Annotated in this window: 104 protein-coding genes, 1 tRNA gene and 2 pseudogenes; 20 read left to right on the top strand and 87 right to left on the bottom strand. The window is 42.4% G+C overall.

The window, feature by feature from the left end; translation table 11 throughout:
* Positions 1–252 precede the first annotated feature (252 nt).
* Both pssA and JMV76_RS12935 read right to left on the bottom strand, forming a co-directional pair.
* Positions 253–1155 (bottom strand): CDP-diacylglycerol--serine O-phosphatidyltransferase, encoded by a 903-nt coding sequence (pssA, locus tag JMV76_RS12930; protein WP_227690400.1) that lies wholly within the window; start codon positions 1153–1155, stop codon positions 253–255.
* A gap of 42 nt (positions 1156–1197) precedes the next feature.
* Positions 1198–2073, bottom strand: a complete 876-nt coding sequence (locus tag JMV76_RS12935; protein WP_045446718.1) for a 23S rRNA (adenine(2030)-N(6))-methyltransferase RlmJ — start codon at positions 2071–2073, stop codon at positions 1198–1200.
* A gap of 129 nt (positions 2074–2202) precedes the next feature.
* Here JMV76_RS12935 and JMV76_RS12940 point away from each other — a divergent pair, with 129 nt between their 5' ends.
* The 3 genes from JMV76_RS12940 (at position 2203) to JMV76_RS12950 (ending at position 5039) form a co-directional block, all read left to right on the top strand.
* Positions 2203–2958: a 2OG-Fe(II) oxygenase gene (locus JMV76_RS12940; RefSeq protein ID WP_201502985.1), complete on the top strand. Its 756-nt coding sequence runs from the start codon at positions 2203–2205 to the stop codon at positions 2956–2958.
* A gap of 98 nt (positions 2959–3056) precedes the next feature.
* Entirely contained in the window at positions 3057–4271 is a 1215-nt protein-coding gene (dapE, locus tag JMV76_RS12945) for a succinyl-diaminopimelate desuccinylase (RefSeq protein WP_201502986.1), read from the top strand.
* Between the two features lie 33 nt (positions 4272–4304).
* Positions 4305–5039: a hypothetical protein gene (locus JMV76_RS12950; RefSeq protein ID WP_201502987.1), complete on the top strand. Its 735-nt coding sequence runs from the start codon at positions 4305–4307 to the stop codon at positions 5037–5039.
* Between the two features lie 91 nt (positions 5040–5130).
* Here the strand turns inward: JMV76_RS12950 and JMV76_RS12955 are convergent, their stop codons facing one another.
* The 6 genes from JMV76_RS12955 to JMV76_RS12980 all read right to left on the bottom strand — a co-directional run bounded on the left by JMV76_RS12955 (position 5131) and on the right by JMV76_RS12980 (position 9823).
* Positions 5131–5631 (bottom strand): GyrI-like domain-containing protein, encoded by a 501-nt coding sequence (locus JMV76_RS12955; RefSeq protein WP_045446712.1) that lies wholly within the window; start codon positions 5629–5631, stop codon positions 5131–5133.
* A 74-nt stretch (positions 5632–5705) separates the two neighbouring features.
* Positions 5706–5915, bottom strand: a complete 210-nt coding sequence (gene iscX, locus JMV76_RS12960) for a Fe-S cluster assembly protein IscX (RefSeq protein WP_021812734.1) — start codon at positions 5913–5915, stop codon at positions 5706–5708.
* A 130-nt stretch (positions 5916–6045) separates the two neighbouring features.
* Positions 6046–6609, bottom strand: a complete 564-nt coding sequence (locus tag JMV76_RS12965) for an acyl-CoA thioesterase (protein ID WP_201502988.1) — start codon at positions 6607–6609, stop codon at positions 6046–6048.
* 193 nt (positions 6610–6802) lie between these two features.
* A complete protein-coding gene (locus JMV76_RS12970; protein WP_374190063.1) occupies positions 6803–8203 on the bottom strand; it encodes an NAD(P)(+) transhydrogenase (Re/Si-specific) subunit beta in 1401 nt (466 codons plus the stop codon).
* Positions 8200–8547, bottom strand: a complete 348-nt coding sequence (locus JMV76_RS12975; protein WP_201503029.1) for a proton-translocating transhydrogenase family protein — start codon at positions 8545–8547, stop codon at positions 8200–8202. The genes JMV76_RS12970 and JMV76_RS12975 overlap by 4 nt, the downstream gene beginning before the upstream one ends.
* A gap of 109 nt (positions 8548–8656) precedes the next feature.
* Complete coding sequence (locus tag JMV76_RS12980; RefSeq protein WP_201502989.1) at positions 8657–9823, bottom strand: Re/Si-specific NAD(P)(+) transhydrogenase subunit alpha; 1167 nt, start codon at positions 9821–9823, stop codon at positions 8657–8659.
* Positions 9824–10306: 483 nt separating this feature from the next.
* Between JMV76_RS12980 and yaaA the strand changes: the two genes are divergently transcribed.
* Positions 10307–11107, top strand: a complete 801-nt coding sequence (gene yaaA / locus JMV76_RS12985) for a peroxide stress protein YaaA (RefSeq protein WP_201502990.1) — start codon at positions 10307–10309, stop codon at positions 11105–11107.
* A 60-nt stretch (positions 11108–11167) separates the two neighbouring features.
* On the opposite strand, the gene JMV76_RS12990 is transcribed toward yaaA, so the two are convergent.
* The 8 genes from JMV76_RS12990 to JMV76_RS13025 form a co-directional block, all read right to left on the bottom strand.
* Positions 11168–11557 carry a hypothetical protein gene (locus tag JMV76_RS12990; RefSeq protein ID WP_201502991.1) on the bottom strand — a complete coding sequence of 130 codons (390 nt, stop codon included), beginning with the start codon at positions 11555–11557 and terminating at the stop codon, positions 11168–11170.
* 272 nt (positions 11558–11829) lie between these two features.
* Positions 11830–12519 carry a glucosamine inositolphosphorylceramide transferase family protein gene (locus JMV76_RS12995; protein ID WP_445260952.1) on the bottom strand — a complete coding sequence of 230 codons (690 nt, stop codon included), beginning with the start codon at positions 12517–12519 and terminating at the stop codon, positions 11830–11832.
* Positions 12520–12525: 6 nt separating this feature from the next.
* Complete coding sequence (locus tag JMV76_RS13000) at positions 12526–12840, bottom strand: transposase (protein ID WP_201502072.1); 315 nt, start codon at positions 12838–12840, stop codon at positions 12526–12528.
* Positions 12765–12998 (bottom strand): hypothetical protein, encoded by a 234-nt coding sequence (locus JMV76_RS13005; RefSeq protein ID WP_201501812.1) that lies wholly within the window; start codon positions 12996–12998, stop codon positions 12765–12767. Before JMV76_RS13005 ends, JMV76_RS13000 begins: the two co-directional genes overlap by 76 nt.
* A gap of 59 nt (positions 12999–13057) precedes the next feature.
* Positions 13058–13360 carry an IS630 transposase-related protein gene (locus JMV76_RS13010; protein ID WP_201501811.1) on the bottom strand — a complete coding sequence of 101 codons (303 nt, stop codon included), beginning with the start codon at positions 13358–13360 and terminating at the stop codon, positions 13058–13060.
* Between the two features lie 54 nt (positions 13361–13414).
* The gene (locus JMV76_RS13015; RefSeq protein WP_201502993.1) at positions 13415–14302 is read right to left on the bottom strand and encodes a hypothetical protein; all 888 of its coding nucleotides are present in this window, start codon (positions 14300–14302) and stop codon (positions 13415–13417) included.
* Between the two features lie 635 nt (positions 14303–14937).
* Positions 14938–16587 carry a chaperonin GroEL gene (groL, locus tag JMV76_RS13020; RefSeq protein ID WP_109591437.1) on the bottom strand — a complete coding sequence of 550 codons (1650 nt, stop codon included), beginning with the start codon at positions 16585–16587 and terminating at the stop codon, positions 14938–14940.
* Between the two features lie 105 nt (positions 16588–16692).
* On the bottom strand, positions 16693–16986 hold the full coding sequence (locus tag JMV76_RS13025) for a co-chaperone GroES (RefSeq protein ID WP_041757514.1): 294 nt from the start codon (positions 16984–16986) through the stop codon (positions 16693–16695).
* A gap of 538 nt (positions 16987–17524) precedes the next feature.
* Here JMV76_RS13025 and JMV76_RS13030 point away from each other — a divergent pair.
* Positions 17525–18295, top strand: a complete 771-nt coding sequence (locus JMV76_RS13030) for a DUF3108 domain-containing protein (protein ID WP_201502994.1) — start codon at positions 17525–17527, stop codon at positions 18293–18295.
* Positions 18296–18384: 89 nt separating this feature from the next.
* Here the strand turns inward: JMV76_RS13030 and JMV76_RS13035 are convergent, their stop codons facing one another.
* Entirely contained in the window at positions 18385–18861 is a 477-nt protein-coding gene (locus tag JMV76_RS13035) for a hypothetical protein (protein WP_198330452.1), read from the bottom strand.
* Positions 18862–18923: 62 nt separating this feature from the next.
* Positions 18924–19541 (bottom strand): NAD(P)H:quinone oxidoreductase, encoded by a 618-nt coding sequence (gene wrbA, locus JMV76_RS13040; RefSeq protein WP_201502995.1) that lies wholly within the window; start codon positions 19539–19541, stop codon positions 18924–18926.
* Between the two features lie 418 nt (positions 19542–19959).
* Between wrbA and JMV76_RS13045 the strand changes: the two are divergent.
* Positions 19960–21501: pseudogene (locus JMV76_RS13045) on the top strand (YihY/virulence factor BrkB family protein).
* A 165-nt stretch (positions 21502–21666) separates the two neighbouring features.
* Positions 21667–24609 (top strand): M66 family metalloprotease, encoded by a 2943-nt coding sequence (locus tag JMV76_RS13050; RefSeq protein ID WP_374190064.1) that lies wholly within the window; start codon positions 21667–21669, stop codon positions 24607–24609.
* Positions 24610–24629: 20 nt separating this feature from the next.
* Here JMV76_RS13050 and JMV76_RS14920 read toward each other — a convergent pair whose 3' ends face one another.
* Genes JMV76_RS14920 through JMV76_RS15135 form a run of 3 tightly spaced genes read right to left on the bottom strand, consistent with a single transcriptional unit; the run spans position 24630 to position 25469 of the window.
* Positions 24630–25040, bottom strand: a complete 411-nt coding sequence (locus tag JMV76_RS14920) for a transposase (protein WP_227690402.1) — start codon at positions 25038–25040, stop codon at positions 24630–24632.
* Entirely contained in the window at positions 24955–25395 is a 441-nt protein-coding gene (locus tag JMV76_RS14925) for an IS630 transposase-related protein (RefSeq protein ID WP_227690407.1), read from the bottom strand. Before JMV76_RS14925 ends, JMV76_RS14920 begins: the two co-directional genes overlap by 86 nt.
* Positions 25344–25469, bottom strand: coding sequence for a hypothetical protein (locus JMV76_RS15135; RefSeq protein WP_265090311.1), 126 nt, complete (start codon positions 25467–25469; stop codon positions 25344–25346). The genes JMV76_RS14925 and JMV76_RS15135 overlap by 52 nt, the downstream gene beginning before the upstream one ends.
* A 382-nt stretch (positions 25470–25851) precedes the next feature.
* Between JMV76_RS15135 and JMV76_RS13060 the strand changes: the two genes are divergently transcribed.
* On the top strand, positions 25852–27465 hold the full coding sequence (locus JMV76_RS13060) for a DUF2254 domain-containing protein (protein WP_201502996.1): 1614 nt from the start codon (positions 25852–25854) through the stop codon (positions 27463–27465).
* A 92-nt stretch (positions 27466–27557) separates the two neighbouring features.
* Positions 27558–28832, top strand: coding sequence for a cation:proton antiporter (locus tag JMV76_RS13065; RefSeq protein WP_201502997.1), 1275 nt, complete (start codon positions 27558–27560; stop codon positions 28830–28832).
* A 118-nt stretch (positions 28833–28950) separates the two neighbouring features.
* Here the strand turns inward: JMV76_RS13065 and JMV76_RS13070 are convergent, their stop codons facing one another.
* Genes JMV76_RS13070 through JMV76_RS13080 form a run of 3 tightly spaced genes read right to left on the bottom strand, consistent with a single transcriptional unit; the run spans position 28951 to position 31837 of the window.
* Positions 28951–29499: a DUF2127 domain-containing protein gene (locus JMV76_RS13070; protein WP_227690404.1), complete on the bottom strand. Its 549-nt coding sequence runs from the start codon at positions 29497–29499 to the stop codon at positions 28951–28953.
* The gene (locus tag JMV76_RS13075; RefSeq protein WP_201502999.1) at positions 29492–30703 is read right to left on the bottom strand and encodes a dihydroorotase; all 1212 of its coding nucleotides are present in this window, start codon (positions 30701–30703) and stop codon (positions 29492–29494) included. Before JMV76_RS13075 ends, JMV76_RS13070 begins: the two co-directional genes overlap by 8 nt.
* Before the next feature lie 60 nt (positions 30704–30763).
* Complete coding sequence (locus JMV76_RS13080; protein WP_045454424.1) at positions 30764–31837, bottom strand: aspartate carbamoyltransferase catalytic subunit; 1074 nt, start codon at positions 31835–31837, stop codon at positions 30764–30766.
* A 416-nt stretch (positions 31838–32253) separates the two neighbouring features.
* Between JMV76_RS13080 and JMV76_RS13085 the strand changes: the two genes are divergently transcribed.
* Together JMV76_RS13085 and JMV76_RS13090 are read left to right on the top strand one after the other, a co-directional pair.
* Positions 32254–33237 (top strand): class 1 fructose-bisphosphatase, encoded by a 984-nt coding sequence (locus JMV76_RS13085; RefSeq protein WP_201503000.1) that lies wholly within the window; start codon positions 32254–32256, stop codon positions 33235–33237.
* A gap of 103 nt (positions 33238–33340) precedes the next feature.
* Complete coding sequence (locus JMV76_RS13090; RefSeq protein ID WP_201503001.1) at positions 33341–34135, top strand: TrmH family RNA methyltransferase; 795 nt, start codon at positions 33341–33343, stop codon at positions 34133–34135.
* A 104-nt stretch (positions 34136–34239) separates the two neighbouring features.
* Here JMV76_RS13090 and JMV76_RS13095 read toward each other — a convergent pair whose 3' ends face one another.
* The 12 genes from JMV76_RS13095 to JMV76_RS14930 all read right to left on the bottom strand — a co-directional run bounded on the left by JMV76_RS13095 (position 34240) and on the right by JMV76_RS14930 (position 45456).
* Positions 34240–34917, bottom strand: coding sequence for a cupin-like domain-containing protein (locus JMV76_RS13095; RefSeq protein ID WP_201503031.1), 678 nt, complete (start codon positions 34915–34917; stop codon positions 34240–34242).
* Positions 34896–35447, bottom strand: a complete 552-nt coding sequence (locus JMV76_RS13100; RefSeq protein WP_201503002.1) for a hypothetical protein — start codon at positions 35445–35447, stop codon at positions 34896–34898. Before JMV76_RS13100 ends, JMV76_RS13095 begins: the two co-directional genes overlap by 22 nt.
* Before the next feature lie 343 nt (positions 35448–35790).
* Positions 35791–36723: an electron transfer flavoprotein subunit alpha/FixB family protein gene (locus tag JMV76_RS13105; protein WP_201503003.1), complete on the bottom strand. Its 933-nt coding sequence runs from the start codon at positions 36721–36723 to the stop codon at positions 35791–35793.
* Positions 36724–36874: 151 nt separating this feature from the next.
* Positions 36875–37624: an electron transfer flavoprotein subunit beta/FixA family protein gene (locus JMV76_RS13110; RefSeq protein ID WP_045446670.1), complete on the bottom strand. Its 750-nt coding sequence runs from the start codon at positions 37622–37624 to the stop codon at positions 36875–36877.
* Positions 37625–38090: 466 nt separating this feature from the next.
* Positions 38091–38654, bottom strand: a complete 564-nt coding sequence (locus JMV76_RS13115) for a DUF421 domain-containing protein (RefSeq protein WP_045446667.1) — start codon at positions 38652–38654, stop codon at positions 38091–38093.
* 253 nt (positions 38655–38907) lie between these two features.
* Positions 38908–39120 carry a cold-shock protein gene (locus JMV76_RS13120; RefSeq protein WP_010196799.1) on the bottom strand — a complete coding sequence of 71 codons (213 nt, stop codon included), beginning with the start codon at positions 39118–39120 and terminating at the stop codon, positions 38908–38910.
* A 380-nt stretch (positions 39121–39500) separates the two neighbouring features.
* Entirely contained in the window at positions 39501–39926 is a 426-nt protein-coding gene (locus JMV76_RS13125; RefSeq protein WP_045454429.1) for a hypothetical protein, read from the bottom strand.
* 270 nt (positions 39927–40196) lie between these two features.
* Positions 40197–41213 (bottom strand): ketol-acid reductoisomerase, encoded by a 1017-nt coding sequence (gene ilvC / locus JMV76_RS13130; protein WP_045446660.1) that lies wholly within the window; start codon positions 41211–41213, stop codon positions 40197–40199.
* A gap of 147 nt (positions 41214–41360) precedes the next feature.
* Entirely contained in the window at positions 41361–41858 is a 498-nt protein-coding gene (ilvN, locus tag JMV76_RS13135) for an acetolactate synthase small subunit (RefSeq protein WP_045454430.1), read from the bottom strand.
* On the bottom strand, positions 41858–43570 hold the full coding sequence (locus JMV76_RS13140; RefSeq protein ID WP_201503032.1) for an acetolactate synthase 3 large subunit: 1713 nt from the start codon (positions 43568–43570) through the stop codon (positions 41858–41860). Before JMV76_RS13140 ends, ilvN begins: the two co-directional genes overlap by 1 nt.
* A 1048-nt stretch (positions 43571–44618) precedes the next feature.
* On the bottom strand, positions 44619–45179 hold the full coding sequence (locus JMV76_RS13145; protein ID WP_227690107.1) for an IS630 family transposase: 561 nt from the start codon (positions 45177–45179) through the stop codon (positions 44619–44621).
* Entirely contained in the window at positions 45106–45456 is a 351-nt protein-coding gene (locus JMV76_RS14930; protein WP_201502539.1) for an IS630 transposase-related protein, read from the bottom strand. Before JMV76_RS14930 ends, JMV76_RS13145 begins: the two co-directional genes overlap by 74 nt.
* 63 nt (positions 45457–45519) lie before the next feature.
* Between JMV76_RS14930 and JMV76_RS13150 the strand changes: the two genes are divergently transcribed.
* Complete coding sequence (locus JMV76_RS13150) at positions 45520–45954, top strand: DUF4124 domain-containing protein (RefSeq protein ID WP_201503004.1); 435 nt, start codon at positions 45520–45522, stop codon at positions 45952–45954.
* Between the two features lie 8 nt (positions 45955–45962).
* Here the strand turns inward: JMV76_RS13150 and JMV76_RS13155 are convergent, their stop codons facing one another.
* The gene (locus JMV76_RS13155) at positions 45963–47702 is read right to left on the bottom strand and encodes an NAD(P)H-hydrate dehydratase (protein ID WP_201503005.1); all 1740 of its coding nucleotides are present in this window, start codon (positions 47700–47702) and stop codon (positions 45963–45965) included.
* 192 nt (positions 47703–47894) lie between these two features.
* Here JMV76_RS13155 and queG point away from each other — a divergent pair, with 192 nt between their 5' ends.
* Complete coding sequence (gene queG, locus JMV76_RS13160; protein ID WP_201503006.1) at positions 47895–49127, top strand: tRNA epoxyqueuosine(34) reductase QueG; 1233 nt, start codon at positions 47895–47897, stop codon at positions 49125–49127.
* A gap of 105 nt (positions 49128–49232) precedes the next feature.
* Here queG and lysM read toward each other — a convergent pair whose 3' ends face one another.
* The 6 genes from lysM to JMV76_RS13190 all read right to left on the bottom strand — a co-directional run bounded on the left by lysM (position 49233) and on the right by JMV76_RS13190 (position 53808).
* Positions 49233–49742, bottom strand: a complete 510-nt coding sequence (gene lysM / locus JMV76_RS13165) for a peptidoglycan-binding protein LysM (protein ID WP_055125278.1) — start codon at positions 49740–49742, stop codon at positions 49233–49235.
* Positions 49743–50044: 302 nt separating this feature from the next.
* Complete coding sequence (gene acpP / locus JMV76_RS13170) at positions 50045–50281, bottom strand: acyl carrier protein (RefSeq protein WP_025652201.1); 237 nt, start codon at positions 50279–50281, stop codon at positions 50045–50047.
* Positions 50282–50563: 282 nt separating this feature from the next.
* Positions 50564–51292, bottom strand: coding sequence for a 3-oxoacyl-ACP reductase FabG (gene fabG / locus JMV76_RS13175; protein ID WP_045454442.1), 729 nt, complete (start codon positions 51290–51292; stop codon positions 50564–50566).
* Complete coding sequence (fabD, locus tag JMV76_RS13180) at positions 51289–52257, bottom strand: ACP S-malonyltransferase (RefSeq protein ID WP_201503007.1); 969 nt, start codon at positions 52255–52257, stop codon at positions 51289–51291. Before fabD ends, fabG begins: the two co-directional genes overlap by 4 nt.
* Before the next feature lie 437 nt (positions 52258–52694).
* Positions 52695–52877, bottom strand: coding sequence for a 50S ribosomal protein L32 (gene rpmF, locus JMV76_RS13185; protein ID WP_011512869.1), 183 nt, complete (start codon positions 52875–52877; stop codon positions 52695–52697).
* Positions 52878–53214: 337 nt separating this feature from the next.
* Positions 53215–53808 carry a YceD family protein gene (locus JMV76_RS13190; RefSeq protein WP_201503008.1) on the bottom strand — a complete coding sequence of 198 codons (594 nt, stop codon included), beginning with the start codon at positions 53806–53808 and terminating at the stop codon, positions 53215–53217.
* A gap of 185 nt (positions 53809–53993) precedes the next feature.
* On the opposite strand from JMV76_RS13190, the gene JMV76_RS13195 reads away from it, so the two are divergent.
* The gene (locus JMV76_RS13195; RefSeq protein ID WP_201503009.1) at positions 53994–54743 is read left to right on the top strand and encodes an elongation factor P hydroxylase; all 750 of its coding nucleotides are present in this window, start codon (positions 53994–53996) and stop codon (positions 54741–54743) included.
* Between the two features lie 218 nt (positions 54744–54961).
* Positions 54962–55582 (top strand): L-threonylcarbamoyladenylate synthase, encoded by a 621-nt coding sequence (locus JMV76_RS13200; RefSeq protein ID WP_201503010.1) that lies wholly within the window; start codon positions 54962–54964, stop codon positions 55580–55582.
* A 78-nt stretch (positions 55583–55660) separates the two neighbouring features.
* On the opposite strand, the gene rplQ is transcribed toward JMV76_RS13200, so the two are convergent.
* The 33 genes from rplQ to JMV76_RS13365 all read right to left on the bottom strand — a co-directional run bounded on the left by rplQ (position 55661) and on the right by JMV76_RS13365 (position 75559).
* A complete protein-coding gene (gene rplQ, locus JMV76_RS13205; RefSeq protein ID WP_021813387.1) occupies positions 55661–56020 on the bottom strand; it encodes a 50S ribosomal protein L17 in 360 nt (119 codons plus the stop codon).
* A 19-nt stretch (positions 56021–56039) separates the two neighbouring features.
* On the bottom strand, positions 56040–57047 hold the full coding sequence (locus JMV76_RS13210) for a DNA-directed RNA polymerase subunit alpha (protein ID WP_045446643.1): 1008 nt from the start codon (positions 57045–57047) through the stop codon (positions 56040–56042).
* An 80-nt stretch (positions 57048–57127) separates the two neighbouring features.
* On the bottom strand, positions 57128–57769 hold the full coding sequence (gene rpsD / locus JMV76_RS13215; RefSeq protein WP_010196731.1) for a 30S ribosomal protein S4: 642 nt from the start codon (positions 57767–57769) through the stop codon (positions 57128–57130).
* Positions 57770–57817: 48 nt separating this feature from the next.
* Entirely contained in the window at positions 57818–58207 is a 390-nt protein-coding gene (gene rpsK / locus JMV76_RS13220; RefSeq protein WP_045454458.1) for a 30S ribosomal protein S11, read from the bottom strand.
* Between the two features lie 20 nt (positions 58208–58227).
* Entirely contained in the window at positions 58228–58584 is a 357-nt protein-coding gene (gene rpsM, locus JMV76_RS13225; protein ID WP_021813384.1) for a 30S ribosomal protein S13, read from the bottom strand.
* 263 nt (positions 58585–58847) lie between these two features.
* Complete coding sequence (gene rpmJ / locus JMV76_RS13230; RefSeq protein WP_010196721.1) at positions 58848–58964, bottom strand: 50S ribosomal protein L36; 117 nt, start codon at positions 58962–58964, stop codon at positions 58848–58850.
* 32 nt (positions 58965–58996) lie between these two features.
* Positions 58997–60328 (bottom strand): preprotein translocase subunit SecY, encoded by a 1332-nt coding sequence (secY, locus tag JMV76_RS13235; protein ID WP_201503033.1) that lies wholly within the window; start codon positions 60326–60328, stop codon positions 58997–58999.
* 19 nt (positions 60329–60347) lie between these two features.
* A complete protein-coding gene (gene rplO / locus JMV76_RS13240; RefSeq protein WP_045446637.1) occupies positions 60348–60788 on the bottom strand; it encodes a 50S ribosomal protein L15 in 441 nt (146 codons plus the stop codon).
* On the bottom strand, positions 60788–60967 hold the full coding sequence (gene rpmD / locus JMV76_RS13245) for a 50S ribosomal protein L30 (RefSeq protein WP_010196714.1): 180 nt from the start codon (positions 60965–60967) through the stop codon (positions 60788–60790). The genes rplO and rpmD overlap by 1 nt, the downstream gene beginning before the upstream one ends.
* A gap of 20 nt (positions 60968–60987) precedes the next feature.
* Positions 60988–61503, bottom strand: a complete 516-nt coding sequence (gene rpsE / locus JMV76_RS13250) for a 30S ribosomal protein S5 (protein ID WP_010196711.1) — start codon at positions 61501–61503, stop codon at positions 60988–60990.
* Between the two features lie 2 nt (positions 61504–61505).
* Positions 61506–61856 (bottom strand): 50S ribosomal protein L18, encoded by a 351-nt coding sequence (gene rplR, locus JMV76_RS13255; RefSeq protein WP_021813381.1) that lies wholly within the window; start codon positions 61854–61856, stop codon positions 61506–61508.
* A gap of 11 nt (positions 61857–61867) precedes the next feature.
* The gene (gene rplF, locus JMV76_RS13260; protein ID WP_201503011.1) at positions 61868–62401 is read right to left on the bottom strand and encodes a 50S ribosomal protein L6; all 534 of its coding nucleotides are present in this window, start codon (positions 62399–62401) and stop codon (positions 61868–61870) included.
* Positions 62402–62576: 175 nt separating this feature from the next.
* Entirely contained in the window at positions 62577–62975 is a 399-nt protein-coding gene (gene rpsH, locus JMV76_RS13265; RefSeq protein ID WP_045446631.1) for a 30S ribosomal protein S8, read from the bottom strand.
* Positions 62976–62986: 11 nt separating this feature from the next.
* Positions 62987–63292, bottom strand: a complete 306-nt coding sequence (rpsN, locus tag JMV76_RS13270; RefSeq protein WP_021813378.1) for a 30S ribosomal protein S14 — start codon at positions 63290–63292, stop codon at positions 62987–62989.
* 12 nt (positions 63293–63304) lie between these two features.
* Entirely contained in the window at positions 63305–63841 is a 537-nt protein-coding gene (gene rplE / locus JMV76_RS13275; protein ID WP_011512858.1) for a 50S ribosomal protein L5, read from the bottom strand.
* Between the two features lie 21 nt (positions 63842–63862).
* A complete protein-coding gene (rplX, locus tag JMV76_RS13280) occupies positions 63863–64180 on the bottom strand; it encodes a 50S ribosomal protein L24 (protein ID WP_201503012.1) in 318 nt (105 codons plus the stop codon).
* 8 nt (positions 64181–64188) lie between these two features.
* Positions 64189–64557: a 50S ribosomal protein L14 gene (gene rplN / locus JMV76_RS13285; RefSeq protein ID WP_010196702.1), complete on the bottom strand. Its 369-nt coding sequence runs from the start codon at positions 64555–64557 to the stop codon at positions 64189–64191.
* A gap of 181 nt (positions 64558–64738) precedes the next feature.
* On the bottom strand, positions 64739–65011 hold the full coding sequence (rpsQ, locus tag JMV76_RS13290; protein WP_045446623.1) for a 30S ribosomal protein S17: 273 nt from the start codon (positions 65009–65011) through the stop codon (positions 64739–64741).
* Positions 65008–65205: a 50S ribosomal protein L29 gene (gene rpmC, locus JMV76_RS13295; RefSeq protein WP_011279794.1), complete on the bottom strand. Its 198-nt coding sequence runs from the start codon at positions 65203–65205 to the stop codon at positions 65008–65010. Before rpmC ends, rpsQ begins: the two co-directional genes overlap by 4 nt.
* Positions 65205–65618, bottom strand: a complete 414-nt coding sequence (gene rplP / locus JMV76_RS13300) for a 50S ribosomal protein L16 (protein WP_055125273.1) — start codon at positions 65616–65618, stop codon at positions 65205–65207. Before rplP ends, rpmC begins: the two co-directional genes overlap by 1 nt.
* Positions 65619–65621: 3 nt before the next feature.
* Positions 65622–66350 carry a 30S ribosomal protein S3 gene (gene rpsC, locus JMV76_RS13305; protein WP_201503013.1) on the bottom strand — a complete coding sequence of 243 codons (729 nt, stop codon included), beginning with the start codon at positions 66348–66350 and terminating at the stop codon, positions 65622–65624.
* Positions 66351–66353: 3 nt separating this feature from the next.
* Entirely contained in the window at positions 66354–66683 is a 330-nt protein-coding gene (rplV, locus tag JMV76_RS13310) for a 50S ribosomal protein L22 (protein ID WP_045446615.1), read from the bottom strand.
* Between the two features lie 10 nt (positions 66684–66693).
* Positions 66694–66969, bottom strand: a complete 276-nt coding sequence (gene rpsS, locus JMV76_RS13315; RefSeq protein WP_010196682.1) for a 30S ribosomal protein S19 — start codon at positions 66967–66969, stop codon at positions 66694–66696.
* Between the two features lie 12 nt (positions 66970–66981).
* Positions 66982–67809 (bottom strand): 50S ribosomal protein L2, encoded by an 828-nt coding sequence (rplB, locus tag JMV76_RS13320; protein WP_055125272.1) that lies wholly within the window; start codon positions 67807–67809, stop codon positions 66982–66984.
* 11 nt (positions 67810–67820) lie between these two features.
* Positions 67821–68171, bottom strand: coding sequence for a 50S ribosomal protein L23 (rplW, locus tag JMV76_RS13325; protein WP_010196677.1), 351 nt, complete (start codon positions 68169–68171; stop codon positions 67821–67823).
* Positions 68168–68770 (bottom strand): 50S ribosomal protein L4, encoded by a 603-nt coding sequence (gene rplD / locus JMV76_RS13330; RefSeq protein WP_045446611.1) that lies wholly within the window; start codon positions 68768–68770, stop codon positions 68168–68170. Before rplD ends, rplW begins: the two co-directional genes overlap by 4 nt.
* Positions 68771–68784: 14 nt before the next feature.
* Positions 68785–69423, bottom strand: a complete 639-nt coding sequence (rplC, locus tag JMV76_RS13335; RefSeq protein WP_055125271.1) for a 50S ribosomal protein L3 — start codon at positions 69421–69423, stop codon at positions 68785–68787.
* 48 nt (positions 69424–69471) lie between these two features.
* Positions 69472–69783 (bottom strand): 30S ribosomal protein S10, encoded by a 312-nt coding sequence (gene rpsJ, locus JMV76_RS13340; RefSeq protein WP_010196670.1) that lies wholly within the window; start codon positions 69781–69783, stop codon positions 69472–69474.
* Positions 69784–70238: 455 nt separating this feature from the next.
* The gene (locus tag JMV76_RS13345) at positions 70239–71849 is read right to left on the bottom strand and encodes an Rne/Rng family ribonuclease (protein WP_201503014.1); all 1611 of its coding nucleotides are present in this window, start codon (positions 71847–71849) and stop codon (positions 70239–70241) included.
* Positions 71850–72027: 178 nt separating this feature from the next.
* Positions 72028–72693, bottom strand: coding sequence for a Maf family protein (locus JMV76_RS13350; RefSeq protein ID WP_201503015.1), 666 nt, complete (start codon positions 72691–72693; stop codon positions 72028–72030).
* 131 nt (positions 72694–72824) lie between these two features.
* Positions 72825–73310, bottom strand: a complete 486-nt coding sequence (gene mreD, locus JMV76_RS13355; RefSeq protein ID WP_201503016.1) for a rod shape-determining protein MreD — start codon at positions 73308–73310, stop codon at positions 72825–72827.
* A gap of 161 nt (positions 73311–73471) precedes the next feature.
* Positions 73472–74332, bottom strand: a complete 861-nt coding sequence (gene mreC / locus JMV76_RS13360) for a rod shape-determining protein MreC (RefSeq protein WP_060490528.1) — start codon at positions 74330–74332, stop codon at positions 73472–73474.
* A 189-nt stretch (positions 74333–74521) separates the two neighbouring features.
* Positions 74522–75559: a rod shape-determining protein gene (locus JMV76_RS13365; RefSeq protein ID WP_201503017.1), complete on the bottom strand. Its 1038-nt coding sequence runs from the start codon at positions 75557–75559 to the stop codon at positions 74522–74524.
* A 633-nt stretch (positions 75560–76192) separates the two neighbouring features.
* On the opposite strand from JMV76_RS13365, the gene gatC reads away from it, so the two are divergent.
* The 4 genes from gatC (at position 76193) to JMV76_RS13385 (ending at position 79783) form a co-directional block, all read left to right on the top strand.
* The gene (gatC, locus tag JMV76_RS13370; protein ID WP_045446594.1) at positions 76193–76507 is read left to right on the top strand and encodes an Asp-tRNA(Asn)/Glu-tRNA(Gln) amidotransferase subunit GatC; all 315 of its coding nucleotides are present in this window, start codon (positions 76193–76195) and stop codon (positions 76505–76507) included.
* Positions 76508–76575: 68 nt separating this feature from the next.
* Entirely contained in the window at positions 76576–78072 is a 1497-nt protein-coding gene (gene gatA / locus JMV76_RS13375; protein WP_201503018.1) for an Asp-tRNA(Asn)/Glu-tRNA(Gln) amidotransferase subunit GatA, read from the top strand.
* Complete coding sequence (gene gatB, locus JMV76_RS13380; protein WP_201503019.1) at positions 78072–79598, top strand: Asp-tRNA(Asn)/Glu-tRNA(Gln) amidotransferase subunit GatB; 1527 nt, start codon at positions 78072–78074, stop codon at positions 79596–79598. Before gatA ends, gatB begins: the two co-directional genes overlap by 1 nt.
* A 108-nt stretch (positions 79599–79706) precedes the next feature.
* Positions 79707–79783 (top strand) — tRNA-Pro (locus JMV76_RS13385).
* Between the two features lie 351 nt (positions 79784–80134).
* Here JMV76_RS13385 and JMV76_RS13390 read toward each other — a convergent pair.
* Complete coding sequence (locus JMV76_RS13390) at positions 80135–80575, bottom strand: hypothetical protein (protein ID WP_045454482.1); 441 nt, start codon at positions 80573–80575, stop codon at positions 80135–80137.
* 493 nt (positions 80576–81068) lie between these two features.
* Between JMV76_RS13390 and JMV76_RS13395 the strand changes: the two genes are divergently transcribed.
* Positions 81069–82031, top strand: coding sequence for a DUF1853 family protein (locus JMV76_RS13395; RefSeq protein WP_201503020.1), 963 nt, complete (start codon positions 81069–81071; stop codon positions 82029–82031).
* A gap of 67 nt (positions 82032–82098) precedes the next feature.
* Here the strand turns inward: JMV76_RS13395 and JMV76_RS13400 are convergent, their stop codons facing one another.
* The 10 genes and pseudogenes from JMV76_RS13400 to JMV76_RS13440 form a co-directional block, all read right to left on the bottom strand.
* The gene (locus JMV76_RS13400; protein WP_201503021.1) at positions 82099–83361 is read right to left on the bottom strand and encodes a DUF5723 family protein; all 1263 of its coding nucleotides are present in this window, start codon (positions 83359–83361) and stop codon (positions 82099–82101) included.
* 118 nt (positions 83362–83479) lie between these two features.
* The gene (locus JMV76_RS13405; protein ID WP_201503022.1) at positions 83480–84937 is read right to left on the bottom strand and encodes a hypothetical protein; all 1458 of its coding nucleotides are present in this window, start codon (positions 84935–84937) and stop codon (positions 83480–83482) included.
* Positions 84938–85182: 245 nt separating this feature from the next.
* Positions 85183–85713, bottom strand: coding sequence for a DUF2726 domain-containing protein (locus JMV76_RS13410; RefSeq protein WP_087814679.1), 531 nt, complete (start codon positions 85711–85713; stop codon positions 85183–85185).
* A gap of 298 nt (positions 85714–86011) precedes the next feature.
* Positions 86012–87202, bottom strand: coding sequence for an SPOR and LysM peptidoglycan-binding domain-containing protein (locus JMV76_RS13415; RefSeq protein ID WP_201503023.1), 1191 nt, complete (start codon positions 87200–87202; stop codon positions 86012–86014).
* Positions 87203–87278: 76 nt separating this feature from the next.
* Positions 87279–87404 (bottom strand): hypothetical protein, encoded by a 126-nt coding sequence (locus tag JMV76_RS15140; protein ID WP_265090312.1) that lies wholly within the window; start codon positions 87402–87404, stop codon positions 87279–87281.
* Positions 87405–87460: 56 nt separating this feature from the next.
* Positions 87461–88864 (bottom strand): bifunctional tetrahydrofolate synthase/dihydrofolate synthase, encoded by a 1404-nt coding sequence (gene folC / locus JMV76_RS13420; RefSeq protein WP_201503024.1) that lies wholly within the window; start codon positions 88862–88864, stop codon positions 87461–87463.
* A gap of 234 nt (positions 88865–89098) precedes the next feature.
* A complete protein-coding gene (gene accD, locus JMV76_RS13425; RefSeq protein ID WP_201503034.1) occupies positions 89099–90061 on the bottom strand; it encodes an acetyl-CoA carboxylase, carboxyltransferase subunit beta in 963 nt (320 codons plus the stop codon).
* Between the two features lie 270 nt (positions 90062–90331).
* Positions 90332–91174: a tryptophan synthase subunit alpha gene (trpA, locus tag JMV76_RS13430; RefSeq protein ID WP_201503025.1), complete on the bottom strand. Its 843-nt coding sequence runs from the start codon at positions 91172–91174 to the stop codon at positions 90332–90334.
* 61 nt (positions 91175–91235) lie between these two features.
* Complete coding sequence (locus tag JMV76_RS13435) at positions 91236–92189, bottom strand: hypothetical protein (protein WP_201503026.1); 954 nt, start codon at positions 92187–92189, stop codon at positions 91236–91238.
* A gap of 13 nt (positions 92190–92202) precedes the next feature.
* A pseudogene (locus JMV76_RS13440) lies at positions 92203–92548 on the bottom strand (tryptophan synthase subunit beta); the annotation flags it as partial.

Here is a 92548-nt window from a genome sequence, read left to right on the forward strand (position 1 = left end):
AATTGGCAGAATGGCAGTGTATGTTTATTTGCGCTGGGCTGAGGTAAGCTCGTAAATAAGAGTACTTATTTCATCTCAATTACAGTAGGTTTCTTTAATGAGTCGTTATCACTGATCATTAGCTAAAAAATGAGTTGGTCCTTCTTTATCTTATCGTGATGAATACACTGATAACCAGCTTGATATCTAAAGCGCATAAAAAAAGGAACTTACCCTACGGTAAATTCCTTAATATGACACGAACAATCAATTCTAAAAATTTGCTTTTGCTTTAATCGTCGTAACAATACCCGACAATGCATAGATAATACCAATGGCTAAAATACCGACAGGTATGTCATAGAGCACAATACTCATGACCAACACACCGATTATTAGAACCACAAAAGGTACTTTCTTTTTATCAAACTCTTTAAAGCTATAGTATTTGACGTTACTAACCATCAGTAAACCACAAATCACCACCCAAGCAGCAAATAAGAACATGACTGCCGTATCGTACTGCCCAACCCATTCATTATGGTCGACAGCGACCATAACCGCTGCCGTTACTAATATAGCAGCTAGTGGACTCGCCAAACCGACAAAGTATTTTTTATCAACAATACCGACCTGAACGTTAAAACGTGCCAGACGGAAGGCAGCACAGGCGGTAAAGACAAACGCACACCCCAAGCCAATGCGACCTAACGGCTGCAGCGCAAAACTATAAACTAAGATCGCTGGTGCAACACCAAAAGCCAGCATATCGGCAAGCGAATCATATTGCTCGCCAAACGGGCTTTGCGCATTAAGCATACGCGCCACTCGCCCATCAGCACCGTCGAGAATAGCGGACAAAAAGATGGCTAAAGAAGCTTTGTAGAACTCGCCTTGCGTACTGGCCAAAATCGAGTAAAAGCCAGATAGCAGTGACAAGGTTGTAATTAGGTTTGGTGCTAGATAGACACCGCGACTGACCACTCGCTGCCCTTCAGCAACTTCTGCTTCAATCACTTCAAAGGTCAAGCCATCATAACTCTCATTATCCGCTAAGCGAATATTGAAATCATGCTCATCGACAAAGGGCGGCTGGGCGGCTGCGCTGTCTTGTAACAATCCATCACTTAGAGGCGGATGATTTGATTCGTCTTTAGGTGATTGCACGTTAGTCATCTCAATATCCTTATTTGCCGGCATAGTTATTCACTAACATGGTTATTCGCCGACTAGCCAGCGTACATTGGTTGCGCTATCAGGCGTTAAGTCTGGAGCATCAGCCACTTTTAATGCAGGCTGTAAGAAGCGTAATATCTCACGTGCATGATTATCAAACTGCCAAGGTGGATTGATCACCAGTAAACCTGTACCGTTAAGACCAACCGCCACATCATTTGGATAAATATTCAGCTCACAAACCAACTGGCGGCGCATTTCAGTACGCTTCAGTTTTTTATAGAACAATTCAACGGCTTCAACGTTCTTAATAGGGAACCAAAGCGCGTAAGTGCCTTGTGGCCATTTATTATAAGCAGCAACGAGTAAATTTATAAGGCGTGTAAAATCTTTGTGCTCTTGCTCATAAGGCGGATCAAGAAAAATCAGACCGCGCTTTTCTTTTGGTGGAATAACGGCGGTAATACCTTCAAAGGCATCACGATGCTGTATACCAATGGGTAACTTGTGCAACTGATAGTTTAGCGCATCATATTCGCTAGCTTTGGCTTCAAAAGCTTCACCGCGCACGCCCGCATCTGGATTTTTCTCGATATGATGGGCAACCCACCAAGGAGAACCAGGGTAGACTTTATTGTCATAAGTGAAACGGGCTTGCTTAATGCCTTCCATATAATCTTTGACGGCAGCGGGTGCCTTGTCAGTATTGGCATTTAGTAACGCTTGGATACCACCTTTGGCCTCACCTGTCTTGCGCGCTTCTTCACTGCTCAGTGAATACAGTCCGCGACCACCATAAGCATCAAGCACATAAAAAGGTTTGTTTTTTTGCCCCAATTGATTAAGGAGTTGTACCAATAAAATGTGTTTAACCACATCAGCAAAGTTACCAGCGTGGTAGGCGTGTTTATAGTTCATAATCTCAAAAGTTTAAATAAGAAAAATTACATCTATGGTAGCATAGGCAGAGTAAAAGATAACGATGGTTTTGGTAAAAAGGCATTGATTGGCTATGTATTGCCAGCTAACTGACCATAGTGAGACGAAATGACAGAGATTATTAGCAATCTTGATGTGACAAAGTTGGTGATTGATCATCCGATAGGAGAAGATAATCCACCATTATTATTTCCTCATAGCGACGACCCAAGCCAAAAACCACTGACTCAGCGCGTATTACAACAGTCTGATTTCGATATCAGTTGGCAAGATAAGCTGACTGATACACAACTGGATACATTCGTTGATGATGGTTGGATCATTATTGATGAGACCTTTGAAACGAAAGCGCTGTTAGCCTTGCAAGCAGAGAGTGGTTTTATTGACTATCGTGATGCAGAACTGACGGCTGGGATTCGTGTCAGTGATATTCGCGGTGATCGCATCCGCTGGATTACGGAAAACTTCTTTGCTGGGTTTTATTATTTGCAAAGTATCAATGCGCTTGCTAGCTTATTTAATCGCAGTTTATTTGCCGGTATTCGCCACAGTGAAGCGCATTATGCTTGCTATCCGGTGGGGTTTGGCTATCAATGGCATAGTGACAATCCAGCTGGGCGTGATGAACGCGTTATCTCTGCGGTGTTTTATCTCAATGATGAATGGGAACCAACTGACGGCGGCGCACTAGAAATCATTGATAAACATGGCGTCCATCATAACGTCATGCCTGTCGCCAATAGATTGGTGATATTTGACAGTGACCTACAACATCAAGTACAAATTGCCCATCGGCAGCGTTATTCTATCGCTACGTGGATGCGCCGTGATGGTTTGGTGCCTTTTGTTGAAGACAATATTTAAAACGCATTAGCAAATAACGAGCAACGACTGATTGTATTGTATCGTGGCTGCCAATCTTAAAAATTTATCATTTTAATTTATAATAAAAAGGTTTATTCATGTCGGGCTTTAATAAACAAACCATCCATCAACAACAAAACCATCAGCAGCAAACGCTAGATTTAAGTATTGCGCTAATTGAACGCCCTTCAGTGACACCAGATGATGATGGCTGTCAAGATATCTTGTCAGAACGATTATCACAAGCTGGGTTTGACTGCGAATTTATGTATTTTGGCGATAGAGATCAAAGCGGCGAACACGCTGAAGTCAAAAACTTATGGGCTCGCCGCGGTACCACTGATCCAGTTATTTGTTTTGCTGGTCATACCGACGTCGTGCCAACAGGCGATAAAAACAACTGGACTTATCCGCCATTTACGCCAACCATCGCTGATGGTTACCTATGGGCTCGCGGTGCAGCTGACATGAAAACGGGGATTGCGGCTTTTACCGTCGCTGCCGAGCGTTTCGTCGCGAATTATCCTGAACACAAGGGTTCGATTGCTTTTTTAATCACCTCAGATGAAGAAGGTCCTTCCATCAATGGTACGGTCAAAGTCATTGAGACCTTAGAAGCCCGCAATGAAAAAATCACCTATTGCTTGGTTGGTGAACCATCGAGCACAGATACGCTCGGCGATATCATTAAAAACGGTCGCCGCGGCTCATTGGGTGCGGAACTTACGGTCACTGGCAAGCAAGGTCATGTTGCTTACCCGCATTTAGCTTGCAACCCTATTCATGCAACGATGGCAGCTTTGGCGGAACTGACTGCCGCTACTTGGGATAGTGGCAATGACTACTTCCCTGCGACTTCACTGCAAATATCAAATATCAATAGTGGCACAGGCGCAACCAACGTCATTCCTGAAACACTAGAAGCTGTGTTTAACTTTCGCTTTTCTACGGAAACGACCGAAGATGAGCTAAAAGCAAAAACTCACGCTATCTTTGACAAGTATTTTACTGATAGCAAAGCAAATTATAATATCCATTGGAAATTGTCTGGTCAGCCATTTTTGACCCCTGAAGGTAAGTTGGTTTCTGCCTGTCAAAAAGCCATAAAAAAGGTAACTGATACTGACACGACACTATCTACATCAGGTGGTACTTCTGATGGACGCTTTATTGCACCAACGGGTGCACAAGTCGTTGAACTTGGTGTAAGAAATGCGACGATTCACCAAGTTGACGAAAAGGTAGAAGTCGATGACTTAGGCAAGCTTGCGCAGATTTATGAAGGGATTTTGGAAAATTTGTTGTTGGATTGAAAGTTTTTATCAAATATTTGAGGATATGCTGCAATGATTCAATTTAACCCTATGACGCTCGCCTTTACTGTTGTCCTGATTGCGCTATTAAATGGCTGTAACGCCACATCATACGAACCAGTAAAATCTGAACCTACAGGTACGGTAGTTGGGCAAAAAAAAATTCATATTGACTGGACAGAAATTGATACTAAATCTGATGTTTCTACCGACAATACACCACGAGATGTTGACTACCCAGACCATATTGTTAGTTTAGCAAATGCCGTTAATAGACCTGTCGCCGATATTTATCGTCATGAAATGGTATATGGTTCAGTAGAGGTGCAACAGTTCGTGGATCAAGTAAAAGCACAACTTGGTGATAGCTATGTTGACATTTATGGTAATGCGGATGGTGTGCCGAAATATTTTATCGTCACGCAACCGAATGTAGTCGCTGACAGTTACGAATATGTCATTAAGAAAGGCGAGCTACGCGGCTTTAGCATAGCTATTGAAATATTACCAATAGCGGATAGAAGTCGCGCTCAGATGCTAGATGTTTATAATAGCCAAGAAGATATGGAAAAAATTGATAAAATCATCAAAAAGTACGGCGGCGAGATGCAAGGGATAGGCTTTACGCCTATGGGGTTTAAAATTGTTATCGATACTTATTTTCAAAAATCTTTAACGCATATACGCCATAAACAAGTAGAAAATGAGCTAAAACAGTTAACAGGTGTGAATGTAGAAGTTAGGCAAACGAGCAGGTTGATGTTCTAAATTTATTTTTAAAATTATCAGATTGGTGGGTTACGCTTGAGCGAACCCACCCTACAACACCTTCAAATATCATAGCTATATTCTAAAACTTTTACTCAATACCAATATAGAGATCTACTTGCCCATACTCTAGATTACCACCGATATAATGCTCAAAATCGACATCAAAAGTTCGGGTATGCTCACAGCTGCGATCATTAAAATAGGTCCAAGCCTTTTCCCAAGCATTCATCACCGTGTATGGCATTCTACCCTGCTCAGAGAATACCAAATACTTTCCTGCAGGAATATCTACTGTTACTAAGTTTGCAGCCTTAGACATATTTTCACTGTCTGATGGCTCTTGCTCACTGGCTACTTTCCAACTGGCAACCACGTCAAAAGCGCCGACCAAATCATCGCTCTCATAGTTATGATAGACACCATAAATGTCTTCGCCTTTAGGCAGATCACTGGCATGGTTTTGGTAAAACTTTTGCCATAAACGACCCAGTTTCGCCGTGTCTTCGCTAATCTCAGCGTTATTGGTCGTACGAACGCTAATACCTTTACAAGTTATTGCTTCAGGTAGCTCTTTAATTTGTGACGTCATGATCTGTAAGTCCTATATATTTATTCAGTTTTCTATTTGAGATGGTATTAAAAATAGCGCTTCAGGGTATAAATCTAATCTGCTTCATCAATCCAATTCATTTGAATCGCTTCCAAGATGCCTTCGTTTGATTTTTGTGGATCATCATCAAAACCTTCAAGCTCAGTCACCCAGCGATGTAAATCAGTAAAACGGATATACTGCGGATCGGTCTCTGGAAACTTCTCATACAGCTCAATAGCGATATCTAAGCTGTCTGTCCATTTTAATTTTTGCGGGGTCATGATGGCTCCTTAATTTTTAATCATTTTTAGACACGTCATCAAATCAGTGGTCAATTTGAATGGTAATTTGATTGGCAACTTAATAACCGCTATCCTACCAAAATTCGCCTGCTGATTATAGACAAGTTCGTTATGCAGCATTTGTTGTTTTACTTGTTTCAGCAGATTTGGCAGATTTAATCGCCACTTGATGCTGATTCCAAGAATCAATGACCTCGTTCAACCGCTCGCCTATCATATCCAATATCTCTGGCGCACATTTGCCTTTTTTATTGTTCAATACAAACTTAGTCATACCAACGCCCATCAGCTGGTTTTTTACAAAAAAGCGCGTTTCAAAATAAACGTATTTTTTATCCCAGCCAACAAGCGTGCTACTTACTGTCATTTTATCTAAAAATTTAATTTCTTTCAGATAAACCATTTCTTGCATGGCGATAACCCAATTCAAGGGCTTGATACCTTTTTGATGACAGCATGCCATCAGCCAGCGAGTAATGTTTAGCTCAATAAAAGACAAATAACGATAATTAGGCAGATGGTTCCGAAAGCCCATATCATGCGGCAACACTCGATAATGACGAACCGTCGGTGCAATCAAGAGCTCAGTACTAAGGCGCTCGCTTATTGATTGCTGCTTAAGTTGTTGTTTTAGCAAACTGACCATAATAAAAAAACGTACCAACATATTCATAAATAACTCTCTTAACGCTTATTTTGTGTAAACTTATTGGGTATAAATTAGTGTATATAATATATAAACAGTGACGGGCTATAAATGCAGCGTACCTTAACGCAAAAAAGCCACCTAAGTGACTTTTTTATTTAAAAGCGGATATTTAAAAGCTTATATTTAGAAACTTATATTTAAAAACTAACTTTAAAGATTAATGACCTGCACCATTGATACTACGTACCATCTCTTCCACCATTTTCTTAGCATCGCCAAAGATCATCATCGTCTTATCCATATAGAACAGACTGTTATCAAGCCCTGCATAACCCGTGTTCATCGAGCGCTTGATGACCATAACGGTTTGAGCTTTAGTGACTTCTAGAATCGGCATACCAAAGATTGGTGAGGTTGGATCATCTTTCGCAGAAGGGTTGACCACATCATTTGCACCGATAACCAAAACAACATCTGTACTCGCGAAGTCTGAGTTGATTTCATCCATCTCTAAAATATCATCATAAGGTACGTCCGCTTCAGCCAATAGCACGTTCATGTGACCTGGCATACGACCAGCGACTGGATGAATGGCAAAACGCACGTTCACGCCTTCTTCTTTTAGCAGCTCATATAGCTCTTTTACCGCGTTCTGTGCACGACCTTGCGCCATGCCGTAACCCGGAACAATAACCACACTACTGGCATTGGCCATCAAGAAGCCAGCATCTTCTGCTGATCCTGCCTTATAGTTCTTCGGTGCGCCATCATCAGCGCCTGCTGCCACGGCTCCTGTACCCATACCGCCAAATAAGACGTTAAGTAATGAGCGGTTCATGGCTTTACACATGATATAAGATAAAATCGCGCCTGATGAACCGACGAGCGAACCCGCGATAATCAACATCGAATTGCCGAGGGTGAAACCAATTCCTGCCGCCGCCCAACCTGAGAACGAGTTCAATAGTGAGACAACCACTGGCATATCACCGCCACCGATTGGCGCAATCCACATCCAACCAAATATCACGGCAATCACTGCCATCGCATAAAATGCTGGTAATGAGTCAGTGACGAAATACACGCCACCGAAAGCAATCATCGCAATGAATAATAATGCTTGGACGGGTTTTACCCAACCCCCAACCAATGTTTTCGCCCAGCTTTTCGCTGCCAATTTACCAAAGGCAAAGACCGAAGCTGAGAAAGTAATCGCACCGATGAAGCAACCGATAAATAGTTCGACACGAGCGACGGCACCATGTTGCTGTTCAGTATGCAATACGGTTGCCAGTGCAATAGCGACCGCTGCCAAACCGACGAACGAGTGCATCAAGACAACGGTTTCGGGCATTTGGGTCATCGCGACTGTTTTTGCTTTCCACATGCCGACGAGAGCACCCAAAATCATCGCGCCGATAATTAACCAAAGTACTGGACCTTCTGCTAAGAAAAATGTCGTGACGACGGCAATCGCCATCGCTACCATACCAAAGCGGTTACCACGAATAGCCGTCTTAGGGCTAGACGAACCACGCAAGGTCAATACAAAGAGGATAGCGCCTACTAAATAAAACCAATCAGCATTTGCCGCAATCATTGTTGAGAAATCATTCATGCGTCGCCTCCAGTTTCAGTCGTCCCAGTTTCAAGAGCGGGTGCTTTTTTCACTTTCGGTTTAAACATCGCAAGCATACGCTCAGTCACGGCAAAACCACCAAAGATATTGATACTGGCTAAAAATACGGCAAAAGCACCAAGGATACTGGTCGGTGTAAACACAGAGCCGTCAATGGTGACGGTCTGTAGCATCGCACCAACGATGACAATACTCGATAGTGCATTGGTGACAGCCATTAATGGTGTGTGCAATGCAGGCGTGACGCCCCAAACGACGTAATATCCGACAAAAATAGCGAGTACAAATACGGTAAAAATCGCTACAAATGGTGTGCTACTCATGGCCGCACCAGCTGGCGCTAAAATAGTGGCAATCATCTAATCCTCCTAAAAATTTATTCGTTACTGGCAAATATTTAGTGACAAAGCATATGGTGATAGACCGTTAAAACTAGCGTTTGGCTAGTCGTACCTGACTGTCATGTGTCACTGCCAGTGCGCCTTGAATCTCGTCTTCCATGTCTAATTTAAGTGCCAAATTAGCTGATGCGTCACTTGCTGAAGCGTCATCGCTAGCAGGCGCAATTAAGGTCGTGATAAAGTTAACCAAATTGTTGGCATACAAATCTGAAGACTGCGCGGCGAGCATCGATGGGATATTGGCAGCACCAACGATACGTACGCCGTTGTCTGTAGTAATGGTTTCGTTAGGCACACTGCCTTCGACGTTACCACCCGTTCCAGCAGCCATATCGATCAGTACTGAGCCTGCTTTCATTTTGGCAAGCGTTGCTTGATGCACCAAGCGCGGTGCGTTACGACCCGGAATCTGTGCAGTAGTAATGACGATGTCCGCATTGCTCAAGGCTTTGTCTACGACAGCGGCTTGATCTTTGACATATTGCTCTGATGGCGTCCACGCATAGCCACCTGTAGACTTAGCTGTCTCAGCCTCCTCTGCACTCATTGGTACATCCAGCCACTTACCACCCAATGACTCTACTTGCTCACGAGCAGTTGGACGTAAATCACTCGCTTCTACCACTGCACCCAAACGCTTGGCTGTCGCAATCGCTTGCAAGCCAGCAACCCCAACGCCTAAGATGACCACTTTAGCAGGCTTAACTGTACCGGCTGAGGTCATAAACATCGGGAAAGGACGTGAGTATTCATTTGCCGCGAGCAATACTGCTTTGTAACCAGCAAGGTTGGCCTGCGATGACAGTACATCCATATTCTGTGCGCGTGACAATGTGCGAGGTAAAAGTTCCATCGCAAAGGCAGTGACACCTTTGGTCGCATAAGTGTCGAGCTGAGTATTACGATATGGGTCGAGCATGCCAATGACAATCTGACCTGACGTCAAGCCTTCAATAGCTGCAGCAGGTAAGTCATTGACGGTGGTAATGATTTGAGATTGGGCGATGACGTCACTGCTACTGTTGGCAATGTCAGCTCCAGCCGCTTGATATAGCTCATCGGCGTAATAGGCTGCTTGACCTGCACCTGACTGGACAACCACCTCAAACCCAAGTTTGCGCAGTTTTTTTACCGCGTCTGGGGTTAGCGCTACCCGACTTTCATTTGCGCTATCTGCACTAATAACACCGATTTTCATACCGTCTCCTTACTTACGTCTAATGACTATACTTACGTCTCACGACTACCTTTAACACCCTCAACGCACATTTAAAAAGCACAGGGGACAAAAAAACCTTTGGTCATGGTTGGTTCAACATCCTGACCAAAGATTATCAATTTAATAAATGATAGCGACTTTGCCATCATGTCTTTTTATTATAGAGACATCATCTGCCAACTTTCATTGCCTAATGATGACCCACAAGTAAAATAAAAAGTTAGGCATTTACACCATCTGCATAACTTTTATTGTTATATTAAAAATTTTTCCTTTTCAATTAAACGCTAGACTTGACAAGCTATCGGCTTATATCACTCAAATATCTGTCCTTTTTAAGGGTAACGTTAAAAAACACGAAATAACGACGGGTAGGTCAAGATACAATGCTGCATATCGTATAATAAGAAAACTTGATACATAAATAGAATACCCATTGACTCACTATAATAAGGAATGACGATGTATTTTTTACTTTCCCCTGCCAAATCTTTAAATGAGAAAGACGCGGTGCCAGTGAACTTAGACAAATATTATAGTCAGCCAGAGCTCATCGAACATGCGCAAGCATTGATGAAAAACTTAAAATCAAAAGAACCGATTGATTTACAAGAACTGATGGGCATCTCTGATGATTTGGCACAGCTCAATGCCAAGCGCAATCAAGAGTGGCGTTGGAGCAACGATAAGCCCTTTACTTTAGACAATGCCAAACCTGCAGGTTATTTATTCGATGGCGATGTTTATACTGGACTTGATATGTATCATATGGATAAAGACAGCGCCATTTACGTCAATAAGCATCTGGGTATCTTGTCTGGATTATATGGCGTATTGAAACCGCTCGATTTAATCCAACCCTATCGTTTAGAGATGGGTACCAAACTGAAAAATGAACGTGGCGATAACCTTTATGAGTTTTGGGGCGAGAAGGTAACTGCCATTATTAATGCACGTATGGCAGATAGTGATGATAAGATTTTGATTAATCTGGCATCAAATGAATATTTCAAAGTAGTCAAGAAGAAAGCGCTGAATGCGGAAGTTATCACGCCACGATTTGAAGATGAAAAGAATGGTCAATACAAAGTGATTAGCTTCTATGCCAAAAAAGCACGCGGACTGATGGTGAAGTATGCTGCTGATAATAAGCTGAGCAACGCTGAGCAGCTAAAGCAGTTTGATTTGGCGGGATATTATTACTGTGAAGAGGCTTCTGATGATAAAACGTGGACGTTTAGACGGGATGCAGCCAGTCAGTAATTTTAAAAAAATCTAATTTGTATAAATAAACCCCGATATGCTGAGCCTATCGGGGTTTATTTATATTTTAGAGGTCTCTGTATTCATATCAGGACATCCTTTGCGATTATACTGTTTTGAAGCTGCTTCATACTTACCTTTTAAAAGAGCATAGTCAGATTGAAGTGCGCCATCACCTCCCTCTAAAAAGAAAAGTACTGGCCAGAATAGTACTAAGCCAACACCCATTTGCCATGCGTCAGCTGATGCCTTTTTATCTACTTGACCAGTAATTGTAGCTACTCTTTGTGATATGTCTCTCATTTCATTTTCCAAAGTAGAACAGCTAAGACTTGCATATTCATTTGGAGATACATAAGTCATGGGGATATTAGTAGACTTACTAGCACAGCCACTCAACATAGAAACAGTAGTTAGAGCTAAAAACACAATAGATAGTTTTTCTTTCAATGAGTGTTCCTTTTAGTCACTTATATATTTCATCATTAACAAAGAAAGAAAATAATAATATAGTTTCTAAATTATTACAATATGTAAAAAATACAATAATTATTGTTACATACAGATACTAAATCAAAAAAATGCTTCATCTATATCTCTAAACCCTATATGAGTAATACGGAAATCCATTAAATTATTGATAAGAAAAACCAAGATAAGCTAAGCCTACCAGGGTTTTTCGAAAAAATATTATCACCAGTTGCCGTAAAACCTCTCAATGATTATACGGTAAAGCGCAATTTATCTCTTGAGACATCAAGTACGACAGTTTGATCATATACGTTATAGGTATGAAGACGATCGATCTCGTTTTCCCAATTGGGTTCGATATAACGCACAAAGGTTTCTTTGTAAGATGTCGGTGTCAACTCTTCTACCAGATACAAAGCCACTCTACGCCCATACCTAATAGTGCCATCTTGAGCCGTACGGAACAGCTGACCATCTCTCTTAAATAATGCACCTGCTAATCGTGACCCACGCACGTCAATTTTTAAAGGCGCAGAGGGATGAATGGTCCAGTTATCTGACTCCAACTTATCAGACGTATAAATATGCAATTCTAAATCCATCGTAAGAACTGAAATTGAACCATGCGTGGTAAAAAGATACCATAAGCCATTGTGCTCAATAACGGCACTATCTGCTGCCTGAACCCCAGACACCAACTCATGAACTTTTTCCCACTTCTGCGGAAAATCCGTCGCTTTTAATAGGTTAATACAATTGGTCTTGGCGGCTTCTGGAATCATATATACAGCGTTTTCATGCTCGAATACATTAGGAAAGCTTAAATGAGAGCTAATACCTAAATCGACTGGTCCAGAATTGATAATTTGATGGTGCTCATCCAGTTCCACCCACTCTATGCGGCCGATACCTTCTTTGTAGTTTAAGCTCTCAAAAAATATATATAGTCAATCCACAATAAAACTGGAACAACCCATATCATAAAATAGTTTAGGTAGATTATTCTCCATCCAACCTTGGCGTAGAAACTTTGCTTGCGCCCATTTCTTTTCGATAGGATTTAGATCAGGACTGTAGGGTGGTAAGAATAGAAGCCTGTGACCGTACCTATTCAGCAGTCTTTGAACTCGTTTGTGAAAGCTGGCGTTATCCATAACAATTACACATTTGGTTCTAAGACTTGGGATTAGGGTGTATTTACACCAGTCGTAGAATATATCGCCATTAATATTTTTATCAAAGTAATCAAGCGCAAACAGCATCTTTTCATATAAAGCACCGATGACGTTGGTACGCTTTTTGCTTGCCAGTTGTAGCGATCAATGCAAGGTTTTCCTATTGGTGTATAGCCGTAAGGGCGAATAGTTTCAGCTTCAAAGCCGCTTTCATCCATATAAATAATGGGATAGCCTTGCTTCATAAAATGATCAAGCTTACTTTGATACGCCGCTCTTTTGATCGGACATGCTTTTGGATGTTCTAAGGTCTTTTTTGACTGATGCCAAGACGCTTTAAGGCCGACTCAATGCCTGACTTACTGCAACCTAAACGCTGTGCTCGCTCGTACATATAATCGTCTGGATACTGCTTAACATCTTTCAGTAATGCTTCATTTGATATTTTAGTCGGTGCTTTATTTCTAGTCGTTTTAGGAACTAAGCTCTGCTGCCAGCTGTGAATAGAGCTTGTGCTAAGCTCGTAAAAAGCAGCAGCTTCTCGAATGGTCATGCCGTCTTTAATGCTACGCAGTACTTGTTTGCGAAAGTCGATTGAATAGGTCATCGTTTATTTCACTAAATGAATTGATTATAAACATTGTATCGGTTTTATCTAAGATTAACTATAACGCCTTGAATTTCGCTCAATATAAAAAGGGTCAGCCCAAAAACATCCTTTTTCAGGCAATAGCTCAGTGTATGTTTGCATCGACTGATCAATAGAACCAATCAAAATACTCCAGTTATTGTGATAAAGACTCTTATAAAAAGTCTTTATCGTATAGTTTTTAAAAAAACCCATCAAATGCCGTATGGCAGTCAGTTGCTGGGGTTCTTCATAAATTGCATCGTCAAGCATTGAATTCGTCGAATTTCCACTTTTGACGCCAATTTTATTTTTATGGAAATACCAATACAGTATCGATGCTGAGACACCATTTAATTTATGCTCGGTTAAATTATAGTCCCAGTAAAATAAAGAGCCATACCCTCTCCCAACGACTTTATCACCATTAAGACGCTCATTTAACAGATGTAGCGTGACTACGCTATTCTCCCATTGTTCGGCAAACTGCCAATACAATGCTGATCCGCGTCTTTGTTTGGTTTCATCGCCGTAACGAAATAAGAGAATACCTTTTTTTGAAACACTCAGAATTCTCCCTGCTAAGGTGCGAAAACCAAATTTGACCAGATAATCTAGATTGGCGGCTTCAAGTTTCTCAATCACTGAATCCTCAATCTCATCATAAATTTTATCCTGATTTACTACTGATATTACGATGGGCATCGTACCATTAGCCACCAAGTCATGAATAGAATAACGCTTGGTATTACTCTTATTTCGAGAAAGAAAAGAAAATAACGTTTGATTAATGGAAGGAATAACTTTGGATAGACGAGACATGTGAGACGCTTGTTTTTTATCCCGTTGGACAGCAATACAAACCTCAACCTTGCCTTCATCGACGAGAGATTTTAATGGTTTGAACTTATACCATGCCATGTTTCCTCTTCGATGAGAATCCCAAGCCTAATTTTTTTCATCATCATCACCTTGAATTGCACAAGAGTTTGTGGCTGGGCAGCTTTAACACGTGCGCAATTGTCCTTTGATAAAGTATCAGTCCATTGATTATATTTATTAATTACATTTAAATAATAACATATATAAAAACTTTATATATTCAATACTTTTGATAATGTCAGATCGATTTTGTTGATCTAATGGGTATTTTACTTGTTGAAGTTTTTAGAAATACATCAAAGATCATGAGTAAATAATAGATAGAGTGTCACCACTAAGTCTGGGAAATAGCAACGCTCTCGCTATGTCTGTCAATTGGCAACCTTCCCAAGCATAAAACACTTATCCAGCACTATCGAATGAATGTATATAAAACCGTGATTACCTCATATACCAATGAGTAGCGCTTTAAAAATTAGGCAAAAAAAAGCCCTGCTATCTTCCGATAACAGAGCTTCTAATGATCAAATAAACGTTATGACAAAATCATACTTCTAGCGAAAAGCGCTTTATGGATTGACTAAAGCAGTACGACTAGGCGACCAAGTGAAGATTGTACTAATAGTACATCGAGCGAGGTTAACAACGTCGTACAAATTTAGTCGAGGCATAAATTACATCATACCGCCCATTCCACCCATACCGCCCATTCCACCAGCACCGCCCATGCCAGCCATACCGTCATCACCTTGTGGCAAATCAGTAATCATGACTTCGGTCGTTAGCATTAAGCCAGCTACAGATGCTGCATTTTCTAGCGCTGAACGAGCTACTTTAGCTGGATCAAGAATACCCATCTCTAGCATATCGCCGTATTCGCTAGAAGCTGCGTTGTAACCGTAGTTACCGCTGCCACTCTTCACTTCGTTGACTACCACTGATGCTTCTTCGCCAGCGTTGGTAACGATTTGACGTAATGGTGCTTCCATTGCGCGACGTAAGATATTGATACCCGCGTTTTGGTCATCGTTATCGCCACGTAGCTCAGACAATGCATTCATTGCACGAACTAAGGCAACACCGCCGCCAGGGACAACGCCTTCTTCAACCGCTGCACGAGTCGCATGTAGCGCATCGTCAACACGATCTTTCTTCTCTTTCATTTCAGTTTCAGTCGCAGCGCCAACTTTGATAACGGCAACGCCGCCTGCCAGTTTAGCCATACGTTCTTGAAGCTTTTCTTTATCATAGTCAGACGTTGATTCTTCAACTTGACGTTTGATAGATTCAACGCGATTTTCGATGTCAGCAGAGTTACCAGCGCCATCAACAATCACAGTGTTTTCTTTACCGACAGTGACTTTCTTAGCTGTACCAAGTTGCTCAAGAGTAGCAGTCTCTAAACTTAGACCAATCTCTTCAGAAATCACAGTACCGCCCGTTAGCGTTGCGATATCTTCAAGCATGGCTTTACGACGATCGCCGAAACCTGGTGCTTTAACGGCACAAGTTTTCAAGCCGCCACGCATGTTGTTGACAACCAATGTCGCCAATGCTTCGTTTTCTACGTCTTCAGCGATGATTAGCAATGGCTTGCTCTGCTGCATCACTTGCTCAAGTAATGGCACGATTTCACGGATATTGCTGATTTTTTTATCAACCAACAAGATATATGGGTTTTCAAATTCAGCAGTTAAGCTGTCTTGCTTGTTAGCAAAGTACGGGCTGATATAACCACGGTCAAACTGCATACCTTCGACAACTTCTAAGGTATCTTCGAAGCTTGAACCTTCTTCAACGGTGATCACGCCTTGCTTACCGACTTTTTCCATCGCTTGAGCAATTAGCTCACCGATTTTGGTATCTGAGTTGGCAGAGATAGAGCCCACTTGAGCAATCGCTTTTGAATCGTCAGCTGGTGTAGCCAGCAAATGAATTTGCTCAACAGCAGCGCGCACCGCTTTATCGATACCGCGTTTTAGATCCATTGGGTTCATGCCAGCAGCAACTGACTTCATGCCTTCTTGCAAGATAGATTGCGCCAATACAGTCGCAGTCGTCGTACCATCACCAGCGACATCATTTGTGCGGCTAGCCACTTCACGGACCAATTGAGCGCCCATGTTTTCAAATTTGTTTTCAAGCTCGATTTCTTTGGCAACCGAAACACCATCTTTAGTGATGGTAGGCGCGCCAAATGATTTATCGATAACCACGTTACGCCCTTTAGGACCTAGGGTTACGCGTACTGCATTTGCTAGGATGTTTACGCCATCCATCATTTGTTTACGGGCATCAATGCCGAATTTTACGTCTTTTGCCATGTTAAATTACTCCACTATTATAAGTATGAGAATGCAATTAAATGTTTCAATGATTTTTCAATAATGTTGTCAAAATGCGCTGAGTATAAAAATACTCAAAAAGGACTAGCCTTCTAACACACCCAATACATCAGATTCTTTCATAATCAATAGTTCTTCGCCGTCAACTTTCACGGTTTGACCAGCATATTGACCGAACAAGACTTTGTCGCCAGTTTTTACATCTAACGCGCGAGTTTCGCCGTTGTCACGAATCTGACCATTACCAGTGGCGAGCACTTCACCTTGTGAAGGTTTTTCTTGAGCAGAACCAGGAAGCAAGATACCACCAGCCGTTTTTGTTTCTTCTTCTATGCGGCGGACAACGATGCGATCATGTAAAGGACGAATATTCATCAATATGTCTCCAATAATTTGGTTATTTGCAGTAAGGGTTTATTTGAATTAATGGTCTCAATACCAATATCTATAGGCGTTACTGCTTAAAACAGCATTCTAAAGATAAGCTTTGAGCTTGTATCAAAAAGTGGGGGCAAAGTGAGTTAGCTTCAAGTGTAAAGCCCAAAAATTTACAAGAATTTTGCATATCGTGGATTATTTAGTTGGTAATGACGTTTATGAACAGTCATTTGATTGGATTGCACCGTATTAAAGGCCTTAGCACGATGTTAAAAGCAGCCATATGAGTGCTAAATTTCAACACCGATAAGTTACCGCATATCATTTACAACTGACCGATCACCTTACTCCTGCTTACTCAAGTTACAGCAAGTGACGCCTGATGATATCGCGCTCGATGTCAGCAACCTTGACTACAATAGCAACACCACAGGGACAGCTGGCACTCTTGAAAAGATAGCAGAACATGACCATTATAGTCCTTGAGAAAATAACAATAGTTATAAGCAATGCCATAAATAGCGATTAAGGAATGTCCATGAGTTTTTTATCAAACGATCAAAAGTCATTAACAACCGATACTAATAATACTAAACGTAGCAAGTCTAAGTTTTTAACCGCCCTAACCACTGGGGCCAGTATTGCTACGATTGGAGTGATAAGTATGACTGCACCAACCCTTGCCAGCGCAAAGAATATCGAACCTTCAAGCGCCAACTATAGCTTCACCGTTGAGGACAAATATAAAGGTACGGCTACTCGCACGCTTAACAAATCTGGCAATACTTGGAAATATAATGTCAATGCTCGGGTGGCAGGTGTCGCAAGCGCTTCGCAAAACAGCACTTTCACCATCAACGGTAATAATGTCATTCCGACTCAAGCCAGCACCACTTATAAGCTATTAGGCGTTGGTCGTACGCATAAATTAGACTTTAATCCAAGCAGTAAAAAGGTGGTGAGTAACTATAAAGGCAAATCGACGACCATGAACATGGCACAACAAGCTTTTGATGATTTAAGTTTGGAAGTGCAAATTCGCCAAGATTTATTGAACGGTAAATTCTCTGGCAACTATTACATGGCGAAAAAAGACAAAATAGAGAAAACCCCTTTCAAAAAATCTGGTAACACCAAGATTACCGTTCCAGCTGGCACATTTGATACCGTACGTGTCGACCGTATCCACGATGACAATAGTCGTTCTACCAGTTTTTGGCTCGCACCAAGCTTAGATTACCTACCAGTAAAAGTTAGCCAAATTAATGATGGCAAAAAGATGGATTTAGAATTAACCAAAGTAAATTAAGCTTTTTATTAAATAAGCAGAAATAGCATAAAAAAAGCGGCACTCTATTTAGAGTGCCGCTTTTTTTGTCTGAAACTTCGCTAAATCAACTAACGTGGCTGCTTAACGACGTTGTTCATTGAAGGAAGACGCTTTAGTAGAATAAATAACCAAATATTGATTGCCAGTAATAAGACAAAATCAAGCAGATAAACCACTATCTCTGCCCAACTGCTGCCGTAAACGCGGGTAAACAGCACCACACCACTCGCCCCCAAATAAACCAAGGTAAGCATACTGCCTATCAATAGCACATATGGCGAACGACCACGTAGTATCGCGGGCGTCAAAATAAATGCTGGCACTAGCCATAATGCTTGCCAGGCGATACCGCCAATGATATCAGGACTACTGGGATTAAAAACATTGATAAAAATAGGTAGCCCAAGCAGTCTATAAACCAACCAAATCAGCCAAGTCACCATCAAGCGCTGACGAATGGGCGTAATTGGCTTTTTAAGCTTAGCAGCTTTGGCAGATTTTTTGGCTGGTGCGCTTATCTCACTATCGGAGCGGTTAGTGACCATTAGATATATTTACTTCCTAATTAATAGCGTTATATAAGACGTTGCATGCTATAAAAATCCGCTTAGCGAGTCCAGTTAGCTTGCGCCAATGCAGTAGCACTAATAGCCAAGCGCCGACCTTGGGCGATAGCCAACTCGCGCTCATCTGCTGAGACAGGTTGATCATGCAACGCCCCACTCACGTGGCTGGCACCATAAGGCGAGCCACCACGATGAGTACGATTAAGCGCAGGCTCAGCATAAGGCACACCAACAAGGATCATGCCGTGATGCATCAACGGCAACATCATGGTCAGCAATGTCGTCTCTTGACCGCCATGCATCGAGCCGGTCGCAGTAAATACAGCAGCAGGTTTGTTCTGTAAATTACCTGCCAGCCAAATAGTGACCGTATTGTCCCAAAAATATTTCATGGGAGCAGCCATATTACCGAAGTGCGTCGGGCTACCAAGCGCCAAACCCATACAGTCTTTTAGATCGTCCATAGTGCAATATAAGTCACCTTCATCAGGTATCGCAGGCTTGCTCGATGTGGTCTCGGGTGCAACCGTTGGTACAGTACGGATACGGGCTGTCATACCAGCATCCTCAATACCCTGACCGATAGCATAAGCCAATGTCTTAGTCGTACCGTAATTTGAATAATAGAGTACCAAAACATAAGGGGCGGTCTGACTCATTAGCAATACTTCCTCATAAAACCATTAATGTTATTGTTGATTCTCATCACCTACAACAGCTTCTATGCAGTCTATTTCTTTAGCATAAAACCTTACTTATTATGTAGCTATAGTCGATTCAATTTAAAAATAGTACAAGGCAACCGAGTGTAGATGTATATTAAATACTTCAAGCGAGGTTAACGCTGGAATAATTTAATAGTGGAATGACTATATACATAATATGTGACAGATACCGCAATATAGACATATATTATGCCCCAGTCATTCACCGACATGCAAACAGCCTTGGTACACATTGTCGCTAATAACCTGCTAGAGAGGTTGCTGCTGTGCATTTTGACACAATTAAACCGCAGATGATAACAGCATATCTTTGTTACACTACTGTCACTCAAACACCTGCTAAATGGTCGATATGGAAAATTTATCAAAAAAAATCCCGTTTTTACATCAACGCTGGTTTCAATTCTTACGATTCTTGACTCGGCACTTTTTTGAAGACAATTGCCAGCAAAAAGCGGCATCACTGACCTACACGACTATGTTGTCAATTGTACCCGTCCTAACCGTCCTATTGATGATCCTATCTTCTGTACCCGCACTTGCGTCCGTTAGAGCACAGATATATGAAGTGATTTATAGTAACTTGCTACCACAATCCAGCATGCAGGTCAGTGAGTATATCAATAGCTTCGCTGAAAAATCCTCAAATCTAACCATCATTGGGGCAATGGTGTTATTTTTTACGACCATTATGACGTTAACAACCATCGAGCGCGCATTTAACCAAATCTGGCGGGTAGAAAATCGCTCTGGCGGTATGAAAAGTATGCTGCGCTATTGGACCATCGTCACGTTAGGACCGTTAGTACTGGGTACGGCATTTCTTGCTTCAAGCGCGGTACAAATTTTGAGTTTTTTAAATCAACAAATCGCTGGTTAGGGCATTGACTGGTCTTTTTGGGTACAAGCCGTATCCATTGGGATCACTGTCGCAGGCTTTATTGGTATGTACTGGTTCATCCCAAAAGCACGCGTACCCGCGAAAAATGCAGCCATTGCTGGTCTCTTCGTCGCTATCGTATTTGAGCTGATGAAGCACCTGTTTGGTACAGTAATGGCAAACTTCACCAGTTATGAAGCGATTTACGGGGCTTTTGCGGCACTGCCCATCTTCTTATTATGGATATATTTGTCTTGGAATTTAATTCTGTTGGGTGTTGAGATTAGCTATACCTTGACGATTTTTGAGACTGAAGAGGTTTACCCACGCCATCCGCTCCTAAGTTTGCTCGATATGCTAAACCTCGTTTATACCCATCACTTAAAAGGCGAAGCGGTAAGCGAACAAGCGTTACGTAATGTATTAGGACGCAAAGAGCTACCAAAATGGTATACCTATATTAATTATCTGCAAGACAGCAATTTAATCACCATGACTGAAGATAATGATTATGTGCTTAAGAGAGATTTGAGCAAAATGACATTATGGGATTTTTATCGCACCCTACCTTACCCCTTGCCTATCAAAGATGAGCTAGATGAGATGGGGCCAGAGGATCAAAAACCTTGGCTTAGCTTGCTAGTCAATCGTTTTGAAAATACGGAAGCTTATGCCAAGCAACAGTTAGATCTACCGTTAAATGCTATTTTTGCCAATAGTGAGCCACGTAAAAAAGCTGATTCTAATGGAAAAGGCATCAAAGGCGGTCAATCAAATTTATTTAGAAAAACTTCGGCGACCACTGCAGCATTAGACAAGAATGAGCCGATCAAAGACACCCCACACTTTGACCCAATAGCTTATGATAAAGACAGTGATATTGAATGCGATGAGCGGGACAATGAGATTCTTATTCCTAAAGATTTGAATGACTCTCAAATTAAAACCAATGGTAATCTCTTTAATTATAAAGACGATATCATTACTGAATCAGATAACCCAAAGACGAATTAAGAAAAGCGTTAGTAACGAATGAGGCATATTGAATAATAAAAATTAGTTTTCACTAGAGGTTTTAATATAACTTATTATTATACACCGAACAAAAGTCGTACGAGATGCTAACACAGCTGTTATATTGCCTTAAACTATTATTAGGGCAATAAATTGAAAAACACAATAGCATTTCCAGTAAAAGCGCTAAGCATTTGTGTCGTATCCATTATGCTTTCTGCTTGTGGTGAAGGTGATGGCAGCACATCATCACTTGTACCACCAACCGTTAATCTACCAGTAGAAACGCCGCCTGTTAAACCACCCGTCACTACGCCTGTTAAGCCGCCCGTAACGAGTATTCCTGCAACACCGCTTGAGCCTAGCACGCCTGTTAAGCCACCGGTAACTACGCCTATTAAACCACCAGTAACGAGTATTCCTGCAACGCCACTTGTGCCAGCTACGCCTATTAAGCCACCAGCAACGAGTATTCCTGCTACGCCAATTGGGCCAAGCACGCCTATTAAGCCGCCAGTAACGAGTATTCCTGCTACGCCACTCGAACCAAGTACGCCTATTAAATATCCAGAACCAAAAAAAGATATTGCTGATTTTTATTTATTAGGGTTTTTTGATCACGATGGTAGAGCGGGAGAAATTCGTACTATTCGTCCAGACTTGGTTGGCGATTTTCAAGCGATGATACAGTTTGGGCAGAATCATACCGTTGATCCACAGGGTAACGAAGCAAAAAACATGCCGCGCCTGACGGCAGAAAAAGAGGCGCTGTTATTGGTGACGCCTACGCTTGAAATGGGTGATATTAATAAATTAGCGGCTGAAATTTACAAAGACTGGGTTTTATTACGAACTGTCAATTTAGCCGATCCGACTCAAATCCCAGACACGGATCAGACTAACACTGATCAGCGCGCACGCGTTGCTTACAGTAAGCGCGCATGGTCAACCAAACTCAACTGGGATGAGGTACAAGGTGGTCTCAAAATTCGCATTGTGGATGACCAAAATCGTAGCGGTGAATTGTCAGAAGATAACATAGATTTTGCCGCCCCTGGTGAGTTGGTATTGACCAATATCCGTCTGGGCATGTTAACGGATGCACCTCAATCTTGGGGTCATTATATGCTACGCGATCCAGAAAGAGCGGGTTCAGACTACTTCCAAACCATTCCAGCAGCACAAATGACCGTTGCTAGCTATGATGACATGAAGCTCGAACAAGTAATGGTCGCCAATGGCACTATTTATGATTCAGTCAGTGACTCAAATGATGCTGGCGTTTATGCTGGTGATATGCGCGAAAACACCGCGAAATCAACCTTTGGTGTTGGCATTAATTTAGCCAATTGGGGCGTCACCAGTGCTTCAATGCAAAGTCAAGAGCAACCGCAATTGACCCAGAACGTCAATGCGCATCACGCTCGCGGTAAATATAAGAATGGTGAATATAACCACGGCTTAAGCGGCGGTAATGGTATGTTGACCCTAATCGACTCTCAAGGTAATGAATTCAGCCACGAAATCGGTCATCATTATGGCTTGGGTCATTATCCTGGTGAACAGAACGGCGATTTCTTTTGGGCCGAGCATCATGCCAATAGTGGCTGGGGCTATAATGGCGTCAGAAACAAAATGCGCAGCAACTTAGACTGGCCACGACAGGTCGAGGGTGATGGTCTCACTGGTAAACCTCTTTTCTTAGCCACCTATGGCTATGGTCGCGATGCGATGTCTGGTGGATCACAGAGTGGCGCTTATTCAAACTATACTCACTATACGGGTTATAGTACAAAAATTAAGATACAGCCAGCATTTGATAAAGCAGTATTCGACGCTGACTCACCTACTGGCTATAAGAAATGGAATGCTGAGCTTAGAAAGATGGAAGTCATCCAGCCTAAAGTGTGGAAAGAATCCAAAAACGTTTGGTACAACAGTGCCAATGGTAATTACTTAAAACCACGCTTACAAGGCGTGCCAGTATTTACCATTTTAGGCGGTTATGACCCTGTCGCGCAAAAAGGCATCATTTATCCTGAGGCACGTGGTAACTGGGGCAACGTCTTTGAGTTACCGACACCGAATAACTCACTTGAATCAGCAAGCTGCTGGTTAAGCGTTACTTATAGTAATAACACGATTAATGATATTGCGTTGGCTCCTAATCGGATGACCAGTAACGCCAATAAGTTCCATGTTAATTTAGCGATTGCAGACAACCCGAAAAAAGTAGATTTATACTGTAAAAAAGCCAATGAAGCACAAGTACAGCTCTCAACCATTGATATTCGTCAATATAGTGATGCGATTAAACCCGCGGTTACCTTTGGTAAAGAACAGGGCTATACGGCACTAAGAAAGATAGAATTGCCAATCTTAGAGCAGAAACTTCTTGCTCAAGCAGAACATTCGACTATTAGTTTAGACGCCAATGGTCAGTTATTATATGACTCTTACAAAGAGTATCGTGATGAGCTTAGCCCTTTAGCACTCCAAACATTAGAGCGTTATGAGAAGCAGCAAGAAACTCTAAATCGTCTAAACCGCTGGGTCAATGTCTATCGTACGGATTTAATCAAAAAAGAGCCTGAAGCACTTACCGAATTTCAAAAGTTTGTTATAGATTTAGAGCTACAAGATGATAAACCTTTAGATAATGTGACTACTATCCGTAATGGCAACAACTGCCTTAAAGTTGAAACTCTAGAAGGTGGTAAGTTAAATAGCTTTATTAGTGGCCCAAGTGGCTGTACTGGTGACGACTCTGAACAGTGGATTTACGATCTTAAAGGTAAAATTCACAGCAAAATGGCATTAGATCAGTGTTTAACGGAACAAGGTTCTTGGGTCGTTTTAGGTGCTTGTAGCTTGGACTCGCCAGCGCAAGTTTGGGAGATGAACGGTACTGACCAAATCAAACAAGGTGGCAAATGCTTTGATTTGCGTACTGGTAATTTAGTAGATAATCGCGGAAGCTTAATTACTTACAATTGTAGTGGTGGCTGGAATCAGAAGTGGACAACGTTAACCAAAAACCCAAGCTTTATCTTAGCAACCACTGGTAATAATCTACCGTTAATCGTAGATATAGTTAAGTCGTTATAAAATCGATACAGCCTATATAGTTAAGTCGTTATAAAATCGATACAACCTATATCATGAAATAGTTTAGGCAGATTATTCTCCATCCAACCTTGGCGTAAAAACTTGGCTTGTGCCCACTTCTTTTCAATGGGGTTGAGATCAGGACTGTAGGGTGGCAGCCATAGAATGCGATGGCCATGCCTGTTCAGTAATCTCTGAATACGCTTATTTTTATGAAACCGAGCATTATCCATGACAATCACGCATTTAGTCTTGAGACTTGGAATAAGCGTGAACTTGCACCAGTCATAAAATATATGGCTGTTGATATTCTGTTCAAAGTAATCAAGCGCAAACAGTACTTTCTCATAGAGAGCACCGATGACGTTGGTACGTTTTTGCTTGCCAGTTGTAGCTATCAATACAAGGGGTTCCAATCGGTGCATAGCCATAAGGTCTGATAGTTTCAGCCTCAAAGCCACTTTCATCCATATATACTATGGGATAACCTTGCTGCATAAAGCTACTAAGCCTACTCTGATACTGAGCTCTCTTTATCAGACATGCTTTTGGATGCTCCAGTGTCTTTTTTTGACTGATGCCAAGACGCTTTAGAGCATTGAAGATGCCCGTTTTACTACAATTTAATCGACGAGCTCTTTCGTAGTTATAATCATCAGGGAATCTTCTTACGTCTTCAATCAATGCGTCATCAGGTATTTTAGTCGGTGCTTTATTTCTGGTTGTTTTAGGGGCTAAATTCTGCTGCCAGCTGTGAATGGTGCTGGTGCTAAGTCCATAAAACAGGAAGCTTCACGTATGGTCATACCATTAGCGATGCTAGAAAGTACCTGCTTGCGATAGTCTATTGAATAAGTCATCGTTTATTTCATTAAATGCAATTGTTAATAGGATTGTATCGGTTTTATTTGGATTAGACTATAGTCTGCAAAAACAGCTAGTATCGACGGATGATATGCAAACGCGTTCATTAAGTATGGACAGTAAAGAAGAGCCATCAGTGCTAGCAAAAGTAAGCACTGCGATAAGCACTTGGGTTAACAACTTGGTCAGTTAACAAAAGAATTCATTATGTTAAAAATAAGCTCCTATGATAGGGGCTTATTTTTTTACTAAATTTTTAATCTTTGTGGCTTATATGGTAAGGTAATTTACTCTTAAGAGGTTTTATTAGCCAAACAAAATCGTAGCTTAGTAATAAAAAATGGGTCACTTTTTAGGTCACTTGTGGAGCATATAATATTGAATAAACACCCTGAAAGTGGCGGGTTTAACTCTGCATTGCTGACAATAACGCACAGACTAAAGCAGTTTGCCCAGTTATGGTCACTACAGACACTGACCGATTTGCCTGATCGACTAAGAAACCTATGGCAGCAGCTTATTAGCTCTTATTGGTTTATCCCAACGGCGTGCGTCATTGTAGGTATATTGCTTGCGCCTTTATTGGTCACTATCGACCAACACTTTGACCGCGAAACTGTCAGAGAGATTACCTTTGCTTTTACCGGTGACGACGATGCGGCGCGCGCTATCATGACAGCGATTGCAGGTGCAGTATTAGGCGTAGCAGGCACGACCTTTTCCATTACAATCGCCGTGCTGTCGATGGCCTCTTCGCAATTTGGCCCACGGCTGTTGCGCAATTTTTTAACTGATACACCTAACCAGTTTGTGTTGGGAGCGTTTATTGGCACGTTTAGCTATAGTTTATTGGTGTTAAAATCCATCCATAAATATGACGTGGCTTTTGGTGTACCACAGCTCGCCGTGACTTTTGCGATTATCATGGCAATTATATGTGCGCTGTTGCTGGTGTACTTTGTACAGCATATGGTACATGCCATTCAGGCCTCACATGTGATTCAAAACGCCAGCAATGATGCGATTAATAATATTCACTATTGGTATCGTGATCATTGCGATATCCAGCATCAACGCGATATAGAACATCATGACATTGAACAGTTTCATCACTGGTCAGCGATGCCCATCTATCCACCAAGCTCAGGTTATGTTCAACAATTTTACCTTGAGTCACTGATTACACTGACACAAGACTATGGCGGCGTGGTGCAAATGCGTATTAATCTTGGTGATTATGTCACTGACAAAAACGTCATCGGCTATTTTTACCAGCGTCCAGCAGGTCATCCAAACAATCGACAAAAAACAGCGACGCCATCTTTAGCTGTTGTGCCGCGTGCCCCTGACGGGCTTTTTTGGCAACGTTTTGCCGGCTGTATACGTATCGAACAACGACTGACTCATTCTAACGATATTGCTTATAGCTTGGGACAAATGACTGAAATCGCCGTCCGCGCCTTATCGCCTGGTATCAATGATCCAAAAACAGCGGTCAACTGCGTACAATCACTGACCAGTTGCTTAAGTATTATGATGCGTCGTCAGCCGCCCAGTCCCTATCATTTTTATACACCGGCACAAAACGATGATTCATCGAAAGCCGAAGTTAAACAGCGACGCTTGGCTATATTAGCCATAGTTACTCATACTCCCAAAATATCTGATTTTATCAATACCTCGCTTGGCGAGATACGTCGGTATGCAGCAGCTGATTTGATGGTCTTAAAAGCACTATGTCAGGCGATGGTCAATCTAAGTTATGCTCGCGTAAATAACGCACAGCAGCAAACCCTATTGCATGAGATAAAACTGATTGAGCGCGCGGGAGAAGAAAACCTAAGCTATCAAGAGCTGATAGATGACTTGAGCGCGATGTGCCAACAAGCCCAACAATTCATACTTAGCAACGATGCTCATCATCAGTATTTTGACTATGTTAGCGCGTTTGACGCCCATATTCGTCAAGCATTACAAACGCAATCAAAATAAAAAGACAAACGATAACTAAACTAAAATCAAACCTATTTAGTGTTTGTAAGCACTAAGCTTAAGACCATTCATCATTACTTGAGAATTTTTTCATGGCCCCTACCAGTAGCCTAACCATACTTGAAATCAGCGCGATATTCTTATCAATCACAGCCCTATTAACTTACGTTAACCATCGTTTTATTGGTCTACCGACCACAATTGGCGTGATGGTTATCTCCATTTTATTATCTATTGGCGCCATATTTTTAGGATTTTTGGGATTTGATCAGCTGATTGATTATGAAGTAAGCTTATTAGAGCAGCTTGATTTTACCGAAGTCTTATTAGATGGCATGCTCTCTATGCTGTTATTTGCAGGGGCGCTGCACGTCAATATCAGCGATTTAAAACGTTATAAACTGCCTATTGGCATCCTTGCTTGCGTCGGTACCATCGTCTCTGCGATGCTTATCGCCACGGCGCTTTATTTTATGCTGCCGCTGCTTGGTTTCGGTTTGCCGTTTCTTTGGTGTTTGCTATTCGGTGCTCTAATATCACCGACCGACCCCATTGCCGTAATGGGTATTTTGGCATCGGCTGGCGCGCCAAAAAGTATAGAAACGGTCATCGCGGGTGAATCATTATTTAACGATGGTATCGGCGTCGTCATCTTTGTATTGCTGCTAGGGATTTTATCCAGTGGTGATATACCGACGGTCAATTATGTGGCGCATACTCTAGCGGTTGAAGCTGGTGGCGGCATTATTTTTGGCTTAGTACTTGGGGCGATTCTGTATTATATGCTGAAAAGTATCGATAGCTATCAAGAAGAAGTGTTGTTAACGCTTGCTGGTGTGATAGGTGGTTATGCACTCGCCAGCCATTGGCATTTATCAGGACCACTCGCCATGGTGATGATGGGACTGATGGTCGGTAATCGCGGACGAGCATTGGCGATGAGCGATAAAACGCGGCATTATATTGATTTATTTTGGGAATTAATCGATGAAATTCTCAATGCTATTTTATTCGTACTCATCGGTTTAGAAGTAGTGATGATTGCTTATTCGGGTAATTTATTTATCGCCGCTGGCTTGACGATTGTCATTGCCCTAGTTGCGCGTTTTATCGTTGTAGGTATGACGACCAAAACCTTTCATCGTCAGCTCGATTTACCGACTGGTGCATGGAAAGTGCTGACATGGGGCGGATTACGTGGTGGTATTTCGGTTGCTTTAGTATTGCAGCTGCCGCTGGGAACCGAACGCGATATCTTATTGGCGCTCACTTATGCAGTGGTGATATTCTCTATCTTGGTGCAAGGTTTGAGTATTGGCAAAGTCGCCAAAAGCATTCGCACTGATAAAAGTACAGCAAAGCCATAATTTATAACCAGTTTTAAGCCAATCGTTTTAGCAAAAGAAGGCCAGCATAAGAGAGTATCTTACGCTGGCTTTTTCATACACATTCAGTTTTTTTTGATAGCCGCTATATACGCCTTTTTTATATCAATCCTTTACGCTTCATATTACGATAGACCACGACCACAATAAGAAGGTTCGAGACTAATATTCCAAGCTTAAACCAATCAAATGGGCTAACGATTAGATAGTAAAGCTCAATAGGAATAAACACCCCATAACCCAGCACACCAAACCAATACGCCCATGTTTTATCTTGCCATAAGCCATAAGCCTCAAGAAAACGTAGGCTAGCGTAAGCAAAGATTAATAACAAAAATAATGACCAGTTTTTACTTGCCTGCTGGGCAATCCGTACTGCACTGTCAACTTGCGGTGCCAGTAGCTGTCCAAAAGTCTGTTGCCAAGAATCTGTCGCCGTCGTCAGCCAATGCTCAAGGTCAGTATGCCATGACCATAAAGCCCCCGCCCCTAATAACGCACCGACGCCTTTGACCACCTCATAGATTGCTACCGCTTTGATAGATTCACTGGCAGTACCGTGCGACTTTATGGTTTGGTTGTGCAAGTGATGATTGTTATCCTTCGAGGATGGTTGCAGACTATCATCCTGCCTAGGCAAATTAGCCAAAGAAAGTCTCCACAACGCGGCCTTGCAACTGCTGATTAAAGAATGGCGTGTTTTTACCATTAGACAGCATGGATTGGGCGGTCACTTGCCACTCCAAATTAGGATTCACCAGTACTGCGCCGCCGATTTTTTCATATTGCTCACTAATACCAGCGATTTTCGCCGGATTGAGACAGATTTTATCGACAAGTTGCTCTAAGGTTAACACCTCATCATTGACTAGCTGACAAGCCAGCGCCATAAAGGTATCAAAATTTGAGATGCCTGGTGTGCTCTCAGCAAATGGGGCTTTTTTAGCGGTACTGTTCAAGGGTTCATGATGGCTACATATCGCATCAATGGTGCCATCTTTTAGACCACGGCGGATGGCTTGCTGATCGGTATTACTACGCAGGGGTGGTAATACATAGGCTTGAGCATTAAAACCCTCTAAATTATCATCGGTCAAATATAACTGATGCATCGCCACATCACAAGTCACGGGCAGACCTTTATCTTTTGCCCAGCGCATCAATTCGATTGAAGATTTACAGGATAATTGACTAAAGTGAGCAGCAATGCCCGTTTCTTCAACCATTAGCAACTGCGTTGACAAGGCAACCGTTTCAGCGATCCAAGGAATCCCTTGCAAGCCATGATATGACGCGATATAACCTTCATGCGCCACGCCATCACCAGATAGACTTGGTTCATCAGGATAAAAGAATACTTTCATATTAAAAGTCGCGGCGTATTCCAGTGTACGCAGTAATACTAAATCATTGCGAAAAGGGCGGCGCGCATTAGAAACGGCTATACAACCGCCTTTTTTAAGCCCAGCGATATTTGATGGGCGCTCACCTTCTAAACCAGCAGTCAACGCACCCAAAATATGCAAATATATGCCGCCATCACCAAGCGCGCGCTCACGTAAGCCTTTTAATAATGAACCGTTCTCTAAGATAGGATTGGTATCAGGAGGAATGACCACATGCAAAAAACCATTGGCGCGAGCAGCGCGTCCTTCTGATTCCAAAGTGCCATGTTGTTGTTGACCTGGTTCACGTAGGCGGGCGCACAAATCAACCAAAGGCGGCAGTAGCCACATTTCACGACCAGCTTCGAGTGACGCCAACTTATCTGTCGCAGCACTTGATAGTGAGTCTTTAAATGATTGAGGAAGATGGTTAAGTATCGGTGCATCCGTATTTAACATAGTTGTCATGAGCGTTATTACCGTATCAATAAAATGGGATAAATAAATATAAAACAGCGAGGCAGAGGATTATTTACTCGCAGCTTGGTGAGCGCGCTGACCTTCCATAGCTAGCGACAGTACTGCCATACGAATAGCGATGCCGTTATTCACCTGTTTTAAAATCACTGACTGGTCGCCATCAGCAACGCTTGATGCAATCTCAACACCGCGATTCATCGGCCCTGGATGCATGACCAACGCATCGGGCTTAGCCAACGCCATGCGCTCTGGTGTAATACCATAGTGTTTATAATATTCACTCGATGATGCCAGCAGCGGCGAGCCGATACGTTCGTTTTGAATTCTTAATCCCATAATGACATCACAGTCCGTGACACATTCATTCATATCTTCATAGACTTGTACCCCAAAACGCTCAATACCTTTCGGTAATAAGGTACGCGGCGCACAGACGCGAATGTCTTTGACACCTAAGGTCTGTAGTGCACTGATATCTGAGCGCGCCACTCGCGAATGCTTGATATCGCCAACGATAGCCACTGACAGCTCCTCAAATGGGCGCGGCGCTTCACGGTGAATGGTCAGCATATCTAGCATCCCTTGGGTTGGATGCGCATGCCAGCCATCGCCGCCATTAATAATAGCAATATCGGGTGTCACCTCTGTTGCCATAAAATGGGCAGCACCTGATGCTGAATGCCGTACCACAAAGATATCTGCCGTCATGGCTTGTAGGTTCCACAGCGTATCGCGCAAGCTTTCACCTTTTTTGGTACTAGAGCGCTCGATATCGATATTGAGCACATTGGCACCGAGACGCTTTTCGGCTACTTCAAAGGTCGTACGGGTACGCGTTGACGGTTCAAAAAACAAATTCATTACCGTATAGCCTTCGAGCTCAGGACGGTTAATGAGCTGTCCGTTATCATCAAAAAACGTCTCTGCTTTGGCAATAATAGCCTGCAACTGCGCCTTATTAAGACCTTCTACCCCCAAAAAATGACGAATACTGCCATCGCTATTAAGCTGCGGACGACTTAACGACGCATCAAGTTTCTCATGAATGGTATCAGGGTCGAATTTGGCATAATCCGTTGGCGAGACGGTCTGAGTTGAGCGGCTATCGATAGAATTTGGCATAATGGCAGGTCTTTATTGTTGGTTTATATGATTTAATAATCATTATTTATGCGTTTTTTGGCGATTTATAGTCGACGATAAGCACAGAGACAAGGACATTTTGGCACTTATTTGCTACAATTTACCCCAGTGGCAGTGAGAGACATAGCGCCGTAAAAAACAGCCATTGTTATCCTCTTGGGCAGTAGCCATAGACCTGTCAAAACCATCATCAAAAATCCGCTTAGCCAAACGATAAATAAATAATAATAGTGATAGTGTAGCTGATTTTGTGGTCAGGACAAAGATGCCGTGCGAGGTATTTAAAAATTTACCAGATTTAGGTCTGTAACGTGCGACCCAACCGATTTTCCAACCCCTTATTTAATCCTTAGTTTCAGTAGCCTTTATTTTAACAGCATTTATTAGGAAGCCTTATGACAACCCTTACAGACTATCTCAATGATTATTCGCCCAATCCTGCACTGAGTGACGTTATTACGACTGTCACTGACGTGGGTAAAACCATCTCACAATTATTGAGAAAAGGAGCGCTAGCAGACATTCTAGGCGAAGCTGGCAACCAAAACGTCCAAGGTGAAGAGCAAAAGAAACTAGACGTACTGGCCAATGACTTATTATTAGATGCTTTGGCGAAAAATACCCATTGTGCAGGTGTTGCCTCAGAAGAGCTTGACGATGCTACCCCTGCTAATGCAGATGGCAGTTTGTTGGTATTGTTCGATCCACTTGATGGTTCATCAAACATCGATATTAATATGGCCGTTGGCACTATCTTTTCTATTTTACCGTACCAGCGCCAAGGTCAAGTCAGTGAGAATAGCGACTTCTTGCAAGCGGGTAATCAACAGTTAGCCGCCGGTTATTTGTTATATGGTACCTCTACCGTACTAGCGCTAACTATCGCCGATCATGTCGTGATGTTTAGCCTAGATCCTGACACTAACGATTATGTATTGATACAAGAAAACGTGCACATCAATGCCGATACCAGCGAATACGCCATCAATGCTTCAAACTACCGCTACTGGCGCGCACCCATGCAGCAGTATATCGATGAGTTAATTGCCGGCGAAACGGGTGTTCGTGGTCGCGATTTTAATACGCGCTGGGTGGCTGCCATGGTCGGTGATGTGCATCGTATTTTATGTCGCGGTGGTCTCTTCACTTATCCGTTCGATACCAAATATGCCAATAAAGCGGGCAAATTACGCTTGATGTATGAAGCCAATCCAATGAGCTTATTGATTGAGCGTGCGGGTGGCGCTGCTACTGATGCAGTCAATCGCATTTTAGACATAGAGCCAACCGATATTCACCAACGCGTCCCAGTGGTACTAGGCAGCAAAAATGAAGTCGATTATGTTAAAAGTCTGCATGTAAATTACGCTGATAAATAAACTCTTTGCCTTTACTTTGATAACAGTCAGTATAAAGCCAGAGCATTTATAAGCTTTATACTGATCGTTTAATTTTTTTATATTTTTTTCTAAGCGATCCACTATGGTAGCAAATCCCACCGAGCTTATTACCTCAGATAAGAATACGACCGTTAAACTTGTCAAATCCTTGTTAACGCAAGCGCGGCAGCGGAAGAAGCAAGGGCAAACGGTGATTGAGGGCGTCCATCTCATCGATGCGGCGCTGCGTAGCGACTACCCGTTTGTCCAAATCCTACTCGCAGAGTCTGCGCACAACCATCCTGAGGTTCAGCAAATTTTGACGCGCTTGCCTACTTATACGCCTATTTTAACGTTATCAAATTCGCTGTATGAGAGCATTCGTAGCTTAGGTACTGGTATCGATATCATGGCAATCATTAAAGTACCAACACCTCGTTTATCGATGATTGATAATGACTGCTTGATTTTAAATGATGTGCAAGACAGTGGCAATGTGGGCACCCTATTACGCACCGCAGCAGCGGTTGGCATCAAGAACATACTCTGTACCAGTGCGACAGCACAAGCGTGGTCCCCTAAGACATTACGAGCAGGCATGGGCGCTCAGTTTGCTCTGACTATTTATGAAGGTCTAAGTGTGCAAGATGTTTTGAAACATGTACAAACACCGCTATTTGCCACCAGCTCCCATACTGATACAGTCATTTATCAACATGACTTAAAGCAACCTATTGCTTGGATTATGGGTCATGAAGGTCAAGGCGTTTGTGATGAGCTGATGCAGTGCGCCACCCCTATCGCTCTACCACAGCCTAATGGTCAAGAAAGTCTGAATGTCGCCATTGCAGGCTCATTATGCTTATATGAAACGCTACGTCAAAGAAACTATGCCTAAAATATTCTGTCATGTATGTAGCACATGTAAAGCATTGACTGAATACATATAGTGATTCAGTCAATGCTTTAGGTAGAATTTATTTTCTCAACTACATATAGAAACTAACCTTGTGCTTCCATAAAGCTTGCAGAATAGTTGTTTGGTGCATTAAAGTTAGTAAAACTAATGCTAATGGATTTCTCCAGTCCATTCACACAATGCCACCACCCTATAGGAATAAATAGCGCCTCGCCAGCTTTAATAGTGACTTCAACTGGGGTCACATGCTGCATTAATGGATGTTCCTTTAAATCAAAATCAGGAAAATTTACTTCACTATAAACGTGCAAATCATTATAGAGCCAAGGTACTTGCCACGCTGGAATCAACGTAACTTTCTTAGTGCCATACACTTGAACCAACATGTTGTTAGTTAAGTCATGATGCAATGGCGTAAAGGTGCCTTTGGGTCCCATCCAGAAATAGGTACTAAAAGCTGCATCATTATCTAGAAGATGGCGATATCCTTCACCAAAATCACCGATGTCATTCAATACTGGTCTAATGGCTTCAACGTTTTGTTGTGTGTTATTAGCAGTCATATAGTAGTTATTACTTTCACCATCATTTTCTATCATATTGACAAATTCAGACATCAGCATTGATTTACGATACTTATCGGAATGACGTTCAAAAAGAACATCAGTCTCGCGATTAAACTGCACCTGAATTTCCGCATCGCCTAGCGTATCTGCGAAATAATGCGGACTCCATTTCTTCAGTGCTGGCCAATGATCGATACCTTTTTAAGCACCACAGGCTTATGCTTACTATAATAATCCTTGATAAATACCTCAAACGGCGGCGTATCAATCACCTCAATTTGTTTGTTGTATCCGGGATCTAACTTGGCTAAGTCGTCACAGGTATTAAGAAGCCATTCTCGTTTTTTTAGTAGCTTAGCGGCTTTAATGCCTGCTTGTAGGTAAGGGCTTTTAGAGGCCGTCTCTATTTCTAGCAATATCTCTGCGTGACTAAAGCCTTGCTTAGCCAATACTTTCGCAATACTGTTTTTACTCGTGCCTTCAAGCAAATTGGTAGCGACCCATCCTTTCCAATTATTTGGCAGTCTACGAATTGATTGTTTACTGTTGTTTGCCGCCACCTTGGTGTGATCACTCAGAGCGGCTTTGATTTGAGCGTCTGAAAAGTGATTATCCTTTAGCGTTTGAACAATTGTCTCTGGTTGGACACCACGAATTATATTAGTCGCTACCCAGTCATTCCATTCCTGAGGTAAGCGTTCTGACGTGTTTAATTCTGCCTTCATTAGCATCTCCTAATCCCTTAATGTACTAATTAATTGGTCTATCATGTAATCATCTATTATTGAGTATAGTCAGTTAATTATCACTATAATCTTGCTCTACAAATTAAACTATAACATTAATATAATAGCTTACATTCATATAGTAGCGGACATTTATCCATTTGACTAGAGCATGTCCGCAGTTCAAAAATGCAGATAAAACAAGATGAACTGTAGCTATACAAGAAACAGCGAAATCATGTCAGCATTGACAATACTCCACAAAAAAGCCTTCGATTCATTGAACCGAAGGCTTTATGACTTATGATATATTAAGCGACATTAAACGCTTAACTGTTCAAACTTAAACTTTGCTAGTAAGCTCAGGCAATGCTGTAAATAAATCCGCTTCTAAGAAGTAATCAGCAACGCTAGCGATAGGTGCTTCTGGGTCATTGTTGATAGCAACAATAACTTTAGAATCTTTCATACCCGCTAAATGCTGAATCGCGCCTGAAATGCCCGCTGCGATATATAAGTCTGGTGCAACGATTTTACCCGTTTGACCGACCTGCATATCGTTTGGTACATACCCTGCATCAACAGCGGCACGTGATGCACCAACGGCAGCGCCAAGTTTATCAGCCAATGGTTCGATATATTTGGTGAAGTTTTCACCATTTGCTAAGGCACGACCACCAGAAACTACAATGCCTGCTGAAGTCAATTCAGGACGGTCAGATTTCGCCATCTCTTCATTAACGAAGCTTGCTTTGCCAGTTTCTTGCACGTTGTCGATTGTCTCAACAGTAGCTGATCCACCTTCGCTTGCTACTGGGTCAAAAGCTGTGGTACGTACTGTCATGACAACTTTATCTTCTGTGGTCTTAACAGTTGCTGTGGCGTTACCAGCATAGATAGGACGCTCAAACGTTTGCGCATCTATGACGGCAGATATTTCTGATAGCATGCTTACGTCAAGTAAAGCAGCAACGCGTGGCATAAAGTTTTTACCAGTGGTGGTAGCAGGTGCAAGGATATGGCTGTAATCACCAGCGATATCAGCAACCAATAGCGCGACGTTACCCGCCAATTGATGCTCATAAGCAGCGTTGTCTGCTAATAATACTTTAGTCACGCCTTCTGCTTTAGCTGCTTGGTCAGCGACAGCTTGAGCACCACTACCTGCAACCAACACATGGATATCATCACCCATTTGCTTAGCAGCAGCGATGGTATTCAAAGTTGCCTTTTTTAGACTGGCATTGTCATGTTCTGCATATACCAAAATTGCCATGGTTTTAATCCTTTTTTGTTCGTATCATCTATTCATGCGGTTGTTTTTGTACAAAGCTGTTTGAGCAACTATTATTTTATATAAAATAAATCAGTTAAATCTATAGCCTTGTACAGGATATGCCGTAGCGAAGTATCCAATCATTGAAACATTAAATGACTTTTGCTTCGTTTCTTAGCTTATCGACCAACTCATCCACTGAACCTACTTTGATGCCAGCTTTACGTTCAGCAGGTGGCACAACTTTAATGATCTCTTGCTTAGAGGCCATATCAACACCAAAATCAGCAGGCGTTTTTTCGTCAAGTGGCTTTTTCTTCGCTTTCATGATGTTAGGCAATTTAGCATAACGAGGCTCATTCAAACGTAAATCAGTGGTAATAACCGCTGGTAGCTCAAGTGCTAGCGTCTGTAAACCACCGTCGATTTCACGAGTCACGTTTACTTTATCGCCTTCAACCTTCACTTCTGATGCAAACGTACCCTGACCGATACCCATCAATGCCGCTAGCATCTGACCAGTCTGGTTGTTATCATCATCAATGGCTTGCTTACCCAATAAGATAATATCAGTGCCTTCACTCTCGGCGATATTTTTGAGGATCTTAGCAATTTGTAATGGATACGGCTTGTCATCAGTCAACACTAAAACACCACGATCAGCGCCCAATGCTAACGCTGCACGAATTTGCTCTTGTGATTCTTTTGGACCGATTGAAGCAACAATGATTTCATCAATCACACCCGCTTCTTTTAGACGAACCGCTTCTTCTACTGCAATCTCATCAAAAGGGTTGATTGACATCTTAGTGTTTGATAAATCAACGCCAGAGTTGTCAGCTTTTACACGAACTTTTACGTTGTAATCAATGACACGCTTGACCGCTACTAATGCTTTCATACGTTCCTCGTTTATTAATGTTATGAATTAAAAATTGTCAGTTAAGAACCAAAGGTTCATTTTTTTAAACTGTCGTTCAAAATACTACTTAGGGTTATTACTGCGTCAACAGATAGTAGTTAATTAAGCGAGAAGAAACAATACCGAAAATGGTATTAGTATCACACTACTCATTGATAAAATCTGCTAAAGCTAAGCCAACCGTTATTATCAGACCCCTGTATCTTGCGTGACCACAGGCATAAGGTCAAGACAACGCCGTGAATAATGCGTCATAAATTTGTCACCATTTTATAATAAATAGTTTATAAGTGCACAATTTTACAGTCTTCTTTAACCTACATTCTCAATATTTCACCTGTTTTCAGCACTGTCAACACGATAGTTACTTAATGGATTGTTGTGATCTATCTCGTTGGCATCAATCGAGAACATCAATCGACAACATCAATCAAAAACTCAAAATCTACGATTTGCTGTTTTTACTGGAACCAATCAGCAACTCACTGTCGCGTATATCATCGAATAATGACCAGTCAGGCGTAACCGCATTATTTTTGATGACACTCATATCCCCTGTGGTTTCCATAATGACAGCAAATACTTCCGTTTTAGACTTGATCCCATTCTTGCGCAAAACCTGTTGAACATCACTGGTACTGAGATTGGCCTCTTTTAAATTTCCACTAAAATACTCGCCATGCGCCATTAATATAATGGCTCGATTGTCTATCAGAGATTTTAAGGGTTTGAATTTACGCCTAATAAATGAGATAACCCCTTGAATCACAAACAATACTGCGACAGCAAACAGCCCTTGCATTAATGACGGTGTGTCTGATAGCACCGTTGAAGCGAGTATACTGCCAATACCGACAGTCATCGCAAAATCATGGCTTGAGAGCTTGGAGAAACTTCGCAACCCCATCAATCTTGTAAACAACATTAACCCTAAATAAAAACCGATTGCAGATAGAGAAATACCCAGCACTTGCTGCCAATCGATTGAAAACCATGCCTCCCACTTCATAAAACAACCTTATTTTGTTATATCTTTTTTGTGTCAGTGCTGATGACTGACAGCTAGTACCAGTATGCTTTTGATGATTTTACGTTTATAGCGAGAAAAATGGCATAAAAAAAGCAACCTGATAAGAGGTTGCTTTTTTTTAGAGTTGAAACAGTATTTTTATTGTTTTAACAAACAAAGGCATCAATGCATATTGATAATCTTACTGTCATCAAGCTTACTGACTAATCAGCTTACCAGATGTCAAATGAGATTAGATAGCTTCGATTTGCTCGGCTTGTGGGCCTTTTTTGCCATCACCTAAGATGAAAGACACTTTTTGGCCTTCGGCTAGAGTTTTGAAACCACCACCTTGGATAGCGCTGTAGTGAGCGAATACGTCTTGTCCGCCATTGTCTTGAGCGATAAAACCAAAACCTTTAGCTTCATTAAACCACTTTACAGTGCCTTCAACTTTATCTGACATAAATTTTCCTAACTCTTTAACTGTTGGCGAGACGTGTGTCATCACCGATTAATTGATATATACCCAAACTATTTTCTGCTAAATGCAACAGTCAATATGATCAAAATATCGTTAGATAACTTGAAATTACGACCTAAAATCTTTTGAGTACAGGCTGATTATAGCAGCTTTTTATAATCGCAACAGGTTAAATTGATGATTTTTGTAAATAACGATAATCCGTTTTGAAAAGTCACGAAAGCCAATTAAATACTATCTAATACATTGATAAGAAAGATATTTTATATCATTTACTATCTATCATTCTAACGTAAAGATGTCATTTAAGTTGGTGACAGCATTATCTCAAATAATAAATAGGTGATAAGTCAGCATATGCTTCATTGAGATATCGGTAGCCACGGTGAACTTAATACTAACAAACAAAGCGCAAAAAATATCAGCGAAAATGACTGACTATAGGCGATGTATTTAGCAGGTATCACCAAGTCTTTAGGAGAATCAGGAATACCTTTACGTTTTAGTAAACGCGTCCCGTATATCCATCCAAAGGTAGTATAGATGCCATAAGCAGCAGGTACTGTAATGGCTAGTGGCGTCAAATCAATCACATATAATATGACAACGGAAATAAAGAACCACAAAGTATCCAAGAGTGAGCTGATTTGAAAAAACTTAGACTTAGGCAATTTGCCATCGGTTTTTTTGAGCATCTCCCCTTCTATCCATATTAAAACAGCTACCACAGCGCTAAGAGTAATATATACGAATTGCGGCGTTAGCCAGTCTGGATAAGATATTTGCACAACACACAACCTATAATCTATAAAAAATAAGAACGCGCAACTCAATCGTCTTGATAATTAACCAGCAATTGGTTGCACTAAGAATATTCAAAAAAATCAATGAAGGCTAAATATATGAGGCATCGATTGGTGGTTTTCAACCAACACCAAAGCGATTGTGGTTAAAATTTCACTAAAGTAGTTCAAACTAAAAAAGCCCACACTATTAAGTAATAGCATGGGCTCTTAGGTCTATATCAGCGATTAATCTATTAATAACTTAATACTGAATTAGTTTTTTTCTTTATCGATGATTTTATTACCACCGATCCAAGGCATCATGCCACGTAGCTTAGCGCCAGTGATTTCGATTTGATGCTCTGCATTGTTACGACGACGAGCCGTCATTGATGGATAGTTGGTTGCGCCTTCAGAGATAAACATCTTCGCGTACTCACCAGACTGAATGCGTTTTAGGGCATTACGCATAGCTTCACGTGATTGCTCATTGATGACTTCAGGACCAGTTACGTATTCGCCATATTCAGCGTTGTTACTGATTGAATAGTTCATGTCAGCGATACCGCCTTCATACATGAGGTCTACAATAAGCTTTAACTCATGTAAGCACTCAAAGTAAGCCATTTCTGGGGCATAGCCAGCTTCAGTTAGGGTTTCAAAGCCCATTTTAACCAGCTCTACTGCACCGCCGCAAAGTACCGCTTGCTCACCAAATAGATCAGTCTCAGTTTCATCTTTAAAGGTTGTTTCGATAATACCTGAACGACCACCACCAACGCCAGCAGCATATGACAATGCCAATTGTTTGGCTTGACCTGAGGCATCTTGGTAGATAGCGATAAGATCAGGGATACCGCCGCCTTTTGCAAACTCTGAACGTACCGTATGACCTGGTGCTTTTGGTGCAACCATAATGACATCAAGATCACCACGTGGTACGACTTGGTTATAATGAATCGCAAAACCATGAGCAAACGCTAGGGTTGCACCTTCTTTGATGTTTGGTTCGATTACATCATTATATAGCTCTTTTTGAAACTCATCAGGCGTCAAAATCATGATGACATCAGCGGCTTTTACCGCTTCTTCTACTTCAGCTACTTTTAGACCTGCGTTTTCTGCTTTTTTCCATGAGCCAGAGTTAGCACGTAGACCAACGGTCACATCAACATCTGAATCTTGTAGGTTAAGCGCGTGTGCATGGCCTTGTGAACCATAACCAATGATGGCAACTTTTTTGCCTTGGATGATTGATAGATCACAATCTTTATCATAATAAACGTTCATAAACAGAGTCCTTTTCCTAAATCATGGCTTGCCATGGATAAATAAACACTTAAATTATAATCACCTTATCGAAGTGATGGGTGAGATAAGCGCGATGTTAATGTTTGAATAAATAATTTGACCTACAATAGGTACAGTAAGCACCCATTATAAACTGAGCGTTTTTTCGCCGCGTGCAATACCAATCACACCCGAACGCACCACTTCCATAATACGTTCACGACCAATCACATCAATAAAGCCGTCAAGTTTGGCTTTGTCACCGACGATTTGAATGGTATATAGATTAGCGTTCACATCAACGATTTGTGCGCGGAAAATATCGGCACTGCGTTTAATCTCTTCACGTACGCCGCCCGTTGCCCGTACTTTTATGAGCATCAACTCACGTTCGACGTGTACGGTATCTGATAGATTAAGCACTTTAACCACTTCAATCAATTTATGCAATTGCTTGGTGATTTGTTCTATTTTTTCAGGTGACGTAATAGTGGTCAATGTTAAGCGAGAAATACTCGAATCGTCTGTTGGCGCAACGTTCAAAGTTTCAATGTTGTAGCCACGTTGAGAGAACAAACCGACCACTCGCGACAACGAACCCGCTTCGTTTTCCATCAATACCGAAATCAGATGTTGTTGTTGCATTAGGTACGCTCCCCTTTTGTTAACCACATATCACGCATTGCTTGCCCAGCGATTTGCATCGGATATACATGCTCGTTACGATCGACATAAACGTCAATAAATACCAATCTATCTGTTATTGCCATGGCTTCCGCCAACTGTGCTTCCATGGTCGCAGGATCAGTAATCTTGATACCGACGTGACCATAGCTTTCAGCGAGTTTGACAAAGTCTGGTAGTGAATTCATATAAGAATGGGCATGACGACCTTCATACAGCATATCTTGCCACTGCTTCACCATGCCTAATTGGGCGTTATTTAGATTTAAGATTTTAACTGGCAAATTATATTGTAAGCAGGTTGAGAGCTCTTGAATATTCATCTGAATAGAGCCTTCACCCGTGATACAAACCACATCACGCTCAGGGTTAGCAAGTTTGGCTGCCATCGCATACGGCAAGCCAACACCCATCGTCCCTAAACCACCTGAGTTTAGCCATTGGCGCGGCTCATTATAGGTATAATAAAGCGCTGCAAACATCTGATGCTGACCGACGTCACTGGTGATAATAGCGTTACTATTCGTCACTTTATCTAAAGCTTGAACGACCGCTTGGGGCTTAATGCCGTTATCGGTGCTGGTGTCATAACGCAGGCCATGACGCTTACGCCACTCATTAATCTGTGACCACCAATCCAACAATGCTGGTTGATCTAACTCTTTATCTTCACCGATAATCTCTAGTATATCGGTCAGGACAGATTTGACATCACCCACGATCGGAATATGCGCATTAATCGTTTTTGAAATAGAGGTAGGATCAATATCAATATGAATAATCGTCGCATTCGGACAGAATTTTTTGACATTATTAGTGACACGGTCATCAAAACGTGCGCCAACTGCCAAGATGACGTCGGCATGATGCATGGTCATATTGGCTTCATAAGTGCCATGCATACCGAGCATACCCAAGAACTGACTATCAGAACCAGGGAACGCACCCAAGCCCATTAAGGTATTGGTTACTGGTAAATTTAAACGATGCGCAAGATTAGTAAGCTCTTTATGCGCATTGCCTAAAACAACACCGCCACCAGAGTAAATAATCGGACGCTTTGCAGCAAGCAGTGTTTCAACCGCTTTTTTAATCTGACCACTATGGCCTTTTAATGACGGCTGATACGAACGTATAAACACTTCTTCTGGATAAGCATAAGCAAACTTTTCACTTGGCGCGGTCATATCTTTTGGTACATCAATCACTACAGGACCTGGGCGTCCAGACTGGGCAATATAAAAGGCTTTTTTGACAATCATTGGGATTTCGCTAGCGTGGCGCACTTGAAAGCTATGCTTCACGATAGGACGTGATACACCGACCATATCTGTTTCTTGGAAGGCATCTTCCCCAATTAGGCTGCTAGGTACCTGACCTGCGATAACCACCATCGGCACAGAATCCATAAACGCTGTTGCGATAGCCGTTACGGTATTAGTAGCACCTGGACCTGACGTCGCTAAGACCACCCCTGTCTGCCCTGTGACTCGCGAATAAGCATCTGCCATGTGACCGGCTGCTTGCTCATGACGTACTAAAATATGCTCGATATTTTCTTGTTGAAACAAAGCATCATAGATATGAAGAACCGCACCACCTGGATAGCCAAAAATATATTTGACGCCCTCATCAGTCAGTGATTGCACCAACATCTCAGCACCAGATAGCATTATAGGTTGATCACTACCCTCAGCGAGGCGTTGTTGCTTTTCTTCAAAATTTTTGGCGGCATTCCCCGTTTGGGTATGTCCCGTCATATTCGGACTTTGCGTGGTTTGCGTCACTGTCATCACCTTTTTTTTGTCAAGAATTGGCGTTCATTTATAAGAGAGAACCACGCTATTTACACAAGATGGTTCATCTTATAGAAATGGCTGCAAATCCTTATCCATATCAAGAATGTGTGCCCACTATCTCTAAGTAACGCTGTTTTATAAGACAGCAGGCTACTCAAACACAGCAATATATGTAGGGTCAGTTTTATGGCAGGAGTCTATCGATGTACAGTGACAAGATGCGCGTGCATCTATAAAAGAAGCTTATTATTGATAAATAGCAGATAGCATTTACAACAGATTGATTTATACAGAGGCATTGATATTCACAATTTAAATCACTCTCACAGCCAATACTAATTTGTAAAATGGTTAGACTTTACGACAGGCTTATTAAAAAGATTGAATTGCTGAATATTTTTCCATGTTTAATACAACCGCTAGAGTCACGCTTAGCGCATTTCAAATAATAAGTTTATCTTAGTCATTGTAGACAGATAAGTCCGGAGACAATACATAAAGTCATCGATAACAATCGTTATGATTACTATCTTTGCAATATCATTGTCACAAAGAAACGAAAACTGCGTAAGCCACTGATAAGTAACCTATCGTCCTCATTTTCAAGTGCCACGGCAATATCATAAAAGCCGCTCACTGACCAATCAACTGCTATTATATTCGATGGTTTGTGAGCTATTGTCAAGAAAAACTTCTAAAGCCCATCCCTAACTATTAGTTATTAAATAATATACATTCATAAGGATTATTTGTTAGAATCGAAAGCTGGTACATTTTTAGTACCATTCCAACACTTAAATGTTATATTGACACATATATACACATCTGTTTTTTACCCCTTGAGAGGATTGCTACTATGGCATATGCGTCTAAAATAAATACTGCTACCAAACTGCTTATGAGTACTGCGTATGTGCTATAGTCAATCCACAATAAAACTGGAACAACCCATATCATAAAATAGTTTAGGTAGATTATTCTCCATCCAACCTTGGCGTAGAAACTTTGCTTGCGCCCATTTCTTTTCGATAGGATTTAGATCAGGACTGTAGGGTGGTAAGAATAGAAGCCTGTGACCGTACCTATTCAGCAGTCTTTGAACTCGTTTGTGAAAGCTGGCGTTATCCATAACAATTACACATTTGGTTCTAAGACTTGGGATTAGGGTGTATTTACACCAGTCGTAGAATATATCGCCATTAATATTTTTATCAAAGTAATCAAGCGCAAACAGCATCTTTTCATATAAAGCACCGATGACGTTGGTACGCTTTTTTGCTTGCCAGTTGTAGCGATCAATGCAAGGTTTTCCTATTGGTGTATAGCCGTAAGGGCGAATAGTTTCAGCTTCAAAGCCGCTTTCATCCATATAAATAATGGGATAGCCTTGCTTCATAAAATGATCAAGCTTACTTTGATACGCCGCTCTTTTGATCGGACATGCTTTTGGATGTTCTAAGGTCTTTTTTTTGACTGATGCCAAGACGCTTTAAGGCCGACTCAATGCCTGACTTACTGCAACCTAAACGCTGTGCTCGCTCGTACATATAATCGTCTGGATACTGCTTAACATCTTTCAGTAATGCTTCATTTGATATTTTAGTCGGTGCTTTATTTCTAGTCGTTTTAGGAACTAAGCTCTGCTGCCAGCTGTGAATAGAGCTTGTGCTAAGCTCGTAAAAAGCAGCAGCTTCTCGAATGGTCATGCCGTCTTTAATGCTACGCAGTACTTGTTTGCGAAAGTCGATTGAATAGGTCATCGTTTATTTCACTAAATGAATTGATTATAAACATTGTATCGGTTTTATCTAAGATTAACTATAATGCTGTCGATGAATGCCAGTCATGCTATTCAAGTTTATAAATCTGTCGGTGCACATGGTGAAGTCAAATACAGCCAACATGCGCCGCAAAATGGTAAAAATATTGAGCTGATTGAATTTCGTAGTGACGGCAGACAAAGCAATGCAGGACAATTGGCTGGCAAAACAGATGCCAATCAAAGTACTAATACTCAAAGCGTAGAAGAGCAAAGAGTTGCAGCGCTTGAAGCACGGATTAAAGAACAAGAAGCACAAGCCAATGCACAGCGTTGCCAGTCACTCCGCAATAATTTGACCAACTTGAATGTCGGCGGACGTATTTATGAGATGGATGCAAATGGCAAGCGTCAATATTTAGACGGTCGTGAAATTGAGCTCAAACGTGAACGCGTACAGCAGGCAATTGATCAGTATTGTGGCAACTCAACTACCTAGGCTTAATGCTAATTATAGACGTTAATCAATAGCTGCATCACATGACGAATGGCTGCTGGCATATCCTGAGCTTGTAGTCCTCGTTGTCCAACCAACAACGTATTATTACTTTGATTGACCAGCGTATTCCCTGCTAATCCATGTATAACAACCGCTTGATGCAAGCTTTGCATTCCTGACGATAAATCTTGTTGTGCTAGCAGACCAGCAATGACACCGGATAACACATCACCCATGCCGGCCGTCGCCATACCCGCATTACCGGCAGCACAAACATAAACGTGGTGCTCGTCTAAGCCCTGCTCTAATATCAAAGAACCTGCGCCTTTTAGCACCCATTCACCACCATAAGTTGTAGCGCACTGTTTTATCGCTTGCAGTCTATTGCTTTCCACTTCACTGATTCTCTTATTCAGTAATCTAGCAGTTTCGCCACTGTGCGGGGTCAAACAAACTTGATAATTAACACTATATTCTCGCAGCTGGCTGACCAATTCATGATGCTCTAATTGCAATGATGCTAAATGATAAAGTCCATCAGCATCAATCACTATTGCCTTTTTAGCTGTCATCGCAGTTTGTAGATACTTTATAAATAACACTTTTGCTTTTTCATCACGACCAAGCCCCATACCAATCGCAATCACAGTGGCTGACTTGATTAACTCCTGCACTCCGTCCATATCATGCAAATTAATCGTCATTGCATCTGGTAGCGAAGTTAATAGGGCGCTATGAAAAGCCTCATGGCAAGCAACTGTAATTTTACCCGCTCCTGCCGCCATCGAGCTCGAAGCAGACAATATCGCAGCGCCGCCCATACCTTGTGAGCCATCGATACGATTACCGCCAATAATCAGTACATGACCATAGCTACCTTTGTAGCTATTTTGACGGCGAGGACTTAGACCATATGCAGTAGTAATCAGTGTTGCTACTGGCATGAAACTTTTGTCATTTATTGGATAAGGTATCAGCGGTATATCAATTACCTTGCCGCTATGATCCATACCATCTTTGGTATGCAAACCGAATTTCCGTGCAATTAAACATAGCGTTATATCAGCCTGTATAGCCACATGCTCAAACACCTCGCCAGTCGAAGCCACCAAACCACTTGGAATATCAACCGCAATGGCCAAGGTATTATTTTGTTCAGATAACTTATTAAAGGTGCTAATGGCTGTTTTGTAAATACCTGTAGGCGCACGATCCAGTCCAACACCAAACAGCGCATCAATATAAACATCGGCTTGCAGATTACCATCTATTCCTTCTTCTAGATCACAAGCACTATTTTCAAAGCGTCGATAAGGGCAATTGGCCAATAGCGCCTCTTTTAGAGCTTTTTTTGCGTCGGAAAATGCTGTTGTGTCATTGGTATCAAAATCATCACTCTCAAAACCAACTGTTACCACTTGTACCTGCCAACCCATTCCCTGTAAATAATGAGCAATGAGCCAACCGTCGCCACCATTATTACCCTTTCCAACCCAAATGCTCACTCGATGCTGACACATATGATGACAAGGCACATAAGTAGTGGCTGATAGATATATGTTTAATTGCTTTTGTTCATATAATTGTTCTATGTGTTGCGCCATTTGCCAGGCTGCTTGTTTCATCAACCCAAAACTATCATGCCCCTCTACAAACCATGCTTGCTCCATCGCATAGAGTTGTTCACTGCTATATAACGGGATAGGTTTTGTACTTTTTATAGGTGATAAATTGATCTGATTTTTCATAACTAATCCTTGAGTATTTTTTGCTGATTTTTTATTTTATTGGCATATTATTACTATCATTTAGCATCAGCTTAGCAAACGCTTACATCAACGTATGTATCAATATGAATGTGAAATTATTTGCTTTTATACTTGCGCTCTTAGCTCACTGGCTTATTATATCGGTATTCACTCTATCGCCTACTGTCACACATGAATAATCTTCCTAAAGTAAACTTGCCTATCTCTTCAACCCAGCAGAAATCAGCTAAGCAAATCTCTGCTGAACCTAAGCCTGCGTCCGAAAAAAAGATTAAGGTAAATAATAGCCCAACATTTACCACCACAGCAGATGTCAAACAATGGATTAAAGACCAAGCACAGGCTTTAGGGTTTGCCGACTGCGGTTTTTTATCGGTGCATCATCCTTTATTTGCTAAGCAGATTGTACAATTGCAACAATGGCTCGAAAAAGGTTATGAGGGGCAACTGCAGTTTATGCATAACAACCATGAACTGCGGGCAAATCCTGACCAACTGGTAGAAGGGGCAAAAACCATCATCAGTGTCCGTATGGATTACCTGACTCAAGCACCAACCCCACGTACGATTACTGACAATGACTACCCCAATCAAGGTATCATTGCTCGTTATGCCAGAGGACGCGACTATCATAAAACGATGCGCAGTCGTTTGAAGCAATTGGCACTAAAGATAGAAGCCCTGCTTCCTGAGTGGCAACACCTCAATATAGGTTCAGAGCAAGATTTTATTTTTAGGCCTTTTAGCGACTCTGCTCCTATTTTCGAGCGACCCATTGCCGATGCTGCTGGTCTTGGCTGGACAGGAAAGCATACCTTATTAATCAACAAGCAAGCGGGTTCATTTTTTGTATTGGGTGAGCTATTTATTAGCCTAGAGTTACCTGATGACAAACCCGTCAAAGAGCATTGCGGCAGTTGTAGCGCTTGTATCGACATCTGTCCCACTCAAGCGATTGTCGCGCCCTATGAGCTCAATGCTGCAGCTTGTATCTCCTACCTCACTATCGAGCACGACGGTATTATTGATATAAAATACCGCCGCGCGATTGGTAATCGCATCTTTGGCTGTGACGATTGTCAACTTATCTGTCCTTGGAATCGCTACGCCAATCTTACACCTGTAGAGGACTTCGCACCACGGCATAACCTTGATAGCAGCAGTCTGCTGGAGCTGTGGCAATGGCAAGAAGCTGAATTTATGAAAAAAACTGAAGGCAGCCCGCTTAGACGAACAGGCTATGTGAACTTTTTGCGTAATATCGCGATTGGTCTTGGAAATGCTAATGGTAATGAAGAGACCATTACTCAGTTACAATCAAAGTTGGGCGTACATAACGAAATGCTTGATGTACATATCAATTGGGCCATAGCTGAACAGTACGAGAAGTTAAAAAACCTTTAAATCTTAAGTTTAAATTTCTATACGCCAAAAAAATGCCTCTTATTTATTATAGTAAGAGGCATTCTTTATTTTATTCACACATATCGCTGACAGTTCAAAAGCATATTATGGCTTAGGAATGCGTAGTACTTGACCAGGATAAATCTTATCAGGACTAGATAGCATCGGCTTATTGGCTTCAAAGATTTTCATATAATCATCTGCTGAACCATAAACCTCTTTTGCGATCTTAGACAAGCTATCACCAGATTTCACTGTATACATCGTTGACTCAGGCGCATCTTCTTCAATATCAATATTATCGATTACCTTGGCCACGTTTTGTACATTACCAATGGCGATAATTGCTTTTTCACGGTCTGCTTGTGTTTTAGCTTTACCGCTGATTTCTGCAGTATCTGTTGAGCCGTTATACTTGATTTTCAAATCGCTAATATTAAGATTCTGCTGTTGAATACGACGAAGTAAAATATTGGCAACTGATTGCGCAGAAGGTTCGCTACTCTGTACTGGCGTATTAGCGTCTGCTTTTGTTTCTGACTTGGCATCGTGTTTGGCGTCATCACGATTGAAAATTTTATCACCGATATCTTTTGCAAAACTGAACATACCCATTTACATACTCCTTTAAATATTGTTATTTATTATTCATCATTATTCTTTTAATGGCATATACTTTCATATATAACCACACTTTATATATAACTACACTTTGTTACTACTTGCCATTATGAGTATAGACAAAGATAGGTGATGTAGATAGTAATAGTATGTTGAGTAATGTTGATTTGGCGTAGCTTATGTTAACGTATTGATTAGTCACATAACTACCTGTTGCCATGGCAAATTAAGAACATAAAAAAACCGCCTATCTCTACAGATAGGCGGCTAAAATAACTCGCTAAGCCACTAGCTAATTATAGCTGCGCTTGTACATAATCAATCGCTTTTTGAACAGTCGTTAATTCTGCTGAATCTTCATCAGGAATGGTAATGCCAAAGTCACTTTCAAATGACATAACCAATTCGACTAGGTCTAACGAATCTGCACCTAAGTCTTCCATAAATGATGCATCATTGTTGATATCTTCAACATTCATACCCAATTGCTCAGCTACTGCAGCTTTAACTCTTAGCTCGGTATCATTACTCATGTAGATTTCTCCTTTTTGATCTATTATTTTGGCAAGTCACCATAGGCCTATCATTAGGCTCTACAGCATTGTATATAAAATCATATCTTCAGATTAGCACAGCTATCTGAGTACTTTGTAACTTGTTTTATAGCTGGTTATACGTTTTGACAGATGTCTAGTAAAGCCCTGCTATAATACAGGGCTTTGACATAAAAGTATCCGTCATTATAACACCCTTTATTATAGTTTACACTCGTGCACAGAGTTTTTTATTATAACTGTGTAACACTTATTTATCACCTACATATACATACCACCATTGACAGGAATAACAGCGCCTGTGATATAACTGGCCTCATCACTGGCTAAGAAATGTACGGCGGCTGCAATGTCTTCTGGCTGTCCAAGGCGGCTGATAGGTACAGCGTCTAGCATAGAGTTCAATAGGCGCTCATCAAGCTCGTCCGTCATATCCGTTTCGATCAAACCAGGGGCTACACAATTAATCGTCACTTGTCGTGAGCCAATTTCACGCGCGAGCGTACGGCTGAACCCTTCGACGCCTGCTTTGGTCGCCGCATAGTTAGACTGACCTGCATTACCCATTTGCGCAACGACAGAGGTTATATTGATGATGCGACCACGGCGTGCTTTCATCATACCGCGCACAGCACGTTTACTCATGCGGTATACCGACGTCAAATTGGTATCGATAACATTTTCCCAGTCGTCATCTTTCATACGCATCAGCAGACCATCTTGGGTGATACCTGCATTATTGACCAAGACTTGTACTGCGCCGTAGACGCTCTCAATCTCTTCAAACAGCTTATCAATTTGTGCGGTATCACGCACGTCTAAAACACGTCCAATACCGCCACTATCGTGGAGATAACCATCAATCAGCTCAGCACCTTTTTCCGTAGTGGCTGTACCAATAACAAAATGTCCTTCTTTGGCGAAACGTTTGGCAACGGCTTTACCAATACCACGGCTAGCACCTGTCACTAGAGTAATCGTACGACTCATGATAACACCTCCATTAATTTATCAAGACGAGCGGGCTTGTCAGTAGGATAGCTCGTAATTGGCTGTGCTTGGCGCTTCGCCAAGTTGCTCAATACATTACCACTGCCGCATTCGATTAAAATATTAATTTGCTTGTCAGCCAGCTCTTGCATGGTTTTTGACCATAATACTGGTTGGCTTAATTGCTCTGTTAATGCCTGCTTGATACCTACCGCACTGCTCTCAACACGCGCATGTCGATTTTGGATAACAGGAATCGTTGCTTGATCAAATTTTATTTCTGCCAGAATCTCAGCCAATGCACTACTGGCTGGCTCCATAAGCGCGCAATGTGATGGTACGCTGACCTTTAGCGGGATAGATTTTTTGCCAGTGTTTTGCACTTTATCAATAACGGCATTCACACCAGCAGCATTACCCGATATCACCACTTGTCCTGGACTATTAAAGTTGGCTGCACCTACAATGGCACCTTCGACATGTTCAGTCGCTTGCTCACACAAGTTTTCTACTCGATTGTCCTCAAGCCCTAACACTGCTGCCATGGCAGTATCGACACCTACAACGGCTTCTTGCATCAACTGACCGCGCTTATGTACCAATTTAACCGCATCAGCAAGCGATATGACTTCAGCCGCACAAAGCGCACTGTACTCACCTAGAGAATGACCCGCTAAATAACAAGGCGCTGTATTTATTTTTTGTTTTAAGATACGCCAAATGGCAATGCTCGCCGTCAGTAATGCTGGCTGAGTATAATGTGTTTGGTTGAGTTTTTCTTCATTTTGACAGATTGCCCATAAGTCTTCACCAAGCGCGGCGCTAGCTTCAGTAAAGGTATCGAGAATCTCTGGATAGATTTCAGCAAGCTCACTAGTCATCCCGACTACTTGCGATCCTTGACCAGGAAAAATTACCGCAATACGTGTCGGCGGCTTTTTTACCATATCGGGTACAGAGGCCATAACCAATATTCCTTATTTAATTGGAAATATCCCTAAAAACAATTGGGGTTTATTATACTATTAGAGGCGATATAAAGCCGTTGCTTTAGTATTTGTCTAAAAAAACGGATTATCGATAAACTATACACTGACGCACACTATTATCATAGCGGATGCTACTGAAACACGTATAGTAAAAGATACCACTCAAATTAAAATGGTAGAGTATATCGGTTCATTTTCATATTTTCTAAAGGCACATGGTAAAAGGTTGTTCAAATACCTACCATAAAAGCCAATAGCAAAAAGCCAAGTTATCTAGCCACATAATATATGATAGCGAAATAACTTGGCTTTCTTCAGCTCAAAACATATTACCTAATAACAGCGTTGCAAAAATAATGACAGTCACCAGTACTATCATTATTTTTACAATCAGCTATTGAATAGCCAACAATTTAAGCGTCTTGACTAACTTTAAACAACTGGCGACCACGGTAAAAACCATCTTTAGTCATGTGATGACGACGATGTTTTTCACCAGTGGTAGCATCTACGCTTATCTCAGCGATTTCCATACGATGATGTGAACGGCGCATGTCACGACGAGAACGACTTTTACGACTTTTTTGAACGGCCATGATATAGCTCCTATACTTAAAAGGGGATAAGCTTGAAATTCAGCTTTAATCGACACTGACAGAGGCTATATAATCACAACAACCTAAGTCTTACGCATCATTAGTTAAATAGATTGCCACGTATTAAAGTGTTGATTACGTCTAAAATCTATAGTTAGTCTGCAAGATCAGCATCTATCCGCCAGTAGCAGATTGCTAGAATGCAATAAACGGGACATTATACGCATGTTTAGCGGATTAATAAAGCCCTGCTTCTCACTCTTTGGTAGAAAGCTGATGAAAGGTATCATAAATTTATTAAGTAGTACATTGATATATGACTTGTCTCTTAATAAGATTACAACTTGCCTTTTAGCGAGGCTAAAGCAGCAAAAGGATTTTCGCTTTCTTCCTCTTCTGGAATCTCACCAAATTGCTCTACCGTCATTTCACAGTCGTCATGTTTTGGCGACATTGGCGTCTTCAGTAATATCTCATCTTCTACCAATTTTTTGAATGGCAATAAAAGCTCTGGTGCAGGCTCAGTAATAATTTCACCAAGTAATAAATAGTCTTGTTCATCATTGATTGAACGTGCTTGGCTCTCATCTTCTAGTAGCGCAATATTATAATCATCAGACAAATCGATAGCCACTGGCTGTAGGCAACGTTGACAGGTTAACCAAACTTCACCCGTCAGTGTGAATGCCAAATGTAAAACATTATTGCGGCGATACAGATTGGCATTAAGCGAGATGTTTGCTTGTTCATGTTCGGTGGCTAAGGTAGCAGCAAGACGTTTGAAAGCGCTTGGCTCTACCTCTCCTGTCCATTCATAACCAGTATCTGCCCATTTATCCAAAGAAATAGATTCAGGCATACTAGTAGATAAAGGCACTTTTTTATTATCAGCATAACCTGCTGACGGTTTACTTTCTGGAGTGCTTGACATGCGCGACCTCATTCATCAAAACGGTGTATAATATTGTCTGCCATACTAACGGAAAGCATTGAGCGACGCTAGCGCTAGTATGTTAAATTTATTTGATATGAGCTCTATTTTCATCTCTTTATTTCTCCTATTTACATTCAAAGATAATTCTTCTTTTTATCTTTTATTTGACCAGTGTTTTACCTATGAATGTGCTTAATGATAAACCTGACTTCTCGAACCTACTTTCTCCACTTGAAGCAAAAATACTATTGCAACGTCTCACTACGTTAACCAGTAATGTGAATGCCTCTTCCACTGACTCGTGGAACCTTAACAACAATCAGTGCTTAGAGAACGTAAAAAGTGAATGGCAAAGGTTAGAAAGGTTAGAAAGGTTAGCTACTATCAAAGGCTTAGATGGCACTCCATCATTGGTTAATAAATACGAGCAAGCGGCTACTGATTGGCTCATCCAATTATTCAATAATTTATTCGTTCATCAAAACGTTACATTGGTTCGTGGACAAGGAGAACCAGAGTACTTTCCAGCACAAAATAACGAACCCGCAAGAATTGAATTCGCTCATGGATTTTTTGCTAGCGCATTGCATGAGCTGAGCCATTGGTGTGTGGCTGGAGAGGCTCGTAGACGTTTACCTGACTTTGGCTACTGGTACGCACCAGATGGGCGTACCGCCGCTCAGCAGCAAGCATTTGAGCGCGTAGAGATTAAGCCACAAGCGTTAGAATGTTTATTTACTCTCGCTTGCGAACGATCATTTGAGGTGTCACAAGATAATTTGTTTGCTGACTTTGATACGAGCAATAGTACATTCGCAAATGACGTCTACCGACAAGTGCAACAATACATCGCTAAGCCCAATATATTACCATCTGATGCTAAGACTTTATTACACGCCTTACTCAGTGTCTCTATAGCTGATCCAGAGTAACAGCAGCATATCAGCATAAAGGTGCAGCATTTTTGCGTTAACGATTGTCTACGCATAGTAACGGCTTGCAATCAAACTTATATTGGCTTTGCGCTATACTAAGAAGGCAGTGATGCTTTTTTAGTAAACTTAGTGAAAGAAGCATACGCGCCATAAATGTCCTACTTAGTCAAAAACTTCACATTTAAAAACCTATAACTATAAAATAAGGAACTGCTATGCAAGTATTTTATATTCATCCAGAAAATCCACAGCCACGTCTGATTGAGCAAGTGGCGGATCTGTTACGTAAAGACCAGCTCATTATCTACCCTACCGATACCAGCTATGCTTTTGGTTGTCGCTTAGGGGCCAAGGATGCACTCGATAAGCTCAAACAAATTCGTGAACTTGATGATAAACACCAGTTTACCTTGCTTTGCCGTGACTTAAGCGAAATTGCCAACTATGCTGCAGTGGACAATATACAATTTAAACAGCTCAAAGCACTTACTCCTGCGCCCATCACCTTTATCCTCAACGCCACAAAAGACGTACCAAAAAAATTAGCACATGCGAAGAAAAAAACCATCGGTATTCGAGTACCTAGCAACCCCATTGCGCAGGCGCTTTTAGAGGCCATGGATGAGCCTATCTTGACGAGTTCATTAATTCTGCCTAACCGCGATGACATACTAGATGATCCCTTTGAGATTGAGGATTTACTAGGCAATCAAATCGACGGTTTGATAAATGCAGGTATAAAAACCACTAAGCTCACTACGATTGTTGATATGACTGGTAGCCAGCCTGGAATTATCAGACAAGGTGCCGCGGATGTAGATTCACTACTACGGTAATAGACTCAAGTATCAGACACAAAAAAAGCTCCAATTCAATTGGAGCTTTTTTATATACATTTTTTGCTTATTATAAAATTAGTCGCGATCAACCAATTCTACATATGCCATTGGCGCATTGTCACCATCACGGTAACCACATTTTACGATACGCAAATATCCACCTGGACGGGTCTGGTAACGAGGACCTAACGTGCCAAATAGTTTGCCTACCATAGCTTTGCTACGCATACGGCTAAATGCCAAACGACGGTTAGCAACGCTGTCTTCTTTAGCCATAGTGATTAATGGCTCGGCAACGCGACGTAACTCTTTTGCTTTTGGTAAAGTTGTTTTGATCAGTTCATGCTCAAATAATGAGTTAGTCATGTTCTGAAACATTGCCTTACGATGACTGCCGGTACGACCCAGCTTGACTCCACTCTTACGATGGCGCATAGTCAAAAATCCTTAAAGTTTAACGGCTACGATAAGAAAAGCGATCATCAACACGAAGGTCAGCTGGTGGCCAGTTATCTAGGCGCATACCGAGCTCTAAATCTTTAGACGCTAGTACGTCTTTGATTTCCGTTAATGATTTCTTACCAAGATTTGGGGTTTTTAGAAGTTCAGTCTCTGAACGTTGTACCAAATCACCGATATAGTAAATGTTTTCAGCTTTCAAGCAGTTGGCTGAGCGAACCGTTAGTTCAAGATCGTCCACAGGGCGTAATAGCACCGGATCAACCTCTTCTTTCTCTTTCACAGGCTCAGGCGCTTCTTCAGCTTCTAGGTCAACAAAGATAGAAATCTGTTGTTGTAAAATAGTGGCTGCTTTACGAATTGCTTCTTCTGGATCTATAGTGCCATTAGTTTCAAGCTCAATGATAAGACGATCAAGATCAGTACGCTGCTCTACACGAGCGTTCTCAACCTGATAAGCAACACGAAGCACAGGACTAAAACTTGCATCAAGCTTTAAACGTCCGATTGCTTTAGTATCACCATCTTCACGGCGCTGGTTTGCTGGCTCATATCCACGACCCATTACTACACGCAAACGCATCTTAAGATGACCACGATCACTCAATGTACCCAACACCAATTCTGGATTGACGATGTCTACATTATGCGGTAACGCGATGTCTGCAGCAGTAATAGTGCCTGGACCTTGTTTATCCAAGGTCAAAAATACTTCATTTTGGTCATGAAGGGTAATAGCCAAGCCTTTTAGGTTCAAAAGCAAGTCAAGTACATCTTCTTGTAGCCCTTCAAGCGTTGAGTATTCATGGTCAACACCATCAATCTCAGCTTCAATGACTGCAGCACCAGGTAATGAAGATAACAAGATGCGACGTAAGGCATTACCAAGTGTATGCCCAAAGCCGCGTTCTAACGGTTCGAGCGTGACTTTCGCAATCGTTTCATTAACCGTATCCACATTAATGGCATTCGGCGTTAGAAACTCAGTTGCATTTAGCATCATAATGTCACCTCGATTTATTAAACTGGTTTAATTAACGTTGATTGCTCAATGCCGTTTTCACGACATCGAGCAGTACGTCATTACTTAGAGTATAGCTCAACGATCAAGCTTTCGTTGATTTCAGCAGGTAGATCAATACGATCAGGCGCTTGTTTAAACGTGCCTTGTAATTTGCTGTGGTCAACATCTAGCCATTCTGGAATACCACGTTGGGTAGCCAGCTCAATTGCGTTTTTAATACGTAATTGCTCGCGAGACTTCTCTTGGATAGCGATGACATCACCATCTTGCAACTGAATTGATGGAATGTTCACACGAACAAACTCATCACGGCCAGCTTTTTTTACCATAACAGTACGATGACTGACTAGCTGACGTGCTTCGGCGCGAGTTGAGCCAAAGCCCATGCGATAAACAACGTTATCTAGACGGCTCTCAAGCATGGCTAACAGGTTTTCACCAGTAGCACCGCGTTTACGAGCAGCTTCTTTATAGTAATTAGCAAACTGACGCTCTAATACACCATAGATACGCTTAACTTTCTGCTTTTCACGCAGCTGTAAAGCATATTCTGAGGTCTTGTTACGGCTTACACCGTGTTGACCTGGTGGACGACCAGCTTTTTTCGTTTTTACGTCGTATGGTTTAACGCCAGACTTAAGACCTAAGTCCGTGCCTTCACGACGTGATAATTTGAGTTTTGGTCCAATATAGCGGGCCATTGTTATGTCTCCTATAAGCTTTTGGGATAAAAAGCTTCGTCTTTAATATTAGACGCGGCGCTTTTTCGGCGCACGGCAACCATTGTGTGGGATTGGGGTTACATCAGAGATGCTGTTAACTTTATAACCCAATGCACCTAGTGCTCTTACCGCAGACTCACGACCCGGTCCTGGTCCTTTGACCAAAACGTCGATATTCTTAACACCATATTCTTGAGCCGCTTTACCAGCGACTTCAGCTGCAACCTGAGCTGCAAATGGTGTAGATTTACGTGAACCACGGAAGCCTTGTCCACCTGAAGTGGCCCAAGCCAGTGCATTACCTTGACGATCGGTAATCGTAACAATGGTGTTATTAAAAGACGCATGGATATGGGCAATGCCCTCCGATACTGAACGACGAGTCACTTTCTTGCGACTACGAGTGTCTTTAGCCATCTTTTAGCTTCCTAAGTTAATTATCTTTTGAGAGGGCGTGTCGGACCCTTACGAGTACGAGCGTTGTTCTTAGTATTCTGACCTCTAACTGGTAGGTTACGACGATGACGGATGCCACGGTAACAACCAAGATCAACTAAACGCTTAATATTCATTGACACTTCACGACGAAGATCACCTTCAGTCATGTAATTTGCAACTTGTGCACGGATAGCATCTAACTGTGTATCATCTAACTGACTAACTTTAGTAGTAGGGGCAATGCCAACTGCTTCTAAGATTTTCTGAGCAGTGGTACGACCTACACCAAAGATGTAAGTTAGTGAAATAACAGCATGCTTATTATCCGGAATGTTTACGCCGGCAATACGAGCCATTGATTTCTCTCCATTAAAGAAAAATAAGCGTTATTTATCAATAAGGCATTATTTTTCAGATTTGTTGCTGTCAATACTAAAGCTTTTATAATTATTATCGCTGCTTTGACTTTGTTACAAGCCTATTCATACTTGAAAAATGACGGTCTTATAAAAGTTTTTGCATAAACTACGGCAAGTGGCGGATGATATCCCATCCGTCGTCATTTTTCAAGTACTAATTAAGATAGTAACAAAAGTCTAAGACTTTATAATACTAAATATTAACCTTGACGTTGCTTGTGGCGAGGTTCTGCTGTACAGATGATATGTACACGGCCTTTACGGCGCACAACTTTACAGCTACCACAAATCTTTTTAACTGATGCTTGAACTTTCATAGCATGCTCCTTTGAGATATCGTACCGCTCATTTAAGGTTGAGTGGGCGATTGAATTAACGTCTGATCATGATATTGATGGGTCATCAAATGCGCTTGGATTTGCGAAATGAAGTCCATTACCACAACCACCATAATCAGTAAAGACGTACCACCGAGTTGAAACGGCACACCAAACGATGACTGGACGACCATTGGCATTAAACAAATAACCGTCATATACATCGCGCCAATAAAGGTCAGTCGGTTTAATACATGATCTAGGTAACGCTGAGTTTGTTGTCCGGGGCGAATACCTGGGATATACGCACCACTACGTTTAAGGTTTTCAGCTACTTCACGTGGACTAAATACCAATGCCGTATAGAAGTAACAGAAGAAAATAATCATCGCGCCAAACAGAACCAAATATAGCGGCTGTCCTGGAGACAACACCAATGCCATATTCTGTAGTATCTTTTGTGCAAGGGTAGGATCAGTTGATTGACCGACCCACTGCCCTAAACTTGCTGGAAACAACAACAACGAGCTAGCAAAAATGGCTGGGATAACCCCTGCCATATTAAGCTTCAGCGGCAAATGTGACTGCTGCTGAGCATATATTTTGCGACCTTGTTGCTGCTTCTGTGCATAGTTCACTGGAACACGGCGCTGAGCACGTTCAATATAAACGATACCAGCAGTAACCGCGATGCCTAGTAGCACAAAAATAAACAGTACAATCAAGTTCATTTGCCCTTGATTGACCTGTTCGATAGACTGCGAAATCATACCTGGCGTACCAGCCACAATACTCGCAAAAATGAGCATTGAGATACCATTACCTACGCCGCGCTCTGTAATCTGCTCACCAAGCCACATCAAGAACATAGCGCCCGCTACCAATGAGGTAACCGCTGGAATATAGAAGGTCAGACCAGAAGATAAAGTAAGATTTTGACTGATTAAGCCAGCACACATTCCTAATGACTGTACTAGGGCTAAAGCAAGTGTCCCTTGACGGGTGTACTTGTTTAGCTTGCGTCGTCCCGCTTCGCCTTCTTTTTTGAGGGCTTCAAGCGATGGTAATACTGCAGACATCATCTGTACAATAATCGATGCTGAAATATACGGCATAATGCCGAGCGCCATAATAGACATACGCTCTAGTGCACCACCTGAGAACATGTTAAACATACTCAAAATGGTGTTTTCGTTGCGCGAAAACAGATCAGCCAAGTTGACCGGATTGATACCCGGTACTGGAATATGTGACCCTAAACGATAAACAACCAATGCGCCGATTAAGAATAATAAACGCGTCCATAATTCATCATACTTGCGTATGAATGCAAATGGATTGAGCGGTATACCAGTCGATGACATTGATTGTTTTGACACGTTACTACTCCTCGATGCTACCACCAGCAGCTTCGATTGCTAGCTTAGCGCCCTTAGTCACTTTGATACCTTTAAAGGTATAAGCTTTAGTGACTTCGCCTGACAACATAATACGGGCACGCTTCATGTCGTGACGGATTAGGTTAGCAGCTTTAAGTGTTTCAAGGCTAACCACATCGCCATCAATTTTATTTAGTTCAGAAAGACGTACTTCAGCCGTCTTCATTGCCATTTTACTGGTAAAACCAAATTTAGGTAGACGACGATATAAAGGCATTTGTCCACCTTCAAATCCTGAGCGTATGCTAGAACCTGAACGAGATTTCTGACCTTTTACACCACGACCACCAGTCTTACCAAGACCTGAACCGATACCACGACCACGACGTTGGGCAGTTTTCTTTGCGCCAACACCTGGTGATAATTCATTTAATCTAAGACCCATTACGCTTCCTCCACTTTTACCATGTAGTTAACGCGATTGACCATACCACGTGTTGAAGGTGTATCTTCTACTTCAACAGTATGATTAATACGGCGTAAACCCAATCCTTTCAAGCTCGCTTTGTGGCTCTTTAGGCGATGGGCACCCGATTTAAATTGAGTGACTTTCATTTTTTTCATCGTAACTCACCTAGTCTAAGTTAACCCAAGATTTCGTCTACAGATTTACCACGTTTTGCTGCCATCTTCTCTGGAGTTGACATATCACGTAAACCGTTAAACGTTGCGCGAACAACGTTAGCAGTATTGGTAGAACCATAACATTTAGTCAAAACATCTTTGACACCAGCAACTTCTAATACAGCACGCATTGCGCCACCAGCGATTACGCCAGTACCTTCAGATGCAGGCTGCATATAAACTTTACTAGCACCATGACGTGCTTTGATCGGATGATACAAAGTTGCATCATTAAGCTCAACAGTAATCATATTACGTTTGGCAGCTTCTAGTGCTTTTTGGATAGCAGCTGGCACTTCACGTGCTTTACCGCGACCAAAACCAACACGACCATTGCCATCGCCCACTACGGTCAACGCAGTGAAAGAAAAAATACGACCACCTTTAACAACTTTTGCAACGCGATCAACGGTAACTAAGCGTTCTACTAGACCGTCAGTCTGTTCATTTTTATCATTTTTATCATTTCTAGCCATGATTAAAACTCCAATCCGTTTTCGCGAGCTGCTTCAGCTAAAGCTTTAACTCGACCATGATATTTAAAACCACTACGGTCAAAGGCAACTTTCGTGATACCAGCTGCTTTTGCGCGTTCTGCGATCATTTGGCCCACAGACGTTGCTGCATCAGCATTGCCAGTCGCGCCTGAGCGCAAGCTGCCGTCTAAGGTAGATGCCTGAGCAATCACTTCACCACCGGTAGGAGAGATAATCTGGGCATAAATATGTTTTGGCGTGCGAGTAACCGTTAAGCGATGAACGCCTAAGAAACGGATATGCGCGCGGGTTTTCTTAGCTCGACGCAGACGAGCTGCTTTTTTATCAAACATTTCAACTCACCTTATTTTTTCTTGGCTTCTTTGCGAATCACATGCTCGTCACTATAACGAATACCTTTACCTTTATAAGGCTCAGGTGGGCGGAAACCGCGGATATTAGCCGCTGCTTGACCAAGCTGCTGTTTATTGTTTGATTTCAAAACAATTTCAGTTTGCGTTGGGGTTTCAGCTGACACACCTTCAGGCAACGTATATTCTACTGGATGAGAGTAACCAACGTTCAAAGTTACCTTGTTACCAGCAACTTGTGCGCGATAACCAACACCAATTAACTGAAGACGCTTTTCAAAGCCTTCATTCACGCCTTTAACATAGTTGTTAACAAGAGCGCGCATGGTACCAGTGTGCATCATAGCTTCTTTTGAATCGACTGTAGGTGAGAAAATGATCGCATCATCTTCCTGTTTCAGCTCGACCAATTCATGCAGGCGTAAAGACAAAATGCCGTTCTTGCCTTTCACTACGACCTGCCGATCGTTCAAAGTAACACTTACGCCGTTTGGCAGTGTCACTGGGGCTTTAGCCACACAAGACATAGGAATATTCCTTAAAAAATTAACTTCTTTATATTAGCGAAAAAACTAACAGGCTAAAAAGCGTGTTAGTTTAGCATAGTTGACTGCGTTAGACACCTATCAATTTGAAATAATTCATTATTACTCAATCAATAGAAGTCTAACAATCATCAAATAGACTTTATCGTCGTGTAGCTTACGCTACAAATGCGACGATTTCACCACCGATACCAGCAGCGCGTGCAGCACGATCACTCATGATGCCTTGGCTAGTTGATACGATAGCAACACCCATACCTTGCTTAACAGTAGGGATAGCGTCTTTACCGCGGAACTGGCGTAAACCAGGACGGCTAAAACGTTGAATCGTTTCGATGACAGCGCGGCCTTCGAAGTATTTCAATTCGATAGATAGGGTTGCTTTATTGTTTGCTTCTTCAGTAACAACAGCGCTCGCCACATAACCTTCGCTAACTAGCAAATCAGCAATTGATTTACGTAATTTAGAGCTCGGCATTGCTACCGATACTTTGTTAGCCATTTGTGCGTTACGAATACGGGTTAGCATATCCCCAACGGTATCTTGCATACTCATATAGTTACCCCTTACCAGCTTGCTTTACGAACACCAGGCACATCGCCTTGCATGACACGCTCACGCAGCATATTGCGTGATAAGCCAAACTTGCGGAAGTAACCGTGAGGACGACCGGTGATAGCACAACGATTGCGCAGACGTACTGGCGATGAATTGCGTGGAAGAGCTTGTAGCTCTAGCATCGCTTCCATACGAGTTTCGTCACTTGCAGTCATATCACTGATAGTTTCTTTTAGCTTGATACGCTTATCAGCGTACTTAGCAACCATTTTTTCGCGCTTTAATTCGCGGTTAATCATGCTCTTCTTTGCCATAACGTCTTTACCTTATTTAAATGGGAAGCCGAATGCTTTAAGCAACGCGCGACCTTCTTCATCAGATTGAGCTGACGTGGTGATTGTCACATCCATACCGCGGATACGATCAATCTTGTCAAAATCTACTTCTGGGAATACGATCTGTTCTTTGATACCCAATGAGTAGTTACCACGTCCGTCAAAGGCTTTAGGTGAAAAACCGCGGAAATCACGAATACGAGGAATTGCAATGGCAATGAGACGATCTAAAAATTCGTACATTTGCTCACCGCGTAGCGTTACTTTGCAGCCAATTGGCCATTCTTCACGAATTTTAAAGCCAGCAACTGATTTACGCGCTTTGGTGACGACAGGTTTTTGACCAGCGATAGCGGTCATGTCAGCTACTGCACCTTCAAGCAATTTCTTGTCTTGAGACGCGCCGCCTACACCCATGTTAAGTGTGATTTTAGTGATTTTAGGCACTTGCATCACATTAGCCAAACCAAGCTCTTCTTTGATTTGCTGCTTTAATTCTTCGTTATATAAAGATTTTAATCTTGCCATTACCATTACACCCTTAGTGTCTTACGCAGTCGCCACTACTTCACCGTTCGAACGATAGACGCGTTGTTTCTTGCCGTCTTCGCCGAACTGATAAGTAATACGATCAGCTTTTTGGGTTTGCGCATTTAATATTGCGACATTTGAGATATGTAGAAAAGCTTCTTTCTTAAGAATGCCACCTTCAACGCCAGTTGCCTGATTTGGCTTCTGATGTTTAGTGACAATATTAATGCCTTCAACTTTAATACGATCATTTTTTACAGCTTGTACAGTACCTTGCTTGCCTTTGTATTTCCCAGCAATCACGATAACTGTATCGCCTTTACGTAATTTTGACATGGATTACCTCACAATACTTCTGGTGCTAGTGATACAATTTTCATAAACTGATCACCACGTAGTTCACGAGTTACCGGTCCAAAAATACGAGTTGCAATCGGTGCTTTATTTTGGTTCAACAATACCGCAGCATTGTCGTCAAAACGCAGAACAGAACCATCAGGACGACGAACGCCTTTTTTGGTGCGTACAACTACAGCATTCATCACGTCGCCTTTTTTAACACGACCGCGAGGAATGGCTTCTTTAACCGTTACTTTAATAATGTCGCCAACTGATGCATAACGACGATGAGAGCCACCCAGTACTTTAATGCACTGAACTCGTCTTGCACCGCTATTATCTGCAACTTCCAGCATCGATTCAACCTGAATCATAGCGTTACTCCACACGTATGAGCAATAAAAACCAGTTGCTGCCGCTAGCACAGTATGAGTAGTCGGCATTTTAATAATAATAACCGCTGCTACTCTTAATGTGAGTGATATACGCTCGGCGCAATCAGCATCCTTAAAAAGGCGGCTATTTTAACAGCTTCTGGCTTTTAATGCAATTTACTTAGATTTTTTCTACTTTTTCAACCACTTCAACCAAAGTCCAAGACTTGGTTTTAGAGATTGGACGCGTTTCTTTGATGCGGACAAGGTCGCCTTGTTGGCAAACATTATTCTCATCATGGGCTTTGATTTTTGTAGAACGACGAAGCTGCTTGCCATACAAAGGATGACGAACCAGACGCTCAATCAAAACTGTGATGGACTTGTCCATCTTGTCACTGACAACTCGTCCTGTCAATACGCTAGCATTAGCTGTTTGATTGTTATCGCTCATGAGTCGCCTCGTTGTTTCTCGTTAATCAAAGTCTGAAGCTGAGCAATCGCACGACGATTAACACGTACTTCATGGGTATTACCCAACTGACCAGTTGCTTTAGCCATACGAATACGGAAAGCATCAAGTTGCTTTTCATCAAGTAACTGAGTCAGTTCTTCTAATGATTTATCACGTAATTCACTGATCTTCATTACATTATCGTCCGCTTAACAATGGTAGTTTTAAAGGGCAGTTTTGCTGCAGCAAGCGTGAACGCTTCGCGAGCAAGTTCTTCTGAAACCCCTTCGAGTTCATATAGCACTTTACCAGGTTTGATTTCGCATACCCAATATTCTACAGGACCTTTACCTTTACCCATACGTACTTCTAGTGGTTTATTGGTAATTGGTTTGTCTGGGAATACACGAATCCAAATCTTACCACCACGCTTAATTTTACGAGTGATGGTACGACGTGCTGCTTCAATTTGACGGGCAGTCATACGACCACGAGTCAACGATTTTAGACCAATTTGTCCGAATGCAACGGTGCTTCCACGATGAGCTAGCCCAGTGTTACGACCTTTGTGCATTTTACGAAACTTGGTACGTTTTGGCTGTAACATAGTTTAACCTCTGTCTGTGTTTCGACGATTTCCGTTTCCACGACCACGGCGTTTTGGCGCACGAGTCTGCTCTTCTTTAACGGGATTGTATACACTGTTCATACCGTCAAGGATTTCGCCACGGAAGATCCAAACTTTTACACCGATGGTGCCGTAAGTAGTTTCCGCACGTACTGACGAATAGTCGATATCAGCGCGTAGTGTATGCAATGGCACACGACCTTCACGGTACCATTCAGTACGAGCAATCTCAGCACCGCCAAGACGGCCAGACAGCTCAACTTTAATACCTTTAGCACCAGAACGCATGCTGTTCTGTACGGCGCGCTTCATAGCACGGCGGAACATAACACGACGCTCAAGCTGACTTGCGATACCTTCCGCTACTAAATGAGCATCAAGATCAGGCGAGGTGATTTCTTCAATGTCGACCTGAGCAGGTACGCCCATAATTTTGGTCAATTCTTTTTGAAGTCTTTCAATGTCTTCGCCTTTCTTACCGATAACAATACCAGGACGCGCAGTGGCGATGGTAATCTTAGCAGCACCGGTAGGACGCTCAATCATGATTTTGCTAATCATAGCACTATCAAGCTTTTTGCGCAGATATTCACGAACTTGAATGTCGTTGATTAGGTATTCTGAGTATTGTTTAGGGTTAGCATACCAGTTTGCGTTATGCTTCTTTACAACACCAAGACGAATTCCGATTGGATGTACTTTTTGACCCATAACTTATTCTCCTACCTTTATAGTGATGTGACAGGTACGCTTACTGATACGATCAGCGCGACCTTTAGCACGTGGTAGGATACGTTTTAGCGTAATGCCTTCATCAACGTAGATGGTTGATACTTTAAGGGTATCAATATCTAGACCGTTGTTATGTTCGGCATTGGCGATGGCTGAGTTAAGACATTTCTTAACAAATACAGCGCCTTTTTTATTACTATACGTTAGGATATCCAAAGCACGCTCGATAGATTTGCCACGAACTTCATCGGCAACGAGTCTAACTTTTTGTGCCGATATGGCGGCACCGCGTAATTTTGCAGTTACTTCCATGGTAAGCACCTTATCTCTTAGCTTTTTTGTCAATGCCATGACCACGATACGTACGAGTCGGGGCAAATTCACCTAGTTTATGACCAACCATCTGTTCACTCACGATAACCGGTACATGAGTACGGCCATTGTGAACAGACAAGGTTAAGCCAACCATTTGTGGTAGGATCATCGAGCGGCGCGACCAAGTCTTAATTGGCTTGCGTGAGTTGGTGTCTAATGCATTCTCAACTTTGGCAAACAAATGCGCGTCTATGAATGGACCTTTTTTCAATGAACGAGGCATGAAATTCTTCCTTTATTTCTTCTTGGCGCGACGGCGGATGATCATATTGTCAGTACGCTTATTACTACGCGTTTTAAGTCCTTTAGACTTCTGACCCCAAGGGCTGGTTGGATGGCGACCTTTATTACGACCTTCACCACCACCATGTGGGTGATCAACCGGGTTCATAGCAACACCACGAACAGAAGGACGAACACCACGCCAACGTGAAGCACCGGCTTTACCAAGTGATTTCAAGTTGTTTTCAGTGTTAGAAACTTCACCAATAACGGCACGGCAGTTCACGTGTACACGGCGAGTTTCGCCAGAGCGCATACGTAGAATAGCATAAATACCTTCACGACCTAACAACTGAACGCTAGCACCCGCAGAACGAGCCATCTGTGCGCCTTTACCGATTTTAAGTTCGATATTATGGATCACAGTACCCAATGGGATGTTTTTCAGCGGTAAACAGTTACCTGGACGAATTGGTGATAGCTCACCTGACATTACTGTATCGCCAACTGCTTGTTTTTTAGCAGCAATGATATAGCGGCGTTCGCCATCAGCGTACTTAAGTAAAGCAATGTGCGCAGTACGGTTAGGATCGTATTCAATACGCTCTACCGTGGCTGGGATATTGTCTTTAGTACGTTTGAAATCGATAATACGATAATGCTGCTTATGACCACCGCCAATATGACGAGTCGTTATGCGACCATTATTGTTACGACCACCAGTTTTACTTTTTGATTCGAGAAGCGCTGCAAACGGACGACCTTTATAAAGGTGTGGATGCACCACTTTTTCAACAAAACGACGGCCTGGTGATGTTGGCTTTGCTTTTACGATAGGCATGAGTGTAATCCTTATTCGTTGTTCGCTGTTTCACTAGTAGAAGCAGTCGTATTCGCGACCTCTTCACCAGCATCAGCCATTTGTACATCTTGACCAGCTTTTAAGGTAACGTAGGCTTTTTTGTAGTCATTACGACGGCCGATACTTTTACCAAAACGCTTTGTCTTACCTTTAACATTCAAAGTGTTTACTTTTAAAACTTCAACACCTTCAAACATCATCTCAACCGCTTTTTTGACTTCAAGCTTAGTAGCGTTAGAGTCAATTTTAAATACCTGCACACCAAGTGAGTCGCCAAGCATTTGAGATTTCTCTGAGAATACAGGTCCTCTTAGGATCTGATAAAGTCTTGCGTTATTCATGCTAGTGCTTCCTCAAATTGTTTCGCAGCTTCGACTGTCATGATCACTTTATCAAAAGCGATCAAGCTCACTGGATCCACTTCACTTGTATCAAGTACATTGACATGTGGAATGTTGCGAGCAGCTAAGTATAAGTTTTCGTCAACTTCTTTAGTGACGATTAATGCACGTGATGCATTTAACTCACCTAACTTTGCAATCAACTCTTTAGTCTTAGGTCCAGAAACGCTTAGCTCTTCGACCAAAATCAAACGCTCTTGGCGAATCAATTCGGCTAAGATACACTGCATAGCACCGCGATACATTTTACGGTTAACTTTCTGTGACCAATCTTGTGGTTTAGCCGCGAATGCACGACCGCCCCCACGCCAGATTGGGCTACGAATAGAACCTGCACGAGCGCGACCAGTACCTTTTTGGCGCCATGGCTTAATGCCACCACCAGAAACTTCGGCACGGGTTTTTTGAGCGCGTGTACCTTGACGAGCACCAGCAAGATATGCGGTGACGACTTGATGCACTAGTGCTTCGTTGAATTCACGACCGAAAGCCGTATCAGAAAGCTCAACTGCCGCCCCTGTAACTGTTTTTAAATCCACGTTAATCCCCTTGCTTAGGCTTTGACTGACGGACGTACGATGACATCGCCACCGGTGGCACCTGGGATAGCACCCTTGATGACAAGTAACCCTTTTTCAACATCAACCGATATCACTTCTAGGCCCTGAACGGTAACGCGTTTGTTACCCATCTGACCTGGCATTTTTTTGCCTTTGAAGACTTTACCTGGTGACTGGTTTTGACCAGTTGAACCAATGGCACGGTGAGATACTGAGTTACCATGAGTGGCATCTTGCATGCTGAAGTTGTGACGCTTCACGCCGCCTTGAAAGCCTTTACCTTTACTGTTACCTGTGACATCAACCATCTGACCTTGTTCGAACAAGTCAGCTAGGATCTCACCACCAATTTCACGACCTTCAAGATCGCTATCATTGGCACGAAATTCCCAAACACCACGACCAGCGGCAACGCCAGCTTTAGCGAAGTGACCTTTTTGAGCTGCTGCTACGCGGCTGTCACGACGGGTACCTGTGGTAACTTGGATGGCTTGATAGCCATCTACATCAGTATTTTTTACTTGAGTAATGCGATTAGCACTGATCTCAACCACTGTTACAGGGATAGATGCGCCTGCTTCAGTGAAGACACGGGTCATGCCGCATTTTTTACCGACTAAACCGATCGCCATTTTAGACCTCTTTATATCTTATATTAATGGGTTGGGTGTTTATGTGCATTAACCCAAAGCAATTTGAACGTCAACACCCGCCGCCAAGTCAAGCTTCATTAGCGCATCCACAGTTTTGTCGGTAGGTTGAACGATGTCAACCATACGCTTATGAGTACGGATTTCGTACTGATCACGAGCGTCTTTGTTTACGTGTGGTGAAGTTAGAACGTTGAAGCGCTCAATGCGAGTCGGCAACGGTACAGGACCACAAACTTGCGCACCGGTGCGCTTTGCAGTATCAACAATCTCTTGTGCAGATTGATCAATCAGACGATGATCAAAAGACTTAAGACGGATACGGATTCTCTGGTTAGCCATGCCAGCAAGCTCCTAATATGTGCTTTTGTCATTTTTGCTTTGCAAAGATATGATCAAAAGCCGTTTGGTTAAATATTCACTTAAAGCGGCCTTCTGTTCTTAACCAGAATGAGTTCTTTATCCGAACTTGTAGCGTGCCAAAAGCAAAATAGTTTAAAGCCCCGCCGACCCTTCCATTATAGGATGTCAGCAAAGGCATAATGAAATAGTGCTAGAAACGATGCTCTAGCTGTCATAGCGCCCGCTGTTTGATTGGCGGCGCATATATAATTCAGTGGTGTATATTATACATAGTATTTCAGTCATTGCAAGGGTAATATTTATAGCGACTTATGATATTACCCTTTATAAACAGTAATATGTATACAACAGTATCTGTGCTTTATAAGCACGCTTATATGAATCGATAACTATGCACAGTTAATCTAAAGCTATGAAACATCCATCTAGAACCGTTAATCCAAAACAATGTCATATTGCTCTTGAGTATAGAGATTTTCGACATCAAGGGTAATCACTCTACCAAGTAAATACTCTAAATCTGCCACAGTGTCTGACTCTGAAGTGAGAAGTAAATCAATGACTGCGGCATGGGCAACGACTGTAAATTTCTTGGGAGAGTTATAAGTACGAGCACAACGCATGATTTCACGGAATATCTCAAAGCACACTGTCTCAGCCGTTTTAACAAAGCCGCGTCCTTGGCAGGTCGAGCACGGCTCACATAGCTGCTGCCCGAGCGACTCACGCGTACGTTTACGCGTCATCTCTACTAACCCAAGCTCACTGACCTGAGTAATCTTAGTTTTGGCATAGTCTTGTACTAGCTGTGATTGCAGACTCTCTAACACATCATCTTTATGCTGCTGTTCAAGCATGTCAATAAAGTCTAGGATGATAATACCGCCTAGATTACGCAAACGCAGCTGACGGGCGATTGCATGAGTTGCCTCAAGATTGGTTTTATAAACCGTATCTTCTAACGAACGCCCGCCTACGAATGATCCCGTATTGACATCGATTGTGGTCATCGCTTCTGTTTGGTCGATAATTAGATAGCCACCTGATTTTAAATCTACGCGGCGTTTTAAAGCATCACGCAAATCATCTTCGACACGATGGACATCAAACAAGGATGGCTCAGCGGTATAATGTACAATGCGGTCATAGACAAAAGGCACAAACTCTTTGGCAAAGGATCTGACTTGTTCGTAAATTTGTGCATTATCAATGATGACTTTCTCGGTATCCGCGTGTACCAAATCACGGATAGAGCGCAGCGGTAATGATAGCTCTTGATAAATAAGCTCAGAACTTTGATGTTGTTTCATCTCTTGGCGACGCGCGCAGATGGTACGCCACAGCTGCAATAGATAATAAATGTCTTCTTCAAGCTTATCGACAGGGACACGTTCAGCAGCGGTACGAGCGATGAGACCGCCTTTTAGATTGACCGTTTGCATCAAACTAGATAGCTCAGTCTTCAGACGAGTGCGCTCTTCTTCGCCATCAATGCGCTGAGAGATACCAATGTGTTCGCTTGAGGGCAGATACACCAAATAGCGAGATGGCAAGGATATATTGGTGGTCAAGCGAGCACCTTTACTGCCCAACTGATCTTTGGTCACTTGCACTAAAATACGTTGGCTTTCATGCAAGCGATGTTGAATCAACGTTTTAGAAACAGGGATGACTTCGGTATTTTGTATACTAATCACCGGTGGCGTGACAGCCAAGTTATCAGTACTATTTTCTACCACAGCATCTTCTATATTGCTATCCGAGTTTTTATCGCTATTGTCAGCCGCTTTACTTTTATTTTCTGCTACTGGACGCGGCTCACGCTGCATATCATTGACATGTAAAAATGCTGTCCGCGACTGCCCGATATCAACGAATGCTGCCTGCATACCAGGTAAAACGCGTACGACTGTACCCAGATAGATATTGCCGACCAGACCCAATTTATGATGACGTTCAATATAAATTTCGCCCAAGATGCCATTGTCTAAAACTGCGACACGGGATTCCATTGGACTAATATTAATCAGCAGCTCTTCGGACATAATGTTTTTCTCTTATCTCTCAGCTTTCTTGTTAGACGTTCATCGTCTATTATCTTTATAGTGTAACAAATGCAGCTGGCTCTCGCCCATTACTCTCGCGTGTTATTATGTGCAGCAGGTTAGAGTGACAACCAATCTCTAAGAGACCAATAATCTCCATCAGGGTCTGTCTCGTATTTTACTTGATACTAATATCTGTGACGTTTTGAATTAACGCCAGCGTTTGTGGAAGCGGTAAACCCACGACATTGGTATAGCTACCATTGATACGGCTGACCCAAATAGCACCCAAACCTTGTATACCATAACCACCCGCTTTATCAGCAGGCTCACCACTTTCCCAATAGTTACTCATCATCTCTGCAGTGAGCGCTATAAAGGTCACTTCGGTACGCTCAGTGATTTGTTGCTGATTAATGATTTGAAATACTGGCTCATGAGTTGAGCTGTTAGCCGCTTTAGAAGATAATGATACATAAGTTGCTTGAACCGCTGTCCATACTTCATGGACATTATCAGACATCTGTTGCCACATGCTATAAGCGTGCTCACGATCGACTGGCTTGACCAGCACTGTTTGACCATCTGCCAGCACACCGATGGTATCAGACGTTAGAATGATCAGTGAGTCCGAAAAACAGCTTTTATCCGTTTTCAAGCGTGATGCTAGTTGCTGTATGGCAGCCTCAGCTTTAGTGGCGACCATGCGCTCGATATAGTCTGTAGGTGACTCATCATCATGCTGTGTTTCATCAATATCTACACTCAATGTGCTAAATTCTAGTTGTGCTCTTTCTAACAGTTCACGACGGCGCGGCGAACCAGAAGCTAAAATAATATCCATCGCTACTCTCTTTATATCTGAATTTATCTACCTACTACCGAAAACTGCTGCCTGTTAGTGCATTAACATTAGGTAGTCATGATTAATAAACACCAGCGCTATAATCTTATTGGTTATCAGCAGAATTTTTCTTATGACGCAAATTTACGCAAAGCCAGTAGTACCAATGGCCAGCTGATGATACTCATCAACAGTGATAAGGCAGATTGTGCGACAAAGACATTTTGGATAAACATCTGCAATATCCATAAACATAATTGAAAGACAAACAATCCTAAGCTCGCTAATAACCATGCACTGATGGTATTTAGTTGCCTAATATAAATACTGGTTATTTTTATAAAGAAGGCGACTGCCACGGCGGCAAAGGCTTGCTGTCCCAAATGGGTATCCATGAGTAAGTCAGCAATGAGACCGATGGTAAATGCTGTAAAAACACCAACATAGCGTGGCTGAAATAACAACCAAAAAATCAGCACCATGATCATGACCATAGGGCGTAAAGTAGCCATACTAGGACTTAACGGATATACATTAAGCGATGACGCAATAACAAAACTTAGAATGATGGTAGCAATCAGTAGTACCGTTGCATTCTCAGAATCAGGATACGACATGGGTACTTACCTTAACGAATGTATTGATGGCTGCTGTTAAAGCATGAGTGGGCATTGATGGGATAAAAACCATGGCTAAAAATGTATCGACAAACAGACCAGTTAATAAATAGATGCCAGCCATTATCTGATTGGTGCTTACGTATTGAGCGCCTAACTTCTTAACGGTCATTAAGGGTAATATTATTTTTATTCACCAGCTTATCTTGCAAGACTAATACATACGCATTATCGATAAAGTTCGCCGCTGGGGTCACTTCTATACTTCTAAAGTTATCGGCTTGAGTATCTTTAATATGGGCGATACGCCCGACACGATACCCTGCTGGAATACGCCCACCCAATCCTGATGACACCAGCTCATCACCCACACGCACGTCTGAGGTTTTGAACACATAATCAAGGCTTAATGAGGTTGGTATACCTTGCCCTGTCACGATAGCGCGTTGACCTGTGCGCTTAACCGTAACTGCAACTGATTGCTGCTCATCAGTAATCAATAGTAGGCGACTGGTATTGGGATAGACATTAATAATCTGCCCTAAAATACCGTCCTCATCAATCACTGTTTGTCCAACTTGAACCCCGTCTTGAACGCCTTTATTGAGCACCACGATTTGTCTGAGTAAGTTGGTGTCTGTACCGATTACCTGTGCCAAATTAAGATCAAATTGTTCAGGTTTGGTCGTTGATAAAATACCTTGCAGGCGCGCATTTTGTGCCAAAATATAATCTTGCTGCTGCAACTTGGCTTGCGCATGGATAAGCTGAGACTTCAATTGCATGTTTTCGCGGCGCAGCGCTTCTTTAGACTGTAAGCTGCCACCTGCCCAATGCTTGGCATAACTCGGTAACAGTGATAGCTCATAAATAGGCTGCATCGCGGCATGACTGGTACTACGTACTGGATTAAACCATTCTGAATTTTTGCTATCGAACCACATCAGTATTAGAGCTGCTATTAATACAATGGCAGTCTTACGAAGTGCTAACGGCTGGCGCGCAAAAATACTTGGGGTCATAAGTCGTCTAACTCAGGAGTTATAAAATAAGCAGTAGCCAGTACTGGGTTCTAGTTGATTAATGCAATTAAAGGCAGCGCAACTGGCTACCTTTAATTTTATACTGTTTTGACCCACTATTTTTACGCAAGCTATAATCAAGCACGACGTAGATGATTTATCAATACCGCAGTGCTTCACTAAAGCAATCTAAACAAAAATCATGTTCAAGCTTTTGTTATTGATAAAGTCAAGCGCAATACCACCGCCGCGGCTAACACAAGTCAGTGGATCCTCGGCAACGGTCACAGGTAGACCTGTCTCTCTTGAGATTAATTTGTCCAAATCACGTAACAGCGCACCGCCACCCGTCAAAACAATACCACGCTCTGCGATGTCTGATGACAGCTCAGGTGGCGTCTGCTCAAGTGCAGCTTTCACTGCACTAACGATACCGCTCAGCGGATCACTCAGGGCTTTTTGTACTTCTTCTGAATTAACAGTAAAGGTTTTTGGCACGCCTTCTGCCATGCTACGACCGCGAACTTCAACTTCTAGCTGACTGTCTTCATTCAAAGCAGAGCCAACTTCGTGTTTGATACGCTCAGCTGTAGTCTCACCAATCACGCAACCATGGGTACGGCGTACGTGGGTGATAATCGCGTCATCAAACATATCGCCACCGATACGAATCGACTCAGCATAAACGCAACCAGATAACGCGATAACGGCAATCTCCGTCGTGCCGCCACCAATATCAACCACCATCGAACCGCTGGGTTCATGAACCGGCATGCCAGCACCGATGGCAGCTGCCATTGGCTCTTCTAACAATAGTACTTTACTCGCACCTGCCGAAGATACCGCTTCACGAATCGCTTTACGCTCAACCAGAGTAGATTTGCAAGGCACACAAACCACCACGTTAGGCTGCGCCATAAAACGCTTGGCTTTTACCTTCGTGATGAAATGCTTGAGCATTTTTTGCGTCACTTCAAAGTCAGCAATCACGCCGTCTTTTAATGGGCGAATCGCTGTAATATTGGCAGGTGTACGACCAAGCATCTGCTTGGCATCAATACCAACAGCCGCAACGGTAGGGTTTTGTGTACGATTACTTCGTAACGCAACCACCGTAGGCTCGTCAAGTGCGACGCCTTTATTAGGAATAAAAATGAGAGTGTTCGCAGTACCGAGGTCGATAGCGATATTATTTGATAAAAATCCAAACAGGTTCATGACTAACATTTCCGGCGTATTACAAATGAGGCGAATGAGGCGAATGAGATTGACTGAGGCATTACTCGTCAGCGTTGAGCAGGTCGTCGTTAGACATTACTTATGGCGAAATTTGAACCTCGCAATAAGTCAAACCTAAGCAATAATGATGCAATGGAAAAACTGAGCTAAATTATACCGATTTGGCTCAAAAAAAACACAGATATTTGCATCAGTAAGTCAGGATTTTGGTCTTAAACGCTAAAAGTTGTTACAAAGTTTAAAATAGCAGTAAACACCATTCGACTTAATGAAACATCATTTAATTCAATAACTAACAAGGCTCTACAGGCAAATGATAATTTTGCATAGCAGCACAGGTGCATACTGTAACGTATTTCAGAACGTGATGGGTAAGCAATTGAGAATCAATCGTGAATTATACGGTCAATTTTGCAAATCACGCCATCTTGGTTGATATTGTGCATCAATCAAGCGTCATGCTCTGTAAACTTAAGCCAGATGCTTTATAATAAAGCCACTATATATACATCTTAAGATAAACCCCTTGTTTTAGTTTGTGTTAATAATTATCTATATCTAATGCTTGGCTATTTTAGCCGCATTCTACTCTAACAAAAACTGTCCTTCACTGGAGAAACTATGTCACAGCAACCAGCAACGTCTGACAGCAACGTCAGCCGTGAAGAAATCCTAGAAGTTGCCAACCTTGCACGTTTGGGTGTCGATGAAAGCACAGCCGATAGCTATGCCGACGATATTAGTAAAGTATTAAAACTTATGAATACGCTATCTAACGTGGATACCACAGGCATCAAACCCTTAGCGAATATCCATGAAGCTTGCCAAGAATTGCGGGCTGATGTGGCCAAACACGATATCAACCGCGCGCGCAATCAGTCAGTCGCCCCAGCTGTTGAAGATGGCTTATATTTGGTTCCACAAGTGATTGAATAAACGGCGCGCTGCTTTAATCGCTACCCTATTTTACTTTATGCTACTCACATTTTGACGGACGACACCTTATGTCAGAACTTCATTTATTAAGTACCCAGCAGCTTATTACGGGCTTGCAAGACAAACAATTTAGCAGCCTTGAGCTGACAGAACACTACATCAAACGTATAGACGCGCTAGACAATAAGATTAACAGCTTTATCACTCATACTTCTGAGACAGCACGCGCGCAAGCAAAGGCAGCTGACGAGATGCGCGCGCAGGGCGATCAACGTCCATTACTTGGTGTACCGATGGCGCACAAAGACATCTTTTGTACTCAAGGTGTACTGACGACTTGTGGCTCTAAGATGCTGCATAACTTTATCTCGCCTTATAATGCCACCATCGTCTCGAATATTGTCAAAGCAGGCATGATTAGTTTAGGCAAGCTCAATATGGATGAGTTTGCGATGGGCTCAGACAACAGTAGCTCTCACTACGGCACTGTGCAGAACCCTTGGAACCTAGAGCGCGTCCCCGGTGGTTCATCAGGTGGTAGTGCTGCTGCCGTTGCCGCAGGTTTTGTCCCAGTCGCAACGGGCAGTGATACTGGTGGCTCTATTCGCCAGCCTGCGTCATTTTGTGGACTAACCGGTATTAAGCCAACCTATGGTCGCGTCTCTCGCTTTGGTATGATTGCCTATGCCTCAAGCCTTGACCAAGCGGGCAGCATGGGACGCAGCGCTAAAGATTGTGCCTATCTGCTACAGCCAATGATTGGTCACGATCCACGCGATGCGACTTCTATCAAATACGATATGCCTGACTACGTACAAGACATTAATGATGCTGAAGCCGCGGCTGGTGATAAACCATTTGCTGGCTTGCGTATCGGTGTGGCCAAAGAATACTTTAGTGCTGGATTAGACGCTGAGATAGAAGCGGCCGTACGTGCTGCTCTGAACAAGTATGAAGAGCTGGGTGCGACGATTGTGGAGGTGAATATCACTGACCCTGAAATCACGCTTGCCACTTACTACATGCTAGCACCTGCCGAAGCCTCATCAAACCTATCACGCTTCGATGGCGTACGCTTTGGCTATCGCTGTGAGAATCCAACCGATCTGCTAGATCTATACACGCGTTCACGCTCTGAAGGCTTTGGTCCTGAAGTACAGCGCCGTATCTTGACCGGCACTTATGCACTTTCGGCAGGTTACTTTGATGCGTACTATACAAAAGCCCAAAAAATCCGCCGCTTAATCGTCAAAGACTTCGATGAAGCCTTTGCTAGCTGTGATGTGATTGCTAGCCCAACAGCACCAACGGCTGCGTATAAGTTGAGTGACAATCTCGACCCTGCGACCATGTACTTGGGTGACGTTTATACTATCGCGGTCAACTTAGCGGGTCTACCTGCACTCAGTCAGCCAGTTGGTCTAACCTCAGAAGGTTTGCCTGTTGGCTTACAATTAATCGGTAAGCATTGGCAAGAGAGCCAATTGCTCACGACTGCTCATCTATTCCAGCAGCATACCGACCATCATTTACAACACTCTACCATCGCAAAGGAGACGGTATAATGAGTACAGCTACTACTGATAACAATGCCGTGCGTGAGCATGCCGTGCGTAAAGAGCTTTTCGTCGATGGCTATGAAGTGGTCATCGGCATCGAGATTCATTGCCAGCTCAATACCGAAAGTAAGATATTCTCAAGTGCGCCCACTGATTTTGGTCATGAGCCAAACAGCCAAGCCAGTATCGTCGACTTGGGTTTACCTGGCGTATTGCCAGTGCTAAATGCTGGCGTGGTCGATCGTGCCCTAAAATTTGGCATCGGCGTCAACGCTGAGTTGGGTCTATTTAATACGTTTGACCGTAAAAACTACTTCTATCCAGATTTGCCTAAAGGCTATCAAATCACTCAGATGGCAAACCCTATCGTTGGCGAAGGCTATATCGATGTCGTGGTCAATGAAGGGGATAAGAACGAATATCCAAAACGTATGGGCATCACCCGCGCGCATTTAGCAGAAGATGCGGGTAAATCAGTCCATGATGCCGTCGATGGTATGACTGGTGTGGATTTGAACCGTGCTGGTACGCCATTAATCGAAATCGTCTCTGAGCCTGATATGCGCTCGGCTCATGAAGCACTTGCCTATATCAAAGCCATTCATCAGCTGGTCACGTGGCTAGTAATCTCAGATGCAGTGATGGCTGAAGGCTCATTCCGCTGTGATTGTAACGTCTCTATTCGTAAGCCTGGTGCTGAATTGGGTACGCGTACTGAGCTCAAAAACCTCAACTCGTTCCGCTTTATCGAACGCGCTATCAATCGTGAAACCGAGCGTCAAATCGATATTTTAGAGGACGGTGGCAAAGTACTGCAGGCAACGATGCTTTATGATCCAGAGCGCGACGAAACTCGTGTGATGCGTACCAAAGAAGACGCCAACGATTATCGTTACTTCCCTGACCCTGACTTGCTACCTGTGCGTATCGAACAGCATACGGTTGATAGCATTCGTGCAGCAATGCCGGAGCTACCCGTTGCTCGTCGTGCCCGTTTTGAAGAAGCGCTTGGTCTATCAGAATATGATGCGCGTATCTTGACTGGTAGTCGTCAAATTGCCGATTACTTTGAAGCTGTGGTCGCAGAAGTTGGGCAAGCAGATGCCAAAATGGCTGGCAACTGGGTGATGGGTGACCTACTCGGTGCACTAAATAAAGATGATAAAGAAATTACTGATTCCCCTATCAGCGCCAAGCAATTGGCTGGTATGCTAGCGCGTATCAAAGACGATACCTTGTCTGGCAAATTGGCTAAGAAAGTCTTTAGTGCGCTCTATGAGCGCGCGGGCGGCGATGCTGATGATGCCGCTGACAAAATCATCGAAGAAAAAGGTCTCAAGCAAGAAACCGATACGGGCGCTATCAAAGCCATCGTTGAAGAAGTCATTGCAAAAAACCAAGCGATGGTCGAAGAATATCGCGGCGGTAAAGAAAAAGCCTTTAACGGTCTGGTTGGGCAAGTGATGAAAGCCAGTCGTGGTAGTGCCAATCCCCAGCAAGTGAACCAAATCTTAAAAGAGCTATTGGGTTAATTGCTGATTGGTTGTACTGAGTGTAATACGTAAATTAGAGTTATAGAATTTGACTAAAATAAATAGCTCTTGCAATATGCATAATTTTGCGTAAAATAGTCAGTCATTCGGGGCGTAGCGCAGTCTGGTAGCGCACTACACTGGGGGTGTAGTGGTCGCAGGTTCAAATCCTGCCGTTCCGACCAAGAAATACTAAATAACTCAACGGCTTAGGTCGTTGAGTTATTTTTTTGGCACAAATTTGGCAAAAATTAACATTGTATGCCAAAGTTATTCATGACTGGATGAAGCAGCTCGGCATTACATAAATTACCAATCATAAATGTCGCTGTTATTCCGATAATCAACAAGCCGATTACCCACATTGGCAACGTGAGCGACCAATTAGTTAAGCTTTGACTCTCGCAATTTCTACACCGCCAATCATTCTTTCTAAGCCTAGTTCCACAATCTGGGCACCGCTTATGATTAATAAACATCTCACTTCCTTCCAACCCTATTATTTTTACGCTTTATAAAACCTACATACTACTATACTACGAGCAGACCTCTTTGTTCAAAATCACTGTTTCTACTAGATTATCTTGATTGTCATAACTTGATAGCTTAACCACAACATTATTAGCTGCTTGATATTTTGCACTATAAAAACTCTGACAAAGTTCATCAACACCTAATTCTTGAAGGCTAGGCTCCATATTCTTAACTGCTATTGAGCTTGAATATAAGTTCATTTTCCAGCTCATCAGGTAATTTTTATCTCCCAGATTAAACTCAGGTTGCTCGTTATTGATTTTTTCATTAGCCACTCGATCCATTGAATCAAAAAAAATAGATGCAGTGTCTAAGTCTACATAATGGTAGTCGTCATCTACGACCTCAAAATCTTCAAAAAACTGATCCATCATACTGAATACTTCAGCATTAGCATTAACTGTTATTCCTATTGATATAACTGCGACTAGCCATTTGTTCATAATATACTACCTATCATAATCAACATCTTTATTTCTTCAAACAATTCGAACTGTTTCTTGATTTTATCATATGTATAACTGCTTTTTTTCTCAGAACTTGATACTTCATAAATACCGTTTATTTTCTCAATTTGATAGGAGCCATGCACTATTAATTGCTTGTTAAATACCTTTTAAGATAGGTTCTTATGGCAAAGTAGGGTTTTTTATCATAGCCAAAGTTATTACCATAGACATAGACGCACAGGCAGCGACAAGTAGTGGAATTGTCATGCATGAAGTATGGTATAGATGGTTATTTATCATAGGTTATCATCTTAGTTTTAATAGTAAGGCATTATTGAGAAGCGCTATTCAACTTAATTTTTATATGATGAATATCATGCTTTAGTAATAGCATAATCAAGCACTACCCTAACCGATACTTGTCATCTATAGACTTTTGGCAAGCGAGCAGCTAGGGTAAATGTACCACTTTATGAAGGTTCAACCCATGTCTGAGGCTATCGCTCAGCCCCTCTCGAATTACCTTATAGATGACGCACCTTGGGACGTATACCAACGACCTTATGTGCGTGATTTAGCGTATGTACTTGCCTGCCCTAACGTCTTAACCGAATGGCTGGACTTTGCGCCGCATCAGAATACACATACCGTATCGGTACATAGCGCACACTTTTGGAAACAGCAGTTTGCGGCGTATCAGCAGCGTTTGGAAGAGCTAGATAGCACCAATGCTTATCAGGTGCTGACTCGCTATTTACTCAAGCGCCCTAGCCCCAATCGTTTGGGATTTCACTTTGAAGGGTTACTGTCATTTTGGCTAGAAGATGGCTTTGCGCGTAAGCTACATCCGTATGAAACGCTAGCCAGTAACGTCCAGTTGTATAACGGTAAGCAGACGACTGGTGAGCTGGATTTGATTTTATACAATCATCAAGACAAGCTCACCGAACACTGGGAATTGGCTATTAAGTTTTTTATGGGCTCAGCGCCTTTTGCTCCTGAGAACTGGGTTGGGATTAATTCCAATGACAATCTACAGCGCAAGATGACCCACATGCAAACCAAACAGTTTCGTACCGTATGGGTAGATACCGAAAAGCATGGACAAGTTAACATTGATAAGCGTTATGGCGTGATTAAAGGACGCTTCTTTTTGCCAATCAACACCACTAACTTTAATTATCCATCTTGGTTAGCACCAAGCTTTCCGATGCACGAATGGTGCGATAGCAATGATATGACTAATCTTGCGAAGATTGATATAAGGGCATTACGAGCTGCCCATTATATCGAATGGTTTACTAGGCGCGACTGCTATGATGGACGACAGCCGCAGGTAGCTTGGTCAAACGACGCAATGCCTATGCCTACGACAGGACTATACTTCGAAGGTCATAGTCCGATCGTCATTTATCCTGAACAGCGCGACAAAACGTATGATAAATTTTAGTAACGTCCACCGCATTATATGTACATCGACGCTTTAGCCATCTGCTTTATTAATGCAATGAATCAAGCTACCAAGCATAGCGTCCATACAAGCTAATCTCACTGCGTTTGGCTTTTTCTGAATCGAGACTGTCAGTCAGCAATTTGATGCCAGCATAACGACTGTCTACAGCGAGACCCAATGCTTGCGTCTGCGGCTCTATCAAGCCCGTCACCGTAATGGGGAAAGCATCATTGGACGTTTGGTAGCCTGCGGATAATTGATACAAGTCTTGAATGTCATTCACTTGACCATGTAGACCGAGCTGCCATTGACTGTCTAGCTGATGCTGAAGGCTACCTTCCACTCGCCATGGCAATGTCTGTGTGACATCGTCAGTACTAAGCTGCCCTTCAATCGTATAGAGAGGTCTGCCGTTGACGTCATAATCCAATGCATAACGAGTGCTCGGCATGTCTTTCCAGCGCATGCGTCCAAGGATATCGTAGCCACTCAGAGACAACCGCGTACTATCAGACAACTGACCTGTGAGCTGCAAATCGAGCGAATAACCATATCCCGAAGGTTTCGCGGGGTTCCAGTCTAGGTTTTCCTCCCCTAAAGCTGGTTCATCATAGTAATAATCGATGTAAGCGTTAGTTTTATCCAAACTGTCTCGTATATCTGTCACCTCATTATTTGGTAACACTCTGGTGCTTAAATCGCCAACTATCTTACCTTCTAATGCATGCAGTCCTTGCCAGAGATTGGCCCGAGTCGTCAATTGCCAGTTAGGCATGAGCTGCTGCGTCAGACCAATATTAGCACCGAATCTTTCATTGTGCTTGGCTTCTAAAAATAACGGATAAGTTTGACTGGTACTTGAGGGCTGTTTATTTTCATACTGCCAATAAATTTCGGCAGTCTCTTTGCTAAACGTCATCAAGTAATCATAACGCCAACCTAGACCGTAGCTAATCGCACTGCCCGCAGGACGAATCTCAAGCGACGTCCGACCTTGGGCATAAGCATGATCACCCGAGTCCAAAGGGGCACTCCAATCGTCCAAAAATGCTGAGATAGGCTGTGTTGGACTATGAGCCGTTGCCATCACACTCCACTCTATCTGCGCGTCTGATTGTTTGGTCTGGCTGTCTAGCAAGCCTGTCGCTTGGGGGTAGAAGTAAAAATTCGTGTCAGCAGCTGGTATATCTGCACTATCAGCAACCGCAGCGCTGGATATCATCATAGCGGCAATCGCTGGCGCAGTGATTAACTTGGTACGGCTGTATAAATACGATGCTAAGCTTTTAGGTAAAAAACCATAGAGACTTGAAACGTTATATGGCATAAATTTCTCACGTTTATTAGAGAGCATAAAAAAGAGACAGGAATCTGTCTCTTTTTTTTGTTGCTATACCTCAATCGCTACTAACAACGTTTGAGAGTCGATGTGACACATGATTTGATTATAGAATAATTAAACTATTATCAGTAAACTTGGCCGTAACTTTGCCATCATTATCCATTAAATCACCGTAGTCTTTACCGTTAACCATGATATCGCCAAGCTTGCCCATTTTATCTTTGATAAAGTCACCATTGGCATCGACATTTAACTTGATCGACGCTTTATTTTGCTCAACGGTAAACTGGGTGCTAACCACATCATAGTTATTATCTAAGCTTGACTTACCTGTTACAAATAGCTTCTTACCCTCTACGCTAGCAGTCAGACCTTGTAGCTCAATAACATTACGAGCAGTACGTTTAAGATTGGCTTGGAAATCAAGTGGAATCGTTGTTGCGCCCTGTTTAGTTACCTTGCCTTTAAGCGCCAATACTATTTCCATACCTACGTATTTATTGGCGGCCTCTTCGATATCACCGACTTCATCGATTATGATAAATTTCTTTATATCAGCGTCATTGGCAGTCGCGTTCAGTGTAATCTCTACATCAGTCATCGGTTTTTGCTTGGTCATCTTGCCCGTTATAGCAAACTTATAAGGGATTGTTCTAACCACCAGACTGTTATCTGCCAGCTTTCTGCTGACATCCAGTGCGGCAAATTCAAAATCTTTTGCTTCAATCACGCTATCATTAGCCGTCAACTTCAGACTGCTTAATTTGATGACCGCCTTTTCTAGCGTGATGCCTTCTCTATTTGCGTCATTGATATCAAACTCATCATTGACCACGACTTTATCACTGAATTGACCACTGACTGTTGCGCCTTTAGTACTTGAGTTGAGAGTAACGGTATCAGTGCCAGTGCCAATTTCAATACTCTTGAAACCCAAGCTACCGTTAAAGTTATCTGTACTGGTGTTTGAGCTTAGCGCATCTTCAAAACCATCAAATGCTACCTTAAAATTGTCTTGATTGACGACAACAGGTCCGTACAAACCTGTTTGCGGGTTATACACATAATCGTATTCTTCAATATCAACCTTGGTGCTACCAGTTAAGGTAAACTTCCCATCAGCATTTAGCGTCGCTAAAAAGTCTTTTTCTGGGGTCAAGACTATATTTCCCAATGCCGTTTCAAACTCTTCATCATTAGCCAGTGCAGTAATGTCAGCTGCCGTGAGCTGTGATACATCATTCTCTTCCATATAGTATTTTAGATCACTTGGGATATCGAAGGTATAACCAAGTCGCGTATCTTGCTTTTCTGTAAGGATATCACTTACATCTTCGTAAGCATCTGTAACCGCTTTATTGTCACTGACAAATAGCTTGGCGGTACGAATCATCTCTTTCGCTTGCTCGATCTCAGACAAACTATTATCGACAGGCGGCTTAACTGGCACATCAGGCGTATTAGTACCATTACCAGAAGAGCTATTATTATTGTCATCACCACAGCCTGCTAACGCTAACGTGCTGGCTAACGCTAATGCGCTCAATTTAAAAAATTTCATAACACAGTCCTTTATAGAATGATTTTAAAAACTAGAAGCACCAAAATCTTTATCCAATTAAGCAAATAATGCCTTAATTCAGAAAAGCGCTTCTTAATTTAGAAAACTTAAGTTTGCTTTAAAATAAAATAATAATACTCTTATTTAAGCAACTTATCTATAAAGTAAACGAATATAACAGCAATGTTACACAAAAAAAATGCCGTTGTTGCGACTAATCTTGACTGCCCGCCAAAGACACTTTATCAATAATTTTCAATCACTTGCATCAGCTCGTACCTGAGCATATCTGCGCTTGGCATGCGCTCAGCGTGAAAGCGCACAATAGCAATACCGGCACTAGCAAGGGCTTTGTCTTTTTTGTCATCCGCCTTTTGACGCGCTTTACTCGTGTGTGTCCAATCATCAAGCTCGATAGCAACCAGCGTGGTCTGCGCATCAATATCCACAATCACATAATCGACGCTTTGACGGCAGATACGATTGAACCAAAAACTACGCTCGGAGGCCTCACTGCTATTGCCTTCGATAATGCGTGACAGTTGAACTTGAACGAAAATATGATATTCCGGCAACGCACTTTTTAGCTTATTAAAGAAAATGACTTCCGTATCCGTCATAATCGGCATCGGCGCAAACGGCCAAATAGCCAACTCATCACCGCGTACTGGCTTTGGATCAGGCTCAATAACTGGAGGTCTTTTCAACAGCTTTGGTACGGTAATCAGCCCTAAAAACCCAACGGCCAATATTAAAAATATAACACCAAATGACATGGTTTTACCTTATACATGATTAAGGCAGCCAAATATGTATGACGACTTCCATAAAGTGACATACATACTCAACTGCGACAGGGCAGCCCTTATAGGCTGACCCGTTATACAGAAAAAATCAGGGGCAGTCGGCGCACATCGTAGCTAAGCTTACGCCAATCAGCAAACACTAAAACAAAAAACACGACAATAAATGTCGTGTTTGAATAAAACTCAGATAAAACAATAAAATCTAACAAAGACTCTGCTGTTTATTTAGCAATAACAGTCATCCGATTATCGTGATTTTAATGCTATTTTAGCGCCAGTATAAAACCCAAGCACTGGTCGTATTGACCTTGGGATCGCTATTAATTTTATCTTTTAACGCTAACGCTGCCACTTTGCCTCGCTCAGGACCGACGATGACGCGAACCCCGCGGCTGGTAGGGCTGGTCTTAACTTGGTAGCCTGCAGATTTAAATTTCTTTGCCAGCTCATCTGCTTTGGCTTGATCGTTTGCCAATGCTACTTGCACCCCAAAGCTGCCTTTGGCGTCGGTTTCTTTGACTTCTTTACGGGCTTCACTGAGTTTCTGCTGTGCTTCACGCTTAGCATCCGCTGATTTTTTGGCTAAAGCCTCTTCTTTCTGACGCTTGTCTTCACGTGCCTGCTCAGCCGCTGCCGCTTCACGTGCTAATCGCTCCACTTGCTTACGTGATGGAATGGTGATGTTTTGACCCAGTTGCAGCGATGTCGATGGTGACAGATTATTCGCTTGTGCCAATACTTCTACTGGCATATTGTACTGCCGCGCCAGTTTAATCAGCCCATCTCCTCTTTTGACTTGATAATCAGAAGGCGATTTTGGCGGCTCATTTTTAGCCGCTTCTGCTGCCGCTTGTTTTTTCTCAGCCGCAGCATCCGCTTGTTTCTTAACATCCGCTTGTCTTTTTGCTTCCGCTTCTTTTTTACTGTCTGCTAGTTTCTTTGCGGCAGCCTGCTCTTTAATCGCCGCTTGCCTTTGAGCTTCTTGTTGCGCTTGGGCAGCTTTTTGCTGGTCGCCAGTGTTTGTCTCACTTTCAGCTGACTCAGCAGCGCTAGTCTTTTTTATTGGTGTTGTAGCGTCATTTTTTTCCGCGTCTGATTTATCACTCTCTTCAGCAGCTGCCGCACTACTGGCCATGTACTGCTGACTTTCTGCACGGGCTTTTGCCAATGCTTCCGCCTCAGCGGCTTCTTGTTCAGTTAAGAACTGCTGGGCACGTTTTTCTTGTTCAGCCACACGAGCAGCGCGCTCTTTTTGTTTTTCTGCCAAGATACGTTTTTCAGTCTCGATATCCGTCGTCAGCGGCTGAGGAGACTCTTGCTGAGGGCTTGGCTTATCTACTATTGCTGACGCTGGTTGTGGTTCATTACTATCACCAATCTGTTGCACCATGGCGTATAGCATCACGCTACCGCCGATAATCATCCCAATGCCCAATAAGGCTTGTCTCGAAAAGTTCATCCGTTTACGTCTCTTAGTTGGTAATAAGGTTGATTGAGCGGCGCAACTGCCGTCTCAAAACTTTGTTTAGATAGTTTTAATAGCCTTGATAGGTGTCATTGCCACCAGTTGCGTCCATCCGTTTTTGAATGTTATGCCAAGCGTTTAATGCCATTATAGAGCAGCTTGCCAAATCACTTTGATTATAAAGCATATTTTTCATACTGTCTGCCATCATGCTACTGCTAAGGTTAACATTAAATAAGCACCATTTTAATGTTAATTATCAACCGCCAGTGCGGCCAGTACCTCGCCGATCGTATGAAAGGAGCCACATACCACGATGAGATCTTGCGGCTGACTGGCATTGATAACCGCATCGGTCGCTTCTGATAAACGTTTAAATTCGTGTATTTGAGCATTATCGACATAGGTCGATAGGATACCTTGCAAGTGCTCGGTGCTCGCGGCGCGTGGATAATCAATCTCAGCGACAAACCAATCGCTAATCGGTAAGCTCGCTTCGGTCAAATGCTGCACGACTTTATTGATATCTTTATCGCCCAACATAGAAAACAACATTTTAATGCTGGCAGGTTTTGCTGTAGTTTGATTTTTTTGGCTACTATGTGGATTACTGCTGTGATTTGCAGTATCAGAGCGATTGTAATTGGTTAAATGCTGTTGCCAAAGCGGTAATAGTTGCGCCAATAAAAACTCGACGCCTTGCTCGTTATGCGCGACATCAAACAACCAATGGCGATTGTGGGTCTCACGATAATCAAAGCGACCAGCGAGCCTAACCGTTTGTAATGCTTGCTCAATAGCAGTACTATCGACATTTAACGAACTTGCAAGCACTGCTGATAACGCATTGGCAGTATTAGTCAATGACAGTGCTGGGCGCGGTAACTGCATGGTGACCGCAGCATTGCTATATTGCCAAGCGCTTGCATCCACTTCACGATAATAAAAATCTTGCCCAACTTGATAACAAGTTGCTTGATGCTTATCAATCGCTTGCTGCACACTGACTGGCATCGCGGTAGCACCATAAACCACGCTGATACCATCACGTAAGATACCTGCTTTCTCACGGCCAATATCTTCGACATTGTCACCCAGCCAATCGACATGATCGATAGCGATATTGGTAATCACTGCCATATCAGGATCAATGATATTGACCACATCTAAGCGCCCACCCAGCCCGACTTCCAACACCCAAACATCGCAGTCTGCTTCGGCAAATATCAATAATGCGGCAAGTGTGGTCATCTCAAAAAATGATAAGGTCAGCTCACATGCTAATCGCGCTGCTTCTACCTTGCTAAAGGCTTCAATTAACGTCTCGTCACTGACCATCTCGCCATTGATACGCACCCGCTCATTAAATACACTTAGATGCGGTGATTGATACAGAGCCGTTTTATAACCTGCTGCTTGGCACATCTGCGCGATGACAGCCGTCGTTGAGCCTTTACCATTGGTGCCCGCCACCGTAAATACATAAGCATCGTCTTTGGCTGACTGTACCACGCCTAACGCCTCAGCAACTGGCAAAACTCGCGACAACCCCATATCTATTGCCGATACATGAATCTGCTGCATATAATCGAGCCATTCGGTCAAGCTAGAATGCTTGTTGGGAGTGTTAGGGTTAGAAGGTAGAGAGTCAGACATGGACAGAACCTATATATAATTTTTCGAATAAAAAATAGAGGATTAGAAAGCATTCACTAAGAAATTACAGACAGTATATAACTACCTGCCCAAAAAGCAAAAATAGCATTTACCGCTGTTGACGATAAATGCTATTGATTGATCTTACTTAGTCAGCAAAACTGAGCATGCTACTAAGCATAAGTCATGCGGAATATTAAACTCAGTTATCCGTTAGTCAAGCCGATGAGCAAGTTAGGCATCAACATTAGGCATGCGGCTTAACTTTGCCAGCAGACGATAAATGGTATCAATCATTTGATGACGATGCACCACTTCATCGACCACACCATGTTCTAACAAGAACTCGGCACGCTGGAACGGCTCTTCTAGCGTCTCACGAACCGTTTGCTCAATCACGCGCTTACCAGCAAAGCCGATCATGGCTTTTGGTTCTGCTAAATGAATATCACCTAACATAGCGAGCGACGCTGTCACACCGCCATAAACAGGATTGGTCAATATCACGATATACGGCACGCCAGCAATTCTCAAACGCTCAATCGCTGCGGCAGTACGAGCCATCTGCATCAAAGACAGTAAACCTTCTTGCATACGTGCGCCGCCAGAGGCAGCAAAGCAAACTAAAGGCACTTTGTCTGCCAGTGCTTTCTCAGCTGCTTGGACAAAACGGTCACCAACTACAGAGCCCATAGAACCACCCATAAAGCGGAAGTCAAAGGCACAAGTCACCACATCAAGATTGCGCAGCTTGCCATACAGTACAATCAGCGCCTCAGACTCGCCGGTTTTGTCCTGTGCTTCGGTCATGCGCTGCGGATACGGCTTACTATCCACAAAGCTTAGCGGATCTTTGGCAGTAAATTGTTGTCCAAGCTCACCGTCTACTTGATCGAGCAACCAGTTTAAGCGCTCACGAGCACTCATCGGTAAATGATGATCACAATGCGGGCAAACATAGCAGTTAAAAATAAGCGCCGTATTGGTAATCATCGAATGACAATTACTGCACTTGGTTGACGGTTCAGTCTCTACTGCTGTCAAAGGCGCTGTCAGTTGCTGTTTAATACCCGGTATCGGGCGATTAAACCACGATTGACCAGCAGTATTACCGTTTGGCTCAGCGTTGCTTTTTTCAGTATGGTTCAGAGTCGTCATATCAGGTTTTATTATCGTATCAGTCATATTATTCGCCATTATCAAAGGCTTATCGACAAGCTGGCTCATGCGCTTGTCCCTAAGAATCGATTTATAAGGATCAGTTTAATCGTCACATATTCTCATAACTTTCGCAGCTATAAAGCTACAGTTATAAGGCACGCTTACGTGAAACTGTAACAATTTATATGTGATGTTAGTTTACACACGTAAACTAACTTTAGCAAAGTCATTTAACCCTGTCTTTATAAACATTGTTATTCATATTGCCATGACGATTTAAGTGACGATAATTTAACTTTATTTAACTCAGGCTCTCAAACTATCAAGTGCACCGCGTAGCTCATCCATTTTTGCCATAATTTTTTGCTGAGCGGCGGCAACCGCAGTGCTATCATTGGCATCTATATCAGCAAAATTCTGCACCAAGGCACTACCGACAATAATACCATCAGCATGTGCTCCAATCGCTTTAGCAGAAGCCGCATCACGAATACCAAAACCCACACATACTGGCAAATCAGTCGCTGCTTTAATCGCTTGTACTTGAGTCGCAACATCATCAGTATCAAGCGTTGCCGAACCCGTCACGCCTTTTAATGACACATAATAAATATAACCACCGCAATGGGTCAATACTTGCTCACGGCGCTCAGGTAAAGTGGTTGGTGACAATAAGAAAATCTCATTCATCGAATGGTCAGTCAAATGCTGGGTAAAACTGCCCGCCTCGCTTGGTGGTAAATCAACCATCAAAATACCATCGACACCTGACTGCTCACATAGCGCAACGAAGTTATCGTAACCAATGATTTCAACAGGATTGAGGTATCCCATCAAAATAATGGGGGTCTGCGTGTCTTGCTGACGGAACTCTGCAACCATTTTTAGCGCATCACGTGTACTCGTACCTGCGGCTAATGCACGCTCTCCAGCTAAAGCGACGACTGGACCGTCTGCCATTGGATCAGAAAACGGCAAGCCAACTTCAATCATATCAGCACCGTGCTTGACTAAGTCATGTAGTAAACCAACGAAGTTGCTAGGGTTGGGATCACCTGCCATGACATAAGGGATCAGGGCTTTTTTATTTTGTGCTTTTAAGGTTTCAAAAGTGCTTTCAATTCTGGTGCTATTGTTGATAGTGCTCATATCAAAATCCAAAAGTTATACTCATTTTGTAGGTATTAATGAATGTTGCCATAAAATAATTTTATAAATCGTATAGCTTTTGAACTATAGTGTTATATTTTTTAGGTAACAAGGACAGTTCACCGTAACTCAGGTCGGTTACACATAAACCAACGCCGCTCTCTTCTATCTTGCCATAAAAGATGACGTATCTACCAACAGAGTTATCATTAATTTTATGTTTAGCTTGTAATGAATGCTCTTCTTTAATACAAAAATCTGCATAACCTCCACCTTTTTTGAAAGATAGAAAAGTCATTCTTATGTTATTATCTCGTTTTTCTTTGCCCTGATGATCAGATCTTGTAATCTTTCCTATATATAGTTTGCTATCATTATCTTCTGCTTTGATATCACTCACATCATTTAGTAAATCACTCAACGGTAGAGCTATATTAGAATTGGGCAGGTAGTAGCCTTTATGTAAATTTTTTGAAAAATTTCTACATATGGCTCTAACGGATGTTACCTTGGAGGGTAAGGAAAATTTTTCTCCTGTATGTCTACTTATTGAGACATCTGTAGTAGGACCATCTATATCCTCTATCAAAGAGTCGTAGCAATCTTCATCATCGTCAACATTCTTAACTTCAGGGACTTCCTTCATAAAGCTATCTATAACGACTAATTGTTCATTATCTACAGCTTCTTTAGCCTCTTCTTCATTGACATAATTTAGACCTTCACCTTTGTTTGCCCTGTACATGCAATTAATATGTGAATACGAGGGCAGATGTTTAAAATATGCTAATACGTTATTTCTTGAACGAGATTCTACCAAGGGTGTTCTTGTTAAAGGTGTAAAACACTTTGGACAAAATATTTTCTCATACATAACATCACGAATATACTCATTTGAAGTAACTGCCTCATGGTTTTTTAACAGCTCGGCATAGTTTTCTATCGAGTAAGTCCAGTTATCAGAATACATTGCGTATGGTATTTTTCTTGAAGACATTTGAGTATCCTTTTCCATAATAAGACAGCTTTTACAACTCAATCCCTTCCGCCTTCATCACTGAATGCAAATCTTTATCCCCACGACCAGACATATTAACGATAATGGTTTGATCAGGGGTCATCGTCTTAGCTAGCTTCAATGCATAAGCAACGGCATGCGCAGATTCGAGCGCAGGGATAATACCTTCTTTACGCGTCACTTCATGGAAGCCTTCTAGCGATTCTTTATCGGTACAGCCGACATATTCAACACGCTTCATGTCTTTTAAGAAGCTGTGCTCAGGACCAACGCCAGGATAATCAAGACCTGCCGAGATAGAATGCGTTTCCTGAATTTGACCTTCATCATCCGCCATGAGATAGGTACGGTTGCCG

This window comes from Psychrobacter cibarius, from assembly GCF_904845955.1.
GTDB lineage: Bacteria > Pseudomonadota > Gammaproteobacteria > Pseudomonadales > Moraxellaceae > Psychrobacter > Psychrobacter cibarius_B.

Excerpts from the sequence above, each read along its gene's own strand:
- queG (WP_201503006.1), top strand. The coding sequence starts at position 47,895 with ATGAATAATCTTCCTAAAGTAAACTTGCCTATCTCTTCAACCCAGCAG.
- JMV76_RS13035 (WP_198330452.1), bottom strand. The coding sequence starts at position 18,861 with ATGGTCACTAACCGCTCCGATAGTGAGATAAGCGCACCAGCCAAAAAA.
- trpA (WP_201503025.1), bottom strand. The coding sequence starts at position 91,174 with ATGAGCACTATCAACAATAGCACCAGAATTGAAAGCACTTTTGAAACC.
- rplQ (WP_021813387.1), bottom strand. The coding sequence starts at position 56,020 with ATGCGCCATCGTAAGAGTGGAGTCAAGCTGGGTCGTACCGGCAGTCAT.
- JMV76_RS12950 (WP_201502987.1), top strand. The coding sequence starts at position 4,305 with ATGATTCAATTTAACCCTATGACGCTCGCCTTTACTGTTGTCCTGATT.
- groL (WP_109591437.1), bottom strand. The coding sequence starts at position 16,587 with ATGGCAAAAGACGTAAAATTCGGCATTGATGCCCGTAAACAAATGATG.
- JMV76_RS13110 (WP_045446670.1), bottom strand. The coding sequence starts at position 37,624 with ATGAAAGCATTAGTAGCGGTCAAGCGTGTCATTGATTACAACGTAAAA.
- JMV76_RS13085 (WP_201503000.1), top strand. The coding sequence starts at position 32,254 with ATGACAACCCTTACAGACTATCTCAATGATTATTCGCCCAATCCTGCA.
- rpsE (WP_010196711.1), bottom strand. The coding sequence starts at position 61,503 with ATGGCTAGAAATGATAAAAATGATAAAAATGAACAGACTGACGGTCTA.
- wrbA (WP_201502995.1), bottom strand. The coding sequence starts at position 19,541 with ATGAGTCAGACCGCCCCTTATGTTTTGGTACTCTATTATTCAAATTAC.
- JMV76_RS13410 (WP_087814679.1), bottom strand. The coding sequence starts at position 85,713 with ATGTCATTTGGTGTTATATTTTTAATATTGGCCGTTGGGTTTTTAGGG.
- JMV76_RS12935 (WP_045446718.1), bottom strand. The coding sequence starts at position 2,073 with ATGAACTATAAACACGCCTACCACGCTGGTAACTTTGCTGATGTGGTT.
- JMV76_RS12940 (WP_201502985.1), top strand. The coding sequence starts at position 2,203 with ATGACAGAGATTATTAGCAATCTTGATGTGACAAAGTTGGTGATTGAT.
- rpmC (WP_011279794.1), bottom strand. The coding sequence starts at position 65,205 with ATGAAGATCAGTGAATTACGTGATAAATCATTAGAAGAACTGACTCAG.
- JMV76_RS13400 (WP_201503021.1), bottom strand. The coding sequence starts at position 83,361 with ATGCCATATAACGTTTCAAGTCTCTATGGTTTTTTACCTAAAAGCTTA.
- mreD (WP_201503016.1), bottom strand. The coding sequence starts at position 73,310 with ATGTCGTATCCTGATTCTGAGAATGCAACGGTACTACTGATTGCTACC.
- JMV76_RS13190 (WP_201503008.1), bottom strand. The coding sequence starts at position 53,808 with ATGTCAAGCACTCCAGAAAGTAAACCGTCAGCAGGTTATGCTGATAAT.
- JMV76_RS13100 (WP_201503002.1), bottom strand. The coding sequence starts at position 35,447 with ATGAAGGCAGAATTAAACACGTCAGAACGCTTACCTCAGGAATGGAAT.
- JMV76_RS15135 (WP_265090311.1), bottom strand. The coding sequence starts at position 25,469 with ATGACTTATTCAATAGACTATCGCAAGCAGGTACTTTCTAGCATCGCT.
- rplW (WP_010196677.1), bottom strand. The coding sequence starts at position 68,171 with ATGAATAACGCAAGACTTTATCAGATCCTAAGAGGACCTGTATTCTCA.
- JMV76_RS13075 (WP_201502999.1), bottom strand. The coding sequence starts at position 30,703 with ATGACAACTATGTTAAATACGGATGCACCGATACTTAACCATCTTCCT.
- rplR (WP_021813381.1), bottom strand. The coding sequence starts at position 61,856 with ATGTTTGATAAAAAAGCAGCTCGTCTGCGTCGAGCTAAGAAAACCCGC.
- rpmF (WP_011512869.1), bottom strand. The coding sequence starts at position 52,877 with ATGGCCGTTCAAAAAAGTCGTAAAAGTCGTTCTCGTCGTGACATGCGC.
- JMV76_RS13390 (WP_045454482.1), bottom strand. The coding sequence starts at position 80,575 with ATGAACAAATGGCTAGTCGCAGTTATATCAATAGGAATAACAGTTAAT.
- rpsD (WP_010196731.1), bottom strand. The coding sequence starts at position 57,769 with ATGGCCCGCTATATTGGACCAAAACTCAAATTATCACGTCGTGAAGGC.
- gatC (WP_045446594.1), top strand. The coding sequence starts at position 76,193 with ATGTCACAGCAACCAGCAACGTCTGACAGCAACGTCAGCCGTGAAGAA.
- JMV76_RS13005 (WP_201501812.1), bottom strand. The coding sequence starts at position 12,998 with ATGAAGCAAGGCTATCCCATTATTTATATGGATGAAAGCGGCTTTGAA.
- JMV76_RS13210 (WP_045446643.1), bottom strand. The coding sequence starts at position 57,047 with ATGATGCTAAATGCAACTGAGTTTCTAACGCCGAATGCCATTAATGTG.
- gatB (WP_201503019.1), top strand. The coding sequence starts at position 78,072 with ATGAGTACAGCTACTACTGATAACAATGCCGTGCGTGAGCATGCCGTG.
- mreC (WP_060490528.1), bottom strand. The coding sequence starts at position 74,332 with ATGACCCCAAGTATTTTTGCGCGCCAGCCGTTAGCACTTCGTAAGACT.
- rpsS (WP_010196682.1), bottom strand. The coding sequence starts at position 66,969 with ATGCCTCGTTCATTGAAAAAAGGTCCATTCATAGACGCGCATTTGTTT.
- JMV76_RS13140 (WP_201503032.1), bottom strand. The coding sequence starts at position 43,570 with ATGCTATCTGGTGCTGAGATGTTGGTGCAATCACTGACTGATGAGGGC.
- rpsK (WP_045454458.1), bottom strand. The coding sequence starts at position 58,207 with ATGGCTAAAGACACTCGTAGTCGCAAGAAAGTGACTCGTCGTTCAGTA.
- ilvC (WP_045446660.1), bottom strand. The coding sequence starts at position 41,213 with ATGAACGTTTATTATGATAAAGATTGTGATCTATCAATCATCCAAGGC.
- rplO (WP_045446637.1), bottom strand. The coding sequence starts at position 60,788 with ATGGGTCTTAGATTAAATGAATTATCACCAGGTGTTGGCGCAAAGAAA.
- JMV76_RS13155 (WP_201503005.1), bottom strand. The coding sequence starts at position 47,702 with ATGAAAAATCAGATCAATTTATCACCTATAAAAAGTACAAAACCTATC.
- JMV76_RS12980 (WP_201502989.1), bottom strand. The coding sequence starts at position 9,823 with ATGAAAATCGGTGTTATTAGTGCAGATAGCGCAAATGAAAGTCGGGTA.
- JMV76_RS13030 (WP_201502994.1), top strand. The coding sequence starts at position 17,525 with ATGAGTTTTTTATCAAACGATCAAAAGTCATTAACAACCGATACTAAT.
- acpP (WP_025652201.1), bottom strand. The coding sequence starts at position 50,281 with ATGAGTAATGATACCGAGCTAAGAGTTAAAGCTGCAGTAGCTGAGCAA.
- JMV76_RS12955 (WP_045446712.1), bottom strand. The coding sequence starts at position 5,631 with ATGACGTCACAAATTAAAGAGCTACCTGAAGCAATAACTTGTAAAGGT.
- lysM (WP_055125278.1), bottom strand. The coding sequence starts at position 49,742 with ATGGGTATGTTCAGTTTTGCAAAAGATATCGGTGATAAAATTTTCAAT.
- JMV76_RS13090 (WP_201503001.1), top strand. The coding sequence starts at position 33,341 with ATGGTAGCAAATCCCACCGAGCTTATTACCTCAGATAAGAATACGACC.
- dapE (WP_201502986.1), top strand. The coding sequence starts at position 3,057 with ATGTCGGGCTTTAATAAACAAACCATCCATCAACAACAAAACCATCAG.
- rplE (WP_011512858.1), bottom strand. The coding sequence starts at position 63,841 with ATGGCAAGATTAAAATCTTTATATAACGAAGAATTAAAGCAGCAAATC.
- rpsM (WP_021813384.1), bottom strand. The coding sequence starts at position 58,584 with ATGGCTCGTATTGCCGGCGTAAACATTCCGGATAATAAGCATGCTGTT.
- JMV76_RS12965 (WP_201502988.1), bottom strand. The coding sequence starts at position 6,609 with ATGAATATGTTGGTACGTTTTTTTATTATGGTCAGTTTGCTAAAACAA.
- JMV76_RS13115 (WP_045446667.1), bottom strand. The coding sequence starts at position 38,654 with ATGAAGTGGGAGGCATGGTTTTCAATCGATTGGCAGCAAGTGCTGGGT.
- rplP (WP_055125273.1), bottom strand. The coding sequence starts at position 65,618 with ATGTTACAGCCAAAACGTACCAAGTTTCGTAAAATGCACAAAGGTCGT.
- JMV76_RS13150 (WP_201503004.1), top strand. The coding sequence starts at position 45,520 with ATGCTGTCGATGAATGCCAGTCATGCTATTCAAGTTTATAAATCTGTC.
- JMV76_RS13350 (WP_201503015.1), bottom strand. The coding sequence starts at position 72,693 with ATGGATATTATTTTAGCTTCTGGTTCGCCGCGCCGTCGTGAACTGTTA.
- pssA (WP_227690400.1), bottom strand. The coding sequence starts at position 1,155 with ATGACTAACGTGCAATCACCTAAAGACGAATCAAATCATCCGCCTCTA.
- fabG (WP_045454442.1), bottom strand. The coding sequence starts at position 51,292 with ATGAGTCGTACGATTACTCTAGTGACAGGTGCTAGCCGTGGTATTGGT.
- JMV76_RS14930 (WP_201502539.1), bottom strand. The coding sequence starts at position 45,456 with ATGACCTATTCAATCGACTTTCGCAAACAAGTACTGCGTAGCATTAAA.
- rplC (WP_055125271.1), bottom strand. The coding sequence starts at position 69,423 with ATGGCGATCGGTTTAGTCGGTAAAAAATGCGGCATGACCCGTGTCTTC.
- rplN (WP_010196702.1), bottom strand. The coding sequence starts at position 64,557 with ATGATTCAGGTTGAATCGATGCTGGAAGTTGCAGATAATAGCGGTGCA.
- JMV76_RS13395 (WP_201503020.1), top strand. The coding sequence starts at position 81,069 with ATGTCTGAGGCTATCGCTCAGCCCCTCTCGAATTACCTTATAGATGAC.
- iscX (WP_021812734.1), bottom strand. The coding sequence starts at position 5,915 with ATGACCCCGCAAAAATTAAAATGGACAGACAGCTTAGATATCGCTATT.
- rpmD (WP_010196714.1), bottom strand. The coding sequence starts at position 60,967 with ATGAAAAAAATGAAAGTCACTCAATTTAAATCGGGTGCCCATCGCCTA.
- rpsQ (WP_045446623.1), bottom strand. The coding sequence starts at position 65,011 with ATGAGCGATAACAATCAAACAGCTAATGCTAGCGTATTGACAGGACGA.
- JMV76_RS13010 (WP_201501811.1), bottom strand. The coding sequence starts at position 13,360 with ATGACCTATTCAATCGACTTTCGCAAACAAGTACTGCGTAGCATTAAA.
- yaaA (WP_201502990.1), top strand. The coding sequence starts at position 10,307 with ATGTATTTTTTACTTTCCCCTGCCAAATCTTTAAATGAGAAAGACGCG.
- rplX (WP_201503012.1), bottom strand. The coding sequence starts at position 64,180 with ATGTCAAAATTACGTAAAGGCGATACAGTTATCGTGATTGCTGGGAAA.
- JMV76_RS13365 (WP_201503017.1), bottom strand. The coding sequence starts at position 75,559 with ATGTTAGTCATGAACCTGTTTGGATTTTTATCAAATAATATCGCTATC.
- JMV76_RS13120 (WP_010196799.1), bottom strand. The coding sequence starts at position 39,120 with ATGTCAGATAAAGTTGAAGGCACTGTAAAGTGGTTTAATGAAGCTAAA.
- JMV76_RS13415 (WP_201503023.1), bottom strand. The coding sequence starts at position 87,202 with ATGAACTTTTCGAGACAAGCCTTATTGGGCATTGGGATGATTATCGGC.
- gatA (WP_201503018.1), top strand. The coding sequence starts at position 76,576 with ATGTCAGAACTTCATTTATTAAGTACCCAGCAGCTTATTACGGGCTTG.
- secY (WP_201503033.1), bottom strand. The coding sequence starts at position 60,328 with ATGTCATCGACTGGTATACCGCTCAATCCATTTGCATTCATACGCAAG.
- rpsH (WP_045446631.1), bottom strand. The coding sequence starts at position 62,975 with ATGAGTATGCAAGATACCGTTGGGGATATGCTAACCCGTATTCGTAAC.
- folC (WP_201503024.1), bottom strand. The coding sequence starts at position 88,864 with ATGTCTGACTCTCTACCTTCTAACCCTAACACTCCCAACAAGCATTCT.
- rplV (WP_045446615.1), bottom strand. The coding sequence starts at position 66,683 with ATGGAAGTAACTGCAAAATTACGCGGTGCCGCCATATCGGCACAAAAA.
- JMV76_RS13105 (WP_201503003.1), bottom strand. The coding sequence starts at position 36,723 with ATGGCAATTTTGGTATATGCAGAACATGACAATGCCAGTCTAAAAAAG.
- JMV76_RS13435 (WP_201503026.1), bottom strand. The coding sequence starts at position 92,189 with ATGGAAAAGGATACTCAAATGTCTTCAAGAAAAATACCATACGCAATG.
- JMV76_RS14920 (WP_227690402.1), bottom strand. The coding sequence starts at position 25,040 with ATGGCTATGCACCGATTGGAACCCCTTGTATTGATAGCTACAACTGGC.
- ilvN (WP_045454430.1), bottom strand. The coding sequence starts at position 41,858 with ATGCAACAACAACATCTGATTTCGGTATTGATGGAAAACGAAGCGGGT.
- rpsN (WP_021813378.1), bottom strand. The coding sequence starts at position 63,292 with ATGGCAAAGAAGAGCATGATTAACCGCGAATTAAAGCGCGAAAAAATG.
- JMV76_RS13405 (WP_201503022.1), bottom strand. The coding sequence starts at position 84,937 with ATGAAATTTTTTAAATTGAGCGCATTAGCGTTAGCCAGCACGTTAGCG.
- rpsC (WP_201503013.1), bottom strand. The coding sequence starts at position 66,350 with ATGGGTCAAAAAGTACATCCAATCGGAATTCGTCTTGGTGTTGTAAAG.
- JMV76_RS15140 (WP_265090312.1), bottom strand. The coding sequence starts at position 87,404 with ATGAAAAATATGCTTTATAATCAAAGTGATTTGGCAAGCTGCTCTATA.
- JMV76_RS13015 (WP_201502993.1), bottom strand. The coding sequence starts at position 14,302 with ATGGCATGGTATAAGTTCAAACCATTAAAATCTCTCGTCGATGAAGGC.
- JMV76_RS13195 (WP_201503009.1), top strand. The coding sequence starts at position 53,994 with ATGAATGTGCTTAATGATAAACCTGACTTCTCGAACCTACTTTCTCCA.
- JMV76_RS12970 (WP_374190063.1), bottom strand. The coding sequence starts at position 8,203 with ATGAATGATTTCTCAACAATGATTGCGGCAAATGCTGATTGGTTTTAT.
- rpmJ (WP_010196721.1), bottom strand. The coding sequence starts at position 58,964 with ATGAAAGTTCAAGCATCAGTTAAAAAGATTTGTGGTAGCTGTAAAGTT.
- fabD (WP_201503007.1), bottom strand. The coding sequence starts at position 52,257 with ATGGCCTCTGTACCCGATATGGTAAAAAAGCCGCCGACACGTATTGCG.
- JMV76_RS13000 (WP_201502072.1), bottom strand. The coding sequence starts at position 12,840 with ATGCTGTTTGCGCTTGATTACTTTGATAAAAATATTAATGGCGATATA.
- JMV76_RS12975 (WP_201503029.1), bottom strand. The coding sequence starts at position 8,547 with ATGAGTAGCACACCATTTGTAGCGATTTTTACCGTATTTGTACTCGCT.
- JMV76_RS13345 (WP_201503014.1), bottom strand. The coding sequence starts at position 71,849 with ATGTCCGAAGAGCTGCTGATTAATATTAGTCCAATGGAATCCCGTGTC.
- JMV76_RS13200 (WP_201503010.1), top strand. The coding sequence starts at position 54,962 with ATGCAAGTATTTTATATTCATCCAGAAAATCCACAGCCACGTCTGATT.
- rpsJ (WP_010196670.1), bottom strand. The coding sequence starts at position 69,783 with ATGGCTAACCAGAGAATCCGTATCCGTCTTAAGTCTTTTGATCATCGT.
- JMV76_RS13065 (WP_201502997.1), top strand. The coding sequence starts at position 27,558 with ATGGCCCCTACCAGTAGCCTAACCATACTTGAAATCAGCGCGATATTC.
- JMV76_RS13080 (WP_045454424.1), bottom strand. The coding sequence starts at position 31,837 with ATGCCAAATTCTATCGATAGCCGCTCAACTCAGACCGTCTCGCCAACG.
- accD (WP_201503034.1), bottom strand. The coding sequence starts at position 90,061 with ATGGCGAATAATATGACTGATACGATAATAAAACCTGATATGACGACT.
- rplF (WP_201503011.1), bottom strand. The coding sequence starts at position 62,401 with ATGTCTTGTGTGGCTAAAGCCCCAGTGACACTGCCAAACGGCGTAAGT.
- rplB (WP_055125272.1), bottom strand. The coding sequence starts at position 67,809 with ATGCCTATCGTAAAAGCAAAGCCAACATCACCAGGCCGTCGTTTTGTT.